The organism is Mesorhizobium sp. CA14, assembly GCF_020165195.1.
Taxonomy (GTDB): domain Bacteria; phylum Pseudomonadota; class Alphaproteobacteria; order Rhizobiales; family Rhizobiaceae; genus Mesorhizobium.
Genome location: NZ_JAIUHR010000012.1, coordinates 54,709 through 148,885, shown reverse-complemented (window position 1 = coordinate 148,885; position 94,177 = coordinate 54,709). Strand labels below are relative to the sequence as shown.

General features: G+C 63.8%; 113 protein-coding genes, 2 pseudogenes and 1 riboswitch (1 of these 116 cut by a window edge). Of the genes and pseudogenes, 55 read left to right on the top strand and 60 right to left on the bottom strand.

Features of this window, described 5'->3' with window-relative positions:
* The 6 genes from LB565_RS15565 to LB565_RS30040 form a co-directional block, all read right to left on the bottom strand.
* Nucleotides 1–330 (bottom strand): FAD-dependent oxidoreductase (locus LB565_RS15565; RefSeq protein WP_224585457.1); only part of this gene is annotated, 330 nt, incomplete at its 3' end.
* On the bottom strand, nucleotides 327–1,049 hold the full coding sequence (locus LB565_RS15560; RefSeq protein ID WP_224585455.1) for a methyltransferase domain-containing protein: 723 nt from the start codon (nucleotides 1,047–1,049) through the stop codon (nucleotides 327–329). The genes LB565_RS15560 and LB565_RS15565, both read right to left, overlap by 4 nt.
* Complete coding sequence (locus tag LB565_RS15555; protein ID WP_224585453.1) at nucleotides 1,046–2,113, bottom strand: type III polyketide synthase; 1,068 nt, start codon at nucleotides 2,111–2,113, stop codon at nucleotides 1,046–1,048. Before LB565_RS15555 ends, LB565_RS15560 begins: the two co-directional genes overlap by 4 nt.
* Nucleotides 2,114–2,341: 228 nt before the next feature.
* A complete protein-coding gene (locus LB565_RS15550; protein WP_224585451.1) occupies nucleotides 2,342–2,500 on the bottom strand; it encodes a hypothetical protein in 159 nt (52 codons plus the stop codon).
* Between the two features lie 97 nt (nucleotides 2,501–2,597).
* Nucleotides 2,598–3,635 (bottom strand): multicopper oxidase family protein, encoded by a 1,038-nt coding sequence (locus tag LB565_RS30045; RefSeq protein WP_411970653.1) that lies wholly within the window; start codon nucleotides 3,633–3,635, stop codon nucleotides 2,598–2,600.
* Nucleotides 3,611–4,327 carry a DUF4396 domain-containing protein gene (locus LB565_RS30040; protein WP_411970652.1) on the bottom strand — a complete coding sequence of 239 codons (717 nt, stop codon included), beginning with the start codon at nucleotides 4,325–4,327 and terminating at the stop codon, nucleotides 3,611–3,613. The genes LB565_RS30045 and LB565_RS30040 overlap by 25 nt, the downstream gene beginning before the upstream one ends.
* 191 nt (nucleotides 4,328–4,518) lie before the next feature.
* On the opposite strand from LB565_RS30040, the gene LB565_RS15540 reads away from it, so the two are divergent.
* The 4 genes from LB565_RS15540 to LB565_RS15525 all read left to right on the top strand — a co-directional run bounded on the left by LB565_RS15540 (nucleotide 4,519) and on the right by LB565_RS15525 (nucleotide 6,010).
* Entirely contained in the window at nucleotides 4,519–4,656 is a 138-nt protein-coding gene (locus LB565_RS15540; protein ID WP_224585449.1) for a hypothetical protein, read from the top strand.
* Nucleotides 4,657–4,817: 161 nt separating this feature from the next.
* Complete coding sequence (locus LB565_RS15535; RefSeq protein ID WP_318012161.1) at nucleotides 4,818–5,012, top strand: hypothetical protein; 195 nt, start codon at nucleotides 4,818–4,820, stop codon at nucleotides 5,010–5,012.
* Nucleotides 5,013–5,111: 99 nt separating this feature from the next.
* Nucleotides 5,112–5,258: a hypothetical protein gene (locus LB565_RS15530; RefSeq protein ID WP_224585445.1), complete on the top strand. Its 147-nt coding sequence runs from the start codon at nucleotides 5,112–5,114 to the stop codon at nucleotides 5,256–5,258.
* A gap of 536 nt (nucleotides 5,259–5,794) precedes the next feature.
* Nucleotides 5,795–6,010: a hypothetical protein gene (locus LB565_RS15525; protein ID WP_224585444.1), complete on the top strand. Its 216-nt coding sequence runs from the start codon at nucleotides 5,795–5,797 to the stop codon at nucleotides 6,008–6,010.
* Here the strand turns inward: LB565_RS15525 and LB565_RS15520 are convergent.
* Nucleotides 6,007–6,471, bottom strand: a complete 465-nt coding sequence (locus tag LB565_RS15520; RefSeq protein ID WP_224585442.1) for a winged helix-turn-helix transcriptional regulator — start codon at nucleotides 6,469–6,471, stop codon at nucleotides 6,007–6,009. The two genes, LB565_RS15525 and LB565_RS15520, sit on opposite strands and share 4 nt — an antisense overlap.
* Before the next feature lie 97 nt (nucleotides 6,472–6,568).
* Here LB565_RS15520 and LB565_RS15515 point away from each other — a divergent pair, with 97 nt between their 5' ends.
* Nucleotides 6,569–7,156, top strand: coding sequence for a dihydrofolate reductase family protein (locus tag LB565_RS15515; protein WP_224585441.1), 588 nt, complete (start codon nucleotides 6,569–6,571; stop codon nucleotides 7,154–7,156).
* An 84-nt stretch (nucleotides 7,157–7,240) separates the two neighbouring features.
* Here the strand turns inward: LB565_RS15515 and LB565_RS15510 are convergent, their stop codons facing one another.
* Complete coding sequence (locus LB565_RS15510; RefSeq protein ID WP_224585438.1) at nucleotides 7,241–7,477, bottom strand: hypothetical protein; 237 nt, start codon at nucleotides 7,475–7,477, stop codon at nucleotides 7,241–7,243.
* 157 nt (nucleotides 7,478–7,634) lie between these two features.
* A complete protein-coding gene (locus tag LB565_RS15505) occupies nucleotides 7,635–8,882 on the bottom strand; it encodes a cytochrome-c peroxidase (protein ID WP_224585436.1) in 1,248 nt (415 codons plus the stop codon).
* A gap of 344 nt (nucleotides 8,883–9,226) precedes the next feature.
* On the opposite strand from LB565_RS15505, the gene LB565_RS15500 reads away from it, so the two are divergent.
* The 4 genes and pseudogenes from LB565_RS15500 (at nucleotide 9,227) to LB565_RS15485 (ending at nucleotide 12,944) form a co-directional block, all read left to right on the top strand.
* Nucleotides 9,227–9,649 carry an OsmC family protein gene (locus LB565_RS15500; RefSeq protein ID WP_224585434.1) on the top strand — a complete coding sequence of 141 codons (423 nt, stop codon included), beginning with the start codon at nucleotides 9,227–9,229 and terminating at the stop codon, nucleotides 9,647–9,649.
* A 5-nt stretch (nucleotides 9,650–9,654) separates the two neighbouring features.
* Complete coding sequence (locus LB565_RS15495; RefSeq protein ID WP_224585432.1) at nucleotides 9,655–10,179, top strand: hypothetical protein; 525 nt, start codon at nucleotides 9,655–9,657, stop codon at nucleotides 10,177–10,179.
* A gap of 274 nt (nucleotides 10,180–10,453) precedes the next feature.
* A pseudogene (locus LB565_RS15490) lies at nucleotides 10,454–11,196 on the top strand (2OG-Fe(II) oxygenase).
* 125 nt (nucleotides 11,197–11,321) lie between these two features.
* Nucleotides 11,322–12,944 (top strand): ABC-F family ATP-binding cassette domain-containing protein, encoded by a 1,623-nt coding sequence (locus LB565_RS15485; RefSeq protein ID WP_224585430.1) that lies wholly within the window; start codon nucleotides 11,322–11,324, stop codon nucleotides 12,942–12,944.
* A gap of 58 nt (nucleotides 12,945–13,002) precedes the next feature.
* On the opposite strand, the gene htpG is transcribed toward LB565_RS15485, so the two are convergent.
* From htpG to groES, 6 genes are all read right to left on the bottom strand, one after another.
* Nucleotides 13,003–14,895, bottom strand: coding sequence for a molecular chaperone HtpG (gene htpG, locus LB565_RS15480; protein ID WP_224585428.1), 1,893 nt, complete (start codon nucleotides 14,893–14,895; stop codon nucleotides 13,003–13,005).
* Nucleotides 14,896–14,956: 61 nt separating this feature from the next.
* A complete protein-coding gene (locus tag LB565_RS15475) occupies nucleotides 14,957–15,259 on the bottom strand; it encodes a DUF982 domain-containing protein (RefSeq protein WP_224585463.1) in 303 nt (100 codons plus the stop codon).
* Entirely contained in the window at nucleotides 15,240–15,641 is a 402-nt protein-coding gene (locus LB565_RS15470; RefSeq protein ID WP_224585426.1) for a helix-turn-helix transcriptional regulator, read from the bottom strand. Before LB565_RS15470 ends, LB565_RS15475 begins: the two co-directional genes overlap by 20 nt.
* Nucleotides 15,642–15,702: 61 nt before the next feature.
* Nucleotides 15,703–15,924, bottom strand: a complete 222-nt coding sequence (locus tag LB565_RS15465; protein ID WP_224585424.1) for a hypothetical protein — start codon at nucleotides 15,922–15,924, stop codon at nucleotides 15,703–15,705.
* A gap of 67 nt (nucleotides 15,925–15,991) precedes the next feature.
* Nucleotides 15,992–17,620: a chaperonin GroEL gene (gene groL / locus LB565_RS15460; protein ID WP_224585422.1), complete on the bottom strand. Its 1,629-nt coding sequence runs from the start codon at nucleotides 17,618–17,620 to the stop codon at nucleotides 15,992–15,994.
* A 61-nt stretch (nucleotides 17,621–17,681) separates the two neighbouring features.
* Nucleotides 17,682–17,996, bottom strand: a complete 315-nt coding sequence (groES, locus tag LB565_RS15455) for a co-chaperone GroES (RefSeq protein WP_224585420.1) — start codon at nucleotides 17,994–17,996, stop codon at nucleotides 17,682–17,684.
* A 329-nt stretch (nucleotides 17,997–18,325) separates the two neighbouring features.
* Here groES and LB565_RS15450 point away from each other — a divergent pair, with 329 nt between their 5' ends.
* The 5 genes from LB565_RS15450 (at nucleotide 18,326) to LB565_RS15430 (ending at nucleotide 22,118) form a co-directional block, all read left to right on the top strand.
* Nucleotides 18,326–18,673 carry a hypothetical protein gene (locus tag LB565_RS15450; RefSeq protein ID WP_224585418.1) on the top strand — a complete coding sequence of 116 codons (348 nt, stop codon included), beginning with the start codon at nucleotides 18,326–18,328 and terminating at the stop codon, nucleotides 18,671–18,673.
* A gap of 13 nt (nucleotides 18,674–18,686) precedes the next feature.
* Complete coding sequence (locus tag LB565_RS15445; protein ID WP_224585416.1) at nucleotides 18,687–18,965, top strand: usg protein; 279 nt, start codon at nucleotides 18,687–18,689, stop codon at nucleotides 18,963–18,965.
* 233 nt (nucleotides 18,966–19,198) lie between these two features.
* Entirely contained in the window at nucleotides 19,199–19,675 is a 477-nt protein-coding gene (locus LB565_RS15440; RefSeq protein WP_224585414.1) for an Hsp20 family protein, read from the top strand.
* 78 nt (nucleotides 19,676–19,753) lie between these two features.
* Complete coding sequence (locus LB565_RS15435; protein ID WP_224585412.1) at nucleotides 19,754–20,263, top strand: Hsp20/alpha crystallin family protein; 510 nt, start codon at nucleotides 19,754–19,756, stop codon at nucleotides 20,261–20,263.
* Nucleotides 20,264–20,693: 430 nt separating this feature from the next.
* Complete coding sequence (locus tag LB565_RS15430; RefSeq protein WP_224585410.1) at nucleotides 20,694–22,118, top strand: hypothetical protein; 1,425 nt, start codon at nucleotides 20,694–20,696, stop codon at nucleotides 22,116–22,118.
* Nucleotides 22,119–22,153: 35 nt separating this feature from the next.
* Here LB565_RS15430 and LB565_RS15425 read toward each other — a convergent pair whose 3' ends face one another.
* Together LB565_RS15425 and LB565_RS15420 are read right to left on the bottom strand one after the other, a co-directional pair.
* Nucleotides 22,154–23,047 carry a hypothetical protein gene (locus tag LB565_RS15425; RefSeq protein WP_224585409.1) on the bottom strand — a complete coding sequence of 298 codons (894 nt, stop codon included), beginning with the start codon at nucleotides 23,045–23,047 and terminating at the stop codon, nucleotides 22,154–22,156.
* Between the two features lie 92 nt (nucleotides 23,048–23,139).
* Nucleotides 23,140–24,799, bottom strand: a pseudogene (locus tag LB565_RS15420) (acyl-CoA synthetase).
* A gap of 392 nt (nucleotides 24,800–25,191) precedes the next feature.
* On the opposite strand from LB565_RS15420, the gene LB565_RS15415 reads away from it, so the two are divergent.
* Nucleotides 25,192–26,745: a serine hydrolase gene (locus LB565_RS15415; RefSeq protein WP_224585406.1), complete on the top strand. Its 1,554-nt coding sequence runs from the start codon at nucleotides 25,192–25,194 to the stop codon at nucleotides 26,743–26,745.
* 135 nt (nucleotides 26,746–26,880) lie between these two features.
* On the opposite strand, the gene LB565_RS15410 is transcribed toward LB565_RS15415, so the two are convergent.
* A complete protein-coding gene (locus LB565_RS15410; protein WP_224585404.1) occupies nucleotides 26,881–27,819 on the bottom strand; it encodes a hypothetical protein in 939 nt (312 codons plus the stop codon).
* Between the two features lie 273 nt (nucleotides 27,820–28,092).
* On the opposite strand from LB565_RS15410, the gene LB565_RS15405 reads away from it, so the two are divergent.
* Complete coding sequence (locus LB565_RS15405) at nucleotides 28,093–29,253, top strand: KamA family radical SAM protein (RefSeq protein WP_224585403.1); 1,161 nt, start codon at nucleotides 28,093–28,095, stop codon at nucleotides 29,251–29,253.
* Between the two features lie 350 nt (nucleotides 29,254–29,603).
* Complete coding sequence (locus tag LB565_RS15400; RefSeq protein ID WP_224585400.1) at nucleotides 29,604–30,461, top strand: BA14K family protein; 858 nt, start codon at nucleotides 29,604–29,606, stop codon at nucleotides 30,459–30,461.
* A gap of 4 nt (nucleotides 30,462–30,465) precedes the next feature.
* Here LB565_RS15400 and LB565_RS15395 read toward each other — a convergent pair whose 3' ends face one another.
* The gene (locus LB565_RS15395) at nucleotides 30,466–31,848 is read right to left on the bottom strand and encodes an FAD-binding oxidoreductase (protein WP_224585399.1); all 1,383 of its coding nucleotides are present in this window, start codon (nucleotides 31,846–31,848) and stop codon (nucleotides 30,466–30,468) included.
* Nucleotides 31,849–32,045: 197 nt separating this feature from the next.
* Between LB565_RS15395 and LB565_RS15390 the strand changes: the two genes are divergently transcribed.
* Together LB565_RS15390 and LB565_RS15385 are read left to right on the top strand one after the other, a co-directional pair.
* Nucleotides 32,046–32,918, top strand: a complete 873-nt coding sequence (locus LB565_RS15390) for a ferritin-like domain-containing protein (RefSeq protein WP_224585396.1) — start codon at nucleotides 32,046–32,048, stop codon at nucleotides 32,916–32,918.
* Nucleotides 32,919–33,010: 92 nt separating this feature from the next.
* Nucleotides 33,011–34,585, top strand: a complete 1,575-nt coding sequence (locus LB565_RS15385) for an FAD-dependent oxidoreductase (RefSeq protein ID WP_224585394.1) — start codon at nucleotides 33,011–33,013, stop codon at nucleotides 34,583–34,585.
* A 160-nt stretch (nucleotides 34,586–34,745) separates the two neighbouring features.
* Here the strand turns inward: LB565_RS15385 and LB565_RS15380 are convergent, their stop codons facing one another.
* Nucleotides 34,746–35,174: an SgcJ/EcaC family oxidoreductase gene (locus LB565_RS15380; RefSeq protein WP_224585393.1), complete on the bottom strand. Its 429-nt coding sequence runs from the start codon at nucleotides 35,172–35,174 to the stop codon at nucleotides 34,746–34,748.
* A 182-nt stretch (nucleotides 35,175–35,356) separates the two neighbouring features.
* Here LB565_RS15380 and minC point away from each other — a divergent pair, with 182 nt between their 5' ends.
* From minC to LB565_RS15350, 6 genes are all read left to right on the top strand, one after another.
* Nucleotides 35,357–36,274, top strand: coding sequence for a septum site-determining protein MinC (gene minC, locus LB565_RS15375; RefSeq protein WP_224585391.1), 918 nt, complete (start codon nucleotides 35,357–35,359; stop codon nucleotides 36,272–36,274).
* A 164-nt stretch (nucleotides 36,275–36,438) separates the two neighbouring features.
* A complete protein-coding gene (minD, locus tag LB565_RS15370; RefSeq protein ID WP_140757287.1) occupies nucleotides 36,439–37,254 on the top strand; it encodes a septum site-determining protein MinD in 816 nt (271 codons plus the stop codon).
* Nucleotides 37,251–37,523, top strand: coding sequence for a cell division topological specificity factor MinE (gene minE / locus LB565_RS15365; RefSeq protein ID WP_042638296.1), 273 nt, complete (start codon nucleotides 37,251–37,253; stop codon nucleotides 37,521–37,523). Before minD ends, minE begins: the two co-directional genes overlap by 4 nt.
* Before the next feature lie 207 nt (nucleotides 37,524–37,730).
* Nucleotides 37,731–38,618: an EamA family transporter gene (locus LB565_RS15360; RefSeq protein ID WP_224585389.1), complete on the top strand. Its 888-nt coding sequence runs from the start codon at nucleotides 37,731–37,733 to the stop codon at nucleotides 38,616–38,618.
* 266 nt (nucleotides 38,619–38,884) lie between these two features.
* Complete coding sequence (locus tag LB565_RS15355) at nucleotides 38,885–39,496, top strand: hypothetical protein (protein WP_224585387.1); 612 nt, start codon at nucleotides 38,885–38,887, stop codon at nucleotides 39,494–39,496.
* 370 nt (nucleotides 39,497–39,866) lie between these two features.
* Nucleotides 39,867–40,394, top strand: coding sequence for a hypothetical protein (locus LB565_RS15350; protein ID WP_224585385.1), 528 nt, complete (start codon nucleotides 39,867–39,869; stop codon nucleotides 40,392–40,394).
* A gap of 130 nt (nucleotides 40,395–40,524) precedes the next feature.
* On the opposite strand, the gene LB565_RS15345 is transcribed toward LB565_RS15350, so the two are convergent.
* Both LB565_RS15345 and LB565_RS15340 read right to left on the bottom strand, forming a co-directional pair.
* Complete coding sequence (locus tag LB565_RS15345) at nucleotides 40,525–41,181, bottom strand: response regulator (RefSeq protein WP_224513250.1); 657 nt, start codon at nucleotides 41,179–41,181, stop codon at nucleotides 40,525–40,527.
* A complete protein-coding gene (locus LB565_RS15340; protein WP_224585384.1) occupies nucleotides 41,178–42,575 on the bottom strand; it encodes a sensor histidine kinase in 1,398 nt (465 codons plus the stop codon). Before LB565_RS15340 ends, LB565_RS15345 begins: the two co-directional genes overlap by 4 nt.
* A gap of 556 nt (nucleotides 42,576–43,131) precedes the next feature.
* On the opposite strand from LB565_RS15340, the gene LB565_RS15335 reads away from it, so the two are divergent.
* Entirely contained in the window at nucleotides 43,132–43,350 is a 219-nt protein-coding gene (locus LB565_RS15335; RefSeq protein WP_224585383.1) for a hypothetical protein, read from the top strand.
* A 448-nt stretch (nucleotides 43,351–43,798) separates the two neighbouring features.
* Complete coding sequence (locus LB565_RS15330; RefSeq protein ID WP_224585382.1) at nucleotides 43,799–43,951, top strand: hypothetical protein; 153 nt, start codon at nucleotides 43,799–43,801, stop codon at nucleotides 43,949–43,951.
* A 20-nt stretch (nucleotides 43,952–43,971) separates the two neighbouring features.
* Here LB565_RS15330 and LB565_RS15325 read toward each other — a convergent pair whose 3' ends face one another.
* From LB565_RS15325 to LB565_RS15315, 3 genes are all read right to left on the bottom strand, one after another.
* Nucleotides 43,972–44,118 (bottom strand): hypothetical protein, encoded by a 147-nt coding sequence (locus tag LB565_RS15325; RefSeq protein WP_224585380.1) that lies wholly within the window; start codon nucleotides 44,116–44,118, stop codon nucleotides 43,972–43,974.
* 160 nt (nucleotides 44,119–44,278) lie between these two features.
* The gene (locus LB565_RS15320; RefSeq protein WP_224585379.1) at nucleotides 44,279–44,659 is read right to left on the bottom strand and encodes a YkvA family protein; all 381 of its coding nucleotides are present in this window, start codon (nucleotides 44,657–44,659) and stop codon (nucleotides 44,279–44,281) included.
* A 58-nt stretch (nucleotides 44,660–44,717) separates the two neighbouring features.
* A complete protein-coding gene (locus LB565_RS15315; RefSeq protein ID WP_224585376.1) occupies nucleotides 44,718–44,900 on the bottom strand; it encodes a hypothetical protein in 183 nt (60 codons plus the stop codon).
* Between the two features lie 246 nt (nucleotides 44,901–45,146).
* Here LB565_RS15315 and LB565_RS15310 point away from each other — a divergent pair, with 246 nt between their 5' ends.
* Complete coding sequence (locus tag LB565_RS15310; RefSeq protein WP_112100506.1) at nucleotides 45,147–45,296, top strand: hypothetical protein; 150 nt, start codon at nucleotides 45,147–45,149, stop codon at nucleotides 45,294–45,296.
* Between the two features lie 58 nt (nucleotides 45,297–45,354).
* Here LB565_RS15310 and LB565_RS15305 read toward each other — a convergent pair whose 3' ends face one another.
* Nucleotides 45,355–45,690 (bottom strand): hypothetical protein, encoded by a 336-nt coding sequence (locus LB565_RS15305; RefSeq protein WP_224585374.1) that lies wholly within the window; start codon nucleotides 45,688–45,690, stop codon nucleotides 45,355–45,357.
* A gap of 367 nt (nucleotides 45,691–46,057) precedes the next feature.
* On the opposite strand from LB565_RS15305, the gene LB565_RS15300 reads away from it, so the two are divergent.
* The 4 genes from LB565_RS15300 (at nucleotide 46,058) to LB565_RS15285 (ending at nucleotide 48,799) form a co-directional block, all read left to right on the top strand.
* Nucleotides 46,058–46,882, top strand: coding sequence for a Ku protein (locus tag LB565_RS15300; protein WP_224585373.1), 825 nt, complete (start codon nucleotides 46,058–46,060; stop codon nucleotides 46,880–46,882).
* A gap of 104 nt (nucleotides 46,883–46,986) precedes the next feature.
* Nucleotides 46,987–47,244 carry a metal-sensing transcriptional repressor gene (locus LB565_RS15295; protein WP_224585371.1) on the top strand — a complete coding sequence of 86 codons (258 nt, stop codon included), beginning with the start codon at nucleotides 46,987–46,989 and terminating at the stop codon, nucleotides 47,242–47,244.
* An 8-nt stretch (nucleotides 47,245–47,252) separates the two neighbouring features.
* Nucleotides 47,253–48,581: a cation diffusion facilitator family transporter gene (locus tag LB565_RS15290; protein ID WP_224585369.1), complete on the top strand. Its 1,329-nt coding sequence runs from the start codon at nucleotides 47,253–47,255 to the stop codon at nucleotides 48,579–48,581.
* Nucleotides 48,578–48,799, top strand: a complete 222-nt coding sequence (locus LB565_RS15285; protein WP_224585367.1) for a hypothetical protein — start codon at nucleotides 48,578–48,580, stop codon at nucleotides 48,797–48,799. The genes LB565_RS15290 and LB565_RS15285 overlap by 4 nt, the downstream gene beginning before the upstream one ends.
* A 96-nt stretch (nucleotides 48,800–48,895) precedes the next feature.
* Here LB565_RS15285 and LB565_RS15280 read toward each other — a convergent pair whose 3' ends face one another.
* The 5 genes from LB565_RS15280 to LB565_RS15260 all read right to left on the bottom strand — a co-directional run bounded on the left by LB565_RS15280 (nucleotide 48,896) and on the right by LB565_RS15260 (nucleotide 53,019).
* A complete protein-coding gene (locus LB565_RS15280) occupies nucleotides 48,896–50,068 on the bottom strand; it encodes an MFS transporter (protein WP_224585462.1) in 1,173 nt (390 codons plus the stop codon).
* Nucleotides 50,069–50,166: 98 nt separating this feature from the next.
* Entirely contained in the window at nucleotides 50,167–51,066 is a 900-nt protein-coding gene (locus LB565_RS15275; protein WP_224585365.1) for a DUF1259 domain-containing protein, read from the bottom strand.
* A gap of 115 nt (nucleotides 51,067–51,181) precedes the next feature.
* Nucleotides 51,182–51,757, bottom strand: coding sequence for a hypothetical protein (locus tag LB565_RS15270; RefSeq protein WP_224585363.1), 576 nt, complete (start codon nucleotides 51,755–51,757; stop codon nucleotides 51,182–51,184).
* Nucleotides 51,758–51,907: 150 nt separating this feature from the next.
* Nucleotides 51,908–52,648: a CbtA family protein gene (locus LB565_RS15265; protein ID WP_224585361.1), complete on the bottom strand. Its 741-nt coding sequence runs from the start codon at nucleotides 52,646–52,648 to the stop codon at nucleotides 51,908–51,910.
* A 161-nt stretch (nucleotides 52,649–52,809) separates the two neighbouring features.
* A complete protein-coding gene (locus LB565_RS15260) occupies nucleotides 52,810–53,019 on the bottom strand; it encodes a CbtB domain-containing protein (protein ID WP_224513276.1) in 210 nt (69 codons plus the stop codon).
* A riboswitch (adenosylcobalamin (AdoCbl) riboswitch) is annotated at nucleotides 53,020–53,163 on the bottom strand.
* Nucleotides 53,164–53,248: 85 nt separating this feature from the next.
* On the opposite strand from LB565_RS15260, the gene LB565_RS15255 reads away from it, so the two are divergent.
* Nucleotides 53,249–53,818, top strand: coding sequence for a histidine phosphatase family protein (locus tag LB565_RS15255; RefSeq protein WP_224585360.1), 570 nt, complete (start codon nucleotides 53,249–53,251; stop codon nucleotides 53,816–53,818).
* A gap of 134 nt (nucleotides 53,819–53,952) precedes the next feature.
* Complete coding sequence (locus LB565_RS15250) at nucleotides 53,953–54,225, top strand: PilZ domain-containing protein (RefSeq protein WP_224585358.1); 273 nt, start codon at nucleotides 53,953–53,955, stop codon at nucleotides 54,223–54,225.
* 238 nt (nucleotides 54,226–54,463) lie between these two features.
* On the opposite strand, the gene LB565_RS15245 is transcribed toward LB565_RS15250, so the two are convergent.
* Nucleotides 54,464–54,985 (bottom strand): DUF6428 family protein, encoded by a 522-nt coding sequence (locus LB565_RS15245; RefSeq protein WP_224585356.1) that lies wholly within the window; start codon nucleotides 54,983–54,985, stop codon nucleotides 54,464–54,466.
* Nucleotides 54,986–55,027: 42 nt separating this feature from the next.
* On the opposite strand from LB565_RS15245, the gene LB565_RS15240 reads away from it, so the two are divergent.
* The 5 genes from LB565_RS15240 to LB565_RS15220 all read left to right on the top strand — a co-directional run bounded on the left by LB565_RS15240 (nucleotide 55,028) and on the right by LB565_RS15220 (nucleotide 58,087).
* A complete protein-coding gene (locus tag LB565_RS15240) occupies nucleotides 55,028–55,378 on the top strand; it encodes an ArsR/SmtB family transcription factor (protein WP_224585354.1) in 351 nt (116 codons plus the stop codon).
* A 34-nt stretch (nucleotides 55,379–55,412) separates the two neighbouring features.
* Nucleotides 55,413–56,111 (top strand): aquaporin, encoded by a 699-nt coding sequence (locus tag LB565_RS15235; protein WP_224585352.1) that lies wholly within the window; start codon nucleotides 55,413–55,415, stop codon nucleotides 56,109–56,111.
* Nucleotides 56,108–56,521 carry an arsenate reductase (glutaredoxin) gene (gene arsC / locus LB565_RS15230; protein ID WP_224585350.1) on the top strand — a complete coding sequence of 138 codons (414 nt, stop codon included), beginning with the start codon at nucleotides 56,108–56,110 and terminating at the stop codon, nucleotides 56,519–56,521. Before LB565_RS15235 ends, arsC begins: the two co-directional genes overlap by 4 nt.
* Nucleotides 56,522–57,703 carry an MFS transporter gene (locus LB565_RS15225; RefSeq protein ID WP_224585338.1) on the top strand — a complete coding sequence of 394 codons (1,182 nt, stop codon included), beginning with the start codon at nucleotides 56,522–56,524 and terminating at the stop codon, nucleotides 57,701–57,703. It begins immediately after the preceding gene.
* 162 nt (nucleotides 57,704–57,865) lie between these two features.
* Nucleotides 57,866–58,087, top strand: a complete 222-nt coding sequence (locus LB565_RS15220; RefSeq protein WP_224513282.1) for a hypothetical protein — start codon at nucleotides 57,866–57,868, stop codon at nucleotides 58,085–58,087.
* Between the two features lie 106 nt (nucleotides 58,088–58,193).
* Here LB565_RS15220 and LB565_RS15215 read toward each other — a convergent pair whose 3' ends face one another.
* The 13 genes from LB565_RS15215 to LB565_RS15155 form a co-directional block, all read right to left on the bottom strand.
* Nucleotides 58,194–59,141, bottom strand: a complete 948-nt coding sequence (locus LB565_RS15215) for a S1/P1 nuclease (protein ID WP_224585336.1) — start codon at nucleotides 59,139–59,141, stop codon at nucleotides 58,194–58,196.
* Between the two features lie 209 nt (nucleotides 59,142–59,350).
* On the bottom strand, nucleotides 59,351–59,635 hold the full coding sequence (locus tag LB565_RS15210) for a PRC-barrel domain containing protein (RefSeq protein ID WP_224585334.1): 285 nt from the start codon (nucleotides 59,633–59,635) through the stop codon (nucleotides 59,351–59,353).
* Between the two features lie 80 nt (nucleotides 59,636–59,715).
* Nucleotides 59,716–60,129: an MAPEG family protein gene (locus LB565_RS15205; RefSeq protein WP_224585332.1), complete on the bottom strand. Its 414-nt coding sequence runs from the start codon at nucleotides 60,127–60,129 to the stop codon at nucleotides 59,716–59,718.
* Between the two features lie 68 nt (nucleotides 60,130–60,197).
* Entirely contained in the window at nucleotides 60,198–60,683 is a 486-nt protein-coding gene (locus LB565_RS15200; protein WP_224585330.1) for an SRPBCC family protein, read from the bottom strand.
* On the bottom strand, nucleotides 60,680–61,021 hold the full coding sequence (locus LB565_RS15195) for an ArsR/SmtB family transcription factor (RefSeq protein WP_224585461.1): 342 nt from the start codon (nucleotides 61,019–61,021) through the stop codon (nucleotides 60,680–60,682). The genes LB565_RS15200 and LB565_RS15195 overlap by 4 nt, the downstream gene beginning before the upstream one ends.
* Nucleotides 61,022–61,344: 323 nt before the next feature.
* Nucleotides 61,345–61,674: a DUF2934 domain-containing protein gene (locus LB565_RS15190; RefSeq protein WP_224585327.1), complete on the bottom strand. Its 330-nt coding sequence runs from the start codon at nucleotides 61,672–61,674 to the stop codon at nucleotides 61,345–61,347.
* A 116-nt stretch (nucleotides 61,675–61,790) separates the two neighbouring features.
* Nucleotides 61,791–62,900: a mandelate racemase/muconate lactonizing enzyme family protein gene (locus LB565_RS15185; RefSeq protein ID WP_224585325.1), complete on the bottom strand. Its 1,110-nt coding sequence runs from the start codon at nucleotides 62,898–62,900 to the stop codon at nucleotides 61,791–61,793.
* A 55-nt stretch (nucleotides 62,901–62,955) separates the two neighbouring features.
* Nucleotides 62,956–65,394, bottom strand: coding sequence for an FAD-dependent oxidoreductase (locus LB565_RS15180; protein ID WP_224585323.1), 2,439 nt, complete (start codon nucleotides 65,392–65,394; stop codon nucleotides 62,956–62,958).
* 145 nt (nucleotides 65,395–65,539) lie between these two features.
* Nucleotides 65,540–66,541, bottom strand: a complete 1,002-nt coding sequence (locus LB565_RS15175; protein ID WP_224585321.1) for a L,D-transpeptidase — start codon at nucleotides 66,539–66,541, stop codon at nucleotides 65,540–65,542.
* 164 nt (nucleotides 66,542–66,705) lie between these two features.
* Entirely contained in the window at nucleotides 66,706–66,990 is a 285-nt protein-coding gene (locus LB565_RS15170) for a DUF982 domain-containing protein (RefSeq protein WP_224585319.1), read from the bottom strand.
* Nucleotides 66,991–67,013: 23 nt separating this feature from the next.
* On the bottom strand, nucleotides 67,014–67,316 hold the full coding sequence (locus LB565_RS15165; RefSeq protein ID WP_224585316.1) for a DUF982 domain-containing protein: 303 nt from the start codon (nucleotides 67,314–67,316) through the stop codon (nucleotides 67,014–67,016).
* A 198-nt stretch (nucleotides 67,317–67,514) separates the two neighbouring features.
* Nucleotides 67,515–67,742 carry a hypothetical protein gene (locus LB565_RS15160; protein ID WP_095768463.1) on the bottom strand — a complete coding sequence of 76 codons (228 nt, stop codon included), beginning with the start codon at nucleotides 67,740–67,742 and terminating at the stop codon, nucleotides 67,515–67,517.
* 518 nt (nucleotides 67,743–68,260) lie between these two features.
* Nucleotides 68,261–68,395: a hypothetical protein gene (locus LB565_RS15155; protein WP_318012160.1), complete on the bottom strand. Its 135-nt coding sequence runs from the start codon at nucleotides 68,393–68,395 to the stop codon at nucleotides 68,261–68,263.
* A gap of 234 nt (nucleotides 68,396–68,629) precedes the next feature.
* On the opposite strand from LB565_RS15155, the gene LB565_RS15150 reads away from it, so the two are divergent.
* A complete protein-coding gene (locus tag LB565_RS15150) occupies nucleotides 68,630–68,995 on the top strand; it encodes a hypothetical protein (protein ID WP_224585314.1) in 366 nt (121 codons plus the stop codon).
* A 60-nt stretch (nucleotides 68,996–69,055) separates the two neighbouring features.
* Here the strand turns inward: LB565_RS15150 and LB565_RS15145 are convergent, their stop codons facing one another.
* On the bottom strand, nucleotides 69,056–69,787 hold the full coding sequence (locus tag LB565_RS15145) for a GntR family transcriptional regulator (RefSeq protein ID WP_318012162.1): 732 nt from the start codon (nucleotides 69,785–69,787) through the stop codon (nucleotides 69,056–69,058).
* A 186-nt stretch (nucleotides 69,788–69,973) separates the two neighbouring features.
* On the opposite strand from LB565_RS15145, the gene LB565_RS15140 reads away from it, so the two are divergent.
* Together LB565_RS15140 and LB565_RS15135 are read left to right on the top strand one after the other, a co-directional pair.
* A complete protein-coding gene (locus LB565_RS15140) occupies nucleotides 69,974–70,990 on the top strand; it encodes an SIS domain-containing protein (protein ID WP_224585310.1) in 1,017 nt (338 codons plus the stop codon).
* Between the two features lie 40 nt (nucleotides 70,991–71,030).
* A complete protein-coding gene (locus LB565_RS15135; protein WP_224585308.1) occupies nucleotides 71,031–71,843 on the top strand; it encodes a PfkB family carbohydrate kinase in 813 nt (270 codons plus the stop codon).
* 3 nt (nucleotides 71,844–71,846) lie between these two features.
* Here the strand turns inward: LB565_RS15135 and LB565_RS15130 are convergent, their stop codons facing one another.
* The 4 genes from LB565_RS15130 to LB565_RS15115 form a co-directional block, all read right to left on the bottom strand.
* Nucleotides 71,847–72,818: an amino acid ABC transporter permease gene (locus LB565_RS15130; protein WP_224585307.1), complete on the bottom strand. Its 972-nt coding sequence runs from the start codon at nucleotides 72,816–72,818 to the stop codon at nucleotides 71,847–71,849.
* 19 nt (nucleotides 72,819–72,837) lie between these two features.
* Nucleotides 72,838–74,118, bottom strand: coding sequence for an NAD(P)/FAD-dependent oxidoreductase (locus tag LB565_RS15125; protein ID WP_224585304.1), 1,281 nt, complete (start codon nucleotides 74,116–74,118; stop codon nucleotides 72,838–72,840).
* 51 nt (nucleotides 74,119–74,169) lie between these two features.
* Nucleotides 74,170–74,997 carry a transporter substrate-binding domain-containing protein gene (locus tag LB565_RS15120; protein WP_224585302.1) on the bottom strand — a complete coding sequence of 276 codons (828 nt, stop codon included), beginning with the start codon at nucleotides 74,995–74,997 and terminating at the stop codon, nucleotides 74,170–74,172.
* Between the two features lie 151 nt (nucleotides 74,998–75,148).
* On the bottom strand, nucleotides 75,149–76,042 hold the full coding sequence (locus LB565_RS15115; RefSeq protein ID WP_224585291.1) for a LysR family transcriptional regulator: 894 nt from the start codon (nucleotides 76,040–76,042) through the stop codon (nucleotides 75,149–75,151).
* A 177-nt stretch (nucleotides 76,043–76,219) separates the two neighbouring features.
* Between LB565_RS15115 and LB565_RS15110 the strand changes: the two genes are divergently transcribed.
* From LB565_RS15110 to LB565_RS15095, 4 genes are read left to right on the top strand one after another with little or no spacing between them, the layout of a single operon-like run.
* On the top strand, nucleotides 76,220–77,419 hold the full coding sequence (locus tag LB565_RS15110) for an MFS transporter (protein WP_224585282.1): 1,200 nt from the start codon (nucleotides 76,220–76,222) through the stop codon (nucleotides 77,417–77,419).
* Nucleotides 77,419–77,883, top strand: a complete 465-nt coding sequence (locus LB565_RS15105; RefSeq protein ID WP_224585281.1) for a cyclophilin-like fold protein — start codon at nucleotides 77,419–77,421, stop codon at nucleotides 77,881–77,883. The genes LB565_RS15110 and LB565_RS15105 overlap by 1 nt, the downstream gene beginning before the upstream one ends.
* 19 nt (nucleotides 77,884–77,902) lie before the next feature.
* The gene (locus LB565_RS15100) at nucleotides 77,903–78,298 is read left to right on the top strand and encodes a cupin domain-containing protein (protein WP_224585279.1); all 396 of its coding nucleotides are present in this window, start codon (nucleotides 77,903–77,905) and stop codon (nucleotides 78,296–78,298) included.
* A gap of 27 nt (nucleotides 78,299–78,325) precedes the next feature.
* A complete protein-coding gene (locus LB565_RS15095; RefSeq protein ID WP_224585277.1) occupies nucleotides 78,326–79,342 on the top strand; it encodes a zinc-dependent alcohol dehydrogenase family protein in 1,017 nt (338 codons plus the stop codon).
* A gap of 24 nt (nucleotides 79,343–79,366) precedes the next feature.
* On the opposite strand, the gene LB565_RS15090 is transcribed toward LB565_RS15095, so the two are convergent.
* Nucleotides 79,367–79,930, bottom strand: coding sequence for a hypothetical protein (locus LB565_RS15090; RefSeq protein ID WP_224585275.1), 564 nt, complete (start codon nucleotides 79,928–79,930; stop codon nucleotides 79,367–79,369).
* A 79-nt stretch (nucleotides 79,931–80,009) separates the two neighbouring features.
* Between LB565_RS15090 and LB565_RS15085 the strand changes: the two genes are divergently transcribed.
* Together LB565_RS15085 and LB565_RS15080 are read left to right on the top strand one after the other, a co-directional pair.
* A complete protein-coding gene (locus LB565_RS15085) occupies nucleotides 80,010–80,540 on the top strand; it encodes a cupin (protein WP_224585273.1) in 531 nt (176 codons plus the stop codon).
* 1 nt (nucleotide 80,541) lies between these two features.
* Nucleotides 80,542–81,153, top strand: a complete 612-nt coding sequence (locus LB565_RS15080; protein WP_224585271.1) for a dihydrofolate reductase family protein — start codon at nucleotides 80,542–80,544, stop codon at nucleotides 81,151–81,153.
* Between the two features lie 22 nt (nucleotides 81,154–81,175).
* Here the strand turns inward: LB565_RS15080 and LB565_RS15075 are convergent, their stop codons facing one another.
* Entirely contained in the window at nucleotides 81,176–81,535 is a 360-nt protein-coding gene (locus LB565_RS15075) for a hypothetical protein (RefSeq protein WP_224585269.1), read from the bottom strand.
* Between the two features lie 204 nt (nucleotides 81,536–81,739).
* Between LB565_RS15075 and LB565_RS15070 the strand changes: the two genes are divergently transcribed.
* Complete coding sequence (locus LB565_RS15070; protein WP_224585267.1) at nucleotides 81,740–82,054, top strand: EthD family reductase; 315 nt, start codon at nucleotides 81,740–81,742, stop codon at nucleotides 82,052–82,054.
* Nucleotides 82,055–82,109: 55 nt separating this feature from the next.
* Here the strand turns inward: LB565_RS15070 and LB565_RS15065 are convergent, their stop codons facing one another.
* The 4 genes from LB565_RS15065 to LB565_RS15050 form a co-directional block, all read right to left on the bottom strand.
* Complete coding sequence (locus LB565_RS15065) at nucleotides 82,110–82,289, bottom strand: hypothetical protein (protein ID WP_224585264.1); 180 nt, start codon at nucleotides 82,287–82,289, stop codon at nucleotides 82,110–82,112.
* A gap of 7 nt (nucleotides 82,290–82,296) precedes the next feature.
* Entirely contained in the window at nucleotides 82,297–82,587 is a 291-nt protein-coding gene (locus LB565_RS15060; protein WP_224585262.1) for a DUF2934 domain-containing protein, read from the bottom strand.
* An 85-nt stretch (nucleotides 82,588–82,672) separates the two neighbouring features.
* Nucleotides 82,673–83,236, bottom strand: a complete 564-nt coding sequence (locus LB565_RS15055; protein ID WP_224585260.1) for a DNA-3-methyladenine glycosylase — start codon at nucleotides 83,234–83,236, stop codon at nucleotides 82,673–82,675.
* A 41-nt stretch (nucleotides 83,237–83,277) separates the two neighbouring features.
* Entirely contained in the window at nucleotides 83,278–84,426 is a 1,149-nt protein-coding gene (locus tag LB565_RS15050; RefSeq protein WP_224585258.1) for an amidohydrolase, read from the bottom strand.
* A 331-nt stretch (nucleotides 84,427–84,757) separates the two neighbouring features.
* Here LB565_RS15050 and LB565_RS15045 point away from each other — a divergent pair, with 331 nt between their 5' ends.
* The 4 genes from LB565_RS15045 to LB565_RS15030 all read left to right on the top strand — a co-directional run bounded on the left by LB565_RS15045 (nucleotide 84,758) and on the right by LB565_RS15030 (nucleotide 91,418).
* Nucleotides 84,758–86,740: a putative bifunctional diguanylate cyclase/phosphodiesterase gene (locus LB565_RS15045; RefSeq protein ID WP_224585253.1), complete on the top strand. Its 1,983-nt coding sequence runs from the start codon at nucleotides 84,758–84,760 to the stop codon at nucleotides 86,738–86,740.
* Between the two features lie 104 nt (nucleotides 86,741–86,844).
* Nucleotides 86,845–89,016: an ABC transporter ATP-binding protein/permease gene (locus LB565_RS15040; protein WP_224585251.1), complete on the top strand. Its 2,172-nt coding sequence runs from the start codon at nucleotides 86,845–86,847 to the stop codon at nucleotides 89,014–89,016.
* 646 nt (nucleotides 89,017–89,662) lie between these two features.
* Entirely contained in the window at nucleotides 89,663–90,085 is a 423-nt protein-coding gene (locus LB565_RS15035) for a DOPA 4,5-dioxygenase family protein (RefSeq protein ID WP_224585249.1), read from the top strand.
* Nucleotides 90,086–90,719: 634 nt separating this feature from the next.
* Nucleotides 90,720–91,418 carry a competence protein CoiA gene (locus tag LB565_RS15030; protein ID WP_263488498.1) on the top strand — a complete coding sequence of 233 codons (699 nt, stop codon included), beginning with the start codon at nucleotides 90,720–90,722 and terminating at the stop codon, nucleotides 91,416–91,418.
* A 197-nt stretch (nucleotides 91,419–91,615) separates the two neighbouring features.
* On the opposite strand, the gene LB565_RS15025 is transcribed toward LB565_RS15030, so the two are convergent.
* Entirely contained in the window at nucleotides 91,616–91,975 is a 360-nt protein-coding gene (locus tag LB565_RS15025) for a hypothetical protein (RefSeq protein WP_224585245.1), read from the bottom strand.
* Between the two features lie 3 nt (nucleotides 91,976–91,978).
* A complete protein-coding gene (locus tag LB565_RS15020; protein WP_224585243.1) occupies nucleotides 91,979–92,143 on the bottom strand; it encodes a hypothetical protein in 165 nt (54 codons plus the stop codon).
* A gap of 286 nt (nucleotides 92,144–92,429) precedes the next feature.
* Here LB565_RS15020 and LB565_RS15015 point away from each other — a divergent pair, with 286 nt between their 5' ends.
* Entirely contained in the window at nucleotides 92,430–92,765 is a 336-nt protein-coding gene (locus LB565_RS15015; protein WP_224585242.1) for a hypothetical protein, read from the top strand.
* Nucleotides 92,762–92,986, top strand: a complete 225-nt coding sequence (locus LB565_RS15010) for a hypothetical protein (protein ID WP_224585239.1) — start codon at nucleotides 92,762–92,764, stop codon at nucleotides 92,984–92,986. Before LB565_RS15015 ends, LB565_RS15010 begins: the two co-directional genes overlap by 4 nt.
* An 811-nt stretch (nucleotides 92,987–93,797) precedes the next feature.
* Here the strand turns inward: LB565_RS15010 and LB565_RS15005 are convergent.
* Together LB565_RS15005 and LB565_RS15000 are read right to left on the bottom strand one after the other, a co-directional pair.
* Nucleotides 93,798–94,043, bottom strand: coding sequence for a MoaD/ThiS family protein (locus LB565_RS15005; RefSeq protein WP_224513361.1), 246 nt, complete (start codon nucleotides 94,041–94,043; stop codon nucleotides 93,798–93,800).
* A 17-nt stretch (nucleotides 94,044–94,060) separates the two neighbouring features.
* Nucleotides 94,061–94,177 carry the 3' end of a xanthine dehydrogenase family protein molybdopterin-binding subunit gene (locus LB565_RS15000; protein WP_224585237.1) on the bottom strand. The gene runs 2,148 nt beyond the window's last position, so the window shows 117 of its 2,265 coding nt (coding positions 2,149–2,265); its start codon lies beyond the right edge, outside the window — the gene reads right to left on this strand; it ends in the stop codon at nucleotides 94,061–94,063.

Here is a 94,177-nt window from a genome sequence, read left to right as displayed (position 1 = left end):
GATGCGGCCCGATCGCCCGAAACCGTCTCCCGCCGCGGGCGCGGACTTCGCACGCGGCATCGGCGCCTCGACGCTGGTATCGCCGGAAAACAAGCCGACCCGGTGAATTTCGGGACCCGCCTCGGCCCGCCACGCATCGACGATCTCCAGTCGCTCGAGGAGCGCCAGGTTGCTTGCCGAGATATATTCGCCGCACACCTTGCGACGCGGAAACACGCTCTTTTCCACGATCGCCACGGTCCAGCCGCGCCGGGCCAGCGCCAGCGCCGCTGACGTGCCTGCCGGGCCGGCACCGATGACGATCGCATCGTGTGTCGATGCCGGTCTCATGGCACATCTTTGGCAGGCATCGACGCGGCGCCGGCAAAGACATGGGAGAAGGGGCCGGCACGCCGCTCCTCGAGCGGCCGGCCTCCGGCAGCGCTCCAGAGATCGGAAAGTTCGCTGCCGCGAAAGCCGGCGCGCACGCTCTGAGCGGCGTCATGCCTGGTGACGTCACTGGCGCCGATCGCCGGCAGAAGGCGGGTCGTCGCGAGCGCCAAGCCTGCCCTCAGCGGCTCCGTCGCCATGAGCAATGGCGCCCTGCGAACCAGCAGCGAAAACAGACGTAGCAGTCCGGCGTCGTCGAAATGATGCAGAAACAGGTTGACCGTGATCACATCGAAAGTCCCGCCATCCGCCTTCTGCGCCCAGTCGAAGACATCGGCGGTCAAGGTTTCGAGCTTCCATCCCAGACCGGCGAAATCCGCCCTCAGCTTGGGCGTGACGAGGCCGACGCGATCGAGCATCGTCAGCTCCACCTTCGGCCAGTCTCTTGTCATGCGCCGGGCCACTTTCAGCATGAAGGTGCCGTCGCCGGCGCCGATCTCAAGGATGCGGCCGGGCGCCTTGGCGATGAATTTTCTCATCAGCGACGCCATGATCGGCGCCTGGAACATCAGCGCGTTGATCCGGCGCAGATCGCGCCGAGAGTGGAGCGCCCGCGGATCGTCCGCGGCGAGGCGATCGAGGATTTCCGGGACAAGGGTCCGTTGATCGAGCGCGTTCATGAGGCGGTCCGGAACAACATGGTCTCGGCCGTCAGCCCGGGTCCGAACGACATGCCGCAGCCAAGCTGGCCGCCCGGCGCCTTCAGCATCTTTTCCATTACAAACATCACCGTCGCCGACGACATGTTGCCGTATCGGCGCAGCACCTCGCGCGACGGCCCGAGCGCGGCCGGCGCGAGGTCGAGCGCCTTCTCGACGGCATCGAGAATACTGCGCCCACCGGGATGCACGGCCCAGAGGTCGATCGCCTCCGGCGGCCCGCCACCCAGGATAGCGTCTTGGTTGCTTCGCAACGTTTCCTGGACCGCCGCAGGCACCTTGCCCGAGAGAAACATGTCGAAGCCGTGGTCGCGGATATGCCAGGTCATCAGCTCCCGCCGCTCCTCGGCGACGATGCAGTGGAAGGAGTCGAGCTCGATACCGGAGGGCTCGGCGGTTACCAGTGTCGCCGCGCAACCGTCGCCCCAAAGGCAGAAGGACAGCAGCTTTTCCAGCTCGGTGGTTTCCCTCAGATGCAGGGTGCAGACCTCGATATTGACCAGGAGGACTCTGGCCTGCGCGTCGGAGCGGACGATGTGGCGGGCAAGCTTGAGGGCATTGACCGCAGCGTAGCAGCCCATGAACCCGATCATCGTGCGCTCGATACCGTCCGACAGGCCGCATCGCGCGGCAAGGTCGAGGTCGATGCCCGGCGCGGAGAAACCGGTGCAGGTGGTGACGATGAGATGGGTGATGCGCGATGCCTCGTCACCAAGGCGCAGTCCGTCGACGGCCTTTTGCGCCAGGACGGGTGCTGCTTCAGCGAACATCGCCATTCTGGCAGCCGTTCCGGGAAACGCGCCGCGCTTGAAGGCCCCGGCAAGGTCGGCCGACGGCCCTTCGGGGTCGAGAGCAGGCGCAAAGCATGAAAAGCGGTGCTCGATGCCGGCAAGGCCGGCCATGCGTTCGAATATCCTCCTGCGATCGGCAGCGAGCATCGAGGCCGCGTAGGCCAGATAGAACTGGTGGACCTCGTGCTCCGGAACCGCTGTCGCGATCCGGTTGATATAGGCGCTGATCGACATGTTCTGTCTCCCTGGGCCTCGGGCGCGGTTACGCGCTGTTGCCGGAAGGGTTGCTCGCTCATGAGCGCCTTGTCAGGCGCAAGGCGCTGAGCGCCGCCTGTTGGATAAACGTTTCGGAAAACCTGATTCTTCCCCGGCGTGCGATCTCGAACCTAAAAGATTTGCGAGGGATGACAGGCAAATCAAAGTGTTACAGCCCTGTCCACACCTGGCGGGCCTTCGGGCCGATCACTTACTGCCCTGCGCCGATCCGGGCACGATCAAGGCTCCCTGATCGCGCTCCGAATATCTGAAGCCGATAAAGAACAAGGCGATAATGATGAGGCAGATCGCCAGCACGGTGGCGAGGATCCTTCCCGGGTTTTCGGCAGGCGGTTTGTCTTCCATGGCGCTTCGCCTCGCATATCAACCCTGCGAGGGCGGCAAGGGTTCCGAACCCAACGCGGGTTCGTCGGACAAGCGAATGCCGAGCGCTCTGCCACGGTCATGTGACATCGATCACCACCATCAGCCCGCCGCCGCCCTTCTCCTCGGCATTGTTGTTGGTGGTGTGATGCGGGATGTGGCAGTGGATCAGCCACTTGCCCGGACGCCTCGCTGTCCAGATGACATCATATCGCTGGCCCGGTCCGACATTGACGGTATCGGCAAGGAAACGTGCGGCGGCGGGAATCGTCTCGCCGTCGCGGGCGACCACTTCGAACGGGCCGCCATGGATGTGCATCGGGTGTATGAAGCCGTTGTTGGTGCCGATGAAGCGGACCTTCAGCGTCTCGCCGACTTTCATATGGATGGTCTCGGTCGACGGATAGGCCTTGCCGTTGATGGTGAAGAAATTTGGCATGCCGCCGTCCATCGGCATCGACGGATAGGTCAGTCCTTCCCGGACCAGCCATTCCTGCAGCTCGATGACATAGTCGTGGTCGGCGGCGACCTCGTCGGCGGGATTGGCGGGATCGATGATCAGCGCGCCATAGAGACCGAGCGCCTGGGTGCGGTCGGGCTTGGCGTGCGGATGATAGAAGTAAGTACCGTGCTGGGTGGCGGTAAACTCGTAGGAATAGGTCTGTCCGGGCTCGATCGGCGCCTGGGTGATCTCGGCCGGCCCGTCCATCTGGTTGGGCAGGACCAGGCCATGCCAGTGCACCGTCGTTTCCTCCGGCAGTCCGTTGGTGACGTTGATGCGCACCCGGTCGCCCTGGCGGATATGGATGCGCGGCCCCGGGATCTGGCCGTTATAGGCATAGGCGTCGACCGTCACGTCCGGCAGGATCTGCCAGCGGACCACCGACGGCCTCAGCTCGAACACCTTCACGCCGTTCTCCATCCGGAACGGCAGGTCCTGGTCTCCCCTGGCCGAAAGGCCATAGGAGGCGGTCACCAGGCGTGGGTCGGCCGCCGCCATGTCGCGCATGGCGTCGGCCGGCGTGTCACGGTCCATGATCATGCCCTGCGGCATGATCACTCCGCCGACGTCGCGGGCCGAGAGCCTGAGGTTCAGCCAGTTCGCAGGCGCCGCCATGCCGATCGCCAGGGCCAGCGCAGAAACCGTACCGAGCGCCGCGATTTGCGGGGTGGTCGCGTCCGAGCGCATGTGATGGCCGGCGGCGCGCTGTTCGCCCGCCGGTTCGTGGCCTTGCCGGGCATGGCCGTGCTCGCTCGCTTCGGGCGCTCGGTCATCAGCCCGTGCTTGAGGCCGCGCGCGACCAGCCAGACATTGGCGGGATAGGCCAGCGTGAAGCCGGCGATGACGCCGAGCGACATCACGCCCCAGAACAGAAGTTCGGTGGGCTCCATGGCGCGCATGTCGCGGCCCATCATCAGGAAGCTCATGACCGGCGCCATGCCGGCCATCATGAAGTTCATGGAGATGAACTCGGGCAGGAAGCTCTTCTTCACATTCTCCCAATAGCTGCCGCCCATCATCGATTTCATGAACAGCGACTGGAAGATGAACAGGCCGAAGGCAAAGCCGGCGAGATATTCGACGATGAGATCGAGCCACATCGGCAGGCCGAGCGTGGCGGTGACGACCGCGGCAAGGATGATCCCGGTGGCGTCGCCGGCGACACAGTGGATGGTCGAGCCGACGCCCTGCTTCCAAAGGGGTTTTGTGAAGGCCTCATGCTCGCCGGGCGCGGTTCCTTGTCGGCCAGCGCATAAAGCAGCAGGCCGAGCGGGCCCATATAGAGCGTCACCAGGATGAAGCCCCATTTCATCACCACCGGCTCGGGATTGTTGCGGTATTGGTCGAAGCCGACATAGAGCGTCGACGCGGCCGCGAGCACGAACCAGGCAATGAGGAAATAGTCGATCGGTTGGATGAGCATGATGCGGCCTCTGCTCGATGAAACGGCTGGTTGCATCCCCGCGGATGAACGCGGCCGGGGCCACTACGATCCATCTTGCGGAATTTCCGGCTCCAGCCTCGTGTCAGCGACGTGATCGCCGGCGTCGCCAGCGCCGCCATCGCTGCGCTGGCGGTCCGGCTGGCCTATAGGGAGAATTCGCGGCTCGACGCCTTCGCCACAAGGCTCCTCTGAACGCGCCGCCAAGGCGACCGGCTGCGGTTTCGCGAAACGGGATGACGGACGGCGCATCACAAAAGTGACGCGCTCGCCCGTCTATATGTTAGGTTGATGCCGCCAAAACAGGGTTCATCGTTATGGATGCCAGCGAATTGCAGGCCATAGGTGATACGCTGATGCGCGTTGTCACCCCCGATATGAAACCGAAAGACCTGCTCAGGGCAGTGCGAAAACTGCATCCGGATGCCAAGAAGAAGGATATCGCCCGCGCGGCCTTTCACGCCATCATCGCCAACGCCGACCAGGATCCGGGCAAGTCGCGCAACCTCCAGGCCTTCGCGCTTTCCGAGCGTACCCAGCAATCGGAATAAATTGCCGCGAATTGTAGCGGCGGCCTTCTGGGAAATTTAATGAGCAACTTCTAATTTAATGTCTCAAGCCGGCAGCCAGCCCCAACCGGTAACGAGCTCATGACCAAAAACCTCGGCAATGCCAAACCCAGCGCTCCCGTCAAGGAGGTGAACCCCTCGCTGTTCAGCAAGGCCGCGCCGGCGCTGTTTCCGCTGGTCGTCGCGGCGCTCGGCTATCTCGTCGGCCGGCATTTTTTCGGCTTTTGACGCGGCCGGCATTCGGCGCGTTTCTTCCCAGCCGATCAAAGCGCAACTGGCTGTGTAGGCCATATCCTTGCAGCTTTGGTCCTAGGGCCTAGGTCGTTCTTGTCCTTGCCCGGTCGCAAGCGCATGTTTGTGACAGCCGGCGGCCTCGCAAACTCCGGTCAGGCCCGGCCGCCGAACCCAGTATCACCCCCCAAGGCTGCCGGGCCGCCGCCGCGTGACGAATTCGTCCGCACTCATGCACGGCCAACTGCCGGGCTGCGCGATTCGCAGTTCCATCCGGACGCTTTCGAAATCCGCTGTCGCGTCGTCCCGCAGGCCGAATGTCGTAGCAAAGTGGAATTCCGCTGCCCCAAGGTGCAACGGCATGCCTGCTCCGACATGCTCATTTTTATTCGCGAGGCTCCGCAAACGTGCTGCATAACAGCGAGTCGCTTTGCACTAAAGACCAATAAGTCCCGCTTTTCGGCAATTCCAGGCGCGCTAGATCATGTTGGGTGGAGTTAGGCAGTTCTTCGAACGAAGAGCAGGAGCTGTATATGGTAACAAGCGAGCCAGACAGTGTCCGTGTAAAAGCCGTCAACGGCCAATGGATCGTGCGCGTCGTCGATGGCGGCAGGCTGACGCAGCAAGTGTTCGATGTTCAGGCGCAGGCCGAGATCTTCGCCGAGGAGGAGCGGCTGCGATTGGGGTTGCCGGGAGAGCCGCCGGCTGGGGAGCCGGTTGGGCCGCTGCGACGCGGACGGGCCCGCTAGCCTATCTCGCCCATGAGGGGGAGACGGGCGGCTGCGCCGCCCCGTTGGCCCAGATGCTCGGTTCTCAGCTTCCGCTTCATCCGCTCCAGCGCCGGCTCACCGCCGACCGCGAGTTCATCCGCGATCTGCGCGAGCTTGTCGTCGCCGCCGCGATGTTTGCTGCCCCAGGCGGCCAGCGTCGCCAGCACCGGCAACAGGTCGATGCCGGCATCCGTCAGCCGGTAGATCGCCTTCAGCCCGTGCGTAGGATCGTCGCTGCGGGTGAGGATGCCTTCGTCGACCAGCGTCTGCAGCCGCTCGGCGAGTGTGCGCGACGAGATGCCTTCGTCGGATTGCAGGAATTCGCGAAAATGCCTTTTCCCGGCGAAGATCAGGTCGCGGATGATGAGCAGCGTCCAGCGGTCGCCGAGCAGTTCGAGCGAGAGGTTGATCGGGCAGCCGGATCGTCCCTTGGTCGACATTAGTACGGTTCCATTTTTTAAATCACTTTACTATTGACACCATTGTCATATCGCGTCAAATGGTTCCAAAAGTAAATCAATTTGAGAGGAGGCCGAAATGAAAAAGCTCATCCTGCAGATGCAGATGTCGGTCGACGGTTTTGTCGGCGCCGATGAGGATCGTCGGTGGCAGCTCTGGGAATGGGGCGACGACAGCGCCTGGGACGAGGAACTCAAGCAGGACTTCAACGCCATTTTCGAGACTATCGACACCATCCTGCTGAGCCGCAAGATGGCTGAGGAGGGCTATCTGAGCCACTGGGGCAACGCGGCGAGGAAATATCCGAAGGATCCTTTCTATGCCTTCGCGCGGCGCATCGTCGAGGCTGAGAAGGTGGTGGCGAGCGACAAGCTCGAGGCTTCGCGCTGGGAGCGCACACGGGTCGTGAGCGGCGATCTGCCGCGCGAGGTGCACAGGCTGAAGCAAGGCGAGGGCGGCAACGTCGCCGTGTTCGGGGGCGCCGGCTTCGGCTCGGCGCTGGTTGCCGCGGCCCTTGTCGACGAGTACCAGCTCTTCATCAATCCGGCGGTTCTGGGCAGCGGCCGCCGCATCTTCGACAAGGGCGGATTTGGCAGGCTGAAGCTCCTCGGCTCGAAGCCTTATGCCAGCGGCATGGTGGTGAGCCGCTACGCGCCGGCGGGGTGAGGAACCGGAGCGGGCCCGCCGTTCCGGGGAAACGGCAAACCTGCTCGAGTAGCCCTGCCTGAATCAATCTGGCAGCACGGCCTCTCAATTGCCTGTTTGACCGGACCTTTCCTGGATCGTGCGGACCAGTCGCAGATACGCGACCGGCCGGCTGTATTGCGGCAGGGCTGTGCGGTCGTTGCCCATGGTGGCGAACCAGCGAGCTTCACGGGATGTCAGGCCGATCAGCACCCGGCCGGCATATTCGGCCGGCGCCCCATTGCCCGCATCGAACACCGCCCAGCTGTTGCCGGGCGGCTCCTGCACCGCGATGAACCTCATGCGAGACCCCGTCCCGTGAAAGGCGGCTGACATATAGCAGACGAGGAACGACGTTGCTATGATGTGGCTCACATTGGCACACAATTGAAGTGGGTAGCCGGGCGCCGACTGGAGTCGCCGCATGTTGCGTCCCAACGATGTGTCCTGGCAGTTTAGACTACTGTCCCGCCTGGTCCGCGTCGGTCAGAGTGCCGAGGAAGGCGACGATGTCGTCGATCTCGGCGTCGATCAGCGCCGGCTTGTCGCCAGGTTTCTTGCCGTTGAAGGGCGGGTCGGTGTTGAGGTTTCCCCAGTAAGCCTTTGGCAAGTCGTCGAATTTGTTGACCGCGCCATCGGCCTTCTTCGGGTACCACCGCCCGGGGTCGCTGTCGCGGCTGGCATAGAAGGCCACCGCCTCGCGCAGCGTGTGGAAATAGCCATTGTGGAAGAAGCTTTTCCGGAGCGCCACGTTGCGCAGCGTCGGCGTCTTGAACAGGCCGCAATAGTCGACGCGGCCCTTGAAGTCGGTGCGCAGCGGGCCGCACAGGCCAAGGTCGAAATAGTTGGGGTCAACGTTGGCGGGAATCGCCGGGTTACGCGGCACGGCGATCGCGATCAGGCCGTAATCGGTGAATTGCGGCGGCTCGCCGTCATTGGCCGGTTCGCTGAGATGACAGCTCGCGCAATTGCCCTTCGCCTCATCCTCGAACAGCATGCGGCCGCGCAATTCCTGCGCGGAGAGTTGCGCCTTGCCGGCGAGGAAGGCGTCGTAGCGGCTGGAATAGGGATAGAAATCGGTGCTGCTCTGCTCGAAAGTGCCGAGCGCTTCGACCGCGGCGTCGAAGGCGTCCTGCGGGTGCTCGAAGATATCGGCGCCGAAGGCGGCCCTGAAGGCGTCGGCATAATGCGCCTGGCGCAGGCTGGCGACGACCTGGGCCGCGTCCTTGTTGCCCATCTCGAAGGGCGAGAGCAGCGGGATCCTTGCCTGGTCCTTGCCATGGTCGGCGCGGCCATCCCAGGTCAGGCCGCCGGTCGGGCCATTGTCGACGCTCTCGTCGCCTTCGTCCTCGGAATCGTAGAAATGCTCGGTGAAGGCCGGCGCCGCCTGCAGGTAGCGCAGCGACGGCACGGCGCGAACGCCGGGCTGGTCGAGCTTCGCTCCGCCCGTTTCGACCGGCGAGGCCGAGGCCGGTCCGAAGGCGTGGTTGGGATCATGGCAGGACGAGCAGGCCTGCTTGCCCGATGCGGAGAGCGACGGGTCGAAAAACATCTGCCGCCCAAGCGCCGTCAGCGCCTCGGCGCGCGCAAAGGCCTCCTGGCGCGACATGGGGCCTGAATGAACGCTGGACGGCTCCGCGGTGTTGGCAGGCGCGGTGAAGCCGGTTATCGAGGCCGCCAGAAGGGCGACCGCATGATTTTTCATCATATGCGGCGGCATCCCTGATTTCTTCGCCCGATCATCCGCGACGTAGGGATCGAGTGCAACGGATTGATGACCGGCCTTCTCGCTCACAAAACCGTGTTCGGCCGCTGCAGAACTGTCGCACAGAGGTGGCAAGGCGCCAACTGTTCCAACGCCGCACCGCCCCTCATCCGACCTTCCGTGAACGGAGAGAAGGCAAGGGCCGCCGCGCTCGACAAGCCTTTTCTCCTCGTCACTATACGGGGAGAAATGTCCGGCAGGACAATGAGGGGCAGCGCCGGCCCTTGGCGATTGTCCTTCTCACTCATCGTCCGCTATTGATGGTCGTCGATCTAACGAGGAACGCAATGGCTGACCTAAAGCTACGCACCCGCAACGCCGGCGCGCTTGCCGTCCTGCCGCCGGGCAGCCTGCCGGCGGTCACGACGCCGACCGGCGGCACCGCCGACGTGGTCACGCAGGTCAGCGCTCCCGGCTTCAGCCCGCTCGATCTGCTCTATGCCTCTTTGGCCGCCTGCATGGTGCTCAGCGCCCGCATCGCCGCCACCCGCCTCGGCGTCGCCGACCGGCTCGGCGAGGTGAGGGCAAATGTGAGCGGCGACAAGGCGAAGGATGAGCCGTCGCGGGTCGAAACATTTATCGTCAGATTGGAAATCACCGGCGACCTCGATGCCGCAATGAAAGAGCGGATCCTGGCGGACGCGGAAGACATCTGCACCGTCTCCAACACGCTGCGCGGCGCGCCGGCGCTGCACGCGACATTGGGGTGAGCGCGATGGCGTATCTATCCCCCATCGACTACGCAACCGCCTCGGACGACATCCGCGCCGAGCACGACCGAGAGCTCGCGTTGCGCGGCCGCATGACCAATATGAAACGCATCCTGCTTCACTCGCCGGCCGCCCACCGCATCTACGCCGAATGGTTCACGCTGCGCGACCTTCTCAAGCCCACGCTCGACGACCGCGCCATCTGGCTGTTCTCGAAGGCGATCGCCGGGACGATGCGCGCCGAGATCCCCGTGACCTTCTTCCGTCGCGCATTGATCGAGCGCGGGCTCGACCCCGAAGCGATCGAGCCCACCGCCGACGAGGCGCTGCTGATTGGCTTCGGCAAGGTGCTCGCCGCCGATGCCAACGCCGTCCCAGAAGAAACCTGGGCCGCGCTCAAGGCGCGCTACGACGAGACGCTGCTGGTCAACCTCACCGCCTTCGCCGGCATCATGGTGGCAACCTGTGTGTTCACCAATGCTGTGAAGGTGGATCTCGATCCGGAGCTGGAAGGATATCGCAGGCGATGAAGCTGCCAATCTCCCCCCTTGCGGGGGAGATGCCCGGCAGGGCAGAGGGGGGTGCTGTCCCGCCGACGTCTCAACTTCATATATCGGAGCTTGCGGAAGTTTTCGTCACTGCAAGGCACGCAGGCCGGCGTTCCGTCACACCCCCCTCTGGCCTGCCGGCCATCTCCCCCGCAAGGGGGGAGATTAGCGCTCCCGCGCCTCGCAATCTTGTCATGTATCGGGTGGCCCACACGTCGTCTCCGCCCCACTTTGACACCAAGCAAAGGAGGCGCCCATGACCATCCATTCCCTGAACACCAAACGCGCCAGCCGCTCCGCCGAATCCCGTGTCGCGGCGCAGGATTGGCGCGCGCTGGTGTCAGACCTCAATGCTCATGGCTGCGCGGTCATGTCCGGCCTGCTGTCGGCGGACGAATGCGCCGATATCGCCGGCCTCTATCCGCATCAAGAGCATTTCCGCAGCCAGGTCGTGATGGCGCGTCATGGCTTCGGCAAGGGCGAATATCGATACTTCAAATATCCGCTGCCTGACCTGATCGAAGGCCTGCGCTCAGGCCTCTATCCACGCCTCGCCACGGTCGCCAATGACTGGAACGAGAAGATGAGGGTTGCCCAGCGCTATCCCGCCGAGCACGCCGCCTTCCTGAAACGCTGCCACGACGAGGGCCAGGTGAAGCCGACGCCGCTTCTGCTGCAATACGGCCCCGGCGACTTCAACTGCCTGCACCAGGATCTCTACGGCGAGCTCGCCTTTCCGCTGCAGGTGGCGATCCTCTTGTCCGAGCCCGGCGAGGATTTCACCGGTGGCGAATTCGTGCTCACCGAGCAGCGCCCGCGCATGCAGAGCCGCGCAGAGGTGGTGCCGCTCAAGCGCGGCGATGCGGTGATCTTCGCCGTGCACAACCGGCCGGTGCAAGGCACCAAGGGCCATATCGCGTCAACATGCGCCATGGTGTCAGCCGGTTGCGGTCGGGGTGGAGGCACACGGTGGGGATCATCTTCCACGACGCAAAGTGAGTAGGCAGTAGGCAGTAGGGTTACGTTCAGGCCAAGCAGCGATGGGGGGTTCCCTTATCGCACGCACTCCCTTATTGGGCCTACTCCCTACTCCCTACTCCCTACTCCCTACTCCCTACGAGCCCATGATCCGTCTCGAAAATATCGGCAAGCAGAATGGCCGGCAGATCGTCTTCATCGAAGCCTCGGCCGCCTTGCAGAAGGGCGAGAAGATCGGGCTGGTCGGTCCGAACGGCGCCGGCAAGACGACTTTGTTTCGCATGATCATCGGCCAGGAGCAGCCCGATGAAGGCCAGGTGTCGGTCGATCGCGGCGTCACCATCGGCTATTTCAGCCAGGATGTCGGCGATATGGGCGGCTTGAGCGCCGTCGCCGAAGTCATGGAAGGCGCCGGGCCGGTCAGCGCCGTGGCCGCCGAGATGCGCGAGCTTGAGCACGCGATGGGCGATCCCGACCGCGCCGACGAGATGGATGAGATCATCGAGCGCTATGGCGAATTGCAGCACCGCTTCGAGGAGCTCGACGGCTATGCGCTCGACGGCCGCGCGCGCGAGGTGCTCGATGGTCTCGGCTTTTCCCAGGAGATAATGGACGGCGACGTTTCAAAACTTTCCGGCGGCTGGAAGATGCGCGTGGCACTCGCCCGCATCCTGTTGATGCGGCCCGACGTCATGCTGCTCGACGAGCCGTCGAACCATCTCGACCTCGAAAGCCTGATCTGGCTGGAGAAGTTCCTCAAGGATTATGACGGCGCGCTGCTGATGACCTCGCACGACCGCGAGTTCATGAACCGTCTCGTCACCAAGATCATCGAGATCGATGCCGGCGCGCTCACCTCCTATTCCGGCAATTACGAATTCTACCAGGAGCAGCGTGCGCTGGCCGACAAGCAGCTGCAGGCGCAGTTCGAGCGCCAGCAGGCGATGCTGGCCAAGGAGATCGCCTTCATCGAGCGCTTCAAGGCGCGCGCATCGCATGCGGCGCAGGTGCAGAGCCGGGTGAAGAAGCTCGACAAGATCGACCGTGTCGAGCCGCCGAAGCGCCGCCAGACGGTAGCCTTCGAGTTCCAGCCGGCGCCGCGCTGCGGCGAGGACGTGGCGACGCTGAAAGGCATCCACAAATCCTATGGCAGCCGCTCGATCTATTCAGGCCTCGACTTCCAGATCCGCCGCCGCGAGCGCTGGTGTGTCATGGGCGTCAACGGCGCCGGCAAGTCGACGCTTTTGAAGCTGGTGGCCGGTGCCTCCGAACCGGACGAGGGCTCGGTTGCGCGCGGTCCGAGCGTCAAGATGGGCTATTTCGCCCAGCACGCCATGGAACTGCTCGATGGCGAGCGCACCGTCTTCCAAACGCTGGAGGACAATTTTCCGCAGGCGGGCCAGGCGCCGCTGCGCGCTTTAGCCGGCTGCTTCGGCTTTTCCGGCGACGAGATCGAAAAGAAGTGCCGCGTGCTTTCCGGCGGCGAGAAGGCGCGGCTGGTGATGGCGCTGATGCTGTTCGACCCGCCCAACCTGCTGGTGCTCGACGAGCCGACCAACCACCTCGACATCACCACCAAGCAGATGCTGATCGAGGCGCTATCGCAGTACGAAGGCACCATGCTCTTCGTCTCGCATGACCGCCATTTCCTGGCCGCGCTGTCGAACCGCGTGCTGGAGCTGACGCCCGAAGGCATCCACACCTATGGCGGCGGCTACACCGAATATGTCGCCCGCACCGGCCAGGAAGCGCCGGGGCTGAGGGGGTAGGGCGAGACCCTACGCAATGGGCGGCGGCGCGTTCCCCCTATCGGGCGAGCGCCGGCGCTTACCCCCTCGCCAAGCCGCGATCGATCAGTCGCGCAAGCCGCGCCGAGAACGCCTTGGCGTCGGCCGGCTTGTCGCCGTCGAGCACGCGCGCTTCGTCGTAAAGCAGATGCGCGGCGTCTTCCTTGAACGCCTTGTCGTCGTCGCCGAGTTTCGCCAGCGCCGCCACGCGCTCGTGGCGCGGGTTGATCTCGAGGATCGGCTTGGCCGCCTTGTCGAGCCGGCCGGCGGCGTTGAGCAGGCGCTCGAACTGGCGATCGGGGCCGTGCTCGGGAGCGACAAGGCAGACGGCGCTTTCGGTCAGCCTGTCGGAGGCCTTCACGTCCGATACCTCCTCGCCAAGCGTCGTCTTCACGAAAGCCAGGAAGGCAGCGATATCCGATGACGTCTCCGCGTCGGGCTTCGCCGTATCCTCGGGCAGAGCGATATCGGCAAGGTCTGCCGCGCCCTGCGTCACCGACTTGAACGGCTTGCCGTCGAACTCCGGCGCCATCGTCACCCAGAAACTGTCAACCGGGTCGGTCAGCAACAGCACCTCGATGCCGCGTGCGCGAAAACCTTCGAGCTGGGGCGAGGCTTCGAGCCGGGCGCGATCGTCGCCGGCCATGAAGAAGATCGCTTTCTGGCCCTCCTTCATCGCTGCGATGTAGTCGGCAAGGCTGCGCCAGCCTTCGCCTGAGGTCGTCGAACGGAAGCGGGCAAGTTTCAGCAGCTGCTCGCGTCGCTCGTAGTCCTCATAAAGACCTTCCTTGAGGACGACGCCGAAATTCTCCCAGATTTTGGCGTAGGCTTCGGCATCGTTTTCGGCCGTTTTGGCGAGGTCGCCGAGAACGCGGTTGGTCACGCCCTTGCGGATCGCTGCGAGCAAGGGGCTTTCCTGGATCATCTCGCGCGACACGTTGAGCGGCAGGTCGGCGGAATCGACCAGGCCGCGCACGAAGCGAAGATAGCGCGGCAGGAGATCGGCATCATCGGTGATGAAGACGCGCCGCACATAGAGCTTCATGCGGCCCTTGCGGTCCTGGTCGAACAGGTCGAACGGCCGCGATCCCGGCACGAAGGCGAGCACACTGTATTCCTGCCGGCCCTCGGCGCGGAAATGGATCGTCGAGGCTGGCTCGTCATATTGGCCGGCGATGCTGCGGTAGAAGTCGGTATATTCTTCTGGCTTGATCTCGCTCTTTTGCCGCACCCATAGCGCCGTGCCGTCGGCGATATCGCGCGGTTCGGCGCCGGGCTTCTCGACGAGGGTGATCGGCACCGGCACATGGCCCGACTGCGACTTCGCCAGCCCCTCGAGCCGATAGGGCGTGGTGTAGGAAGAGGCGTCTTCCATCAGATGCAACACGACGCGCGTGCCGCGCTTGGGTGCGGCCTCGAGCGGCGCCGGCGCGATTTCGTAAGTGCCCTTGCCGTCGGATGACCAGCGGAAAGCCTCGTCGCTGCCGGCCTGACGGCTGATGACGTCGACACGGTCTGCGACCATGAAGGCCGAGTAAAAACCGACGCCAAATTGGCCGATGAGCTGCGTGTCTTCCGCCGCCTTACCCGCCTCGACGCGCTCCATGAAAGCGCGTGTGCCGGAGCGCGCGATCGTGCCAAGCGCCTCGGCCATCTCGTCGCGGCTCATGCCGATGCCGTTGTCCTCGACGGAGAGTTCCCTGTTGTCCGGATTGGCGGCAATTGTAATGCGCGGCTTGGCATCGTCGCTCAGAAGCTCTGGCCGGCTCACCGCCTCGAAGCGCAGCCTCTCGCAGGCATCTGCCGCGTTGGAGATCAGCTCGCGCAGGAAGACATCGCGGTCCGAATAGACCGAATGCACCATCATATGCAGCAGCCGCGAGACGTCCGCCTCGAACGTCCTGGTTTCCTTCGCCTTGGTGTTCGTCGTCATTCAGAATTCCTGGGTTAGGTTATTTTGTCCGCCGCGCCAGCACGCGCCGGGTTTCAAATCTTCAGCCATTATTGCTTGTGGACGCACGCCCTGCCAGCGCTGCGGGCGCCAGCGAAACCATGTCCGGCGCCAGAATATCGTGGCGGCGGGCGAAGGCAACAAGGGTTGCCCGTACCGTTTCCGCGTCGATCTCGCCGGCAATGCCGGCTTTGCAGGCGTTGAGCGCGATCGCACAGGCGCTGCTCCTGCTCGCAGCCGGCCAATCCTGCAGCAGGGCATAGGCTTCCGCCACCGTCTCCAGCCGCACCGGCAAGCCCATGCCGACGAGGACAGTGACAGGCTCTTCAAAGCGGTCGTGGTTGATGGTCTGGACCCTCTTTCGGGTGGGTGCCCATGGCGCCGGGGCGAAGGCCGGTGGTCCCGGCGAGCGCAGGCCGGCGCGGGTAGGGCGCTTGCAGGACGATGCCGTGCGGCCGCGACTGGCCTATGCCGGTGAAGGCCTGCACAACCACCGGGCCCGCCGCCGTGGTCTGCGCCGCTGGACTCTGTTGGTTCAGACGCGGCGGCGGCAGCGCGCTATGCGCCTTGGCCAGGGCCTCGATCCAGGCGGCGACCGCCAGCGGCACCGGCGCGCGCCCCTCGATCCAGCGCGCCACGTCGTTTCTGGCGCAGCCAAGCTCCTGCGCGAGGTCGGCAGCGTCCCATCGCAAGGTTCTCAGGCATTCCCGCAATCGTCCCGCAATCATGGCAATCCTCGTCCGTTCGCGATCGGATGGACCCCGCCTTGCAAGCGGGGCCCGATTTGGCTCAACCGCGCGCGGATGTTTCCGCCGCCGATACTTGCTGTGCGGCGAGGAACATCAGCGTCGAGGCGACCGTCCGCCGGTTCCATCCGGCGGATTCGGCCGTGTCGAGCAAGCGTGTCAGCAGCGGCTTCAGCGCGCTCCGGCACTCGGCTTCATAGGCGAGGAATTCGCTTGCCGGATGCGTCGGCGCGGGAACCGAGCCATCCCCGCTCATCATATCCATAAAGGCCTCCCATCGTGCATTTCGAAACGCCCGCTCCCGTTGCCGGAAGCGGGCTGCGGTCGGCGTCTCAGAAATCCATACCGGCGCCGGCCGGCATGGCCGGAGCGGCTTCCTTCTTGGGCTTCTCGGCCACCATCGCCTCGGTGGTAACGAGCAGACCGGCGACCGAAGCGGCGTCCTGCAGCGCAGTGCGGACGACCTTGGCGGGGTCGATGACGCCCTGCTTGTAGAGATCGCCATATTCACCGGTCTGGGCGTTCCAGCCAAAGGCGAAGTCGGTCTTCTCGCGCAGCTTGCCGACGATGATCGAGCCTTCCGACCCACTGTTCTCGGCGATCTGGCGCGCCGGAGCCTCGATCGCGCGCCGCACTATATCGACGCCATATCTCTGGTCCGGGTTGTCGACGGCGACCGCGTCGAGCGCCTTGGCCGCCCTGAGCAGGGCAACGCCGCCGCCGGGCAGGATGCCTTCCTCTACCGCGGCGCGCGTGGCGTGCAGCGCGTCGTCGACGCGGTCCTTCTTCTCCTTGACCTCGACTTCCGTCGCGCCGCCGACGCGGATCACGGCAACGCCGCCGGCGAGCTTGGCCAACCGCTCCTGCAGCTTCTCGCGATCATAGTCGGAGGTAGTCTCCTCGATCTGGGCCTTGATTTGCGTGATGCGGCCCTGGATCTCCTCCTTCTTGCCGGCGCCGTCGACGATGGTGGTGTTCTCCTTCTCGATCGCGACCTTCTTGGCGCGGCCGAGCATCTCCAGCGTGACGTTCTCCAGCTTGATCCCGAGATCCTCGCTAATGGCCGTGCCGCCGGTGAGGATCGCGATGTCCTCCAGCATGGCCTTGCGCCGGTCGCCGAAGCCCGGCGCCTTGACGGCGGCGACTTTCAGCCCGCCGCGCAGCTTGTTGACGACCAGCGTGGCAAGAGCCTCGCCCTCGACATCCTCCGCGATGATCAGCAGCGGCTTGCCGGACTGCACCACGGCCTCCAGCACCGGCAGCAGGACCTGAAGATTGCTGAGCTTCTTCTCGTGGATCAGCACATAGGGCTCTTCGAGCTCGACGCGCATCTTGTCCTGGTTGGTGATGAAATAGGGCGAGAGATAGCCGCGATCGAACTGCATGCCTTCCACGACTTCCAGCTCGGTCTCGGCCGTCTTGGCTTCCTCGACGGTGATGACGCCTTCGTTGCCGACTTTTTCCATAGCCTCGGCCAGGAAGCGGCCGATCTCGGCATCGCCATTGGCCGAGATGGTGCCGACCTGTGCGATCTCGTCGTTGCTGGTGATCTTGCGGGCGTTGACCTTGAGTTCGGCGACGACCGCATCCACCGCCTTGTCGATACCGCGTTTCAGATCCATCGGGTTCATGCCCGAGGCAACGGCCTTGGCCCCTTCGCGAACGATCGCCTGGGCAAGCACCGTGGCAGTGGTGGTGCCGTCGCCGGCGATGTCGCTGGTCTTCGAAGCGACTTCACGGACCATCTGGGCGCCCATGTTCTCGAATTTGTCCTCGAGCTCGATTTCCTTGGCGACGGTGACGCCGTCCTTGGTGATGCGCGGCGCGCCGAACGACTTGTCGATGACGACGTTGCGACCCTTGGGACCGAGCGTCACCTTCACCGCGTCGGCGAGGATGTTGACGCCGCGCAGCATGCGCTCACGGGCGTCGGAATGGAATTTGACTTCCTTGGCAGCCATTGGATCACTCCTTGTCTAGGCAGCTTTCATTGACTGGGTTGCGGTTTGATCGAAGCCCCGGTCAGGCGGCTTTCTTCAGCGTCGCGGCGTGCTCGATCACGCCCATCACATCGCTTTCCTTCATGATGAGCAGATCCTCGCCGTTGAGCTTGATCTCGGTGCCGGACCACTTGCCGAACAGGATGCGGTCGCCGACCTTCACGTCGAGGGGCACGAGCTTGCCGCTCTCGTCGCGGGCTCCCGGGCCGACGGCGATGATTTCGCCTTCCTGCGGCTTTTCCTTGGCAGTGTCGGGGATGATGATACCGCCGGCCGTCTTCTCTTCGGCCTCGATGCGGCGCACGAGTACGCGGTCATGCAGTGGACGGAACGTCATATCGTTCTCCTTCAGGACAAACAGATTGCGAGAGGTCCCTCCGCTCCGGACCGGCAGGACCGGAGCGGGGCTCGCGCGACCCTTTTCGGCATCGCGCGCATGTCGAACTAGTTTTGCCTTCTTCTACTTTCAAGGGGATGCCGCAAAATTTTTGGCACTCTCGACCGTTGAGTGCTAGCGCGCTGAAAACATGCGGTAAATTGGACCGCTCCGATAACGGAGAGGCTTGAATTCGCGATTGAGTTGAACAAGATTATCGGCGCCCGGCGCCGGGACCGTTGAGAAACTGGAACCCGAAACAAGGAGTTTTTTGGAGACGGAGGACAGAAATGGACCGACAGACGCTTTCGCCGATCATTCCTTCCCTAGCTCCCGCAATATCAGACCTTTCGTTCGACCGGCTGCTCTCGCCGGCCAGCCATTTTCGGCACCCGCAGGATGTGCTGGAGGATGGCTCGCTCGACATATGGGAAAAGCGGGCGATCCTTTCGTCCTGGGCGTCCGATGCCTGCGCGGTGGAATCGATGCCGGCGCTGCGCCAACCGCCGGGCACCGAGCGGCCGGTCTCCTTCGACGACATCATGGATGCGCTGCGCCGGCTTGATGCGCTGGTCCCGCAACCTGGCGACCCTGCCGATGACGACCACCGGCAGCTGGTCGACCGGCTGAGCGCGTGAGGGCCCGAAGGCGATGGCGAGCGCGGTCAGCAGGGGATTCCGCTTGCAGATGAATGGCTATGGCTTGACCACTGCCGAGATCCATTATCATTTGCCCGACCATCCCAGCCTGCTCCAGCTTTACGTCTGGCAGGACTATGATCTGGCCCCGGATTTCCCCGTGCTGAGGGGCTTTCTGGGCTTTTGGGAGCGCGAGCTGGCTGGCGCCTTGCATTCCGTCCGTGTCGCCCACCATCGGCTCATCAGGGCATCGGAATGGCGGGCCGTCGACGGGATCATCGCGATCCATTGAAATCAGCTCCCCAAGGCGGTCGTGTTGTGCGGCCGCCCTCAATTCATCGTTTGCCTGCCTGGATGCAGGCGAAGATCTGACTTTTCACGACCATAAAGGCGGCTTCGGGGGCCTTGACGTGCCCGCGTTGAATTCCCAGATCGACTATGCCGGTGCTTGAGAGACCGGCAGGTCAAGGGGCACCGCTTCCTTGGCGCCCCTCGTATCTATGTTGCTCAATGGAGGATGTAGCTATGAGAACCACGTTTGACTTCAGTCCCCTGTTCCGGTCGAGCATAGGCTTCGATCGAATGCTGAACGCGCTCGAAACGGCAAGCCGGATCGAAACCGTCGACAATTGGCCACCCTACGACATCGCCAAGACCGCAGAAGACGACTACCGCATCACCATGGCGGTGGCCGGATTCTCGCAGGATGAACTGGCCATTACCCAAGAGCAGAACATGCTCATGGTCTCGGGCCAGAAAGCCGGCGAGGACAAGGGTGAGTACCTGCATCGTGGCATCGCCGGCCGCGCATTCCAGCGCCGCTTCGAGCTTGCCGACCACGTCAAGGTCGTTGGCGCCAGCTTGGTCAATGGGCTGCTGACGATCGATCTGAAGCGCGAAATCCCGGAAGAGATGAAACCGCGGCGGATCGAGATCGCAGCCGACAAGGCGACGCTCAAAGGCACGACAAAGAAGATCGAAGCCGAGAAGCACGCCGCCTGAGGGCATTCGCGCAAGGCGCCGGGCACTTGCCCGGCGCGTAGGAGCCTTTCGAGCCGATGAACAGAAAGGAGCGAAACCATGAGTGTCCGTGATCTGATTCCCTGGGGCCGGAGCAACGGCAACCAGCTTCCAAGCATATTCCGCGACGGTGAGCGCGATCCGTTCCTGTCGCTGCATCGCGAGGTGAACCGCCTGTTTGACGACGTTTTCCGCGGCTTCGATAGCCGCTTGCCGTCTTTTGGCGGTGTCTCCGCCCTCGGCGCCGGTTGGCCGAGCGTCGAGATCTCCAATGGCGAGAAGGAGATCAAGGTGATGGCCGAGGTGCCGGGCCTCGAACAGAAAGATATCGAGGTCCTGCTCGACGACGGCGTGCTGACGCTGCGAGGCGAGAAGCGCTCCGAGACGGAGGACAAGGATACGCAGTTCTCCGAGCGCTATTACGGCCGCTTCGAGCGCCGCATCCCGGTCGGCTACGAGGTCAAGGAAGACGAGGTGGATGCCCGCTTCAAGAACGGCGTGCTGACCGTCACCTTGCCGAAGAGCGAGAAGGCGCAGTCGCAGGTCAAGCGCATCGACATCAAGAGTTGATGCATCGACGCGGGAGGTCGGCCGATGCGCCTCCCGCGTCGCAATCCATGAGAGCACGGCGACCGGCTGCCCGCGCAGCGCAGCTCTTCCCGATTGGCCGACAATAGAGAAAATTATGCGACGGGAGCTCCACTTTTCCGTCCTGAAGTTTTTGCATCGCTCATGTGAATGATGACAAGCAGCTCGCTGTCTTTCCCTTTTCGGCACATGCTTTCAGCGCCTATCTCGAGGGAAATTAGCATATGTTAGGAGCGGAAGAGGGGAGCACCCAGGGTGCATCCGCATGAGATTGGACCGGCGATAACCTTAATTCTGGTTTCCTTTGCACAGGCTTCCCGAACGGAAGGTAACGCGATAGATTAGCAATTCGTTAAGTACGCCCGGGGGCGAGCGTAAAAGGTGTGTCGTCGAGCGTAAGGGATGTGCCGTGATGAATTTCAAGTCTCTGATTAAGCGGGCCGAGGACGTCGACAAGGAATTTCAGGAACTCCAATCGGATCTGGCGGAAGCATTCGAGGACGTTCTTAAAGATGATGAACGGCCGCCGTCGGAAGACGATGCCGTTGCCGGCCAGGAACTGGTGGCAAGCGACGAAAATCCGCCGCCCGAAGAGCAGCCCGACGCAGCTCCGTCGCGGCTGACGCCGCATACCCAGACACGGCTCGCCGCGCTTGAGGCTGTGGCCGGGCTTTTCCGCGACGGGCAGGGGCATCTGCAGGAGATCGAGGCGAAGCTGGCGGAGATCGCCACCGCGCATCATATGACGCGTGAGGTCCTCAACGTCTTCCATCGCGACGTGTTGCGCTCCAACGAGCTGGAGCTGGCAAACCTCGCTCTCACCACCGAGCGCAAGGCGCTCTCCGAACAATTGCTCGATGCCGCCCGCAAGCAGCGCGAACGTGACGGCGCGGCCGAGGCCTGGCAGCAGCGCGAGGCGAGCCTCGTCCAGGACCGCGAGCAGCTGCGCTCGGCGCTTGCGGCCGTGCGCCTGGAACTGGTGGAGATGGGCAATGAGGCCGCCAGGCGCGAGACGGAGTTCGGCGAGATCGTCAAAGCCTTGACCGCCAAGACCGTCGAAGTCGACAGGCGCGGCGCCGAGAACAAGCTGTTGCGCGAAAAGCAGGTCGGCCTTTCGGTCGATCTGGAGCAGGCGCAAAAGCGCGAAGCGGAGGCCAGGCACAAATTCGATGAGTTCGCGGCGACCCACGCCAGCGAAACTGCTCATATTGCCGAGTTGATGGCCCAGCTCGGCAACCACGAAAAGGAAGAGACCCGGCTGCAGAAAGCCCTGGAGGCGACGCAGGCCAAGCTTGCCGAAACCGTCGAGGCGGCGCGGATCGCCGAAAGCGACGGCACCGCCGAATTAGCGCGCAGCCAGGCGGAAATGCGCGGTTTGCGCGCCGAGATCCAGGAACTGCAGTCGCGTCTGGATAAGGTCTCGGCCGACAATGGCGAAGCCACGGCGGAGATCGCCAGCCTCAAGGCGCAATTGAACGATGCCGTCACCGAACGCCAGATTGCGGAGAAAAGGCTCGCCGTTCTCAAGGACGAGAGCGAAGCCGACAAGAAGAACCTGTCCGAGGTCAGCACCAATCTCTCACGGCTTTCGCTGCAGCAGGCGTCCGAGCAGATCCAGCTCGATATCCAGAAGCAGGAATGCGAGGATTTGCGCGCCGAAGTCGAAGCGCTCAACGCCCGCATCCGGGAATTGCTGCCTTACGAGCGCCTGCATCGGGTGACCGACGCAAGGTCGCGCAAGGATGCCGCGCCTCAAACCAACGGGATCATCGCGGAAGCGGCGCGCCCCGTCGCGCGGCGCGTTTCTCGCCGCAATATGCGGGCGAACGCGGGCTGACAAAAACTGCCGCGTAGTTTTCTGGAATGGGCGGGCTACTTGCCCGCCATGCCGTCGGCGAGATCCTGCGCCTGCTTGAGCAGCGCCGGGAAGGACGGGTCGCCAGGCAGGCGCTGGGCCATGCAGGCGCGGTAGTCGGCGTCGCCTTTTTCCCAGGCGGCGTTGGCGGGATCGGAAGCCTGCGCGTCGTCCTGATCCGAGCCTTGATCGGCCTGCTGGGCTTTCTGCGCGGCGGCGTCGGCGGCTGCCCAGATTGAATCGCAGGCCGCAATCTTCGGCACGGCGGGCGAGGCCGGCGCCTCGGCGATCAGCACGCGGTCGCCTTTGACGACCGTCACCACGACATGCTGGTCGTAGATCGGACCGACATCCTGCGTCCAGCCGCCGAGCCGCGCGATCGCCATGTCGGCGCCGTCGGGCTTCTTCAGCGGAAAGTCGAGCGTGCCGGAGAATGCTGCGTCGCTGCCGATGGCCTGGGTGTAGAAAGTATCGAGCTTCAATGCCGCGCCGATGTCGGTGGGCAGCTTGAAATCCGCTTCCGCCTCGCTCGATTTGGACTTCAGCCAGCGCTCCGTTAGCCCTCGCGTCGAGGCGACGATGCTCGGACCGTCTTCGCTTTGGGCATATCGCAACCCATCCAGCATGCCGTAGCCGATATCGGAAGCGTTGAGGCTTTGAATGTTGATGGTGCCCGTCGTCGGGAAACCCTTCACCGAAAGCGGGCCGAGAATGGCGGCGAGACGCTGCTGCAGATCGGCCAGCGCCTTCTCGTTCTGCGCATCGATGGTTTCGATGGCGGTGTTGGCGTTTGCCTGCGCCGCTATGTCGGCAATCGCCTTGTCGCGCGCCGCGATGTAATCGTCCTCCGGCGAGGCAGCGAGTGCCGTGCTGCCCGCCAGCGCGATGAGAAGCGTTAAAACCAACCGCATGCTGCAACCCCAAATTAGCGATCAAGAGCCCTTGCGAGCCATCGCCCGACTTGGCGGCTTTTGCGTGGCGGAAATTGGGGCGGAAGCAATCTTTATTCCGCCTTGCGCTTCTCGACCTCCGCCTTCCTCAGCAAGAAGCGCTGGATCTTGCCGCTCGGCGTCTTCGGCAGCTCGCTCACGAACTCGACCTCGCGCGGATAGGAGTGCGCCGAAAGCCGCTGCTTCACATGCCGGGCAAGTTCCTCCGCCAGTGCTTCGCCGCCCTGGAAGGCGGGCGCCAGCACCACGAAGGCCTTGACGATCTCGGTGCGCTGCGGATCGGGCACGCCGACCGCCGCCGCCTCGGTGACCGCCGGATGCTCGATCAGCGCGCTTTCGACATCGAACGGCCCGATGCGGTAGCCGGATGAGGTGATGACGTCGTCGGCCCGGCCGATGAAGGAGACCGAGCCGTCCGGCTCGTATTCCACGGTGTCGCCGGTGTGGTAATAGCCGCCTGCGATCGCCGGCGTTTCCGCCCCATGATAGCCGTCGAACCAGCGCAGCGGTGAATTTGCGATATCGACCGCGAGCACGCCGGGCTGGTTGGGGCCGAGCTCATTTCCTTCGTCATCCAGCACCGCCATGCGGTAGCCCGGCATGGCAAATCCGGCGGAGCCCGCGCGCACGATATGCGCCAGCCCATGATGATTGTTGACCATCATGCCGTTCTCGGTCTGGCCGTAATGGTCGTGGATCGGGGGGGCGAGGTTAGCGTCGAACCAGCGGATCACTTCCGGGTTGAGCGGCTCGCCGGCGCTGCTCACCACGCGCAGCCTGCCCTTGACGCGGGCGGCCGCCTCCGGCCCTTCCGCCATCAGCAGGCGATAGGCCGTCGGCGAGCCGGCAAGGCTGGTGACGCCCAGACGCTCGATGATGTCGTAGGTCGATTTGGCGTTGAAGGCGCCTTCGTAGAAGGTGGTGGCGATGCCGAGCTGCAAGGGCCCGGTGATGGCGTAGTAGAGTCCATAGGCCCAGCCGGGATCGGCGATGTTCCAGAAGATATCGTCGGGTCGCAGCCCGACCGCGTCGCGCATATAGGCGCCGAAGGCAAGCAGCGCGCTGAGCGGCACCGGCACGCCCTTCGGATGTCCTGTCGTGCCCGAGGTCGACATCATCATGAACAGGTCCGAGCCCTTGCGCATCACCGGCGCGCAGTCGGGGGAGGCGACCTCCAGCGCCGCGCGGAAATCGATGTCGCCTGCGGCAGGGGCATCGCCGGGCCCAGGAATTGTGGCGACGTGCGGGTGGTTTTCCACCTCGTCGAGCTTGGCGCGGTTTGCGGTGTTGGTCACCACAAGCTTCGCCTTGCTGTAACTGAGGCGATGCTCGATAGCCTTCGGTCCGAAGGCGGTGAACAAAGGCTGGTAGACCGCGCCGACCCGCCATGTGCCGAGGATCAGCGCCACCAGATCGGGAATGCGCGGCAGCATGCCGGCCACGACGTCGCCCGGGGCGCACGCCGAGACTTTTGAGCAGGGTGCCGACGCGGCCCGCCATCTCGGCCAGATCGTCGAAGGAATATTCGCGCAATTCACCGGCAGCCGAGATCGCGCGCAGCGCCAGCCGGTTTTCGCCGGTATAGCGGCCGCAGCATTCGACATAGGCGTTGATGCCGGTCGCCGGATCGCCGTGGAGGCGCGCGATCTCGTCCTCGATGCGGAATTGCGCAACGGCATCCTCATAGCGCGGCAGCGCCTGCGTCTCGGTCATGGCAATCCTCCCTCGGCGGCGGATCATCTTCCCATGATCGCCGCCGGAGGAGATTGCCTGAAAAGAGGGCGCTGGTCGATTGCGGCGAAAGTCGAGCGACCGAGGTCGCGCTCCACGGCGGCCCTCAGACCCGCCGGACAGAGGGGGCGCGACGGAACGCGAGCTTTGTCGTTCAAAGTCCTTTCCAACCGGCAAGTTGGCATCCGTTCCTGAAACGGCGTCTGAGCTGCCGATCCCGATGGCAACCTCATCAACTTCTTCACGCCGGTAACCGCCGAGGCGATCAGGAAGTTGGAGAGGTGAGGCGACCTGCCTCCGGGCGAAGGCTTGGCCGCGACAGCGCCGACCTGTACAATCGTAGGATGAATGCAGGGAAGGGAGGGAAGCGCTTGATGCGGCTTGGTCGGAACCTCTGCCATTTGACGATCGCGGCCTTTATCGCAATGGCGCTTTGGTCCAACGCGGCATCGGCCGACCCCATCACGCCCGAACAGATCACCGTCGCCCTGCCGAAGCTCGAGGCACTGGCGCAAGGCGCTGTCGCCGATGGCGCGGTGCCCGGTCTCGCCATCGCGGTCGTGCACAATGACGAAGTGGTCTTCCTCAAGGGGTTCGGCCATCGCGAGGCCGGCAAGCCCGAGACCGTCGATGCCGATACCGTGTTCCAGATCGCCTCGCTTTCCAAGCCGGTTTCCGCCACGGTCGTGGCGGCGCTCGTCAGCGACGGCGTCGTGTCCTGGAATTCCAAGATCGCCGACCTCGATCCGGGCTTCCGGCTCGCCGATCCTTATCCGACGAGCGAGCTCACCATCCGCGACTTGTTTTCGCATCGCAGCGGGCTCCCAGGCACCGCCGGAGACGATCTCGAGGACATAGGCTACGATCGCGCCACGATCCTTCACCGCTTGCGCTTCGTGCCGCCATTGTCGAGCTTTCGCGCCGGCTACTCCTATAGCAATTTCGGGCTGACCGAGGGCGCAGTCGCGGCCGCCAGGCAGACGGGAAAGTCCTGGGAGGAGGTCGCCGATGAAAAGCTCTATCGTCCGCTAGGCATGGCTTCGACCAGTTCCCTGAATGCCGACTTCATCAAGCACGCAAACCGTGCCGCGCTTCACGTCAAGGTGGATGGCGCCTGGGCCGCCAAGATCAAGCGCGATCCGGACGCGCAGGCGCCTGCCGGCGGCGTCAGCTCCACCGCGCGCGATCTCGCGCAATGGGTGCGCCTGCTGCTGGACGACGGCGTCTATGCCGGCAAGACGTTGATCGCCGCCGATGCCTTGGACCAGACGCATGTACCGCTGATGACGCGCGGCAAGAACCCCGTTTCCGGTGGCGAATCCTTCTACGGCCTCGGCTGGAACATCGAATTCGGCCGGCACGGCCTGAGCTGGGGCCACGCGGGCGCCTTCAGCGTCGGCGCGCGCACCCTGGTGACGATCTTCCCGAAGGACAAACTCGGCATCGTCATCCTTGCCAATGCCTTCCCGACAGGCGTGCCGGAAGGACTTTCCGACAGCTTTGCCGATCTCGTATTTGAGGGTAAGGTCGAGAAGGACTGGATCGAGGCGTGGGATGCGATCTACGCCGGCATGTTCGGTCCGGTGGTCGAGGCGGCCAAGGCCAGATTTGCCGCGCCGCCGTCAGCGGCTCGGCCGGCGGCACCGGCCAACGCCTATGCCGGCCACTATGCCAACGAATTCGTCGGCGACGCGGTCGTATCGCGGGCGGGAGACGGTCTTGTGCTCAAGGTCGGGCCGGCGGGGGCACGGTCCTATCCCTTGACGCATTACGACGGCGACCTGTTCTTGACCTATCCCGACGCCGAGACCCCGGACAGGCCGGTGGGCGTGAGCTTTGTCGTCGGCCCGGACGGCAAAGCATCGGCCGTGACCATCGGGTTCCTCGACGACAATCATCTGGGCACGCTGCCGCGCGTGGGCGACTAACAAATAAGTGCGACCCAACCCAGGGTGCTGCCACCTTGCCGCCCTTACACGCAGTCCTTACGTCGAAAAACACGAAGGTCTATCTCGCGTCCTTGGATGCAACCTCCTTCAGGAACCTGAGCTGCACCTCTGGGATTATTCGGAAATTCCTCTGTAGTGGAGCAATTTGAAGCAGTCGCCGCTACCCGACCTTGTCTGCGTCAGCACCGGTTTCGCACGGTCGATCCATAGCTGCTGCGACTTAGTGTCGGCCTCGATCGCGTCAGCTGGTGGAAGCGCGACGAAACTCTTGCCCTTGCTGAACAGCCAGCAGGCGCGGGCGAGAAACCGTCTGCTGCGCTGGCGCAGCAGATCGGCGTCATAGAATATGTCGAGCACCTCGCGCTTGATCTTCGCTTCCTTGTCCGGGTTGGCGACCGCCGCCCCGACGGGCTCGTCGCCGATCGCGTCATGCAGGTCCTTGTAGTCGAGGCTCAGCTGCGTCATGGCGTATTTGATCTCGTTTTCGTCGCGCACGATGTTGAACCACAGTGCCGGATCGAGCTCGTTGACGACGAAGGTGTTTTCGAGGTCGCGCGACAGGTTCAGGATATCGAAGTCGCGAACATCGACATCGCGCTCGATCAATTGGATCTTTTCGACCTGCTTGGCGAGGTCGGCTCCCTTGGCGCTGATGGCGGCGCTGTTTCCGCCGAGTTCGGGGCTGACATAGGCGCCGCCCTGGTCCAGCACCTCGTCGAACTCGCCGAGCGTTTCGATGACGGGGGCGCCGCGGGCAACACGCGCCGCGAGCTTGGCCAAGACCAGCTGCAGCTCGGTCTCGCGCTTGCGCTGGTCCTGATAATTCTGCTGGAAGAAGAAGATGAACAGCGAAACGCCGATGCCGATGAGGATCACGCCCAGTTGCGAAAAGATGTTGCGGTAATATTCCAGCAGCTTTTCGCGGTGGCGCACGTCATCGCGAACGCTGTGCGCCACATGCAGATTGACGATCAGCGAGAGGATCAGCAGCCCGGCGCCGACCAGGATGAGCCCGCCGATCAGGAGGTAGCCATGGCCCGCTTTGAAATCCATTGGTTCGCCCCGAAACCCGCGGCTGTGCAGACTAATACCATTTTTGATTCAATACATTCGCTTTGACGCCAGGTCAGTTTGAATTTTCTCTCCAAAACGACTTGGCTGCGATCACAATTCCGGCCGTCGATCCCGCTATGACGGCAGCAATTGGCGTGATGCCAATCGTCAGGTAGGCGAATGCTTCCATCGCGAGCCCAATGGAGGAGTTCGAAGGCTTTTGCGCCTTGGCACGGATGCTGTATCAGGCGCTTCGAGTTCAAGGAGTCTTCTATGATCTTCAATGATCGCGCCAGGACGGGCGGCGAACCGGTGGAGGCGAGCTGCAAATCGGCCGATGATCGGAACGTCCTTTTGGCCGCACCCGACGCCGCCTGGCAGGACGACATCCGCGCCGGCGTGCGCCACGTCCGCGACCTCGCATCCCTGCCACTCTCGCCCGCCGAGCGTGAAGCAGCGCAGGAAGCCGCCGCCGCGCACAAGGTGCGCGTGCCCAAACCCTATCTCGACCTGATCGATTGGAACGACCCTGACGACCCGATCCGCGCCCAGGTGATCCCGTCGCCGCAGGAACTCGTCGCCACCGAGGGCGAGCTCGACGATCCGATCGGCGACCATGCCTTCAGCCCGGTGCCGCGGCTGACGCACCGCCATGCCGACCGGGTGCTTCTGTTCCCGACCTATCAATGCGCCGTCTATTGCCGCTTCTGCTTCAGGAAAGAGTCGCTGACATCGATCGGCCGCGGCTATGCGCGCGAAGCGCTGGAGCCGGCGCTGGCCTATATCGCCGGACATCCTGAAATCCGCGAGGTGATCCTGACCGGCGGCGATCCGCTGTCGCTGCCCGACAAGACGTTGGCTGAAATCCGCGCTCGCCTGGAGGCGATCCCGCATCTCAGGCTTCTGCGCATCCACACCCGAGTGCCGGTGGCGCTGCCGCCGCGCGTAACATCCGGCATGATCGAGGCGCTGCAGGGCCGGCTGATGGTGACGGTGGTCACTCACTTCAACCACCCGCGCGAGCTCACGCAGGCGGCCGAGGCGGCTTGCAGCGCGATGCGGCAGGCCGGTTTCGTGCTGCTCAACCAGAGCGTTCTGCTGAAAGGCGTCAACGACAAGGTAGAGGTGCTGGAGGAACTCTGCCGTGAGCTGATGTATCGGTTGGGCGTAAAACCCTATTACCTGCATCACGGCGACCTGGCGCGCGGCATGGCGCATCGCCGCACCACGATTGCCGAAGGCCAGGCGCTGGTGGCCGAGCTGCGCCGGCGGCTCTCCGGCATCTGCAACCCGACTTACGTCATCGACCTGCCGGAGGGCGGCGGCAAGGTGCCGCTGGCGGCGAGCCACATCGAGGGCTGCGGGGACGGGACCTGGCGCATTCGCGGCCAGGACGGCAAGGCGAGGAGCTACCACGAGGTGGCGGACTGCTGAGCGCCCGCATGCCGCTCAAGCGCGGCCCCGCCGTCTCGTTGGGGGCAATCTGCCGGTTGCCGGGCCTGACCTGCACCATGTGAACGACCTGCGTTTACTCCTCCGTTTGCACGATGCGGCGTCCTGCCAAAGGAGCGACACTGTCATCGATCCGCTTGGATCATCGTAAAGTCCTTAGCTGCCTAGTCCCCAGCTGGGTTCACCTAGCGATCCTCGAAGCCCCGCGTGCTCCTCCCCGGAGCACGCGGGGCCCTTCGTTTTGTTACCGCCGGTTCGCAACATCGCCCTCTTGCTGTGGGAACCGGATTCCGCGCTTCGCATTCTATCAGCGGGGGCTAAAGGAGTTTGGCATGAAGGCTTTGTTGGGAATCGTCGGCGGCTTCGTGCTGACCCTCGCGGTGTTCGCCAGCGGACTCGCCTTCGCCACCTGGCTGCTCGCCGCCAAGCCGGTGCGCCAAGCGACCCCGACGATCGGCGTTTCCGAACTCTGGACGAAGGACGCTCAGCCGGTCGATCCGGAGAAGCAGAACCTTGAACGCATTCCCGCCCAGCAGGCGGCGGTGGCATCTGCCAAAGCCGGCGAACCGGCCAAGGCCGATAGCGGCAGGCAGACCGCGGCGGTGGTCGCGCCGGCGCCACCAGCAGCGTCGCGACTACAGCCATTGCCCGATGTTTCTGGCCAAGGCCAGCCCACGCCCGACGCCGGCTCGGCCCAGCAGCCGACCGCGGCCGATCAGCAGGCGCATCAACAGCAATTGCCCGTGGCCCATCTGCAATGGTGCGCCGCCCGCTATCGCAGCTACCGTCCGGCGGAAAACAGCTACCGCTCCTACAGCGGCGAACTGCGCCCCTGCATCTCACCCTATTACGACCCGATGGGCGACCGCACCGCCTCGACCGGCTCGAACGATCGCCAAGGCCAGGGTGGTCAAGCCGTAGCGAATGATCGGCAAACCGCCGCGGCCGATGACCAGACGAGCGATGACCAGGCGGAGATGGAAGGCTACGCCCCGTCGGGCGACGGCTACGTCACCACCTATGGCGGCCCGCCGGAAGAGATCTCGCCCGAGGCTGGGGCCGTGCGGGCACAGGGCCGGCAGATCTCGGCCGCCCATGTCGACGATTGCTTCAGCCGCTACCGCTCCTACGATCCGCAGGACAACACCTACCAGCCCTTCGACGGCGGCCCGCGCCGCCAATGCGAGTAGTGCCTCAGAGCTCCACCACTTTTCCCGGATTCATCACGTTACCCGGATCGATCAGCTCCTTGATCGCCTTCGCCAAGTCCCGCTTCACCGGATCCGCATGCCGCTCATAGGCCTCGCGCTTTTCCAGCCCCACCCCATGCTCGGCCGAGAACGAGCCGCCGGCTTGGCGCAGCCCCTCATAGAGCACGTCCTCGATCCCCGCGTGCCGCTCATGTGGGACCGGCCCTTCGCAATTGATGGAGATGTGCAGATTGCCGTCGGCGAGATGGCCGTAGACATAGGGCGCGTATGAGGCGTCGATCTTCTTCAATCCGGCCTCAATGCGCGCCACATAAGCGTCCAGCCCGCCACCCGGCACGGACACATCGAAAGAGGGCGCCATAGGATGCGCGCGCTCGATCTCAACGGTCTCCTCGCGCAGCCGCCACATCTGGGCGGCCTGGGCGTCGGAGCTCGCGACAAGCCCATCGATGATGCCGGCTTCTTCCCAGATCGCCGCCAGCCCGTCCTCCAGCGCGCTTCTCGCCGCCTCGATCGAGTCGGCGCCGAGCCCCAGCAACAGCAAGCAAGGCGCGTCGAGCGGCAATTGCCCGGGCCCATAGTTCAGCGCCCGCTGCATGAGAGAAGCGAAATTGCGCCATAGGATCTCCGCGGCAGTGAGCCGGGCGCTGGTCGAGGCCAGGAAATGCCGCACGATGCGCTGGGCGCTGGCCGCATTCGGCACGCCGACAAGCGCGGTGGCACTCGCCCCGGCCACCGGATCGAGCCGCACCGCAACGCGGGTGACGATGCCGAGCGTGCCTTCCGCGCCGATGAAGAGATGCTTCAGGTCGTAGCCGGCACTTGTCTTCAGCACCCGGGTGAGGTCGCGAAACACCCGCCCGTCCGGCAACACGGCCTCGAGACCGAGCACGCGGTGGCGCATCGTGCCGTTGCGAAAGGCCATGATGCCGCCGGCATTGGTGGAAACCATGCCGCCGATCGTGGCGCTGCCGCGCGCGGCAAGGTCGATGCCCGGATCGAGCCCGTGCACGGCCGCCGCCTCCTGCAGCGCGCCGAGCGTCACGCCCGCCTGCACGATCGCCACGCGCGCGAATGGATCTATCTCCTCGATCTGGTTGTGCCCGCCAAGGTCGCAAATCACTTGCCCTTGGGAAGTCGCTGCCCCACCCGCCAGCCCGGTGCGCCCGCCCTGCGCGACAAGGCTGATGCCGTGCTCCGAACAGAATTTCACCAGCGCCGCGACGCCCTCGACATCGCGCGGCCGCACCAGCGCCGAGGCGCCGAAATTGCGGGCATCGAAGCCAGGATCGCGCGAGGCGAGCTCGGCGGCGTCCCAGACGCTGGCGGTGGGGAGGGCGGAACGGAGGGCGGGAAGGAGGGTCATGAATGGATCCGACGGCGGACAAGAAGCTCGTCCTATAGAGGAACCGCAGCCCGGGAGTCACGCCGGCACGCCCATCGACTCCTCCGGGCCACAACCATACCGGCTCGGTTCAGGAACATTCCGCATTTAGCGGAGTTGACGGAACGGCCCGCTCGTTTGAGGCCACACCGGTTCATGGCGGGCTTCGGGAGGAAGCTATGATCCGTGCCACGCCTTCACTTCATGTTTCTCGCCGCAGCGCAATGCAAATTGGGCTTGGAGCTACGCTCGCTTCAGCGACCGGCGTCGTCCCTGTTTCGCCTGCTTTCGCAAAGGATGACATAAAGGACGAAGACATTTTCCGGTTCGCGCTGAACCTGGAATATATGGAGGCCGAATACTACCTGCGGGGCACCACAGGAAAAGGCATCGACGATTCAGATGCCGGTTCCAAGCCCGGCGACGTCGTCGGCGGCAAGAAAGTTCCCTTCGAAACGCCCGCACTGGCTGAATTTTTGCGGGAAGTCGCGGAAAATGAACTTGCCCATGTCAGGTTCTACCGCAAGACCCTCGCGTCGAATGCGGTGGACCGGCCGGCGATCGATTTTGGTGCCGGCTTTGCCGCGGTCTCCAAGGCGGCCGGGCTCGGTGCCGACTTCGACCCCTTCGGCAACCAGATGAACTTCTTGCTTGGCGGCATGCTGTTCGAGGATGTCGGCGTCACCGCCTACGCCGGTGCGGCAACCGTCCTGAAGAACAAGGAATTCCTGGCTGCCGCGGCTGGAATTCTCGCGGTCGAGGCCTACCACATGGGGATGGCGCGGTCGTCGCTCTATCGCATGGGCGAGAAGGCCTGGAAGGCGGCGAATGCGATTTCCGACGCACGCGACAAGATCGACGGGCCTGAGGACAAAGACCAGGGCATTCGCGTCGACGGCAAGGCCAACTTCGTTCCTTCGACGCCGGATGCGATTGCCTTCACAAGGACGCCGCAGGAGGTGCTGCGCATTGTTTATCTGACCGACCAATCGGGTGTGAGCAAGGGCGGCTTTTACCCGAACGGGATGAACGGAGCGCTCAAGAGCACCTAACCGCGAGGATGGAGCCGGGTCATGATGACCTACAATCCGCGCTGCGCAGCATTGGCCGCCGGCCATCCCATATCGTCTCGACGGGGCACGCGATGAACGTCAGCAGCGAAGCGACCAGATCGTTTTGGATGCTCGACGCCAGCTTACCCGGCGCTCCCCGCCTCGATCAGCACGAACATTGCGACGTGGCCGTCGTTGGTGCCGGCATCGCCGGGGTTTCGATTGCCTATGAACTGGCGCTGACCGGACGCAAGGTGGTGCTCGTGGATCGCGGCCCGTTGCTCGGAGGCATGACATCGCGCACGACCGCCCATCTGGCGCCGATCTGCGACGATGGCTTGAGCGCGCTGATCGACATGCGCGGCGAAGATTTGGCGCGAGGATTTCAGGAGAGCCAGCAAGCCGCCGTCGACCGCATCGAGCGGCACGTTGCCAGGCTGGGGATCGACTGCGATTTCCGGCGGCTGGACGGCTTCCTTTTCCCGGCCGCATGGATGGACGAGAAGCAGGCCGCCAGAGAATGCAATAAGGAGTATGCGGCTGCGGCAAAGATCGGCGCCGAGGCTGAGCATGGCAAAGGCGTGCCGCTCAAGGGGCATGAATCGGCGCCCATCCTGCGCTATCCCGAACAGGCCACCTTCCACCCGCTGAAATATTTGCGCGCGCTGCTGGCTGATTTCGAGAAGCGAGGCGGCAAGGCGTTCGCCGATAGCGCCGTCGTCGAGATCGAGGAGGGGGAGCAGATTCGCCTGAAATGCGACGGCGGCTACACCGTCACGGCATCGAACGCGGTGTTCGCCACCAATTCCCCGATCAACACGTGGGTCAAGATCCATAGCAAGATGGCGCCTTACCGCACCTATGCGATGGCTTTCGACATCACCAGGGGAACCCTCCCGGATGCGCTCTACTGGGACATGGACGATCCGTATTATTATGTCCGCCTCAATCCCGGCCCGGGCAAGACGGACTGTCTCATCGCCGGCGGCCGCGATCACAAATCGGGCGAAGCGGATGACGGTGAGGCACGCTTTGCCGCGCTTGAAGCATGGATCAGGGCATTGGTGCCCGATCTTGGCGGAGAAAGAACGCGGTGGTCCGGTCAGGTTCTCGAAACGATCGATTATTGCGGCTTCATCGGCCGAAGCCCCGGCAACGGCAACGTCTTCATGGCCACCGGCGATTCCGGCCAGGGCATGACGCATGGTGCATTGGCCGGACTGCTGATCCGCGATCTGATCGTGGACGGATCGAACCCCTGGGAAGCCGTCTACGCCCCCGACCGGAAGCCGCCCGCCGCGCTTGCGCACTACCTCAATGAGAACCTTACAACGGTGAAGAACCTTGCCGGCTATTTGCTGCCCGGTGAGGTCAAGTCGGCCGGCGACCTCAAGCCTGGCGAAGGCGGCATCCTTCAGGAGGGCTTGAGCAAATTCGCCGTGTGCCGCGACCGCGACGGCAAGCTGCACCGGCATTCGGCCAGTTGCACGCATCTCGGCTGCATCGTGCACTGGAATTCGACCGAGCAATGCTGGGATTGCCCCTGCCACGGCTCGCAGTTTTCGCCGGACGGTATGGTGCTCAACGGCCCGGCCATCCGCGGCTTGGCCGGGCCGGAGGGTCGCGGGTCTCGCGCGGAGCCCAAGGTGGCGTCCGGGGGAGAGTAACTTATAACGGTTCACGTTAAGCGCAACCGCCTCGGGTCCGCAGTTGCGGTCGCCGCGCAGAGCGTGTGGCTGTCCCGCACTCTCGAAGGAAAGTCCCGGGCCAGGGATGCTCGTGCACCTCGCTTAGCCTGGCCATCGGCTGCGAACTGCCGCGATGCAGCTATCTAGTCTTGGAAGGGGGAGCGATCACCCCTGGAACAATGTCGGTGTTTTGGGCCACCTTTATCCGCCAGTCGGACTGTTCCTTCTTCACCACCAGAAGCAGAATGCCTTCCCGCGTTCCGGCGGGGGAGCCGTCCGGAGCGGACGCACCGGTGAGAGTCCATCTGTAGTGCACCGATGCAACGCCCGGAGATAACTCGACGACTGGCGAGACGACACCCTGCAATCGGCTGTCGCGAAACATGGTCTCATGAGTCGCGCGGTGCGCCGCTTCGATCTCGGCGCGGTTTTTCCACCACATGCCCACGACATTGACGAAATTGGCATCCTCGGAAAACAGCGCCGCGAAGTCACCGATATCATGTCTGTTCCAGGCATCGGCAAAGGCAGTCGCGATATCCTCAGGCCTGTTGATTTCCAGCGCCATGACATGACCTCCCTTGCTTTCCGCCATTTGGGGTGAGACGATAGCGACATCGCCGGCCCCTGTCACCGCCCGGCCACAGAAGTTAGCCGCGTCAGCTGTTAACGGCTCCGATCCCCAAAATTAACCTTTTGTTAACCATTCGCCCGGCACCCTTTAACCATTGAGTAAGGATTCGCCCGGACGTGACCTTCGCCGCCCCTCTGCATAACAAATCGATCCGCTTTCGCGCCCGCTCCTTCGTCGCTTTCACGCTGACGCCGGAGGCGCCGATCGCCGACTGGCTGGAGGGGTTGGATCACTGGATTGCCAACTCGCCGGGCTATTTCAACGGGCGCCCGGTGGTGCTGGATCTGAACATCCTGCAGCCGGGACCGGAGGAGATCGGCGCACTGGTGGGTGTGCTCGGCTCGCGCGGCATCCGCGTCTATGCCATCGAGCTCGACGGCGCCGAGCTCGGGCCTGAGCTGCCGCCGATACTCGCCGGCGCCAAGGAGGCGACGGCCGAGGGGTTGCTGGGCCGCGCCGCGCGCAAGGCGCGAGCCGAAGAGTTGGAAGCCGCCGCTGGGGAGCGGGCGCAGGTGACCCAAGTGGCCGATCTGGCCGCCGAAGCCGCAAAGGCGGAAGTCTCTCCGATCGAGATGTCCGGCGATGAGCCGGTGGATCCCGAGCTGGCAAGGCTCGAAGCGGTCAGGATCGAGCCGGAGCAGAGCGATGCGGCCCAATCCAGGTCTGCGAATGCGGGGCAGGGCGCGGCGGAGATATCAGCCGCCGCCGGCACGTTGATGATCAAGGCGCCGATCCGCTCGGGACAGTCGGTGTTCCATCCGCATGGCGACGTCATCGTGCTGGGCTCGGTCGCGTCCGGCTCGGAAATCGTCGCCGGCGGCTCCATCCATGTCTATGGCACGCTGCGCGGGCGCGCGATCGCCGGCTCCGAAGGCAATGTTTCGGCGCGTATCTTTTGCCGCAAGAACGAGGCCGAGCTGCTCGCCGTCGACGGCTGGTACACCACGGCCGAGGAGATGGAAGGCACGTCGCGCGGCAAGGCCGTGCAGGCCTTCCTCGACAATGATGCGCTGTGCGTGGTGCCGCTCGGCTAGTCCGGCAACGCAAGCTTCGGACCGGTTTCGCGTGCCAGAGTTATGAGTGCATGTCGCCCAAAAGTGCCCAGCGGTTTTGGGAGAACGACATGCACCAAGAAATGAACGAGTCCGCCGTGCCCGGCACGGCCAGAGAATAAAAACCGCCAATGGAGGCTGGATATATGGGCAAGGTAGTCGTGGTCACTTCGGGCAAGGGGGGTGTCGGCAAGACAACCTCGACGGCCGCGCTCGGCGCCGCCGTGGCCAAGACCGGCAAGAAGGTGGCTCTGGTCGATTTCGACGTGGGCCTCAGGAACCTCGACCTCATCATGGGCGCCGAGCGTCGCGTGGTGTTCGACCTCGTCAACGTCATCCAGGGTTCGGCGAAGCTGTCGCAGGCGCTGATCCGCGACAAGCGGCTGGAGACGCTTTACCTGCTGCCCGCCTCGCAGACCCGCGACAAGGATGCACTGACCGAAGAGGGCGTGGCCGAAGTCATCGCGCGGCTGCGTTCGGTGTTCGACTATGTCTTCTGCGACAGCCCGGCCGGCATCGAGCGCGGCGCCCAGCTTGCCATGCGCTTCGCCGACGAGGCGGTCATCGTCACCAACCCGGAAGTGTCGTCGGTGCGCGACTCCGACCGCATCATCGGCCTGCTCGACGCCCGCACCATGAAGGCGGAGCAGGGCGAGCTGGTCCAGAAACACGTGCTGGTCACCCGCTACGACGCGGCGCGCGCCGCGCGCGGCGAGATGCTGTCGATCGACGACGTGCTGGAGATCCTGTCGACGCCGCTCTTGGGCATCATCCCGGAAAGCCAGGATGTGCTGCGGGCCTCGAACCTTGGCTCGCCCGTCACGCTCTCGGAACCGCTCAATGGTGCCGCAAAAGCTTACCTCGAAGCGGCAAGACGCCTGGAAGGCGAGGACCTGCCGGTGGTCGTCCCCTTCGAACGCAAAGGCTTCCTCGACCGGCTTCTCGGAAGGAGGGCCGCATGAGCATCCTCGATCTCTTCAAACGGCGCACCAGCGCGCCGGTAGCGCGCGAGCGGCTGCAGCTGCTGCTCGCCTATGAGCGCCAGAGCCGCGGCCAGCCGGATCTCGTCTCCATTCTGCGCGAGGAGATCATGGCGGTCATCGCCAAGCACGTGCAGATCGACCAGGACTACCTTCAGGTCTCGATGGATCGCGGCGCGACAATGTCGACGCTGGAGATCGACATCCAGATCCCCAACAAGAGCGCCGCTCCGCTTGCCATGGCGGGGTGAGGCATTTCGGGAAGGCGCCGGGTGTGCATCTGGCAAGGCCTCGTTCCAGCACCCCCTCTGTCCGGTAGGGCCGAGGGGATGCTGTCCCGCCGGCCTTTCGGACGTTCCACCCACTTGATCTTGTCCTACCCATCCCCGCCCGCTGCCTCACGACATCGCAACCGGCGCGCCCTATCTCCATTCCCGAACCAGGGGATGGAGCCAGGATTGACCACAGGACAGGCCGCTAACCAAGAGAGCCACGTCGGCGCCATGCCCGTGCTTGGCCTGCTTGGCGCAATTCTGTCGGTGCAGGTGGGCGCTGCCTTTGCCAAGGGCCTGTTCCCGGTTCTGGGGCCGGAAGGCACGACAATGCTCAGGCTCGCCATCGGCGCGCTAATGCTGGCGGTGGTGCTGAGGCCCTGGAAGGTACTGCCCTCGCGGAAAAACCTGCCTTGGCTTGCCGCCTATGGCATCACCGTCTGCGCCATGAACATGCTGTTCTATGCCGCGCTCCAGCGCATTCCGCTCGGCATCTGCGTGGCGCTCGAATTTACCGGGCCGCTGTTTGTCGCCACGCTCGGCTCCAGGCGACTGCTTGACCTTGTCTGGGTGGTGCTGGCTATCGTCGGCATCGTGCTGCTGTCGCCCTTTGCCGGTATCAGTCGCGGGCTCGATCCGCTGGGCGTGGCGCTGGCGCTCGCGGCGGGCGCCTGCTGGGGGCTTTACATCATCTTCGCCCAGAAGGCCGGCGCCGAGCTCGGTGTGCGCACCTCCGCCTATGGCATGGCGATCGCCGCAATGCTGGCGCTGCCTTTCGGCTTCAGCGCCGCGCAGCCCTACCTCACCGAGCCGCACATCATGGCGGGCGCGGCGGTGGTCGGCCTGTTCTCCAGCGCGCTGCCCTTCTATCTGGAAATGCTGGTGCTGGCCCGCATGCCTGCCAAAGTCTACGGCATGCTGGTCTGCCTGGAGCCGGCTGGCGGCGCGCTGACCGGCTTCCTGTTTTTGCATGAGAAGCTCAATTTTTTGCAATGTGCGGGCGTCGCCGCCGTCATTGCTGCCGCCTTCGGCACGGCGGTTGCAGCGCGGCGGCCGGTGCCATTGCCGGCCTGAGCGCGTCTTGCGAACATGCCGCGAGCGCGAATCTCGTTGCGGCTTGCTCGGCCTGGAAAATTGATCCCACGACGATAGTGCCCGACCCACATCCGGTGGTTGAAATAAGACTTAGGTCCTACGGCAAAACGCATTAGGTCCGAGTGGACAAGACAAGGGTCGTGGGCCACTTCCTTATGGCCTGCTGATTGGGGATGCTTATGCTGCGACATTGCCGGTGGGGTAGCTCGGCCGACGGGCTGAAGGGCTGGCATGGGGAGAGCGGAATGCGCGGATCGCGCAGGGTCTGCAGGCTGGTCTTGCAAGCGCTGACTGCGGTGGCGCTGGTTGTCGCGCCTTTCAGTCTCTCCGTCGATGGTTTGGTCGTGACCAAAGCCTATGCCGGCAAAGGCGGCGGTGGCGGCGGAAACGGCGGCAAGGGTGGTGGTAGCGGTAGTGGGGGCGGCAATAGCGGGAACGGAGGCGGGAGCAACGGCAACGGGAATGGCGGCAATTCCGGCTCGGCCGGCGGCTCCAACTCCGGTTCGGCTGGCGACTCGAATTCCGGCAATGGCGGCAACAGCGGAAACGGTAATAGCAGCGGCGGCAACGACGGGAACGGCAACAGCGGAAACAACGGAAACGGGAACAGCGACAACGGCAACAGCGGCAAGAGCAGCAGCGCCGGCGCGGCAAGCACCGCCGATGTCGCCGATCATGTGAACGCCCTGACGGGCGACAAGGTTGAGGCCACCCGCACCAAAATCGAGGTCACGCACCGCAACGGAATGAAGGAGAAGATCGAGAACGGCCGGTTCAGGATGGAAGACAAATACGGACGCACCATCGTCGACCGCAAGGCCACCATGGCCGATCTCAATCGCCTGAAGAGTTTGTGAGACAGAGTTTGTGAGAGCGAGGTTTTATCGGGATTAGATCTTAAGGGACCGAAGGTCAGCGCTGCAAAACCAGGTTGCCACCTTTTGCTTCGTCTCTGCGGTCCTGATCGTCTTGCGGTAGAACTTGGCTACTCACCTTACCCCCGCCTCCGTGCGGGGGTAATTTTTTCAAGTTCGGCAATGTCCGCCGCTTGCGACATTGGTCAGTCATGCTGGCGGAAATGGTCCGATTGGCCAGGGCATGGGTCGTGGGCCACTTTCGTCGGACCGCCGGAATGTGATTCTTGCAGGGTCAAGACACTGTTCCGTCGCGCCTGTCCCGTGAGCGGAACTTCGGCCATGCCGAGACGGACCCGCAGGAAAGGACGGAATGCACCAACCCGCCTGCAAAAGGCCAGCCTACCTTGTGCTGCGCGTCGTTGTCGCGCTGGCGATTGTCGTCGCCCCCTGTCTGGTGAAGCCGGGCTACATGACCAAGCTCGTATCCGCAGCCTATGCCGGCAACGGCAATGGCAATGGAGGCGGGAACGGCGGCAATGGCAGTGGCGGCAATTCGGGTTCCGCCGGCGGCTCGAATTCCGGCAATGGCGGCAACGACGGCAACAGCAATGGCCAGGGTGACAACGGCAACAGCAATGCTGGTGGCGCCAACCCCAATGCCGGGCCGGGCAACAACAGCGGCAAAGGCAATACCAATCCCGGCGGCAAGAACAGCTACACCAACGCCGCAACGGGCGACACGCTCTCGATCGACGGCAATAAGGTTACTGTCATTCATCGCAACGGCATGAAGGAGCAAATCCAGAACGGCCGTTTCGAGATGACGGACGCGCAAGGCCGCACCATCATCGAACGGCAGGCGACGGAGGAGGACCTATCGCGCCTGCTGAACCTGTGAAGGTTCTGGAAGAGCTATCCCTTCTCCCGCACCCTGCATGTCACCCCGTCCATGGAGGCGGGGGTGACTGCCTTTAGGCAGTAGGCAGTAGGCAGTAGGCAGTAGGATGTCATCTTTGCCACTGCTTGGCCTATTGCCTAACTTGCTGCCTTTCCCTCGCCTCATGCATCAGCAGCGCCGCCTCGGTGCGATTGCGCACGTTGAGCTTGGCGAGCACCCTGGTCATATGATGCTTGACCGTCTTCTCCTGCAGCGACAGCCGGGCGGCGACCTCCTTGTTGCTCAGCCCCTCCGCGACCAGTTTCAGGATCTCGGCCTCGCGGCCGGTGAGTTGGCTCAGCGGATCGGGCTTGCCGCCTGTGGGCTGCAGGAGATCGGAAAGCAGCCTGGCCGAGAGGCTCGGCGATACGTAGCTCTGGCCATTGGCGACGTCGCGCAGGATCTCGGCCAGCGCCTTGGAGCCGACGCCTTTCAGCACATAGCCGCGTGCGCCGGCCTTCAGTGCCTGAGCGACGTCGGCATTGGTCTCCGACACGGTGAGCATGACGATCTTCTGCTCGGGCACCGCTGCAAGGATGCCGGCGAGCGCGTTGAGGCCGCCGCCCGGCATGCTGATGTCGAGCAGGAGGATATCGGGCGTGCTGGCGCGCGCCAGCCTTTCGGCGTCCTCGGCGCTGGCGCCTTCGCCCACCAGTTCGAAGCCCCCCATTTCGCCGAGGCTGCGCGCCACGCCCTCGCGAAACAGGGGATGGTCGTCGACTATTGCGATGCGGATGGATGCGCTCACGGTTGCTCCTCGACAGACAGGGTGATCACCAGTCTTGTTCCTCCCGGGCCAGACAGCGTTTCGAACTGTCCGCCTATGCTTTCGATACGCTCCCTCAGGCCCGCAAGCCCAAGGCCCTCGCTTCGGGCCGGGTCGAACCCGGGGCCGGCGTCCACAACCTCGACGAGGAGCTTGCCACCTTTCGTCGTGGTTCTGACCTGCTGGCCCTTGCCCTTGCCGTGCCGGAAGGCGTTGTTCAGGCCTTCCTGCACGAAGCGATAGATGCTGATCTTTTCCGAGGTGCCGAGTTCCGGCAAGCGCTCGGGCAGGGTTAGCAACACTTTGGTGCTGGTGCGCCGCTCATGCTCGGCCACCGCGAGCCGCAAAATGTCGGCGATGGCCTGCGTCTCGATCTGCGGCAGCACGAGCCCGTTGCAGATGCCGCGTATTTCGCGCATCGCTTCGCCGAGCGTCTTGTGGATGCCGGCGATCTCGGCCTCGCGCAGCGCGCTCGATGTGGTCGGATCGACCAGCACCGGGCTGTCCATCCTGAGCGCTGCGAGCGCCACCAGTTGCGCCGGCCCGTCATGCAGGTCGGCGCCGATGCGCCTCAGATACCGTTCATTGATGGCGGTGGCGCGGCGCGAGGCGCGCTGCACGCGCTGGCGCAGCGACGAATTCTGCGCCAGCGCCGCCTGCAATTCCGAAACCTTGGCCTCGAGCGCCGCCTGTTGGGTGACGATGGTGCGGCTACCGCGGAAAACGATGCCGGAGAGCAGCGCCAGCGCCGCCGCCGTGGCACCCGCCACCACCAGCCATGTCCACAGCAGGGCCGAGTGGAGCGATTCCTCGAAGTCGCCGGACAATTCGTAGAATTCGCTGACAGCCACAACCTCGCCGGACCAGGGCTCGCGCACCGGGTTGTAGATTTCCAGCAGCGGAGCGCCCATCGACCGCTCCCTGTCGTCTTCCTCATCCTCGAGCCTGTTGTATTTGACCATGACGTTGCCGGCGAAAGCGGCGATGAGGTTGGCGTTGGGCTTGATCTGCCTGCCGATCAGGCTTGCGTCCTTTGAATAGAGGATTGTGCCGTCACGCCGCCACAGCTTGAACGACACCAGCCTTTTCCCAAGCGCACCCTGGCCGAGCGTCTCGTCCAGCGCCCGCTTGACCGTGTCGTCGAGTTCCTGGCTTTTGCGCATGTCCGGCAGCAGCGGCGCGATCACGCTGTCGACGTAGAGCGCGGTGGTGGCGGCGGAATTGTGCAAGACGCCGTCACGGATCTGCGATGTCACCCACAGCCCGACCACGAGCATTACGGCCAGAAGGCCGATGCCGCCCGCGATCACGAACTGCCAGGCCAGCGACAGACCGCTCCAGATTCGTGCAGGTCGTTTTAAATACCTCCCAAACATCGGCACCGCTCACCCACCCGTTCGCCAGAGTATAGGCCAGGGGAGGCAATTGCGACACCGACCTTGGTCCGTGCCCGTGGGGAAGGTTAATGGCGAGGCGGTTTGCCGGCCCGTACCACCTCCGATTCGCAGCCAGGCAAGACTGCTCATGCTTCCCGACGGCAAAAGCCCGCGCCACTCCTGTTGACGGGGAAGACGCGGGCCGGTTGCCACCTGGATTTGGATCATCTCTTGCGGCTCTGCATTGCCGAGACAATCACCAATCGGGCCCGAGGTCCACACCAAAAGACCTATGCTTCGGCGGATACAGCGCTACAGGGCAGCCGACGCCAGCCGTTCGCGGTCTTCCAGCTGTTCGTTATGGATGAAAACATATAGCGGCTGGTCCCTTGAATGGCCCGGCTCGTAGCCCCGCGTCCTACCGGCTGCTCCTCCCGACATAAGCCGCTGGAGTCGCGGTAAGATTTGCCCCCAAAAGAAGTCAGGGCCAAGCTGTTGATGGGTCGAACAACCGCCGCATAATGGGTTAAAACCTTGCGGTTCTTGGCAACGCGTTATGGACGCCGGTACAAAAAAGCAAAAAAGAAATCAGCCGTTGTCGATCTTTGAGCTCGAGGCGCTGCGGGAAGCTTTCAGGCAGTCTGTTCGCGAGAACGAAGTCGCGGAAGCGGAATGGGCGCGGCACGCCGAGCTGTTCGTCAAGAGAGCGCTGCAAAACGTCGGTCGCGTCACGCGTTCGGACGCAAAGCGTTGCCAGGGAAATGTGAGCGGTTGAGCCCGGCGCCTTCATAGCTTCCGGAATTGTGTCAGTGGAGCGCTCCGGCGATGGGCGATTCGTCAGCGCCACACGGTCGGACCATTGCGCTGGCGCATAGGACCTCAGCAACAATTGCGGGCACAATGGGAAACGAACACTCTGACCCTGCGTCGGCTCCCCCAAGGAAACCCAATGTCGGCGCTTTAGCCCGGCTTGCCTGTCAAAGAGCCGTACTCTTTGCCGCCAAGGCAAGCCGGGCTACCCAAACTGCCGATCCGGCGTCCTCCCGTGTTCCATATCGCCCGAGAGACGGCGACAGGAGACGCGCGGGGATGGCAGGCGTCCGATCGTCCTCGTTCGACGGAACGAAAAGCGGGCAAGCGCGTTTTCCGCCGCGATGTCGAGGGTCTCTCATCATCACAAGGTCGAAAGGCCTTTTCAGGCCTCGGTTGCCGAGGCCGAGCGCTTGGCGCGCGCGCAAAAGAACGCCAAGCTGAAGGACCTTCGCACCCACGCTTCGTGGCTGGTGCTAGATCCGCAGGCGCACTTCCAGGAGGAGATCGATTGTTCCGCGTTGCTCGGCGACCTGCCGATTCGAAAGGTCGTCCGCGACGACTAGATCTTTGCGGCTTTTAGGGCTCAGGCAGCCTGCAGCCGGGCCGCGCCATCTTCGCGCGATATCTCGACCAGCCGGGCGATCGCCCATGGCGCCATCAGCGCGAAGAATGCCGTGGCATCGAGGAAGACGGACCGCACCAGATCGAACCCGCTGTGATCGTAGCACACTGCGAACTCCATTACGCCTGACCCTTGTTAACCCATCCCCTGCGCCTGTCGTTTCAGGAGCTTAGAGAGCATGGCCCTGATTTGCATGAATTACAAGTGATAGCTAATTCACCTGCCGGGTGAGATGCTCTGGCATGGGCGGCCACGCGGGCCGAAGCATTTAGGCCGGCTTCGGCCAGAACAACCAGGTGAGCCCCAGCGCCGCCAGCGCCCAGAGCGCGATCGTGAAGGCGAGACCGACCTTGCTCACCGGCTTCTCGCGTCGCATGGCTTCTTCGCGGAATTCCCGCATCAGATCGGCCGGAACCAGCTTCACCGCGAGCATGATGCCGACAGGCACGATCAACAGGTCGTCCAGGTAGCCGATGATGGGGATGAAGTCCGGAATTAGATCGATGGGGCTCAGCGCATAGGCCGCGACGGCGCCTGCGGCCGCTTTTGCGTACCAGGGCACGCGCGGATCACGGGCGGCAATCCAGAGCGCCACCACATCGCGCTTGATCTTGCGCGCCCACTGCTTTGCCGCATCGAGCATAGACATGCCGCTTATATACGGGCGTGCGGGTCTTCAGACCATTGGTGGTCGACGGCTTGGTCGCTCAGGCGCAATCCTTCAATTCCACAACGTCGACGCCGAGGCGGAAGGCCTGGCCGTCGGCATAGGAGCGCGCATGCTGCTCGGCTTCGAAGGGGAAGACGAGCGTCGTGCCGTAGGCGGTGACGCGGACCGTCCACTTCTGGCCCTTGACGAGTTCCACGCCATGAAGCTTCGCCGTAACCATCTCACCCTCCTCAGATCCGGCACTTCAGCGACATCCGCATAACGTCGCGAAAGTCATTTGAATGCAAATAATCCGACCAAATCGTGTCGTTGCGATGTGGATTCCGACATTGGGTCATTCGCGTCCGTGAAATGGTTCACCGACAGCAGCGCTTTTTTGCTGCCGGGCTGCAAGCGGGCGGGATGGCCTGCTTGGAACCGCGACGGCCTCAGCCGGGTTAGAGTCCTGATTCACAAGGAGACAGCGATGATCCGCAAGCTGAAATCCGGCGAATACCGGCTCTATTCGCGCAAGATCGATCCCAGGACCGGTAAGCGCCGCAATCTGGGCACCTTCAAGTCACGCGAAGCCGCGGAGAAGCACGAACGCGAAGTGCAGTATTTCAAGCGCCACTAGGCAGCTTCACGGTCGATTCAGCGCAGGGACGCGCGAAGAAGGGCCGTGATCCGCTTGTTCACCCATGCGGTAGCGGCGGGGTGCGCGGGCGAGGGTGGCCAGGCACGTTGGAACCGATATGGTCGAGGTCGCAACGTCGCGTCACCATCTCGACCGACTTGGTGTCGACGGTCACGCGTCCCAGCACCTGCACGGTCGTGCGTCCGAGGTCCTCGTCGACATGGACGACTTCGCCCTCGAGCCTGAGCTTGTCGCCGGCTTTGGCGTTGGGCTCGACCATCGAATAATTGTGGCTGTCGCCGTCGAGCGCCAGCATGACGCGATCCTTAACACGCTCGGTCACCGTCGCGAGCACCGCCACCCTGTCCCCTATTTCAACAACGGGCCGTGTCATTGCGGCCTCCCTTCTGCTCCGCGCGAATGCCGCCCTGGAGCCAATTGGCTGACGACACGACCGGTGCCGGCAGCTACTGAAATAAACGGGAAAACAAGCGTTTGGTTGCCTCTGCGCTGCCTCCGCTACGGCCCGTCCGATCACATGAAGCCAGGATTTCGCGGCAGGTACTGCGTCCGATCGCCATAAACGGGAGACGCCATCAACGGCATCGCGAAGGTGATGCGCATGCCTTCGATCGACCGCAAGGCCGAGCGGCGCGTCGCATATGCCGTCTTGGCCGCTGGACTGCCGGGGCTTGGTGGCGAGCGGAACCCCGCGGGCCGACAGATGTTCCTGTTGATCGCAATGATAACGGGAATGCCACATGGTTGCGCCACGCGCGGTTTGGAAGGGTTTTCTGAAGGTCGGCTCTGTGTCTTGCGGCATCAAGCTGGTCGGCGCCACAAGCGAGGCCGGCAAGGTGCATTTCAAGATCCTGAACCGTAAGGATGGCTTGCCGGTGAAAAGCGCCTATGTCGACGAGCAGACCGGCGATGTCGTCGAGACCGAGGACCAGACCAAGGGCTTCGAACTGGAGAAGGACGATTACATCGAGATCGAGCCGGACGAGATCAAGAAGCTGAAACTCACCTCGGCGCACACGTTGGAGGTCGACGAGTTCGTCGCCCTGGATGACATCGACACGCGCTATCTGGAAAAGCCTTATTACCTCGTCCCCGCCGATGGTGCGGCGCTTGAGGCTTTCAGCGTATTGCGTGAGGCGATGAAGAAGAAGCGTGTCGCCGCAAGGTCCTGCGTGGTGCTCTACCAGCGTGGCCGCGAGGTCGTGATCCAGCCCTTCGGCAAGGGCATGCTGCTCACCGAGCTGCGCACGCGCAACGAGATGGTGTCGGAAAAAAGCGTCTTCGAGGGTCTGAAGTCGCCGAAATACGACAAGGACCTGCTGGAGATCGCCGAGCTCCTGATCGACAAGAAGGTGACCAAGTTCGACCCATCGAAATTCGAGGACACCTATGAGGATGCGCTGATTGCGATGATCGATGCCAAGCGCAAGGGCAGGAAGTTGCCGAAGGCGGCGCCCAAGCCGAAGGAAAACGTCATCGATCTGGCTGCGGTGCTCAGGAAGAGCCTTGCCAAGGAAGGGATCAAGGCGCCGTCGATGGCGAGGCCTGCCCGCAAGTCGGCTTGACCGCTGGTCCAGCCACCAAAGCCTGAAACCGCCGGGGAGAGCTGACTTCAAGCGCGTCGCGTTCTCTGCTTGTGATATCCTACCCTGGAGGATAGGATATCCGTATGACAATACACAGCTCTCATCCTGACATCATCGCCAGGCTCAAGCGCGCGCACGGCCATCTCGCCGCCGTGCTCGCCATGTTCGAGCAGGGGCGCTCCTGTCTCGATCTCGCGCAACAGCTCCACGCCGTCGAAAGTGCCGTCGGCAACGCCAAGCGCGAGCTGATCCACGACCATATCGAGCATTGTCTCGTCGAAGGCGGCGAATCGACCAGGGACACGCTCAAGGAGCTCAAGCAGCTCACCAAATACCTGTGAGGCGTTCGATGTGGGAAAAAGCTCTGGACTGGTACGGCTTCGGCGCGCACGGAGATGACCATGGCGGGCATGGCCACGGCCATCACGGACCGCACGGCCACACGCATGGCGTGATCGACGCCACCATCGCCACCACCGATCGAGGCATCTGGGCGATCAAGTGGTCGTTCGCGATCCTTGCGGTCACCGCCGCCTTGCAAATCGTCGTCGTCATGGCTTCGGGCAGCGTGGCGCTGCTTGCCGATACCATCCACAACATCGCCGACGCGACGACGGCCATACCGCTGTGGATCGCTTTCGTGCTGGTGCGGCGCAAGCCGACCCGCACGTTCACCTACGGCCTCGGCCGGGTCGAGGACCTGGCCGGCATCATCATCGTGCTCATCATCCTGGCGAGCGCGCTCGTGGCCGGATATGAAGCCGTCAACCGCCTGTTCAATCCGCGCCCGGTCCAATTCCTGGGCTGGCTCGCCGCGGCCGGCGTGATCGGCTTCCTCGGCAACGAGGCGGTGGCGGTGTTCCGTATCCGCGTCGGCCGTCAGATCAACAGCGCGGCCTTGATCGCCGATGGCTATCACGCCTGCACCGACGGGCTCACCAGCCTCGCCGTCGTTGCCGGCGCGGTCGGCGTCTGGTTTGGTTACCCATTGGCCGATCCGATCATCGGCCTGCTCATCACGGTCGCCATCTTCGGCATCGTCTGGCAATCGGCGCGCTCGGTGCTGACGCGCATGCTGGACGGCGTCGAGCCCGGGCTCGTTGACGAGATTCACCACGCCGCTGAGCATGTCGGCGGGATCGAAAAGGTGATTGACGCCAAGGCCCGCTGGCTCGGCCACAAGCTGCATGTCGACGTGGAGATTGCAGTCAATGACGGGCTGCTGCTGGCCGCCGCGAACAACATCGCCGCATTGCTCAAGACCGAGCTCTTCGCGCACATTCCCGCGCTCGACGTCGCCACGGTGCGCTTTGCCGAGCCACGGACCGAAGGCGGCCACCGTCATGCGCCCGATCCGTTCCTGGTTTCGGGCAAACTCGCCTGCGGGTTGCTCGAGATCGTCGACACGCCGCAGGGCGAGCGCATGCGGCTGCGCCTGTCGCGTCACGCCGAGGGCCTGCGGGCGAAGGTCGCCATCGAAAGGGCGGACGGTGCGGTCGAAAGCCTGCTGCTGTCTCCGGTCGGCGGCGATCACCATTATCTGCAAAGCCTGGTCGCCCCGGCCGAGCCGCACGAGTTCAGCGCCAGGCTGCAACTGGCTGCGGGTCCCGACAGCGAGGATCTCCTCTTCGCCATGGCCGAGCCGGATGGCGATCACCATGAGCACGTGAATGGATGATACAGGCACCCTTCGAATATCAACGTGAGATCGCCATGATGGCGGATGTGGCGATTACCCTTGGGATCGTCGTCGCCCTCGCGGTTCTGTTGCGAAAGGGCCCCGTCGCTGTCTTCGACCGGTTTGGCTCCAATGCCGCCCGCATCTCGACGCTGTTGGAGATCGGCACCGGGTTGTTCCTGTTCGGCGCGGCTTTGCGCCAGGTCTTGGTCGCTTGAAATCACTGGCTTTTTTGCAATTCAGAGGTGGCTGAACTCTGCCCTGCGCTGGCCGGAATCGGGTTGATTGCCACCTTCTTGCAGACAGGCGTAGCCTCATAGCTCCTCAGGCGGCTTGACGTGGCGGAAAGTCCAAAGCAAAGCCAGATCATAGAGGATCTTGAGGACACCGCAGATCACCAGCGGCCAGGCTTCGAACCCCGCAGCAAACAGCGCCCCGGCAATGGCCGGGCTCGCCGCTGCCGCGAGACTGCGTGGAACCGACGTGAGGCTCGCCGCCGCGGGCCGCTCCGGCGGCGTGACGACTGCCATCACATATGAGGAGCGGGTCGGCACGTCCATCTGGGACAATGCTGCGCGTACAAGGAGAAATGCCAGGGAGGCATGAAGATTCGGCACCAGGGCGGCCAGGATCAAGCAGATGCTTGACGGGATGTGAGTGAACACCATCGTGTTCACAAGCCCGATGCGGTTCGACAGCCAAGCGGCGAACGGAAATGAGACCGCCGATAAAATACCCGACCAGAAAAAGAACACCCCGGCAGTCGACAGCGAAAGTCCAAACTTGCTGAACAACCATAAAGCCATGAGCGACTGCACCGCAAACCCGCCGGCGAACGCATCGATGCTGAACAGGGCCGCCAGCTTGTAGACAATGCCACGCGACGGCCCAAGCGCCGCTGCCGGCCGGTCCTTGGGGGAGGTTTTGGGACCGACTGGAATGCGCGCGTATACCAAGCCTCCCGCCAGGCCGAGACTTGCATAGAGGACGAACATCGCCTTCAGCGCCGTTAATCGCGACATCCCGATCGTGACCAGAAAGTCCGGGCTGGTTGCAGCAAGGGCGCCAAACGCTGCCGCCAGCGCACCTAGCAGGCTGTAACGCGCGAACGCCCTGGTGCGGTCCGCATCGGCGACGAGCCGCGACAGGACTGCATGCTCCAGCGGAACGAAGATGCTTACGCTTCCTGACGAAGGATTGATGGTGCCCAGGAAGGCCACGAGCAGAAGAAGTGCATAGGTGCTTGACTGCGTATAGGCCAGCCCGGTTGCGATCATCAGGCCGGATGCAGCCAGAAGCAGGGTGCGCCGGTCTGCGCGCACCGCCAGGAAGCCGATGCCGAGCGTCAACAATGCCGAACCAAGAAGTGCGGCGGTAGCCACGACACCGATCTCCAGCGGTCCAAGTCCGATCGAGGCTAGATATACCGGCAGGAGCACTGCGGCGAAGCCGTCCCCAAAATCCCGAAGGGCGCGCGCCGCGTAGATGTCCGCAGCGCGGCCTCCTTCTGGCTGGTGGCCCGGCTGTTCGGCGCCGGCCGGGCCAACGCCGCCGCCTTCGGAATTTCGCCGGGACTGCGTCAAAGTCAGCTGCCCGTCCTAAGGTGCACCTGATCGAGCGCCAGCTTCAGCCCTTTGGCCAACTTCCCGACATCGTCATTTGCCCAAAAATGCATGAAGAACAGCCGGGGTTGATCGTCGAGCATGTGGTTGTGCACAGCGGTCACCTCTATTCCGCTTTCCCGCAGAGCTCGCAGCACCGGATTCACTTCAGAGGCGATCAGGACGAAATCGCCGGTGATCGCGGCCTTGCCACCGCCGGTCGGCTGGAAGTTGATGGCAATCGCAGAGCCCATTGCATCCGGCACCTCCATGCCGTCGTCCTTGATGGTTTCTGCGCGCGCGATGCTGACCTGATAGACACCGCCGTTGACCTTGCCTTTGTGGCCAAGCGCCTGGTCAATGGTTTGCGTGTCGAGATCGATCGCTTTCGAAGCAGCGGCGGCGCTCGCCGGTGCGTCCGAAAGCGGCGTTCCACTCTGCTGCAACGCCGTATGCAGCGCCGCAGCCAGCTTCTCCGGATCGCCGTGACCAAAGACGTGCATATACATCGTCTCCGGCTGGGCCTTCTGCAGGTGATTGTGGAGGGCCGTGATCTCGATGCCGCTTTCAATCAATTTCATCATCACCGGGTCGATCTCTGGCACGGTCAACACGAGATCGCCCATTACCATGGCATCGTGATCGCCCAGGGGTTTGAATGCGAGCCATGAGCCGAGCGCCAAGGCCGGTTTGAGTTCCACGCCGTCGAGAGTGACTTTCAGATCGGAACGAGGCAGCCCGACGCGGTAGACTCCCCCCGGTGCTTCTGTGCCGGATTTCCCGAGCGCCTGCGCTACCGCCTTCCAGTCGGGTGCGGCAAGGGAGGGCTGGGCAATTCCAAGGGAGGCTGCTAACGCGAGGCCAGCTATGATCTTTCCATGCATGATTTGCTCCTGTGTTCAGCCCAGGTGCCCAAATGGAAAACGTCTGCCGTTTGGAGATGACATCGCGCTCTCGGAATTGTGATGCGCGCCCGGTTTCCGTGAAACGGTGAACGTCCTAGGCCGTGCGGCTACGCGGCGCGCCGATAATCGACCATGCGGCGGCGGTAAGCGCCACTGCCGCGGCAAGCAGCACCGCGAGACTCGGCAGGTGGAAGAAGATGTCCCGCCAGCGTGGCTCGACCACCGCGCCGGTGCTGAAGGCTTCGCCGCTATACTGGCACAGGATCCACGACGCGCCGCTGCGCACCATCTCGGCATCGATGTCGGAGATCAGCGCCTTCGCGTTGCGTTCGGCAGAGGGCATCGTCGCCATATAGGTGAGCAGCGCCTTGGCGGTGGCGAGATAGGCGTGGCTGCATTCGTTGAACGGGCTCTCTTCGTCGCCAAGACTTCCCGGCATCAGGCCCCAGAGGCAGTAGGTGAATTGCAGATTTCCGTGATTGTAGAGCCGCCGGAAGGTCGGGTCGGTTACGGTCTGGCGTTGGGCAAGGTCCAGGATGTCGCCTCGGTGGCGCGCAATCACCGCCATCTGGCCGTGGGTGAGGCTGGGGATCTGGATGCCGGGGGGAGGCGGGGCTGACGAGCCGTCATGCGCTTGCGCGGATGTGGCGGCCAGAAGTGCGAGCAGCACCGAAACCAAGCAATTCCAGGAAAAGTGTGCTGCGGTTTTCCGTCCGGAATTGCGAGAAAACAAAGGACCAAAGTGGCTCGGCGGTCGTACCGACCGTTGAGCCACTTTGGCCGCCAGGGCGCGAAACCGTGGTGGCCAACGCATGCGATTTCAGGCGTAGCGGCGTGCCGGGCTGCGCTGGTCGCGCACCGCGACGACGCGTTCGGCAACCGCGCCGAAGCCGAGCCCGACGACGGTCCACAGCACCAGCTGGATGCCGAGCGAGGCGACGCGGAACTGCCACAGCACGGTCGCGGAGAAGTTCTCCGGCACTTCGTTGATGTCGGGCAGCGCCGCCTTCACCAGCGCAAAGACGACGAGGAAAGCGAGGCCCGCGACGATCGAGGCGTTCCAGGCGCCGAGCCGGTTCCACAGACGCTGCGCCAGGCCGACCGCCGCCACCATCGCCGCGATCGAGACGACGATCATGATGAAGAACAACTCGGTGCGGTAGCCGATGGTCTCGGCATTGCCTACCGCCGGCGGGTTGGCCGGGTATTTGAGGCTCGGAACCACAATCGCGGCAAGGAAGCCGAGCAGCGCGATCAGCGCCGAGGTGCCGCGCGGACCGAGCGAGCCCAGACGGCCATAGGCATAGGCGAAGACCAGCGAGAACAGCCCGCCAAGGGCGGCGCCATAGACCAGCACGCCGGTTGCGAGACCGATGCCGGCCTGCGTGGTGCGGCTGACCATCTCGGGCTCCGGCGCCGCGCCGGCGGCCTGGGCCTGCTGGTCCTCGAAAGCGATCGCCTTGTCGACCTGCGGCTCGCCATAGACGCGCGCGAAGGCGAATGCCAGAATCCCCGCAACCAGCCCGACAAGCATGCCGCGCAGCAAAAGTTTTCCGACCATGTCACTAATCCTTCTGAGCAATTCCAGGAAAAGTGCGTAGCGGTTTTCCGTCCGGAATTGCGTTAAGCCAACCAAGCAATTCCAGGAAAAGTGCGTAGCGGTTTTCCGTCCGGAATTGCGTTAGATCAGAATCGAAAAGGATTCAGCGATGCTGAACCGCTTTAGTGGCAGGGGAAGCCGAGCAGGTGGCGGCCATCATGCACGAACTCGTGCACATAGGTGCCACGGATCAGCGACGTCGCGCCTTCTTCCGCGCCGACGAAATAGATCGCCATCATCAGCATCAGGCCGGCGAAGATGGCCCATGGCAGAAGCTCCCGAACCGGAATCGCAACCGGACCGTAGCTGGGGGCGAAGGTGGTGTCGGACATATTGACCTCCCGTGGGATACTGCGTCCCGTTGATCGAACAATGCTGCGGAATAAGGCCTGACTTTCGGCTGGTGCCGATCACAGTGGCGCGACCGTGCCGGACTCGCACCGGCTTCCAATCCCGTATAGCGCTAAAACACTTGTCAGCACTTCGTTCGCCTGTCAACGACATGCAATGGCCAATACGGCTTCGCGCGGCGGAAATTTCACTGGACCACGGAGTTTTGGGATGCTCGCCCGCCTGACGATGATCGCAAGCGGCGCGACGCAGGCCACGCGCAAGGGTCGTTTTCCGGCTGACGAGGCGATGGAGCCGCGGGCCTTCGAGCGTGCCGGCGCGCTGGCAGCTTCGCTGCGCCGCGCCGACCGCGTCTGGACGAGCCCGGCGCTGGCCGCGCTGCAGACGGCCGAGGCACTCGGCCTTGATCCGACGGTCGAGCCGCTGCTTGCCGAGCAGGATTTCGGGCGCTGGGCCGGCAAAAGTTTCGAGGAGGTTCGGGCGGAGGATCCGGAAGGCATGGCAGCATGGCTTTCCGATCCGGATGCCGCACCCCATGGCGGCGAGTCGCTTGCCGCGGTGGCCCGGCGTGGAGCGGCACTGATGGAGCGCCTGGCCACCGGGAGCGGCCACACCATCGCGCTCACCCATGCCGTGCCGATCCGCGCCGCCATCCTGCATGTGCTGGGCGCGCCACTCTCCTCGGTCTGGAAGATCGACATCGAGCCGCTGTCGCTCACCGAATTCCGCAGCGACGGCCGCCGCTGGGTGCTGCATGCGAGCGGCGTGATCGCAATATGACCCCGGAGAACCGCCCACCTGCCGACGAGCGGGCGAGCCTCGCCGTTTCAGCGATCGCTAACGGAACGGAAACGCCTCGCTGCTATGGTGCGGCCCCGTGGCGAGGAGAGCCTTGCCCGAGGAGTCCGCTGCCCATGGCCGAATATCCCGAGACCGAGCGCCGTCTTCATGTGCGCGAATTCGTGCTCAAGGAAGCCACGATCATTGCCAACGGCGTCCGGATCCGCTGCTCGGTCAGAAACCAGCACGAGCAGGGTGCGGAATTGCGCGTGGCCGCCGATATGGGCATCCCCGAACGCTTCCTGCTCGAGGTTCCGGCCGACGACACGGCCTATCGCGCTTTCGTGCGGTGGCGGCGCAACGACCGCGTCGGCGTGGCGCTCTACAGCAACGCGCCGAAGGACTGACGCGCCGCCGTCTCGCCAATTCGTGACCCTGTCCCGCAGCGACCTGCAACCCGGCACGCATGGAACGCAACCGTCGCGAGCCCGTTCATCGCTGCCGATCAACAGGAAATTCGCGTATGAGCAGGACAGCCGTTTGGGTGGCGCTGATCGCCAACGTTCTCGTGGCTCTCTATCTGTTGCAGGCCAACGGCATGATTCGGTTCTGAAGCAGCGCCGCCGCTCGTCACCATTCGCAAGGTCAGCAGCGGCGGCTCGCTCCGCAGCATGGCTGGCTTGCCGCCTTCTGTTCCTTCAGCCAGCGGTCGCGCGGCTTGCAGCTTGCCGGCCGTGGCGTCAACTCGACCTCGATGACACCGTCAACAACGCTTGGCTGAGCCGCCCGGTGCAATTCGATGGGGCGGACGCCGTCGCTAACCTCGAAGGTCAGCTTCGCCGCCTGATCGAGAGCGACATGGTCCGAAACCTTGCGGATGATCGCGGCGAATTTGCCGGCCGGCATATGGACCGGCCCGTCTTCGTCCATGTCCCACAGCTGGATGAAGATTTCAGACCATGATTCTGGATTTGCTTCGCAATCCAGCGCCGCGAACTGTCCCGCCTTCACCTCAGTGACGTGGTAGCCCGGCTTTACCGGTCGCCCGTCATAGCGGAACACCAGCGGCCTGTCCTTGTGATCGGCAAGCGCGCCCAGCAAATCGCCGATGGTCAAGTCGGAGGGGTCGATCGGGACGACATTTTTCCGGTTGTCAGAAGAGAGCATGTCGGCTATTCCTCATTTCAATATTTCAAGGATTATTGAAACGTGGATGAACGTCAAGCCCTGATCGCGTTTGGCGCGCTGTCGCAGGAAACACGCCTGCGCCTGCTACGGTTGCTGGTCGTTGCCGGGCCGGATGGCATCGCCGCCGGTTCGCTCGCCGAACAAGTCGAGGTCTCGCCGTCCAATGTCAGCTTCCATCTCAAGGAATTGGAACGGTCTGGCCTCGTGGCCGCGAGGCGTGATGCCCGCTCGATCGTCTACAGCGCCGAATACGACGCGCTGTCCGGGCTGATCCGCTTCCTGATGGAGGATTGCTGCTCGGGCCGACCCGAAATCTGCGTGCCGGCGCTCACAGCACCTTGCTGCGAGCCGGGCGAGGGGACCCGGCAATGACCATTTCGCTCGTCGCCGAACCCGAGACCTTACGATGAACACTTTCGATTTGCCGCGACGGTTCGCGGCTGAAGCTTTGGGCACCGGTCTGCTGGTGGCGACCGTCGTCGGCTCCGGTATCATGGCCGAGACGCTGACGCATGACATCGCGCTGGCGCTGCTTGGCAACACGCTTGCAACCGGCGCCATGCTGGTGGTGTTGATCACCATCCTCGGGCCGATCTCCGGCGCGCATTTCAATCCAGCCGTTTCGCTGGTGTTCTGCCTCAACCGGTCGCTGCCAACCCGCGATCTTGTTGCCTATCTCGCCGCGCAGGTCGCCGGCGGCATTGCCGGCACGTTGGCGGCACATCTTATGTTCGCCCTACCGATGCTGGAGGTCGCGACGAAGCTGCGTGCCGGGCCGGCGCAATGGTTCTCGGAAGTGGTCGCGACATTCGGCCTTGTCGCCGTCATCCTTGCGGGTCTCCGTTTCGAGCGGCGGGCCGTATCGTGGCTGGTCGGGCTCTATATCACGGCCGCCTATTGGTTCACGGCGTCCACGTCTTTCGCCAATCCCGCCGTCGCCGTGGCGCGCTCGCTTACCAACACCTTCTCCGGCATCAGACCGGTCGATCTGCCGGGCTTCATCATCGCCGAACTGCTCGGCGCCTTGATCGCGCTCGCGCTGATGGGCTGGCTGCTCAGGCCCAAAACCGTTCAGCAATACCAGCCACTGAAAGCAGAGCCATGACGGTCACGATCTATCACAACCCCGCTTGCGGCACCTCGCGCAACGCGCTCGCCATGATCCGCGCTAGCGGCGAGGAGCCGGTGGTGGTCGAATATCTGAAGACGCCGCCGAGCCGCGAACGGCTGCTCGAACTGATCGCCGCGATGGGGATTTCTGCGCGCGATTTGTTGCGGGAGAAAGGAACCCCTTACGCCGACCTCGGCCTCGCCGATCCGAAATGGAGTGACGACGAGCTGATCGATTTCATGCTCGCCCATCCCATCCTGATCAACCGGCCGATCGTCGAGACGCCGAAGGGAACAAAACTGTGTCGGCCGTCGGAAGCGGTGCTGCCGCTGCTCGATAATCCGGTGCGCGAGTTCGTCAAGGAGGATGGCGAGAAAGTCGCCTATGCGTCGGGGCAAGCCTGATTGGAAGCCACCGCGCCCATCGCACACAATCGCCGCGTCCTCGTTACGGCTCTTGGCATCACGCAGATTCTCGCCTGGGGATCGTCCTACTACCTGCCCGCGGTGCTTGCCGCGCCGATTGCCAAGGATACCGGCTGGTCGCTCGCCTCGGTCGTTGCCGGGCTGTCCTGCGGGCTCCTGCTTGCCGGGCTGGTGTCCCCCGTCACCGGGCGGCTGATCCAGCGCCATGGCGGCCGGCCCGTGCTTGCCGCCAGCTCGTTGCTGCTGGCTGCCGCGCATTCGCTGCTGGCGACGGCGACCGACTATCCTCTTTATCTGGTTGCATGGCTGCTCATGGGCCTGGGCATGTCGAGCGGCCTCTACGATGCCGGCTTCGCCACACTCGGCCGCCTTTATGGACAGGGCGCGCGGGGCGCTATCACCAACCTGACGCTTTTCGGCGGCTTTGCCAGCACCGTCTGCTGGCCGCTCAGCGCCTTCCTTGTCGAGCATGGCGGATGGCGTATCGCCTGCCTTTCCTACGCCGCGATCCATCTGGCGGTCTGCTTGCCACTCCATCTTTGGGTGATCCCGCCACCGCCGCCCGTGCCCGCGCCGATGAAGGACAGGTCGAAGGAGGCGTCGGCCACGGGCAGGACGCGGGCACGCTTCATTCTGCTGGCGTCGATCCTGACATTGGCCGCGATGATCGCGTCGATGCTCTCCGTCCACCTGCTGACCCTGCTGCAATTGCGCGGCGTGGGCCTGGCGGCCGCCGTCGGCCTTGGCGCATTGATCGGCCCGTCACAGGTCGGCGCGAGGGTGGCGGAACTGCTGATCGGCCGCAACCGGCACCATCCGATCTGGACGATGCTGACATCCGTGTCGCTGCTCGCGGCCGGGATCTGGCTGCTCCTGGCGAGCCATACATTCATCGCTCTCGCCTTGATCCTTTATGGCGCGGGTAACGGCATCCACACGATCGCGCGCGGCGCCCTGCCGCTGGTGCTGTTCGACCCGCGGCAATACGCAGCGCTGATGGGCAAGCTCGCGACGCCCAGCCTCATCGTCCAGGCGGCGGCTCCTTCCATAGGAGCGTTGCTTCTTGGCGTGGGCGGCGGCAATCTTGTCCTGAGTGCTCTCGCGGTTGCCGCCACGATCAATGTGGGGCTCTGCGCCTGCCTTATCTCGCTGCGCCGATAGCTTCGTCTCACGGCCTTGCAGGCTCGGCCGAACTTTACATTTTTGTAAATTGCCCTCGGCGGTCAAGTCGCGATACGGCTCGCCAGCGGTTCGGCTCGGCTATCCGCGTGATGGGCACTTCCGGATGAATGGGCCGAGCCGAATTCAACTTGGGAGAACGCTATGATTCGCAAGGTTCTGGTTGCAGCTTCGGTTGTTTCACTTTTCAGCATGCCGGCATTTGCGGCCACGCAGTATTGGGTGGCAAAGGACGCCACCACCAAGAAATGCTCGGTGGTTTCCACGAAGCCGGACGGCAAGAAACTGACCGATGCCGGGACGAAGGCCTACACGTCCCAGGCCAATGCCGAAAAGGCGCTGAAGATGCTGAAAGACTGCAAGTAAGCTTGCGCCTTCAGATTTGTGCCCGCTTCGGCATGCCGAAGCGGGCTTTTTTTCGCCTGCCGGCATCAAGGGGGCCGGCCAGGCCAGCAGGGCTCAGCCAATCCGCCTACTTGTCCGCCGCCAGCGTCTCGTTGAGCACGGCGGCCAGATGCAGGCCGCCGAGCGCGAGCTGCTCGACCGCCACCGGCGAGAATTTGTCGAAATAGACCTGGTCGAGGATCACCGCGTGCGGGTTGTCGGATTTGATCGCCGTGCCCTTGGGCAGCGCGCGATAGGCGTCCTCGGCCTTCTCATGGCATTCGGCCAGCCATTTTTCCGGAGTCTGGTCGGCGGCAGGCATGGCGGGCAGATGCGGGATGATGTCGGTCTCGAGGTCGAGCGCCACTTTGCCCCAGTCGTAGTATTTGAACAGGATCAGGCTTGAATCCCACACCGCATGGAAAGTCGTGAGGTCGCGGTAGGTCGAGCCGTCCGGCTTCGGCCGGTAGACGTTGAAGCTCACCGTCAGCGTATTGCCGCCCTGATCGCCCTGGCTGCCGTCCAGGCGCTCGACGCAGTGCAGCGGCTGGGACAGATCGCCGACTAGATGGATGACGAAGGCCAATGCCTGCCAGCGCTCCTCGTCGCTCTTGGCCGAATCGGCCAGGATCTTCTCCTGCGCCGGCAGCGCTCGCATCAGACAGAAGCCGAAACTCGCATTGTCCTTGCAGTCGCGCGCCGGGTCGTAGGCGGTTGTGCTGGCGCTCGCATCGCCTGGCTTCGACGCCAGCGGAATGTCGATGAAATGCCAGTTCGACGTCTCCTTGTGGTCGGCGCGATAGTCGTCGGCCCAACTCGCCACCGAAGCCAGCGAGACGGTGGCCGGCGGCTTCAGCCTCAGATGCGAACGCAATAGTTGCTCGATCACGTCATAGGCGTTTTGGCTGAGCCTATGCTGCGCGATCTCGGCGATCACCGCATGCCCTTCCTGGCCCCAGGCCAGTGCCTGGCCGCACATCGCCCCGCCCGTGACCGCTGTCGCCAGGCAAAATGCCGCCACAGCTTTCCACCCCATCGCCTCCTCCTTCGGGTTTTCGATCAAGTAAGTACAATGGAGGCTTGTGACACCGACATGAACAATCTCACGAACGCGAGGTTGGTGAGGCGGATGGGCAAGCGATTAGCGTATGTTCGTCACCGGACGAACGACTTGCCCGCAAGAAAATCCGGGCCGGCGAATGTCCAGCCCGGGCTCTCCTTTTCATTCACAAACGGCGAAGCGCTTCAGTCGCGATGCTCGGGCATCGCCTTCAACTGATCTTTCGTCCAACTGGTGACGGCATGCACATCGCCGTCCTCGTCGCGCATGAAATCGAGCTGGCTGGCGGCGACGGCCACCGGCTTGGCGCCGATGCCGAGAAAGCCGCCGACATCGATGACGACCTGGCTGCCGTGCAGGTGGTCGACCGAGCCGATCTTCTCGTCATCGGGGCCGTAGATGGCGGCGCCTTCGAGGATGTCCGGCGTAAGCTCGGCATTGGTCAGTCTTACATGGCTGGTGTGATCCATGGCGCATCTCCTGTGGTTGTACAGGGATGAACCTCCTATCGGGGCGAGGGTTCCGCCGACGCAGCGAAAAGCAGCGCTGCTCAGCGAAGCGCTGCCCATCCCGTCATGAGGATGAGGACAAGCGTGACCAGCGCGCCCGAGACATAGAGGATCGTCCTGACACTGCCGCCCTTGGCGACGTTTCCGCCATGCAGGTAGACCGCCATGTGCATGAGGCGTATCGCCAGGTGGATCCACACGAGCACCGCCAGCGTCACGGGTTCGACACCGGCCATCATCGCCAACACAGCGGGCACAACAAAGGGCGCGAGCGCCTCGACCGAGTTCATGTGGATCCGGTCGATGCGGTAGAGCGGATTATCGTCGTCCGCCGGGATGACCGGACCCGCAAGCTTGCCCGCAAATCCCTTGGACGAGCCGGAATAGATCGCCAGCGCCACCGACAGGAGACAGAGCGCGAGCACGCCAAGAATGCTCAACCAATAGGCTTCCATGGTCTGCTCTCCTCCTCATCGCTGTGGCCATGTCGGCCGCGGCTATCCGGCGATGCGGGCCGCTGCCGTCAGGCCGCCCGGGCAAAAAGCTCCTGGTACCGCTGCAGATAAAGCGGCCAGCCCTGATCGCCGTCGACGCCGCCGCGCACGCTTTCCCAGCCCTGGCCATGCCGTTCGATATGGCGATGCTCGATTTCGACCCGGGTTCGGTTTTCCGCCTCGGCCGTGAAACGGACTTCCCACTCGCTTGTGCGAGCGAGGTCGGTTTCGATCTGCCAGCGCGGGTTGATGTCCCAACTCAGAAGAAGCCGGTTCGGCGGCTCGTAGGCAAGCACACGCGCGAAGCGGCATTCCGACCCGTCGATGCCGCGGTCATAGACATGGCCGCCGACCCGCGGCTCGAAGATCGTTTCTGCGATCGGCACGGCGAGCAGATTGTGCTCGCGCGGTTTGAAGTTGCCGAAATCCTCGGTGAACACCTTGAAGGCGCGCGCGATCGGCGCCGCGACCACGACCGAATGCCTTACGGGAGCAGGGGCCGGTTGCTTGATCATGTTTCGTCCTCTGTCGGTTGCTCGACAATTTGCGCGTAGGCGGCAAGCGTCTTCACCCAGAACTGGTCGATCTCAGCCCGAAAGGCCGCGAGGCCATCCGGATCGATGCGGTAAATGCGTTCCTTGCCCGAGCGCGTGTCGGCCACCAGCCCGGCATCCTTGAGAACCTTCAGATGCTGCGACACGGCCGGCCGCGTTACGGGCAGCGCGTTGGCGAGCCCGCTGACCGAAGAGGGACGTTCGACCAGCAGTTCGAAGATCGTGCGCCGTGTCGGATCGCCGAGCGCTGTCCAATATTTCGCGTTAGTGGCCACTAACGCGAAACTAGGGCGAGGCATCGGCGCTGTCAACCCGGTGGAGAGTGCCACCTGTGGCCGGTCCGATTGGCTGGCCAACCGCCTCTTGGTGCAAGATTTTTCCGTTCATTTCTGTGAAATCAGCACAAACGCCAGGGATTAGTGGAGGCCGCCCCAACGTCGTCATTCTATGGCGGAGCAAGGAGCGTAGCGACGCGCGCAGACCCTGGAATACGCCGCCGCCGCCATTTTGCCTCTTGCCCAAAAGGGGCCGTCCCTACATGACGATCGCGATGGCGTTTCGGCCAATCTCCCAACGCGTGCCGCGTGCCAACGCAAACAGAGCCGACCGATCAAAATCTCCACTAGTCGACGCCGCGCTTGCGTGCTCGCAAATCTCGCGCCGCCTGCTCGATCGCCGCGCGGTCGTTGCCCAGCCTGTCGAGCAGCTCCTGCGCCTCCTCGCCCGAAATGCCGGTGCGCACCGCAAGCGCCTCCACCGTCAGCACGTCCGCGCTGTCGATCTCGCGCGTTTCGGGCAGCGCGTCGTCCGCTGTCAGCGGCAGGGCCGCTTCGCGGTCGATCTCCATTTCGGCCTGATGCCAGTGCCGTTCATGATTGCCGAGGATGCCGCCCTCGCGTTGAAAGATTTCATAGGCACGCTGCCTGATCTTCTCGGTCCGATCGTCGTCCATCGCCGTTCCTCCTTGCGTGTCACAAGAACGCGGGACAGGGCGGAACGATCCGCTTCGTTCACGAAGTGATCGCAGGCACAATTCCGGGCATCCACGGCGCAGCTTTGCGGCTAGAGTTACGGCCCGTATATCGCCACTGCTTTGCCGAACATGCCTGGCTCGGGTTTCAAGCCGAGCCCCGGCCGCTGCGGCACGGCGATATGGCCTTGCTTGATGACGACCGGGTGCTTCTGGTCGAAATGGCCCTTGATGTATTCCTGGGCGATCCAGGCGCCTTCCATGCGGCGCGGCTCGACTGTGGCGGCCAGATGCACGCAGGCCGCCGCGATGATGTCGCCGCCCCAGGCGTCGTCGCAACTGTGCGGCAGGGAGCGGATGGCGCAGAGATCGCGCACCGTCGTCATCTTCGTCAGGCCACCCAGACGTGTCACCTTGAAGCCGAAGCCGTCGGCAATGCCGAGTGAAATTGCCCTCAGCACCGCGTTCTGGTCGTCGGTGCTTTCGTCGAGATAAATCGGATGCGTCACGCGGCCTTTCAGCGTCGCGATCTCGTCCATCGTGTTGCAGGGCTGCTCGAAGATGAAGGGGATCGCTTGGCAGAGCCGGTCGAGATGGATCGCGGCGGCCGCCGTCAGGCCCCGGTTGCCGTCGACAGCGATGCGCGCCTTGAAGCCGACCGCTTCCCAGACCTTGTGGACGACGGCGACGTCTTCTTCGAGATTGCGCCCGCCGATCTTCACCTGCAGTCGCGGATAGCCGGCCTTCACCTTGTCGGCGGCAATCCTCGCCGTCTCGTCCGGGGTCCCGACGATCAGCGAATAATAGGCCGGCACGCGGTCGGTCAGCGCCCCGCCCAAAAGCGTCGAGACCGGCACGCCGAGTTTTTGGCCGAGCAGGTCGAGAAAGGCCATGTCGAAGGCAGCCTTGGCGTAGCCGTGCCCGTTGAGGCGCTCGTCCATCTGTTTGGCGAGCGCCCTGATCGAGGCGATCTCCGCGCCGATCAGCCCCGGCGCGATCTCGGCGATCGCGGCGCGGGCGCCCAGAGCATGATGCGGCTGGTAGACCGGGCCGATCGGGCAGGTCTCGCCCCAGCCGGCAAAACCGTCATCGGTGACGATCTCGACAAGCGTCGAGTCCAGCGCCTCCACATCGGCGCTGGCCATCCGGTAGACGCCGCCTTTGACCGGCAATTGCGCCGAATAGACGTTGATCCGATCGATGCGCATGCGGGCTTCCCTCCGAAGGACACGTCGGCAACGGGGCCTTTGCAGGCCCCGCCTATTACATCCGCGCCCTAGCCGAGGTCGGATCGTAAGGCGAATCCGCGATAACCTCGGCGATCTTCCAGTCGCCCAGGACCGCGACGTCGAGCTTGGTGCCCGGCTTCGAAAACCGCTCGGGCAGCAGCGCCAGCGCCACGTCATGCCCAAGCGCATAGCCGTAGCCGCCCGACGTGATGCGCCCGACCAGAGCGCCGTCGCTATAGAGCCCTTCATTGGCAAGCGTGCTTGCGCCATCGGTGTCGATCCTGAGCGTCACGGATCGCCGCTGGTCGTTGCGCTCCTTGTATTTCAGAACCGCGTCGCGCCCGACGAAGTCGCCCTTGTCGAGGCGGATGAAGCGCTCCAGCCCGCTCTCCAGCGCGTTGAGCTCCGGGTTCATGTCGCGATACATGGCGCGATAGGATTTCTCGAGCCTGAGCGACTCCAGCGCGTGCAGCCCGACCAGCCGCATGCCGTGCTTCTCGCCTTCCTTGAGGATCGCGTCGAGCAACTGCCGCTGGTAGGGCAGGGGGTGATAGAGTTCCCAACCGAGCTCGCCCTCATAGTTCACCCGCAGCAGCCGCACGTCGCTTGCCAAGGCGACGCCGCCCGTCTTCACGCCGAACCAGGGAAAGCTTTCGTTGGAAAGGTCGATCTCCGTGAGGGGCTGCAGCACGGCCCGCGCGTTCGGCCCGACGACCGTGAAGCAGCCGCGATCGTTGGTGACGTTCTTCAAGGATACGCTGCCGTCGGCGGGAAGCAGTCTGGAAAGATCGTCGGAATTCCAACGCTCGGCGCGCGGCGTCGAAATCAGGTAGAACAAGTCCTCGCCGAGACGCGCCACCATATATTCCGCCTGCACGCCGCCGCCGGCGGTCAGGTGATGCGCCAGTGTCACCTTGCCAACGGCCGGCAGGCGGTTGGCGACGATCCCGTCCAGCCAGGCAGCCGCATTCGGGCCGGACACTTCGAACTTCGTCATCGGCGTCATCTCGACCAGTCCGACGGCGTTGCGCACCGCCAGCACTTCCTCGCCGACGAGGTTACCCTTAGGTGTCCAGCGCCAGCTATACTGATCCTTGGCCTCTATGCCGTCGCGCGCGAACCAGTTAGGCATCTCCCAGCCATTGAGCACGCCCCAGACCGCTCCCAGTTCCGTCAGCCGGTCATAGGACGGTGCGGTCTTCTGCGGCCGGGCGGCGGGCATGTCCTGCCCCGGATATTTCTGCTCCGCATGCGTGCCCCAGGCCTCGCGCACCTTCTCGCGCGTCCAGGCCTTATTGGCGTAATCGCCGAAGCGGCGCGGATCGAGATCGGAGGTGTCGAGGCCGTTGCCGCCCTCGACGATCCGCTCCGACAGATAATAGCCGATCGTGCCGCCCCACAGGATACCGCCCGGCACGCCTTCGGCCAGCCAGACATTGGGCAGCCCCCAGGCCGGTCCCATCAAAGGCAGCTCGTCTGCCGTCATCTGGAACGGTCCGCGCACATTGGCCTTGATGCCGACGCGCCCGAGCGCCGGGACCAATTGCAGCGCCTGTTCCCAGTTCCATGACACCGCTTCGAAATCCTCTTCCAGCAGGTCGGCGCCGAACCAGGCAGGCACGCCGTCCTCGGCGAACAGCTTCAGGTTTTCGGTGCGTTCGTAAGGCCCGAACATCAGCCCATCGCCTTCTTCGCGCAGATATCCTTCAAAACCCTCGTCGCGCAGGATCGGCATTTCGGGCCGCCCGGCGCGCTTGCGCTCTACGATTTCCGGCACCGCTTCGGTGATCCAGTACTGGTGCAGGATCGGGATCGCCGGGATGTCGAGGCCGAGCAGCGCCCCGGTCTGGCGCGCATAATTGCCGGTGGCGCAGACGACATGCTCGCAGGTGATATCACCGTTATTGGTCTGGACGAGCCACTCGCCGCCGGGCGTCCGCTTGAACCCGGTGACCTCCGTATTGAGATAGACCTTGGAGCCGAGATCCCGCGCGCCCTTGGCCATGGCATGGGTCACGTCGGCCGGTGCGATGTGCCCGTCGTCGGGATGGTAGAGTGCGCCGAGCATTTGCCTATTGTCGAGCAGCGGCCAGAGCTTGCGCGCCTCGTCGGGCGTGAGCAATTGCGCCCGAATTCCCTGCACCTCGGCGACGCTCATATAGCTCTTGAATTCGTCGAGCCGGTCCCTGGAATTGGCGATGCGCAGCTGGCCGCATTTGTGCCAGCCCACCGGCTGCCCGGTCTCGGCCTCCAGCCCCTCATAGATCTCGATCGTCTTGTTGATCATCCGCCCGACATTGATGTTGCGGGCATAGGAGGGGATCAGTCCCGCCGCGTGCCAGGTCGAGCCGGCCGTGAGCTGCGTGCGTTCCAGCAGCGTGACATCGGTCCAGCCGCGCTTGGCCAGGCCGTAAAGAATACCCGCGCCGACGCATCCTCCGCCAACGATCACCACCCGCGCATGTGTCTGCATCAAATCACCAATTTCGACCGTTCAGAGCAAAGTGCCGCTGAAAGCTACAGTTGGTGATTGGCGGTGTAACGTCTCCAAAAATGAGGGATTACGATAAATTGGGCTTATGCAGAAATATGCGCGGCATGGCTCGGGCCTGCGGTACTCACCTGGCTTGCCCCTCTTGCGCGGCCTCGTCCTTGAAGTCGACCCTCGTGCCCGGCTTGACCATGGCGGCGAGGTCCTCGGCATCCCAGTTGGTCATCCGGATGCAGCCATGCGAGAAGGTGGTGCCGATCTTGCCCGGGTCGGGCGTGCCGTGGATCCCGTAGCTTTCGATCGAAAGGTCGATCCACACCGATCCGACGGGATTGTTGGGCCCTTTGGCGATGGTGAAGGGATGCCTGGTCTTCACCCCCTTGAAGGCGAATTTCGGATTGTAGCGATAGGTCGGATTGTGCACCACGCGCTTGACCTCGGCCGTGCCGCTCGGCGCCGGCTTTTCCTCGCTGCCGATCGAAGCCGGATAGACCGCAATCGCCTTGCCCGACGCATCGAGGGCGCGCACCTGGCGGGATGCCTTGTCGACCTCGATGCTGGCAATCTGTGAAGGAGGATCGCCTCGGCCGACGTCAGGCACCACCAGGGTCGTCCCGGCCTTGCTGAATCCCGCGCGGAGGTTGAGCATCCTCACCAATTGTTCGCTGACATGAAACCGCTCCGCCAGCTTCTCCCGTGCGTTGCGGTAGCCGAGGCGCTTGAGATGCGCCATGCTCTCCATGCGGGCCGGAATGCGCTTGGTGAAGGGGCCGCGCACATCCTTGGCCGTGACTTCGTATGTCGTCAGCACAGGGCCGGCGAACGTTGCTGCGAGCTTGTCCCAGGTCTCCCGCGTAAGCTTGCCGTCGGACTGCAGCCCGTTCGCCGCCTGGAAGGCCGCGACGGCCTTTGTAAAGTTCTCCGAAACGCGGCCGTCGATCAGGCCGGGAGAGAAGCGGGCGCGATCCAGAAGCACCTGCGCCTTGAGCAGCATGGGGCTGACGCCGTTCGGTTCGCCCTCGCTGAACTGTGCCTGGTTGACGGCGTTGGGCTCCAGCCTTGCTGCATGCGCGCCGCCGCATGCAAGCGCGAGCGCCACCACCGCAACGAAAACAACGAGCCTGATCATCGACATCACTCCGGAACCGCGACAAGGACCTGCCTCTATGACGCGGCAGCCCCGATTCTGGTTCCTGCCCGGGGCGGGCGGAGTGAAAACCGTCGCAAGTGCTTCGCTACCGGCGATCGCGGCTGAAGATGAATGAGGCGGCGCTGGCCGCCGCCCCAAACACATCAGACATGTTTCGGCTGAGCAATTCCCGGGATGGGGGGAATGGCGCCATCCTCGATGAGGATATCCTTCTTGCGAGCAAAGGCGACGAAAACACCCCTCGCTGTTTCCGCATCCACATCCCCAGCCAGGGCGGCCCTGCAGGCGCGGATCGCAGCCTTCTGCTCGGGGCTGTTGCCGCACCAGTCGATGACAAATTGATAGGCGTCCGCCACAGTGTTCAACTGACGCGGAAATCCCAGTCCTACCCAGACATGGATTGGCTTTTCGAACGGTTTGGCGAGCATCACGAACCCTCCTCGATCCGCGACTAGGCGGTCAGCCCGCCGCCCTTGCCGCCTTTGCCGATCATCCAGGGCAAGGTGGTGCTCACGTCTTCCTGGATTCTGGCGGACTTCGCAAAACCGCAAAATGCCTCTCTGGCGGCCGTCAGCGGGAAGCCGCTGTCGAATGCCCGCTGGCAGGCGCGCAGCGCCGTTTCATAGATCGGCCCACGCCGGTTCTTGGGCCATTCATAAAGAAATTCCAGGGCATCTTCGAGGCAGGCGATTTCCTGGATGAGGCTGTTTCCGCTCTTGACGAAAACAGGGCTGTCGAACATTCGATCGTTCATAAGATCCTCCAAATCGAACGAACAATTTGAGTTTGGGACGGGCGGGGATCAGCGGTCCGCGCCTGGGATGCGATATGGGTTTACGAGTTCGAGCCGTCAAGGACTTGGCGCATGCCGTCATGTCCTATTTCGCAGGCGCAATGTTCCGCGCGCTGTTCGGTCGGTCAGCTGGCACCCAAGCCGCCGGCGGCGGCCTTGTCAGCGACTGGAATTGAGCTTCTGGATACGTCCCTTATCCAGCCGGAACACGCCGTCCGTACCGCCTTGCTGTTCGAAGTCGGTTTGAAGCTCGTCCCACGTGCCGAGATATGCGCCGCACTCGGCGCAATGGATCGGTGTTGCGGGCTGGGCATCGGCCGGGATCTGCAGACGGATGGTGCCGCAAAACGGGCATTCCAGTTTGTGGTCCAGATATTCGCCAGCCATTTTGCGGAGCATCGCGCAACCAGCACGTCTTCGCAAGCAGGGAATTTCCGACGAGCTTTGCTTCAGCCGGCTCGATCCTCGAAGCAGGCGGTCGCGAAACGCCGCCGCCAGATCTGGCGGGCACCCGCCGCATTCAAGTCGGTCACACGCGGCTTGAGGTGGATGTCTGAGCACGCGCCCTTATAATACGTGCTTCTCGCAGAAGCGACGGTCGGTCGCGCCCGACGGCCTTTATCAGCCTCCTGGCTTGAGCCTCCGAGATGCCGGTTTTCTCTTTCAGCAGAATGACGAGCTGCTTGTCGTCAATTCGACCGTGGGAACTGCCTTCACCGGGTTCAGTCATGACAAAGATCCTCCTTCCAATCGAACTAGAAGGACCGTCGAAAGTTTCAACTCGGTTTTGCTTGGCTAGGCGCTCGGCGGTGGCGCTATCTGCCCAGCGGTCTTCGCCAGGTGAATCGGGCTGACGGAAAGCCGTCCCAGACCCGATTTTAGCTGTCGAGCCCGGAGCTCGCCCGTCAAAGCGGCTCGATCTCCGAAAACAGCCAGTCGCGAAACGCCTTCACCTTGCGCTGGCGGATCGCTTCCGGCGGATAGACCAGATAGAAGCTCGACACCGCCTTCAGCGCGTGGTCGAACGGCCGCTCTTTCACCTATTTCGCCCGCGCGCTGGCGCGCCGGCCTATCTCTATCTCATGCAGAACGAGTTCATGACCGGCGAGACCATCCACATCGACGGCGGGCAGCGGCTGGTGTGAGCAGGTCAGGCCGGAACCCCGATTTGAAGCTCCGGCGTCATTTGTCGCCATCGATCAGTGCCGGCATAGCTGCCAGGCCTGCGCTAAACATAGCGTTTCCGGGGGAACGCTAATATAGATGATGCTCGAATGAGCAGCGCCTCCGCACCGTCGAGGAATGCCATGCGAAGGGTCATCGTCACAGTCATGTGGATTGCCGCCGCGACAGGCGTCGACGCCCATGACTGGTACGAGAACAAGTTTGACCCGGTGACGAACTTCAAATGTTGCGGCGGCACGGATTGCCGTCCCATCCCCGAATCCTCAGTGCAGTCGAGGGCCGACGGCGGCTACGTTTACTTGCCCGATGGTTTCAATATCCCGCGAGACCGCGTGCAGGAATCGCCGGACGGCCGTTATCATATTTGCGAGAACCATTACGTGATAACCAACCAGCCCTATCTGCGCTGCTTCTTTGCGCCGCGCCTCAAAGTCTCGCGGCTGCTTCCGCGCTAGTCACGAGGCTCTCGATAACTGCGTCGCACTTGACACCGGTCATCGCCGCCGTTTGAGCTTTCACTTTCGTGCGAAGCTGAAGGCGAAATGGCTGCCGCGATGATAGACGGCGGCATGGACGACCGGGGTTCCGGTCCCATCGAAACAGGTTTCCGTAATGAGCAGGGCGGGCCCGAAGTCGCGCAGGTCGTTGCGCTGCACGATTTCGTCGGGCAGCGCAACGGCTGCAACGGAGGCGGCCGACATACGCGGCTGATGGCGGTGCTTTTCCAGCAGGGCGAGCAGCGAGCCGCTCCATTCGATGTCGAAAAGGCGCCCCGGCAAAAAGCTGCGCGGTACGTAGTCGAGCGAATAGATAAGGGGTAGATCGTTGTGCAGCCGCAGCCGTTCAAGCCGGATGACGCGCTCTCCATCCGCCAGGCGCAATTGCTGCTGGATCAATGGATCGGGCGTTTCCTCGGCGATGGAAAGAACCTTGTTGACGGTGTTGTAGCCATAGTGGCGCGACATGTCGGTCACGCTTTCGAACACCGTGATTGGACGGTCGACCTGGACGGCGGAGTTCGCGGTCACGAAGCGGCCGAGACCATGGGTGACGGAGATGATGCCGTCCTGTTCGAGAAGCTTCAGCGCTTCGCGCAGGGCAGGGCGCGAGATGCGGAAGCGCTGCGTCAGCTGGGATTCCGTTGGCAGCCGGTCGCCGGGCTTGAGCCCTTCGGTCCTGATGAGGTCGGCCAAGCGGTCGCGCAGCTGAACCGCCAATGTGCGCGCATCCCGAAGCGGCTCGTCCAAGTCCCTCTTCCCCATTGTGCCAACTCTCCTTTTGTTGTCGGACAATCGCGCTCAGGTCAAGCGGCGGCATGCCGTGGCGATCGCATGGCGTACAGGCAACGCATGCGAACCGATCCGCAAAATTCCCCTTGAAATGTGTTCCTATAGATGTCAGTTGTCTTACAACTAAAACCGATCGAGGGAACGATGCTCAATTTCGATGAAGCCCGGTTTATGCGCATCCAATCGGGGGCGGTGGCGTTGCGCGAGCGCATTGAGGCCGTTGTGGCACAGTGCCTCGCCGCCGGGGCGCAAAACATCTTCTTTCTCGGCACCGGCGGTGCAGCGATCCTGATGCATCCGGCCGCGCAATTGCTGCAGCGCCGATCCGGCTTTCCGGCCTTTCTCGATATCACCGCCGAGCTGCAGCTCGTCCCATCCGTGCACCTGACCGACAAATCGATCGTCGTGTTGCCCTCGCTCTCCGGTACCACGAAGGAAAGCGTGGCGCTGCTGTCCCGGATCAAGGACGTCGGGGCGACGGTGATCACGCTGGTCGGACATCAGGAGACGCCGCTCGGCAAGGGCGGGGACCACGTCTTCGTCAACTTCGCCGAGGACGACACGTCCTGCGAGTCCTTCTATCTCCAGTCGCTCTTCATCGCGCTTGCAGTGCTGAAGCATCGCGGCGAGCTCGCCGAATCCGAACGGATTTTCGCCGAACTGGAGCAGTTGCCGCGACTGCTGCTGGAGGTGAAGCGGAGCTATGAACAGGAAGCCGCCGGCTTCGTCGCGCAAAAACTGGCCGCCTCCGACTATCACATCATAACCGGCGCCGGGAATGTCTGGCCGCAGGCCTGGTATTACGGCATGTGCATCCTGGAGGAGATGCAGTGGATCCGGACCCGTCCCGTGCATGCTTCAGACTTTTTCCACGGCACGCTGGAGCTGGTGGACAAGGAAGTCAGCGTCGTGCTCTTCAAGGGCGAGGACAGCGCCCGGCCGCTGGCCGATCGCGTCGAGAAATTCGCGCCTACCTATACGGACAAGTTGACGGTGCTCGACACGGCCGATTTTGAATTGCCCGGCATTTCGCCGGATGTGCGCGCGCTGGTTTCGCCGATCGTGCTCGCGACCGCGCTCGAACGGGTCAGCGCTCATCTCGAGGTGATCCGCAACCACCCGCTGACGACGCGCCGCTACTACAAGCGTGTTGCCTATTGAGCTTAGCCCTCGGCGTCAGCTTGATCGCGTAGCACAGGATATGAGCAGCTTTCGATTTGCCGCCGTCGGCGACAACTGCATCGACCGCCTCGGAGCGCCGATCGGCCGCTCGCTGGTCGGCGGCAACGCGCTCAACGTTGCTGTCCAGCTCGCGCGGCTTGGCCATAACAGCTTCTATTTCGGCGCCGTCGGCCGCGACGCAGAGGGCGAACGCACCCGCGCCGAGCTCGAAGCCAATCGTGTGGCGGTCGAGCACCTGCGTGTAGGCCAGCGCAACACCGCCTGGACCGACATCAAAGTCTTGCCGTCCGGCGAGCGTTTGATCGCCGCCGAGGATTTCGGCGCTTGCGCCGGCTATGCGCCGGATGAGGCCGAACTGGCGATCCTGGGGACGATGGATCACGTCCATATCGGCTGGCTGAACGATGGAGGCGCCTTGCGCAGGCGCCTGTCGCGGGCGGGCGCCAGCGTCTCGCAGGACATTTCGGTCAACGCCGATCCCGCCGATCTCGGTGTGGAGGGTTTGAGCGTAGTTTTCTGCTCGACTGGCCAATCTCGCGATGCGGCCGAAGCAATGGCCGCGGATCTCCTGTCGCGCGGCGCAGGCTGCGCCGTCGTCATGCGCGGTGCCGAGGGGTCGGTGGCGCTGACGGCCCGCGAGAGCGCCGAGACTGGGATCCGCCCGGTCGAGGTCGTCGACACGACTGGCGCCGGCGACAGTTTTATTGCCGGTTTCCTGCATGCCTGGCTGGCCAGGAAGCCGCTGGTGCAATGCCTCGAAAGCGGCCGCGACCATGCCGCTCTGACCTGCCGCCATCTCGGCGGCTTTCCCCAGGAGGGGATGCCGCATTGAAGCTCAGCGTTTGAGCGATCGCCCGAACCGTTCCTCGATGCGGGACTGCAGGAATTCGAGCCCGATGGACAAAAGCCAATAGATCATTGAGGCGGTGATCAGCATCTCGATATGCCGGAACTCGGTCTGGCCCTGCGTGCGCGCCAGATACATGATCTCCCAGACCCCGACCACCGAGACCAGGGAGGAATCCTTCAGCATCGCGATGAACTGATTGCCCGTCGGCGGTACGATGACGCGCATCGCCTGCGGCAGGATCACCAGGAACATCGTCTGGTTAGGGCTGAGCCCGAGTGCGGTAGCTCCCTCCGTCTGGCCGCGCGGAATGCTTTCGATGCCGGCCCGGAAAATCTCGGTCATATAGGCGCCATAGCAAAGCGACAGCGCCATGATTCCGGCGGGCACGGCCCCGATCACATAACCGACCTGCGGCAGGCCGAGATAGATGATGTAGATCTGCATCAGCAATGGCAGCCCGCGAAACAGCGAGGTGTAGAAGGTTGCCAGGCCATAGACGATGCCGTTCTTGGAGAGCTTGGCTATGGCGCCGATGAAGGCGATGACTGTCGCGATGGCGATCGAAATGGCGGAAATGTAGAGCGTGGTCACCACGCCCTGCGAAATGAGGAAACCGATCTTCCTGGCGATGAAAGAAAAGGACAGGTCGAAGGAGTAGAAGAACAGCATCAGCAGCACGAACAGCTCGATCCATACCGCCACGATCTGCTGCTTGCGCCCGAGTTGCTGCAGCGCTTTCCAGTTGGCGGCCACGATCAGCGCGATCAGCACCGCCGAGACGGCCCGCGCCACCGCGGGATTGGCCGCAAGCCATTCGATCGAGCTCGGGATCAGCTTGCCGATCCAGTCTGCCTTGATGCCGAGACCGTAGAGGCCCGCGGCGAAAGCGGCGAGCGCCAGGCACACGCCGATGCGGCGTGCGGCGTCCGGATAGTTGAGCAGCAGTCTGCCGATCACCTGTCGATATCCCTTCTGGTTAGCGGGGGCGTTCGCGCCACCAATCTTGCGCCTGCAGCTTCCAATAGGTGAGTTGCGCCGCGGCAAGCCCCACCGGTCCGCCTGCCCAGGCTAGTCCGAACGGCGCGAACAGAAGGTGGCGGTCCGACTGGCCGAGTACCGCCTCGGCGACCACCTTGCCGGCTATGGCTGTCGTGTTGATGCCGTGCCCGCCAAACGCGGTGAGATACCAGGCGCCCGGCTGCATCTCTCCGATCTGGGGCATCAGGTGGCGGGCGTAGGCCATCAGCCCCGACCAGGCGAGTTCGGTCTTGAGCGCAGCGAGCTGAGGGTAGGTGCCAACCATCTCCCGGCGCAATTCCCTGGCCAGCGCCGCCGGCGAAGCGGCCCGCGTGGTGATGCGCCCGCCCCAGAGCAGCCGCTTTCCATCCTCCACGACGCGGTAGTAGTCGCCGGCCCGGCGGTTGTCGCCGACGGCATCCGTCGTCGCGATGGCGCCAGCGATGAGATCGGGGGCTTCCTCGCTCAGCATCACATAGGTCGCGATCGGCAACATGGCCCGCTTCAGCCGGCCGATCAGCGGTCCTGTATAGCCGCCGGTGGCAAACACCGCTTGCCGCGCGCGTACTTCGCCGCTTGCGGTGCGTATGGTCTTGTGCGGGCCATCGAGTCGGGCCTCGATCGCGCTGGAGCCCTCGTGAATCCTGCCGCCCAGCCGCTCGATCTCCGCCCCGATGGCGCGCAGATAGTTCAGCGGATGCATGTGGAAGGCGTTGGCATCGCGCAGGCCCTGGTAATAACGCTCGGAATGCAGCACAGCGCGCACCTGGTCGCGCTCGAGATATTCGAGCCGATAGTCGAAATCCCGCGCCAGCCTCTCTCCATGAGCCTTCAGTTCGGCGCCGCCGTCATGGCGCAGCACGCCCATGATGCCGGGGCGAGGCTTCGCTGCCGTGATGTCGAGATCCTTGATCGTCTGCCGCACGAAATCGACGCCTTCGATCGACAGCCGATGCAGCTCTCGTGCCGCCGCCGCGCCCGCCATCGCGGCGATCTTGTCGCTGCCGGTCGCGAAGCCGGGGCTGACGAAGCCGCCGTTGCGGCCCGAGGCGCCGAAGCCGATGCTCTCGGCTTCGAGCAGCACGACCTGCTGCCCGGCGCGCGCCAGCTGCAGCGCCGTCGTCAGACCGGCCAGTCCGCCGCCGACAATGACTGTGTCGCATTCGGCCGGACCTGCGAGCGGTGGTCTGACCTTCTCGTCGGCAAGTGTGCGGCGATAATAGGTATCGGGATAGGTCATGGTGGGTTCTGATGAAAGCAGGCGGCCTTGAGGGGCCGCCCGCGATGAGCATCAATCGGCGCTGTAGTTCTTGCCGTACCACTTGGTGGTCAGCGTGCCGAGCGTGCCGTCTTTCTTCATCTGGTCGATGATGCCGCCGATCTTGGTGGTCCACTCGGCATCGCCCTTGTCGGCGATCACCACCAGCGGCTCACGGAAGGCGTAGTCGCCCTCGAGGATGCGCAGCGGATAACCGTTCTTGATGGCGTTTTGCGCGGTCTGCTCGGGCGCGATGACCGCGTCGAGCCGGACGCCGTCCCCGAGTCTCAAATCGTCGAAGGGCAGCATGGAATCGGCGAAAGTCCGGATTTCGCCAGGCTGGAGCTTGTATTCGATTGGCGGAAGGCCGGGAGCGTCGATCTCCAATTGGCGGCGGATGAAATCTTCCGACGTGGTGGCGGTCTCGACGCCGATCACCTTGCCGTTCAGATCGTTCACCGATTTTGCCTTGCTATCCTTGTGGACCACATAAACATAAGGGCTGTAATAATAGATGCCGGCGAAATCGATCACCCTGGCCCGGGCCTTGGTCGGCGTCACCGAGCCGACGCCAAGATCATAGCGGCCCTGCCAGTGGCCGCCGGTCATGGTCGCCCAATCGGGCGTCTCGAAGCTGACCTCGACACCGAGCCGTTTGGCGATCTCTTTCGAGACGTCGATATCGAAACCGACCAACTGGTTGCTCTCGTCGAGAAAGCTCTGCGGCGGCCAGCCGCTGTTGGTCGCGACCACCATGGCCTTCTTGGTTGTGACGCGATCCAGGGTTTCTCCCGACCACGCTGCCGACGCGAATGCGAGCGCGCCGGCAGCCAGCGCGAAACAAGCGATAAATCTCCTCACGAAACCTCCCTCTCGTATGTAAGATGTCTGACAACGTAACTTGTCGGTAATGGAGAGGATGAGTCAAGCGTCTTTATCTTGCGCATTGTCGAGTTTCGGCCTGCGATGCGCGTCCCGGCGTTAGCCGGGTCGGCCTCTCCACCGCGCCGCCTCAACTGCGATGCCGCAACGCGTCGACGATCACCGTCATGGCCGGCGAGAGCTGGCGCCGGCTTGGGTAGTAGAGGTGGTAGCCCGGGAAGGGCGCGCTCCAGTCGTCGAGCACGAGCCTGAGCCGCCCCTCGGCCACGTGCTGCCTGACGAGGTCTTCCGGGATGTAAGCGATGCCGTGGCCATGCAGTGCTGCGTCGACCATGGGAATAGTGGTGTTGAAGGTCAGCTGGCCGTGCACCCGGACCCTGATCTCGCGGCCCTTCTTCTCGAACTCCCAGGCATAGAGTCCGCCGAAGGTGGCCTGCCGCAGGCTGATGCAATCGTGCCCGACGAGGTCCTGCGGAATTTTCGGAACCGGGCGGCGCGAAAAATAGTCCGGCGAAGCGACGGCCACCAGCCGCCAGTCCGGCCCGATTCGCACCGCGATCATGTCGCGGTCGACGCTCTCGCCAAGGCGCACGCCGGCGTCGAAACGCTCCTCGACGATGTTGCGCATGCCGTTGTCGCTATAGAGTTCGACACGCAGGTCGGGATAGTCGCGCAACACCGGCTCGAGCTTCGGCCAGACGATCATGCGCAGCGCATGGTCGGACAGCGTGATGCGCACCGTGCCCGCGGGCCTGTCGCGGAAGGCCACCAGGCTCGAAAGATCGGACTCTATGCCTTCGAATCGCGGGACGAGCGACTGGTAGAGCCGCTCGCCCGCTTCCGTCGGCGCTACGCTGCGCGTCGTGCGGGTGAGCAACCGTACGCCGAGCCGCGCCTCCAATTGCTTGATCGTATGGCTGAGCGTCGATTGCGACGTGCCTAGCTCGGCCGCCGCCCTGGTGAAGCTGCGCTCCCTAGCAACCGTCAGGAACCACAGCAAGTCCTTCAGATCCTCGCGCTGCATGGGACAAATCCTAGCTCCGCCGCTCCCTCAAGCCGTGGCGGCTCTTGGCCTCCACTCGCCAATTCATATCAAGAATGGATAAGTCCATGCAGATTGCAACGGCTAATCTGGATAGTGCCGGTGGTTTATATAGCCGCCAGCGAAATGATTGGAGGGCTCGGCGACGAGCCGCGGCACATGGATACGACCTACGACCGCCAATTGGCGAAAGCCCAACTGGTGAAAGAACCGAGCGCCTGGGCGGCGGTGGCGTGTCTGTCGCTGCTCACCTTCGTGCTGGTGGCCTCGGAGTTCATGCCGGTCAGCCTGCTGACCCCCATCGCCAATGAGCTCGCCATCTCCGAGGGGCAGGCCGGTCAGGCGATCTCTGTCTCGGGTCTCTTCGCGGTCCTAACCAGCCTGTTCGGCAATGCGCTCTTGTCGCGGCTGGACCGGCGCACGGTCGTGCTTCTCTACACCGCCGTCCTCGTGGTCTCCGGCCTGGCGATCACCTTCGCGCCGAACTACCTGGTCTTCATGCTCGGCCGGGGCCTGATCGGCGTTTCGATCGGCGGCTTCTGGTCTCTGTCGACCGCCATCCTGGCGCGCATCGTGCCTGGCGCGGACCTGCCCAAGGCGATCGCCCTGCTGCAGGGCGGGACGGCCTTCGCCTCGGTCATCGCGCCGCCGCTCGGCAGTTTCCTCGGCAGCCTGATCGGCTGGCGCGGCGCCTTCTTCATCGTCGTTCCGATCGGCCTCCTTGCGATCGTCTGGCAGCTTGCCGTCCTGCCGAAAATGCCCGCCGGCGAACAGGCCTCGGTGGGCAAGATGTGTGGCTTGCTCGGCAATCGCGTCTTCGCTATCGGCATGGCCGCCACCACGCTCGCCTTCATGGGCCAGTTCGCGCTCTCCACCTATCTGCGCCCCTTCCTCGAAGGCGTCACCGGCCTCGACGTCAACACGCTGTCCATGGTCCTGCTCGGGCTGGGGCTTGCAGGCCTGGTCGGCACGTCGGTGGTCGGGTTCCTGCTCCGGTCGCATCTCGCAGCCGTACTGGTCGGTCTGCCGGCGGTTCTGGCGCTCATCGCGTTGTTGCTGATCGCGCTCGGCCCGTTCGCCATCGCGACCGCGACCCTGCTGACCGCCTGGGGTCTGTTCACCACGCCGATCCCCGTCGCCTGGAACACCTGGATGGCCAAACTGATCCCCAACGATCTCGAGGCGGGAGGCGGGCTGCAGGTCGCGCTGATCCAACTCGCCATCACCTTCGGCGCCTTCGCGGGCGGGCTGCTGTTCGACGCGGCCAGCTGGTGGAGCCCGTTCGCGCTCGGCGCCGTGCTGCTTCTGGGGTCGGCGCTGTTTGCCGCCGCGGCGACAACACGCCGGAGCAGCCATTGATGAAGCGACAACCGATCAGCCGGCGAACGCTGCTCTGCGCGGCGCTTGCAGCCATGGTCTCGCCGCGGCCGGCCAACAGCCAACAGGGCAGGGGCCCCGCCAACCAGGAGCCGACCGACATGAGGATCAGGATGACGTTCGACGGCCGCGCCATGTCGGCCATGCTCTACGACAATCCTTCGGCCCGGGATTTCTTTTCCATGCTGCCGCTCCATCTCACCATCGGCGACTACGCCCACAATGAAAAGATCGCTTACCTGCCGCGCAAGCTGACCGAGGAGGGCAGCGGTCCGTTCGGCAACGAGCGGCCGTACGACCTCTGCTATTTCGTGCCCTGGGGCAACCTGGCGATGTTCTACGCCGACTACCGCCATCCCGGGCTTATCAGGCTCGGCCGCTTCGACGAGGGCGAACAGGCGCTGCACGTACGCGGCGAGTTCCCGCTTCACATGGAACGCATCTGAGGACGCACAGGAGATCATCATGGACATTCTTCGCGCAGGCTCGAGGCCTTCCGGCAAGGGTCCGGCAAGTTGGTTCACCGGGACGGTGCGGATCGATCCGCTCTTCAATCCCTTCGACGCCGAGCGCGTGCAGGGCGCGCAGGTCACCTTCGAGCCCGGCGCCCGCACCGCCTGGCATACGCATCCGCTGGGACAGACGCTGATCGTCGTCTCCGGCCTCGGCTGCGTGCAGCGCGAGGGCGGCCCGGTCGAGGAGATCCGGCCGGGCGACGTCATCTGGTTCGCGCCCGGCGAAAAGCACTGGCACGGCGCGTCCCCCGAAACCGCCATGACCCACATTGCCCTCCAGGAGGTCAAGGACGGCAAGGTCGTGGACTGGCTGGAACATGTCAGCGACGCCGATTACGGCGCCTGACCGATCGACGAAAAAGGAAAGCAAAAAATGCTCGCAACCATTCTTCACAAGCCGGGCGACATCCGCTGCGAGGAAGTCGCCGACCCGAAAATCCTGCGCCCGACCGATGCCATCATCAAGCTCTCGGCGAGCTGCATCTGCGGCTCGGACCTATGGCCCTATCGCGGACTGCAGCCGGTCGAGGGCCCGCAGCACATGGGTCATGAGTATTGCGGCATCGTCGTCGAGGTGGGCAGCGAAGTGCGTGCGGTTCGCCCCGGACAGTTCGTCGTCGGCTCCTTCTGCCTCTCCGACAACACCTGCCCGCATTGTCGCTTCGGCTTCCAGTCGTCCTGCGAGCAGCGCGAGTTCATGAGCGGCGCCCAGGCGCCTTACGCCCGCGTGCCGCTGGCCGATGGGACGCTGGTGGCGACGTCCGAGGTTCCGCCGGCCGAGCTTATCCCCGACCTGTTGGCGGTTTCGGACGTCCTGGGCACCGGATGGTACGCCGCCGATGCCGCCGAGGTTCGCGAGGGATCGACGGTGGTGGTCGTCGGCGATGGCGCGGTCGGCCTGATGGGCGTGCTGGCAGCCAAGGAGATGGGCGCCGAACGCATCATCGCCATGAGCCGGCACGACAGCCGCCAAAAGCTTGCCCGCGAGTTCGGCGCCACCGACATCGTGGCCGAACGTGGCGAGGAAGGCATTGCGCGCATCAAGGAACTGACCAAGGGCGTCGGCGCGGATTCGGTGCTGGAATGCGTCGGCACGGGAGAATCCTTCGACCAGGCGCTGGCCTGCTCGCGGCCCGGCGGCACCGTCGGCTATGTCGGCGTGCCGCATGGCGTAAGCTTCGACGGCCAGAGACTGTTCTTCGGTCAGAAGCGCATGCTGGGCGGCCCCGCGCCGGTGCGCCGCTTCCTTCCCGACCTGATGGAGCGCGTGCTGCAAGGCCGCATCAAGCCCGGCAGGGTCTTCGACCTCAAGCTGCCGCTGGCCGAGGTCGCCGAAGGCTACCGCGCGATGGACGAACGCCGCGCCGTCAAGGTCATGCTCGAGGTCTAGGCGCCGGTCGGGCGCTGAACCGTTTCAGCGCTCTGGAACCACTGCCCACAATTTTTTGGCGAAGCCGCGCTTGTCGAGCACCCAAGATTCGCCGGTCACCACCGCCTTGCCGTTCCGGCATTTGTAGGCATAGACGGCGTCGTGTCCCGTCGCGAAAGCCGGCACGGCGTCGTCATTCGGGTTGGTCTTGCAGAACTCGTCCGCGCCGGGATTGTCGCGCGCCGCGTTCATTTTCGCGCAGGGCAGGTTAGCCCCGACGAAGCAGGCCAGCACCTTGCCGTTCATGCAGCGGTAATTGGCCTGCGTCTGCAGTTCCGATTCCGCCGGCGTGTCCTTTGCGTCTGGAAACAGCTTCTTGAACGCCTTGACCGTACCGCCGTAAAGCTCGTGCGAATAGGGGCGGACCGTGTCGTCGTTCTTCATCTGGCGGCAGAGCTTGTAGAGGTTCTGCGCGAGCGTCGCGTTAGCGGTCGCGGCCGGCGTAGCGGATGCGGGCGCCGCCATAGCGCCGACGCCGGCGGCAGCGAAAAGGGCCGACGCGAGCGCTGAGGCAAGAAAGCCGATTGTCGAAAGGCGAAATGCAGTCATCGTGATCTCCTTGGACGGACCGGAGCAAAACGCGCAACAAGCTGTTAGATCAGACGGTAAAATTGCAGGAGCGGCAAAGATGGCGCAACCCATCGACAAACAGGAGCCTCTCACCTTCCGGTTCGCCGATGACGGGCTGGTGCCCAACCATCCGCGCTGGCCGATGCTCGTCTATCCCGGCGCGGTGCCGTTGCCGGACGACGTCGATCCGGCTGCCGTCTTCGAGGATATTTTCGGCGCCAATGGCTGGGGCGACAGCTGGCGCAACGGCATCTACGGCTTCGTCCATTACCATTCGCGCATCCACGAGGTTCTGGGCATCGCGCGCGGCGCCGCCGAGGTCCGCTTCGGCGGCGACAAGGGCAAGGTGCTGGAGGTCAAGGCCGGCGACGTGGCGGTTCTGCCGGCAGGCACTGGCCACCAACGCCTGTCCGGCTCGGCTGACCTTCTGGTGGTCGGCGCCTATCCGCCTTTCGGCACATATGATCTGTGTCGCAGTCCGGAGCAGCATGCCGAGGCGCTGCGCACCATCCCGAAGGTCGGCCGGCCCGACAAGGATCCGCTCTTCGGCGGCGACGGGCCGCTGCTGAAAGCGTGGAGCGAAGGCTGAAATGGCAAGGATCGTCGCCATCGAGCACCTGACGCTGGATGGTGTCTTCCAGGCGCCGGCGCGTGCCGATGAAGACACGCGCAACGGTTTCGAACATGGCGGCTGGGGGATTCCTGGGAGCGACCCGAAGATGCAGGAGGTCATCGGGCGCGCCATGGCCGGAGGCTGGTCGCTGCTTGTCGGCCGCACGACCTATGAAGACCTGTACGAAGGCTGGGTCGTCAGGCAGCCAGCCAGTCCGATGACCCGGGCGCTGACCGGGGCGCAGAAGTTCGTCGCCTCGCACGACTCCGCGTATCAAGCGCGCTGGGAAAATTCGACGCTGCTTGCCGGCGATGCCGCCGAAGCCGTGCGCGAGCTCAAGCAGGGTCACGATAAGACGCTTGTCCTGTTCGGCAGCGGCAAGCTGTTGCGCGCCCTGATGCGGCACAGGCTTGTCGATGAGCTGGTGCTGATGGTCCACCCGCTGGTGCTGGGCGCAGGCTCGTGTCTTTTCGAGCCTGGACAGGCGCCCTCGACACTGAAGCTGTCCGGCCAGATCGCGACAGCGACGGGCGTGGCGATCCTCACTTATACATTTGATCGCAAGTCTGCGGCGGAGCGGCCGGAGTAAACCGGAACGCGCGGTCCCCCGCCTACGGATAATGCGTTTTCTTGGGCGCGTAGGTTGCCGGATCGAAATCGAGTTCCTTCGGCAGCGGCTGGCTTGAGCACTGCAGATGCATCTGGCGAGCGAGAAGCCGCCGCCGTTGCTGCTCATGCTCCTTCACCGCCGCAACCATCCCCATGCTGTAAGGCCCAAGCAGAACCCCGAATCCCCAGCCGGGATGGTCCTTCTCGCGCTGGGCATAATCAGCGGCGGCAGTACGGGCCTGCTGGCATTGCGGCGATGCCCATTTCGGATCCTGCTGCGAAAGCGAGGCGCCATAGTCGACCGGAGAGGAAACGCATCCAGCCACTGCCGCGCTCAGCGCGACGACCGCCGCAATTCTCATCGTTTGAGTCCCTGCTAATTTAGGGCGGAGACTACACAGAACGTGTCTTCGCACAAGCGAGGCGGCTCAAAAGCGGATGGAAGGACCGGATAGCTGCTATCGCCTTCCTCGAGCTGCGGTTTCCGGATTCTTTTTCAGCGCCTCGTTCCGTTCCCATCCGCGGTTTCGTCTTTGCTTCGTCCGCCGCGAAAAAGGAGAACCGCTATGGCTGGAATGGTCGTAATCTACAAGCAGCCGGCTGACGCGGAAGCGTTCGACAAGCATTATTTCGAGACGCACGTACCGCTGGCCAGGAAGATCCCGGGTCTGAGGAAATACGAGGTCAGCCAGGGGCCGATCACGGTGGTCGCCGGACCATCCGACGTCTACCTGATCGGGACGCTTTATTTTGACGATCTCGAAGCGATGAAAAAGGGGCTCGCAAGCCCGGAGGGAAAGGCGGCCGGGGCCGACCGCCGGCTTTACGCGCCCGATGAATCGGGCGTCCAGATGTTCCTCTTCGACAGCAGGGAAGTTTGAGCCCGCGGCTGAGACAGGACGGTCCGTCCGCCGAGAACCGCGGCCGGATCGCTGCTCATGTCCACTTTCTCCGCTCGATGTCGGTGCGTTTTTGCTCCGCCGCGGCGATCGCGGTTTCCATCACGGCATCCAGATCGGCCATCGCTTCCAGATGACCGTGATCAGCGATCGACTTGCGCAGCATGCGCATGGCCAGCAACGCGTCGTCCAACGCCTGTTCGACATTTTTGACCATGGCCGGCTCAGCCTTTGCGCCGGCTGCGCTTCTTCGGCGCCGGATCGTCGTCGGCCGGGCGATTCTCTAAGGCTTTGCGCGCCAGCCCCTCGGCCGCCACCGGGTCCGGCTGGCCGGCCGGTATCGTGACCGCGCCGGGCATCGCAGCACCCGGCTGTTCGCCCAACCCATTGTCCTCGCGCTCGATTTCCTCGCGAGCCTGATGCCAGTGCTCTTCGTCCTTGCCACTCGCTTCGCCGCTGCGTTGCCAGATCTCATAGGCGCGGCGCTTGATGCGTTCGTATTTGTCGGTCGCCATTGTCTGGTCCTCCGTCATCTGCCTTCAAACGCGCGCTGGCCGCGAATGATCCATGACAGGGGCAGGGAACGGATAAGGTTGCGGCTCAAAACTTGCGGCTGAGATAGGCCGAGCCGGCGAGGCCGAAACGCCACTCGGCTTCCACGCCCTTGGTGAGGCCGATCCGGCGGCCGACGAGGATCGCGGCCGCATCGGCATCGGAATGGGCGAATTCGAAGGGCGGCGCGGTGAGCGAGAGCCCGTTATGCGAGGCGTCGACGCCGAGCGCCTGGCAAAGCTTGCCGGGACCGGAGCAGAGCAGCCGGTCGTTGTCGGTGCCGCGCCGCTCGCGCATCTTGCTGATGCCGGATTGCGGCTGGATCGCCCGGATCAGCACCGCGCTGCCCGGCAGGCACACCGCGTTCAGGCACCAATGCAGCCCGTAGGAACGATAGACGTAGGCGTCGCCCGGCGCGCCAAACATCGGCGCGTTGCGCGGCGTGCGGCCGCGAAAGCTGTGCGATGCGGGATCATCGGGCCGGTATGCCTCGGTCTCGACGATGATGCCGCCGACACCGGCGAACCCAAGCCTGGCGCCGATCAGCGCGCGTGCCACCGCGAGGGCATCGCGCGCGAAGAAATCTGGAGCACAACGAGTGTCAGCTGGCATGGTGGTAGACGTCAACCGGAGAGGCTATCGCAGGCGTTCTGTCATCCAAGCAGGTTGCGCGCCGTTCGCATGAAGATCCGCGAACCGATCGGGATCAGGTCGTCAGGGAAATCATAGTCGGGGTTGTGCAGGGAAGGGTGTTTTTCACCCGCCCCGAGGAAGAACATCGCCGATTTGGCATTGTGGCCGAAAATGCCGAAATCCTCCGAGGCGCGCATCGGTAGCGCCTTCTCGCTGCGCGCAACGCCTTCCTCGTCGAGCGCGCGGTTGAGATGCTCGACCGCGTCCGGCGCGTTGACGCTGGCGAGGAAGATTTCGTGATAGTCGAAGCGCACCGAGAGGCCGTGCTTCGCGGCGATCTTTGCGGCAAGCGCCTCCGCGGCGGCGACCTGCTCGGCCATGCGCTCGTCGCGGCGGGTGCGCAGCGTCGCCCACACTTCCGCATAGCCGGGCGCGATGCCGAACACGGCTTGCCCCATCGCGCAATGGGTGACGGTCACCATGCCGAAATCCTCATCAGTGAAGGTGCCGCGCCCGAGCGCGGGCAGCGCCGGCATCAGTTCGCTCACCGCCGGCATCGGCGAGACGCCGGTTTCCGGCATCGAGGAATGCGCGGTCTTGCCTTCAAGCACGATGCGCATGCCGCGCGAGGCGCAGTTGACGGTGCCGGCTTTCAGCCGCACCTCGCCGAACGGCACGCCCGGCAGATTGTGCAGCGAAAACGCGAAGTCCGGCGCGATCTCGGAGAAGCGCGGATCGGCCACGACCCCGGCCGCGCCGTTGCCGGTTTCCTCCGCCGGCTGGAACATCAGGACGACGCGCCCGCGCGCCGGCCTGTCGCGCCCGAACTGGCGGCCGAGCGCGGCCAGGATCGCGGTGTGTCCGTCATGGCCGCACATATGCGACTTGCCCGGCACCTGAGAGCTATGCTCGACGCCCGAAAGCTCCTCGATCGGCAGCGCGTCGAGTTCCGAGCGGAACAGCACCGTCGGTCCGGCCTGTCCGCTGTCATAGACCGCCGCCACGCCGTGACCGCCGAGCCCCGTCAGCACCTTGTCCGGCCCGGTATCGGCGAGGAAGTTCACCACCTCCCTGGCGGTCTTCTCTTCCTCATTCGAGATTTCCGGCTGGCGGTGCAGCTTGCGTCGCCATTCGGTGAGTTCGATGAGATCGCGGTTGGTCAGCGTCATGGACTGAGACTCCGATTGGGCTTTTCCCGTCACACAAACACGATAGGTTTTTTCTCGCGCCGTGCCATGGCGATCAATTCGGATAGGCCATCGGGCCCCGCAAAATCAATGCTGCTATCTCCCACCTTCACCTGCGGCAGGTTGCGGCTGATCGGGCGAAGGCGCTCCGCAAATGTTCAGAACCGTCGCCCGATGGTCCCGTCTTGATACGGAGCCGCCGCCCGGTTTTTCTCCCAGCTCCCGGCATCCGCCAGACTCAATCGAGAAATGCCACGTAAACCGCTGAAATCCTTAACACGATTTTCATTCCGCTCGCCTACCCATTAGAGACATGAAAAGGCATGACGAGCGGCTGGTGGCGGGTCCCTCTTCCGAGGGAAGGAGCGAAGCCGTGGAAGCCGGCATCCTGCGCGACCAGCTTGCGGATCTGAGCAAGGGCGTCTTCATCTCGATGCCCGTCGGTACGGTGCTCTCGGCGCTGATCCTGGCGGTGCAACTCCTGTCCGGCGGCGGCCTTGCCGCCGTGCTGTGGTTCCTGGCGATCGCCTTGATCAACGGCGCGCGCGTGGTGCTTGCCGTCGCCCAATCGGGCGCCGCCGACGACGGGCCGGGGGCGGTCGACGCCCGGCTTTCCCTTTATGGCCGGATGGCGCTTGCCTCGGGCGTCGCCTGGTCGTTTCTGGCGCTGCTGAGCGACGGATATACGACCAGCCAGGCGCCGCTCTATCTCATCGTGCTTGCCGGCATTTCGGCCGGTTCGGTCACCTACGGCACCTGCTATGCGCCGGCTTCGATCAATTTCATCACCCTGCCGCTTCTCACCGCCGCCGGCTGCGTGCTTGCCAAGGGTGGCGTTGAAAATTACGTGCTCGCCTTCACCATCCTGCTTTTCCTTGGCGGCATGATCAGGAGCGCGCTGCTCGGGCAATCCCGCTTCCGCGAGACGAGCCGTCTCAAATACGAGGCGCGCGAATTCGCCGCCGAGATGGAGCGCAACTCCAGGCGCGACCCGCTGACTAATCTGCTCAACCGCTATGGGCTGGAGCAGGCGATCGCCAAGCTCGGGCTCTCCGACGGCCCGTTCGTGGCCATGCTGATCGACCTCGACGGCTTCAAATCCGTCAACGACACCTATGGCCACAACATCGGCGACGACCTTTTGGTCAAGGTGGCGCGCCGGATAGAGGACCACGCCCCGCAAGGTGCCACGATCGCGCGCATCGGCGGCGACGAGTTTGTGCTGCTTTTCTCCGCCGGCAGGTCGCGGCAAGCGGCCGGCGAGCTTGCATCCGCCATCATCGCGGCCATCGCCAATCCGGATCCGCAGTTGAATTCGGTGCGCGTCGGCGCCTCGATCGGCATCTACCAGTCGGAAAAGCCGGGTTTGACGGAGATGCTGCTCAAGGCGGATTTCGCGCTCTACGCGGCCAAGCGCGGCGGCAGGAACGAATATTGTCTCTTCGACGCCGGGCTGGACGCCGCACTGGAACGCAAGAACCGCATCGAGCGCGACCTGCGCGGCGCCATCGAAGCCGGCGCCCTCTGCTCCTGGTTCCAGCCGCTGGTGCGGCTCGACACCAACGCCGTCGTCGGTTTCGAGGCGCTGCTGCGCTGGCATCACGATGTCCACGGCGCCATCTCGCCGCCCGAGATCGTCACCGCCGCGCGCGAAACCGGGCTGCTTTCGCTTCTGACCGAGACGGTGTTCCTCAATTGCTGCGCCATGATCGGCGAGCTGGTGAAACACGGGCGTAGAGATGTCCGCGTCGCGATGAACCTCTCGCCGCGCGAGCTCGAGGCCGGCAATGTCGACGACATGATCCTCGACGGCCTGAAGGCCAAGGATGTGCCTGCCGCGATGCTCGAGATCGAGATCACCGAGGAGGCGCCGGTCGACCGCGACAGGGTCGACGAGAAGGTCGGGCGCCTGGCGGATGCGGGCATATCGATCGTGCTCGACGATTTCGGCACCGGCTTCTCGACCCTGGTTTCACTCAAGGACAGCCGCATCCGCAAGATCAAGATCGACAAGGATTTCGTTCGCGACCTGGCGAAATCCGTCGAGGACCAGGCCCTGGTCGAGGCGGTGATCGGCCTCGGCCGGACGCTGGGCATCGAGGTGATGGCCGAGGGCGTCGAGACCGACGCCGACCGCATGATCCTGCGCTCGCTGGGCTGCGTGATTGGGCAGGGCTATCTTTTCTCGGCCGCGCTCCCCATGCGCGATGCGCTCGCCTTCGACGCGACCGGCAGGTCCGCCACCGAGGCCCTTTTCGAGCCGCGGCGCACGCCCCGGAGCGGCAACGCCGCCTGATCGACCACCGGCAAGGGCGGCAGGCAACCGGCGGCGGAAGAACAGGGTAGCCGCGAAGGGCGGCCCCGCATGAAACTTTTTGATTTTTGGGCCGTTGTGGCGCGATGCCCCCGGCCAAGCCCAAACCGAGACCGGCTGACAGCGCCACGCAGCGCGGCGCAAGCAAGCCGCCTCCGGCGAAGTCGCGCCATGAGAAGGCGCGCCAGCCGAAACCGCGTGGCGCGCCCAAGCAACGCCCGGACAAGGCGCTGGAAGACAGGCCGCAGGAAGACAAGCCGAGAGAAGAAAAGGCGCAGCAAGAGAGGGCCCAGCGGGAGAGGGCACGGCCTTCGACCGACAAGAACGCGCCCGAAAAGCGGCCGTCAACCGCCGATGCTGCGCCGGAGGCCATTGGCCATGCCGGGTCGCCGCCGCCGGCGGCGATCGAGCCCGGTCCCGCGCTTTCGCCCGAAGAGGCCGAGCGGGCGCGCAAGAAATATCTGTTGCGGCGCTTCTGGATCAGCGGGCGCGGCTATTGGGGTTTGCATGGCGACAGGCTCGCCTGGCCGCTGACCATCGGGCTGCTCACGCTGATCTGCGTCAATGTCGGGTTTCAATACGGTATCAACCGCTGGAACCGCGCGATCTTCGACGCCATCGAGCAGCGCGACGCGCACACCGTCTATTGGTTGAGCGCCATTTTCCTGCCGCTGGTCGCCGGCAGCATCAGCCTGGTGGTCGCCCAGGTCTATCTGCGCATGACCATGCAGCGCCGCTGGCGCTCCTGGCTGACCACGGCGGTCATCCAGCGCTGGCTGGCCAGTGGCCGCTACTACCAGCTCAACCTCGTCAAGGGCGACCACGCCAACCCCGAGGCCCGCCTGACCGAGGATTTGCGCATCGCGACTGAATCGCCCGTCGATTTCGTCGCCGGGGTCCTCAACGCCTTCCTGTCGGCCTCGACCTTCATCGTCGTCTTGTGGACCATCGGCGGCGCGCTGAGCTTTTCGCTCGGCGGTTCCACCATCACCGTGCCCGGCTTCCTCGTCGTCACCGCGGTCATCTATGCCGCGATCACCTCGACCTCGATGTTCGCCATCGGCCGCCGCTTCGTCCAGCTTTCCGAGGACAAGAACCAGGCCGAAGCCGAGTTCCGCTACGTGCTGACGCGTGTGCGCGAGAACGGCGAAAGCATCGCGCTGCTCGGCGGCGAGGAAGAGGAGAATGCCGGCATCGACCGCACCTTCGCCGGCGTGCTCGGCCGCTGGGCGCGGCTCACCGGCCAGCACATGCGCACCACGCTCGTCTCGCAAGGCTCCAGCCTGTTCGCGCCGGTCGTGCCGGTGCTGCTATGCGCGCCGAAATTCCTCGACGGCTCGATGAGCCTTGGGCAGGTCATGCAGGCGGCCTCCGCCTTCGCCCTCGTGCAGGGCGCGTTCGGCTGGCTGGTCGACAATTATCCGCGCCTCGCCGACTGGAACGCCTCGGCCCACCGCATCGCCTCGCTGATGATGTCGCTCGACGGGCTGGAGCGCGCGGAGAAGAGCGACCGGCTCGGCCGCATCCGGCGCGGCGAGACCGAGGACGGCGCCATGCTCAGCCTCAGAAATCTTTGCGTGACGCTCGACGACGGCACCTCGGTGGTGAAGGAAACCGAGGTGGAGATCCAGCCCGGCGAGCGCGTGCTGGTTTCGGGCGAATCCGGCACCGGCAAGTCGACGCTGGTGCGCGCCATCGCCGGCCTGTGGCCTTGGGGCAGCGGCAGCGTCGATTTCCACCCGGGCAAGCGCCTCTTCATGCTGCCGCAGCGCCCCTATATCCCGTCCGGCACGCTGCGCCGCGCCAGCGCCTATCCCGCCGCCGCCGACAATTGGAACACGAAAGAGATCGACGCCGCCCTCGACAAGGTCGGTCTCGGCTATTTGAAGAACCGGCTGGAGGAGGAGGCGCCCTGGGACCAGACGCTGTCCGGTGGCGAAAAGCAGCGCCTGGCCTTTGCCCGCCTGTTGCTGCATGCGCCGGACATCGTCGTGCTCGACGAGGCGACCTCGGCGCTGGACGAGAAGAGCCAGGACAAGATGATGCAGACGGTGATCCAGGCACTGCCGAGGGTCACCATCATCAGCGTCGCCCACCGCGCCGAGCTGGAAGCGTTCCACACGCGAAAGATCACGCTGGAGAGGCGTGAGGGCGGAGCGCGGCTGGTGAGCGATGTGGAGCTGGTGTCGAGGAAGCGGAAGCGCGGGCTGTTCCAGCGCGCGCTGTGGGGGAGCGGGCCGAATGGGGTTAAGGGGTAGGGGCACTCTGACGTTGTGCGTAATCGCCGGCAGCGCTTCCTCACTCCGTGCGCACTTCGCAAGCCTGCGTTCCTCGCACCCCGCAAAGCGCCACGCTATGCGCACATCGTCTGTGACTGGCGCGACTGATCAGGCCGAAGCTTCATTGCCATGTAGTTCCCCCAATCCGTCGCTGCTTCGCAGCGCCACCTTTCCCCCCTCCGGAGGGAAAGGAAGGGAGTGTTGCTGGACGGGCGTTGACGGCAAAAAGCTTGGCGCCTTTCCTCTCCCCCGTCGATCGGGGGAGAGGTGGCTCGGCGAAGCCGAGACGGAGTGGGGGTCGACCAGCGCTACATAAGACAATGCATGCGCCAAGCTGCCATGCACGCCATCGCCGAAGACCAGTCGCTTGGAAAATTGTGCATGCCGTAGACGAAGTGGGGAGAGGTGGCTCGGCGCGCAGCGCCGAGACGGAGCGGGGCCGGCCGTCTGCGATTACGGCCAGCGGCGCCCACACTGAACAGTCTGTAGAGCGGCTCGCCGTTTCCATGAACCGAAGAACCGCCTAGAGTTCCGCACGACAGACTGGAACCACCGGGGAGCGGAGCATCGCGATGAACGACGCCATGCCACATAATCCGAGACCGCCGGGGAGCGGAGCATCGCGATGAACGACGCCATGCCACATAATCCGAGACCGCTTTCGGAGATCGCCAGCTATCACGCCCACATCTATTACGGCGATGCGGCGCAGCGCCGGCAGGCCGAATGGCTGCGCGAGCGCATCGCCGAGCGTTTCCGCGTGCGGCTCGGCAACTGGCGCGACGAGCCGGTCGGCCCGCATGAGCAGGCCATGTACCAGGTCTCCTTCGCCACCGAGATCTTCGCCACGCTGGTTCCCTGGCTGATGCTGAACCATGGCGGCTTGAGCATCCTCATCCACCCCAACACCACCAACCCCAAGCGCGACCACCTGGTCGATCCGATCTGGATCGGCCGCGCGCTCGGCGTGCATGGCGAGGTGCTCGGCGAGGAGGACGAGGCGGAAGAGGCGCTTGAGGTGAATACGGAGCCGACGCTGGGGGTGTGAGCACGAACGCCCACCCTGATCGATGATCGTTGAGCGGCAGTTCGCAAGAAATACGCCAGTTACGTCTGCCCGGTAGTGGGCTAACTGCCGGCTTTCATTGCCGAGTATTTCGTCGGTATCCGCATTAGAGAGAAACAGGTCGCTACCGCCTCAAGAGGCAGGTCCGGAGGTCCCATCTGTTCCATTCCCTGGCAATGCGAAATGCATCGGCAGCTATGCTGTCCGCCACGGGCGGGTATGCTGCGGTTCGTGTGGCTGATGCTGATTCAGGCAGACTAAGGCCAATGTCTATAGTCGATCCTCTGCCTATTCAGCAATGTGTGGAATATTAGCATTGACCTGGTAGGCCAAATCAATAAAATCAATCTAAGCCTTGAGAAGAAGCGACGCCGGGCATTGAGGACAGTCGCACGATAACCGACAGTGGGTTTGCCCCTTACGTCGACGATAAGAAGAACCAGCGCCAGGTTATGACCGGCTACGCTGCCGAAACACTCCTCGCAGAAATCAGCGGCGCCTTGCAACGAGGACAGCCGCGAACTGTGGAGAGGTCGCGCGGTTTGCATTGGTGAATGACGAACGAAGTGAGGCGGCCCCCACACTGTCAGGCTGCTGCATAGTCTGTTCGCAGCCCATGATCGCAAAGTGCGGAACACAACGCGTGTGGCATTGGGCTCATCACGGCAACTGGAATTGCGATCCTTGGCGAGAGCCAGAAACTCTCTGGCACCGCAGCTGGAAGGATCAGTTTCCCCCGGAATGGCAGGAAATCATTCGGCACGATGCCAACGGCGAGAAGCGCGTCGCGGATGTGATGACCCGACAAGGCCAGGTGATTGAGTTCCAGCATTCCCACTTGCCTGCACAAGAGAGAACTGCACGTGAGGCTTTTTATCGGAACATGATCTGGATCGTGGATGGGATGCGCCTAAAGAACGACCGGAAGCGGTTTCTGGCGGGAAACCTGTTCAGTGTGCCCCTTGCAAAAAACCTCTTCATCACGCGTAGCCCTGAGAGGTGTCTGCCTGCTGTTTGGCTCAACTGCACAAAGCCGGTTCTGTTCGATTTCGAAGGCTTCGATGTCCCGGACGGATCACCTAGGGAAATGCAAGGAAAGCTTTGGTGTTTGCTACCTGGACGTATCGACGGCTATGCCGTTCTCGCGGCTGTTTCCCGGTCCTGGTTTGTCGACGCGGCTAAGGTGAGGGAGAAGACCATACCCTCGGACGCCATTAGATGGTTTGTCCAAAGGGGGCTAACCGCTCGTCGCTGGAATTACGCAAGACCTCCACATTCTGGTCAACCGAGAGGTCGCCGCCGAGCAAAATACTAGTCTAGGAGCACTATTAGCGTAGGGCAGTGAGGAAAGAGCGAGTAGGCCTGACCACCTATCCCCCAGCCAGTTAGGCAGACTCGTCTAAGCCTCAACCCTCCTCCGGCACCACAAACGAAAGCGCGATCAGGTCGTCGACGTCGATGCCGCCATGGCCATTGTCCAGCACGTCCGCGACCCTTTGAAAGGCCAGCATGTCATCCATGCTGAGGTTGGCTTCCCTCAGCCTGTCTTGCAAGCCCGCCACCTTGGTTTCCAGGATCCTGGAAGTCTCGACCATGCTTGTCTCCGTTGCTGTCCAGCGCCGCGTTCCACACGCCCAACATCAGGCACGTGAACACCACCGGCCCGATGAAAAGGCTGATGGCTATGCCGACCGCCGTCGCAATGCCCATCCGCTCGGCTTTCACGGCGGTCCTTGCAAGACCCTCATCGGCCGGGACGAGCTTGGGAAGATCGCGGTGGCGGAGCGCGCCGTTGTCGTTTGCGGCCACCTCGAGCCGCTCCCGGAAGGGAAGCTGCGCCTTGCGAAAAGGTTCGCGCGAACTCATCCGCATAGGTCACGCCGCCTTGCCGTGGCGTTCGAAAAGCGCCAGCTTGGCCGAATAGCCAAGCCTGAGCTTGGCCTTGCAGGCGTCGCAATGGAAGGTGCTCACCGCCTTGAACCATGAACCGTTCCTGATGATCGGCCGGTGGCAATTTGGGCATTCATAGCGAAGACTCACGTCCCGCAACTCCTCGGAAATCGACATTATCCACCTCTGTCCCCAGCCCCTGTTCTTTCTTCGGATGCCCGCCACCTGCGGGCAGGTGACGGGCGATCCAGCCGACTGACGATGAAGGGACTGATTGCTCGTCAGCCCAGCCCTAATGAGATCGCAGGGCTTAGGTTTCACGCGATGGACCAATGCGCCGGCGAATGGGACCTCAGTCCGTATCAGCGGAACCTAATGTTCTTCGCGCGCTTATGGCCACATGAGCAGGCGCGGTCTCGACTTCTTCGACCGATGGATGGCGGAGCATCTGCCGGACGTCATGACGGAGGATCCCCTCGCAGTGGGCGATCTTGCCGACGAGATGATGAAGGCGGCCGCGCGCGAAGGCATTCCGGCCAGCGAGATCGACGAAGAAGTCGACAGCGTTTTCGAAGTGGTCTTGGAGGCGTTGCAGCATCGCGAAGGCAGTTTGGGGGAGAGCGACCAGGCTGTCTTCGAATTGCTTGCGGGGCGCCTGGCCAGGGAAACCGGCATCACCCTGGATCAGGCCGGCGAGCTCATCGAATCATCCGGAACCGGCTGGGATTCGCTCCTTCGCGAGGCCCATTTTCTGAAAGAGCAGGGCGAATGAGCGAGCGTGGCGCGGAGTTCTTTGGCCGGTGGATCACCGATAATGTGATGCGCGGCAATGTGGGCGCGGACATCCTCTCTGTGGCCGAGCTGACGACCAAGCTGTTCGCCGATGCCAGGGCGGCAGGTATTTCCGAGGAGGAGATCGAAGAGGAAGTCGGAAGCGCATACGAGGCGATCCTGGCGGCGATAGTCGGCTCGAAGGACACCGGCAAACCGTAACTATCGGATGGCCGTCCTCGCTCCCTGGGCAGCTACGGTTGGACCAGGATGACGTTTCGTTGAATCGCCATCCGGATCTAACTCTTTGTTCGAGCGTGATCTTTTGCGAAAACCGGTTCGAACCTTTTGCATTCTCCGGCCTTCGGTTCGGGATCATGCTCGAGATCCACGCCGAACCATAGGAACATTAGCGCGCCCTAAGGGTTCTCTCGGCAAGGATCGCACAGCCAGGTGGAACATGGCCGAATTGGCATTTGCTTTTGTGTATTATTCGGGGCTGACCGGCCAGGACATGCTGGGCGCTGTCGTGTCTTTGACCGCGGGGCTTCTTCTCTACAACGTTATGCGCGAAGACCGGCCAAACCGATAACCAGCCCGACAATCATGAGCGGCCCGGCTCGAAGCGGGGGTTGCCCACGAGCCGGGCCTGACCGGCGGGGGCACGGACTAGATACAGGGCGCCGGCTGATATTGTTGTATCAGCCTGTGCTAAAGTCATCGCCCTCCGAACGAAGGACGCCTGGAACAGCCGCTCGGCGGAACATTAGCGCGTGCTAATGATTAATCCTCCACAGGAGGACCTGCCATGCACAGCATTATCTATCTCGTCGGTCTCGTCGTTATCATTCTCGCCATCCTGAGCTTTTTCGGGCTCAGACGATAAGCGCCACCTCAAAGCAGCCGGAACGGTCGCCAGCCATATCTGTCGACGCATTCGTCACCGCCCCTTGCCGAAAGCAAAGAGAGCGGGAGCTGCGTGAGTGGCGCGACAACCAATGGTAGGCGTGGCGGCGGTCAGCCGCCGGTTCATTCACCCGCCAGCCAGTCTCGGCAGCAGGAAAATCTCCGCCCCCGGCGGCAGCTCCTTCGACCACGTATCGCGATAGATCGTCCCGTCGATCGCCACCGCGATCCCGCGGTCGATCCATGGCTCGATGCCGGGATACTGTTCCGCAAGCTTGCGGAACAGCTCCCTTATGTCCTTGGCCTCGATGTCGTGCTTGGCCTTGCCTCCGGCGACGGCGCTGAGCGAGCCCCAAAGGGTGACCTCGACCATCGCCGGCAGGCCTCGCCTCAGCCTTCCCGTTCCGCGTCGAGCGCCGCGAGAATGCGCGGCGGTGACATCGGGATGTGGGTCATGCGCACGCCGACTGCGTTCGACACCGCGTTGGCGATCGCCGCCAGCGGCGG

Excerpts from the sequence above, each read along its gene's own strand:
- LB565_RS15560 (WP_224585455.1), bottom strand. The coding sequence starts at position 1,049 with ATGAACGCGCTCGATCAACGGACCCTTGTCCCGGAAATCCTCGATCGC.
- LB565_RS15555 (WP_224585453.1), bottom strand. The coding sequence starts at position 2,113 with ATGTCGATCAGCGCCTATATCAACCGGATCGCGACAGCGGTTCCGGAG.
- LB565_RS15550 (WP_224585451.1), bottom strand. The coding sequence starts at position 2,500 with ATGGAAGACAAACCGCCTGCCGAAAACCCGGGAAGGATCCTCGCCACC.
- LB565_RS30045 (WP_411970653.1), bottom strand. The coding sequence starts at position 3,635 with ATGGCGGCGCCTGCGAACTGGCTGAACCTCAGGCTCTCGGCCCGCGAC.
- LB565_RS30040 (WP_411970652.1), bottom strand. The coding sequence starts at position 4,327 with ATGGGGCTTCATCCTGGTGACGCTCTATATGGGCCCGCTCGGCCTGCT.
- LB565_RS15535 (WP_318012161.1), top strand. The coding sequence starts at position 4,818 with ATGCGCGTTGTCACCCCCGATATGAAACCGAAAGACCTGCTCAGGGCA.
- LB565_RS15530 (WP_224585445.1), top strand. The coding sequence starts at position 5,112 with ATGACCAAAAACCTCGGCAATGCCAAACCCAGCGCTCCCGTCAAGGAG.
- LB565_RS15525 (WP_224585444.1), top strand. The coding sequence starts at position 5,795 with ATGGTAACAAGCGAGCCAGACAGTGTCCGTGTAAAAGCCGTCAACGGC.
- LB565_RS15520 (WP_224585442.1), bottom strand. The coding sequence starts at position 6,471 with ATGTCGACCAAGGGACGATCCGGCTGCCCGATCAACCTCTCGCTCGAA.
- LB565_RS15515 (WP_224585441.1), top strand. The coding sequence starts at position 6,569 with ATGAAAAAGCTCATCCTGCAGATGCAGATGTCGGTCGACGGTTTTGTC.
- LB565_RS15510 (WP_224585438.1), bottom strand. The coding sequence starts at position 7,477 with ATGAGGTTCATCGCGGTGCAGGAGCCGCCCGGCAACAGCTGGGCGGTG.
- LB565_RS15505 (WP_224585436.1), bottom strand. The coding sequence starts at position 8,882 with ATGATGAAAAATCATGCGGTCGCCCTTCTGGCGGCCTCGATAACCGGC.
- LB565_RS15500 (WP_224585434.1), top strand. The coding sequence starts at position 9,227 with ATGGCTGACCTAAAGCTACGCACCCGCAACGCCGGCGCGCTTGCCGTC.
- LB565_RS15495 (WP_224585432.1), top strand. The coding sequence starts at position 9,655 with ATGGCGTATCTATCCCCCATCGACTACGCAACCGCCTCGGACGACATC.
- LB565_RS15485 (WP_224585430.1), top strand. The coding sequence starts at position 11,322 with ATGATCCGTCTCGAAAATATCGGCAAGCAGAATGGCCGGCAGATCGTC.
- htpG (WP_224585428.1), bottom strand. The coding sequence starts at position 14,895 with ATGACGACGAACACCAAGGCGAAGGAAACCAGGACGTTCGAGGCGGAC.
- LB565_RS15470 (WP_224585426.1), bottom strand. The coding sequence starts at position 15,641 with ATGATTGCGGGACGATTGCGGGAATGCCTGAGAACCTTGCGATGGGAC.
- LB565_RS15465 (WP_224585424.1), bottom strand. The coding sequence starts at position 15,924 with ATGGATATGATGAGCGGGGATGGCTCGGTTCCCGCGCCGACGCATCCG.
- groL (WP_224585422.1), bottom strand. The coding sequence starts at position 17,620 with ATGGCTGCCAAGGAAGTCAAATTCCATTCCGACGCCCGTGAGCGCATG.
- groES (WP_224585420.1), bottom strand. The coding sequence starts at position 17,996 with ATGACGTTCCGTCCACTGCATGACCGCGTACTCGTGCGCCGCATCGAG.
- LB565_RS15450 (WP_224585418.1), top strand. The coding sequence starts at position 18,326 with ATGGACCGACAGACGCTTTCGCCGATCATTCCTTCCCTAGCTCCCGCA.
- LB565_RS15445 (WP_224585416.1), top strand. The coding sequence starts at position 18,687 with ATGGCGAGCGCGGTCAGCAGGGGATTCCGCTTGCAGATGAATGGCTAT.
- LB565_RS15440 (WP_224585414.1), top strand. The coding sequence starts at position 19,199 with ATGAGAACCACGTTTGACTTCAGTCCCCTGTTCCGGTCGAGCATAGGC.
- LB565_RS15435 (WP_224585412.1), top strand. The coding sequence starts at position 19,754 with ATGAGTGTCCGTGATCTGATTCCCTGGGGCCGGAGCAACGGCAACCAG.
- LB565_RS15430 (WP_224585410.1), top strand. The coding sequence starts at position 20,694 with ATGAATTTCAAGTCTCTGATTAAGCGGGCCGAGGACGTCGACAAGGAA.
- LB565_RS15425 (WP_224585409.1), bottom strand. The coding sequence starts at position 23,047 with ATGCGGTTGGTTTTAACGCTTCTCATCGCGCTGGCGGGCAGCACGGCA.
- LB565_RS15415 (WP_224585406.1), top strand. The coding sequence starts at position 25,192 with ATGCGGCTTGGTCGGAACCTCTGCCATTTGACGATCGCGGCCTTTATC.
- LB565_RS15410 (WP_224585404.1), bottom strand. The coding sequence starts at position 27,819 with ATGGATTTCAAAGCGGGCCATGGCTACCTCCTGATCGGCGGGCTCATC.
- LB565_RS15405 (WP_224585403.1), top strand. The coding sequence starts at position 28,093 with ATGATCTTCAATGATCGCGCCAGGACGGGCGGCGAACCGGTGGAGGCG.
- LB565_RS15400 (WP_224585400.1), top strand. The coding sequence starts at position 29,604 with ATGAAGGCTTTGTTGGGAATCGTCGGCGGCTTCGTGCTGACCCTCGCG.
- LB565_RS15395 (WP_224585399.1), bottom strand. The coding sequence starts at position 31,848 with ATGACCCTCCTTCCCGCCCTCCGTTCCGCCCTCCCCACCGCCAGCGTC.
- LB565_RS15390 (WP_224585396.1), top strand. The coding sequence starts at position 32,046 with ATGATCCGTGCCACGCCTTCACTTCATGTTTCTCGCCGCAGCGCAATG.
- LB565_RS15385 (WP_224585394.1), top strand. The coding sequence starts at position 33,011 with ATGAACGTCAGCAGCGAAGCGACCAGATCGTTTTGGATGCTCGACGCC.
- LB565_RS15380 (WP_224585393.1), bottom strand. The coding sequence starts at position 35,174 with ATGGCGCTGGAAATCAACAGGCCTGAGGATATCGCGACTGCCTTTGCC.
- minD (WP_140757287.1), top strand. The coding sequence starts at position 36,439 with ATGGGCAAGGTAGTCGTGGTCACTTCGGGCAAGGGGGGTGTCGGCAAG.
- minE (WP_042638296.1), top strand. The coding sequence starts at position 37,251 with ATGAGCATCCTCGATCTCTTCAAACGGCGCACCAGCGCGCCGGTAGCG.
- LB565_RS15355 (WP_224585387.1), top strand. The coding sequence starts at position 38,885 with ATGCGCGGATCGCGCAGGGTCTGCAGGCTGGTCTTGCAAGCGCTGACT.
- LB565_RS15350 (WP_224585385.1), top strand. The coding sequence starts at position 39,867 with ATGCACCAACCCGCCTGCAAAAGGCCAGCCTACCTTGTGCTGCGCGTC.
- LB565_RS15340 (WP_224585384.1), bottom strand. The coding sequence starts at position 42,575 with ATGTTTGGGAGGTATTTAAAACGACCTGCACGAATCTGGAGCGGTCTG.
- LB565_RS15335 (WP_224585383.1), top strand. The coding sequence starts at position 43,132 with ATGGACGCCGGTACAAAAAAGCAAAAAAGAAATCAGCCGTTGTCGATC.
- LB565_RS15320 (WP_224585379.1), bottom strand. The coding sequence starts at position 44,659 with ATGTCTATGCTCGATGCGGCAAAGCAGTGGGCGCGCAAGATCAAGCGC.
- LB565_RS15315 (WP_224585376.1), bottom strand. The coding sequence starts at position 44,900 with ATGGTTACGGCGAAGCTTCATGGCGTGGAACTCGTCAAGGGCCAGAAG.
- LB565_RS15310 (WP_112100506.1), top strand. The coding sequence starts at position 45,147 with ATGATCCGCAAGCTGAAATCCGGCGAATACCGGCTCTATTCGCGCAAG.
- LB565_RS15305 (WP_224585374.1), bottom strand. The coding sequence starts at position 45,690 with ATGACACGGCCCGTTGTTGAAATAGGGGACAGGGTGGCGGTGCTCGCG.
- LB565_RS15300 (WP_224585373.1), top strand. The coding sequence starts at position 46,058 with ATGGTTGCGCCACGCGCGGTTTGGAAGGGTTTTCTGAAGGTCGGCTCT.
- LB565_RS15295 (WP_224585371.1), top strand. The coding sequence starts at position 46,987 with ATGACAATACACAGCTCTCATCCTGACATCATCGCCAGGCTCAAGCGC.
- LB565_RS15290 (WP_224585369.1), top strand. The coding sequence starts at position 47,253 with ATGTGGGAAAAAGCTCTGGACTGGTACGGCTTCGGCGCGCACGGAGAT.
- LB565_RS15285 (WP_224585367.1), top strand. The coding sequence starts at position 48,578 with ATGATACAGGCACCCTTCGAATATCAACGTGAGATCGCCATGATGGCG.
- LB565_RS15275 (WP_224585365.1), bottom strand. The coding sequence starts at position 51,066 with ATGCATGGAAAGATCATAGCTGGCCTCGCGTTAGCAGCCTCCCTTGGA.
- LB565_RS15265 (WP_224585361.1), bottom strand. The coding sequence starts at position 52,648 with ATGGTCGGAAAACTTTTGCTGCGCGGCATGCTTGTCGGGCTGGTTGCG.
- LB565_RS15260 (WP_224513276.1), bottom strand. The coding sequence starts at position 53,019 with ATGTCCGACACCACCTTCGCCCCCAGCTACGGTCCGGTTGCGATTCCG.
- LB565_RS15255 (WP_224585360.1), top strand. The coding sequence starts at position 53,249 with ATGCTCGCCCGCCTGACGATGATCGCAAGCGGCGCGACGCAGGCCACG.
- LB565_RS15250 (WP_224585358.1), top strand. The coding sequence starts at position 53,953 with ATGGCCGAATATCCCGAGACCGAGCGCCGTCTTCATGTGCGCGAATTC.
- LB565_RS15245 (WP_224585356.1), bottom strand. The coding sequence starts at position 54,985 with ATGCTCTCTTCTGACAACCGGAAAAATGTCGTCCCGATCGACCCCTCC.
- LB565_RS15235 (WP_224585352.1), top strand. The coding sequence starts at position 55,413 with ATGAACACTTTCGATTTGCCGCGACGGTTCGCGGCTGAAGCTTTGGGC.
- arsC (WP_224585350.1), top strand. The coding sequence starts at position 56,108 with ATGACGGTCACGATCTATCACAACCCCGCTTGCGGCACCTCGCGCAAC.
- LB565_RS15220 (WP_224513282.1), top strand. The coding sequence starts at position 57,866 with ATGATTCGCAAGGTTCTGGTTGCAGCTTCGGTTGTTTCACTTTTCAGC.
- LB565_RS15215 (WP_224585336.1), bottom strand. The coding sequence starts at position 59,141 with ATGGGGTGGAAAGCTGTGGCGGCATTTTGCCTGGCGACAGCGGTCACG.
- LB565_RS15210 (WP_224585334.1), bottom strand. The coding sequence starts at position 59,635 with ATGGATCACACCAGCCATGTAAGACTGACCAATGCCGAGCTTACGCCG.
- LB565_RS15205 (WP_224585332.1), bottom strand. The coding sequence starts at position 60,129 with ATGGAAGCCTATTGGTTGAGCATTCTTGGCGTGCTCGCGCTCTGTCTC.
- LB565_RS15200 (WP_224585330.1), bottom strand. The coding sequence starts at position 60,683 with ATGATCAAGCAACCGGCCCCTGCTCCCGTAAGGCATTCGGTCGTGGTC.
- LB565_RS15195 (WP_224585461.1), bottom strand. The coding sequence starts at position 61,021 with ATGCCTCGCCCTAGTTTCGCGTTAGTGGCCACTAACGCGAAATATTGG.
- LB565_RS15190 (WP_224585327.1), bottom strand. The coding sequence starts at position 61,674 with ATGGACGACGATCGGACCGAGAAGATCAGGCAGCGTGCCTATGAAATC.
- LB565_RS15185 (WP_224585325.1), bottom strand. The coding sequence starts at position 62,900 with ATGCGCATCGATCGGATCAACGTCTATTCGGCGCAATTGCCGGTCAAA.
- LB565_RS15180 (WP_224585323.1), bottom strand. The coding sequence starts at position 65,394 with ATGCAGACACATGCGCGGGTGGTGATCGTTGGCGGAGGATGCGTCGGC.
- LB565_RS15175 (WP_224585321.1), bottom strand. The coding sequence starts at position 66,541 with ATGATCAGGCTCGTTGTTTTCGTTGCGGTGGTGGCGCTCGCGCTTGCA.
- LB565_RS15170 (WP_224585319.1), bottom strand. The coding sequence starts at position 66,990 with ATGCTCGCCAAACCGTTCGAAAAGCCAATCCATGTCTGGGTAGGACTG.
- LB565_RS15165 (WP_224585316.1), bottom strand. The coding sequence starts at position 67,316 with ATGAACGATCGAATGTTCGACAGCCCTGTTTTCGTCAAGAGCGGAAAC.
- LB565_RS15160 (WP_095768463.1), bottom strand. The coding sequence starts at position 67,742 with ATGGCTGGCGAATATCTGGACCACAAACTGGAATGCCCGTTTTGCGGC.
- LB565_RS15150 (WP_224585314.1), top strand. The coding sequence starts at position 68,630 with ATGAGCAGCGCCTCCGCACCGTCGAGGAATGCCATGCGAAGGGTCATC.
- LB565_RS15140 (WP_224585310.1), top strand. The coding sequence starts at position 69,974 with ATGCTCAATTTCGATGAAGCCCGGTTTATGCGCATCCAATCGGGGGCG.
- LB565_RS15135 (WP_224585308.1), top strand. The coding sequence starts at position 71,031 with ATGAGCAGCTTTCGATTTGCCGCCGTCGGCGACAACTGCATCGACCGC.
- LB565_RS15125 (WP_224585304.1), bottom strand. The coding sequence starts at position 74,118 with ATGACCTATCCCGATACCTATTATCGCCGCACACTTGCCGACGAGAAG.
- LB565_RS15115 (WP_224585291.1), bottom strand. The coding sequence starts at position 76,042 with ATGCAGCGCGAGGATCTGAAGGACTTGCTGTGGTTCCTGACGGTTGCT.
- LB565_RS15110 (WP_224585282.1), top strand. The coding sequence starts at position 76,220 with ATGGATACGACCTACGACCGCCAATTGGCGAAAGCCCAACTGGTGAAA.
- LB565_RS15105 (WP_224585281.1), top strand. The coding sequence starts at position 77,419 with ATGAAGCGACAACCGATCAGCCGGCGAACGCTGCTCTGCGCGGCGCTT.
- LB565_RS15100 (WP_224585279.1), top strand. The coding sequence starts at position 77,903 with ATGGACATTCTTCGCGCAGGCTCGAGGCCTTCCGGCAAGGGTCCGGCA.
- LB565_RS15095 (WP_224585277.1), top strand. The coding sequence starts at position 78,326 with ATGCTCGCAACCATTCTTCACAAGCCGGGCGACATCCGCTGCGAGGAA.
- LB565_RS15090 (WP_224585275.1), bottom strand. The coding sequence starts at position 79,930 with ATGACTGCATTTCGCCTTTCGACAATCGGCTTTCTTGCCTCAGCGCTC.
- LB565_RS15085 (WP_224585273.1), top strand. The coding sequence starts at position 80,010 with ATGGCGCAACCCATCGACAAACAGGAGCCTCTCACCTTCCGGTTCGCC.
- LB565_RS15080 (WP_224585271.1), top strand. The coding sequence starts at position 80,542 with ATGGCAAGGATCGTCGCCATCGAGCACCTGACGCTGGATGGTGTCTTC.
- LB565_RS15075 (WP_224585269.1), bottom strand. The coding sequence starts at position 81,535 with ATGAGAATTGCGGCGGTCGTCGCGCTGAGCGCGGCAGTGGCTGGATGC.
- LB565_RS15070 (WP_224585267.1), top strand. The coding sequence starts at position 81,740 with ATGGCTGGAATGGTCGTAATCTACAAGCAGCCGGCTGACGCGGAAGCG.
- LB565_RS15065 (WP_224585264.1), bottom strand. The coding sequence starts at position 82,289 with ATGGTCAAAAATGTCGAACAGGCGTTGGACGACGCGTTGCTGGCCATG.
- LB565_RS15060 (WP_224585262.1), bottom strand. The coding sequence starts at position 82,587 with ATGGCGACCGACAAATACGAACGCATCAAGCGCCGCGCCTATGAGATC.
- LB565_RS15055 (WP_224585260.1), bottom strand. The coding sequence starts at position 83,236 with ATGCCAGCTGACACTCGTTGTGCTCCAGATTTCTTCGCGCGCGATGCC.
- LB565_RS15050 (WP_224585258.1), bottom strand. The coding sequence starts at position 84,426 with ATGACGCTGACCAACCGCGATCTCATCGAACTCACCGAATGGCGACGC.
- LB565_RS15045 (WP_224585253.1), top strand. The coding sequence starts at position 84,758 with ATGAAAAGGCATGACGAGCGGCTGGTGGCGGGTCCCTCTTCCGAGGGA.
- LB565_RS15040 (WP_224585251.1), top strand. The coding sequence starts at position 86,845 with ATGCCCCCGGCCAAGCCCAAACCGAGACCGGCTGACAGCGCCACGCAG.
- LB565_RS15035 (WP_224585249.1), top strand. The coding sequence starts at position 89,663 with ATGAACGACGCCATGCCACATAATCCGAGACCGCTTTCGGAGATCGCC.
- LB565_RS15030 (WP_263488498.1), top strand. The coding sequence starts at position 90,720 with ATGATCGCAAAGTGCGGAACACAACGCGTGTGGCATTGGGCTCATCAC.
- LB565_RS15025 (WP_224585245.1), bottom strand. The coding sequence starts at position 91,975 with ATGCGGATGAGTTCGCGCGAACCTTTTCGCAAGGCGCAGCTTCCCTTC.
- LB565_RS15015 (WP_224585242.1), top strand. The coding sequence starts at position 92,430 with ATGGCGGAGCATCTGCCGGACGTCATGACGGAGGATCCCCTCGCAGTG.
- LB565_RS15010 (WP_224585239.1), top strand. The coding sequence starts at position 92,762 with ATGAGCGAGCGTGGCGCGGAGTTCTTTGGCCGGTGGATCACCGATAAT.
- LB565_RS15005 (WP_224513361.1), bottom strand. The coding sequence starts at position 94,043 with ATGGTCGAGGTCACCCTTTGGGGCTCGCTCAGCGCCGTCGCCGGAGGC.